General features: G+C 52.3%; 88 protein-coding genes, 1 tRNA gene and 1 riboswitch. Of the genes, 58 read left to right on the forward strand and 31 right to left on the reverse strand.

Going from position 1 to position 98020, the window contains the following annotated elements; translation table 11 throughout:
- Positions 1–100: 100 nt before the first annotated feature.
- Together purD and ACTHR7_RS05880 are read left to right on the forward strand one after the other, a co-directional pair.
- Positions 101–1372 carry a phosphoribosylamine--glycine ligase gene (gene purD / locus ACTHR7_RS05875; protein ID WP_107868142.1) on the forward strand — a complete coding sequence of 424 codons (1272 nt, stop codon included), beginning with the start codon at positions 101–103 and terminating at the stop codon, positions 1370–1372.
- Between the two features lie 71 nt (positions 1373–1443).
- Complete coding sequence (locus tag ACTHR7_RS05880) at positions 1444–2013, forward strand: L-threonylcarbamoyladenylate synthase (RefSeq protein WP_036473516.1); 570 nt, start codon at positions 1444–1446, stop codon at positions 2011–2013.
- Positions 2014–2398: 385 nt separating this feature from the next.
- On the opposite strand, the gene ACTHR7_RS05885 is transcribed toward ACTHR7_RS05880, so the two are convergent.
- Complete coding sequence (locus ACTHR7_RS05885) at positions 2399–2839, reverse strand: surface-adhesin E family protein (protein ID WP_107868141.1); 441 nt, start codon at positions 2837–2839, stop codon at positions 2399–2401.
- Positions 2840–3049: 210 nt separating this feature from the next.
- Between ACTHR7_RS05885 and purB the strand changes: the two genes are divergently transcribed.
- On the forward strand, positions 3050–4420 hold the full coding sequence (purB, locus tag ACTHR7_RS05890) for an adenylosuccinate lyase (RefSeq protein WP_107868140.1): 1371 nt from the start codon (positions 3050–3052) through the stop codon (positions 4418–4420).
- A gap of 130 nt (positions 4421–4550) precedes the next feature.
- Here purB and msrAB read toward each other — a convergent pair whose 3' ends face one another.
- Positions 4551–6119 carry a bifunctional peptide-methionine (S)-S-oxide reductase MsrA/peptide-methionine (R)-S-oxide reductase MsrB gene (gene msrAB / locus ACTHR7_RS05895; RefSeq protein WP_107868139.1) on the reverse strand — a complete coding sequence of 523 codons (1569 nt, stop codon included), beginning with the start codon at positions 6117–6119 and terminating at the stop codon, positions 4551–4553.
- A 145-nt stretch (positions 6120–6264) separates the two neighbouring features.
- On the opposite strand from msrAB, the gene ftsY reads away from it, so the two are divergent.
- A complete protein-coding gene (gene ftsY / locus ACTHR7_RS05900) occupies positions 6265–7797 on the forward strand; it encodes a signal recognition particle-docking protein FtsY (RefSeq protein WP_440370508.1) in 1533 nt (510 codons plus the stop codon).
- A 158-nt stretch (positions 7798–7955) separates the two neighbouring features.
- On the opposite strand, the gene ACTHR7_RS05905 is transcribed toward ftsY, so the two are convergent.
- From ACTHR7_RS05905 to ACTHR7_RS05925, 5 genes are all read right to left on the reverse strand, one after another.
- Complete coding sequence (locus tag ACTHR7_RS05905; RefSeq protein WP_107868138.1) at positions 7956–8852, reverse strand: polyprenyl synthetase family protein; 897 nt, start codon at positions 8850–8852, stop codon at positions 7956–7958.
- Positions 8836–9063 carry an exodeoxyribonuclease VII small subunit gene (locus ACTHR7_RS05910; protein WP_003681131.1) on the reverse strand — a complete coding sequence of 76 codons (228 nt, stop codon included), beginning with the start codon at positions 9061–9063 and terminating at the stop codon, positions 8836–8838. Before ACTHR7_RS05910 ends, ACTHR7_RS05905 begins: the two co-directional genes overlap by 17 nt.
- A 135-nt stretch (positions 9064–9198) precedes the next feature.
- Positions 9199–11055, reverse strand: coding sequence for a ribonuclease catalytic domain-containing protein (locus ACTHR7_RS05915; RefSeq protein WP_440370509.1), 1857 nt, complete (start codon positions 11053–11055; stop codon positions 9199–9201).
- A 108-nt stretch (positions 11056–11163) separates the two neighbouring features.
- Positions 11164–12084 (reverse strand): patatin-like phospholipase family protein, encoded by a 921-nt coding sequence (locus ACTHR7_RS05920; protein ID WP_070712400.1) that lies wholly within the window; start codon positions 12082–12084, stop codon positions 11164–11166.
- A gap of 99 nt (positions 12085–12183) precedes the next feature.
- Positions 12184–12801, reverse strand: a complete 618-nt coding sequence (locus ACTHR7_RS05925) for a tellurite resistance TerB family protein (protein WP_049349212.1) — start codon at positions 12799–12801, stop codon at positions 12184–12186.
- 151 nt (positions 12802–12952) lie between these two features.
- Here ACTHR7_RS05925 and rsgA point away from each other — a divergent pair, with 151 nt between their 5' ends.
- A complete protein-coding gene (rsgA, locus tag ACTHR7_RS05930; protein WP_254321303.1) occupies positions 12953–13819 on the forward strand; it encodes a ribosome small subunit-dependent GTPase A in 867 nt (288 codons plus the stop codon).
- 108 nt (positions 13820–13927) lie between these two features.
- Here rsgA and ACTHR7_RS05935 read toward each other — a convergent pair whose 3' ends face one another.
- The 6 genes from ACTHR7_RS05935 to ACTHR7_RS05960 form a co-directional block, all read right to left on the reverse strand.
- On the reverse strand, positions 13928–14122 hold the full coding sequence (locus ACTHR7_RS05935) for a virulence regulator (protein WP_070814731.1): 195 nt from the start codon (positions 14120–14122) through the stop codon (positions 13928–13930).
- Positions 14123–14150: 28 nt separating this feature from the next.
- Entirely contained in the window at positions 14151–16208 is a 2058-nt protein-coding gene (gene metG / locus ACTHR7_RS05940) for a methionine--tRNA ligase (RefSeq protein WP_440370510.1), read from the reverse strand.
- Positions 16209–16335: 127 nt separating this feature from the next.
- Positions 16336–17589: a UDP-N-acetylglucosamine 1-carboxyvinyltransferase gene (gene murA / locus ACTHR7_RS05945; RefSeq protein WP_049333045.1), complete on the reverse strand. Its 1254-nt coding sequence runs from the start codon at positions 17587–17589 to the stop codon at positions 16336–16338.
- A gap of 196 nt (positions 17590–17785) precedes the next feature.
- Positions 17786–18703, reverse strand: coding sequence for a permease-like cell division protein FtsX (gene ftsX / locus ACTHR7_RS05950; protein ID WP_003681149.1), 918 nt, complete (start codon positions 18701–18703; stop codon positions 17786–17788).
- A complete protein-coding gene (gene ftsE / locus ACTHR7_RS05955) occupies positions 18700–19350 on the reverse strand; it encodes a cell division ATP-binding protein FtsE (RefSeq protein ID WP_003681151.1) in 651 nt (216 codons plus the stop codon). Before ftsE ends, ftsX begins: the two co-directional genes overlap by 4 nt.
- Positions 19351–19599: 249 nt before the next feature.
- On the reverse strand, positions 19600–20082 hold the full coding sequence (locus ACTHR7_RS05960) for a TlpA disulfide reductase family protein (protein WP_049349226.1): 483 nt from the start codon (positions 20080–20082) through the stop codon (positions 19600–19602).
- A 169-nt stretch (positions 20083–20251) separates the two neighbouring features.
- On the opposite strand from ACTHR7_RS05960, the gene arsC reads away from it, so the two are divergent.
- Positions 20252–20611 (forward strand): arsenate reductase (glutaredoxin), encoded by a 360-nt coding sequence (arsC, locus tag ACTHR7_RS05965; protein ID WP_070584450.1) that lies wholly within the window; start codon positions 20252–20254, stop codon positions 20609–20611.
- A 25-nt stretch (positions 20612–20636) separates the two neighbouring features.
- The gene (locus ACTHR7_RS05970; protein ID WP_296186144.1) at positions 20637–21293 is read left to right on the forward strand and encodes a YdcF family protein; all 657 of its coding nucleotides are present in this window, start codon (positions 20637–20639) and stop codon (positions 21291–21293) included.
- Between the two features lie 70 nt (positions 21294–21363).
- On the opposite strand, the gene ACTHR7_RS05975 is transcribed toward ACTHR7_RS05970, so the two are convergent.
- Both ACTHR7_RS05975 and ACTHR7_RS05980 read right to left on the reverse strand, forming a co-directional pair.
- A complete protein-coding gene (locus ACTHR7_RS05975; protein WP_440370511.1) occupies positions 21364–21621 on the reverse strand; it encodes a hypothetical protein in 258 nt (85 codons plus the stop codon).
- Between the two features lie 107 nt (positions 21622–21728).
- The gene (locus ACTHR7_RS05980) at positions 21729–22823 is read right to left on the reverse strand and encodes an ABC transporter substrate-binding protein (RefSeq protein WP_296186147.1); all 1095 of its coding nucleotides are present in this window, start codon (positions 22821–22823) and stop codon (positions 21729–21731) included.
- Positions 22824–22982: 159 nt separating this feature from the next.
- Between ACTHR7_RS05980 and gltX the strand changes: the two genes are divergently transcribed.
- From gltX to ACTHR7_RS06025, 9 genes are all read left to right on the forward strand, one after another.
- Positions 22983–24377 carry a glutamate--tRNA ligase gene (gene gltX / locus ACTHR7_RS05985; RefSeq protein WP_440370512.1) on the forward strand — a complete coding sequence of 465 codons (1395 nt, stop codon included), beginning with the start codon at positions 22983–22985 and terminating at the stop codon, positions 24375–24377.
- Between the two features lie 289 nt (positions 24378–24666).
- Positions 24667–25005: a hypothetical protein gene (locus ACTHR7_RS05990; protein ID WP_296184962.1), complete on the forward strand. Its 339-nt coding sequence runs from the start codon at positions 24667–24669 to the stop codon at positions 25003–25005.
- 59 nt (positions 25006–25064) lie between these two features.
- Positions 25065–25400 carry a zinc ribbon domain-containing protein YjdM gene (locus ACTHR7_RS05995; RefSeq protein WP_107868354.1) on the forward strand — a complete coding sequence of 112 codons (336 nt, stop codon included), beginning with the start codon at positions 25065–25067 and terminating at the stop codon, positions 25398–25400.
- 216 nt (positions 25401–25616) lie between these two features.
- A complete protein-coding gene (gene recQ / locus ACTHR7_RS06000) occupies positions 25617–27926 on the forward strand; it encodes a DNA helicase RecQ (RefSeq protein WP_440370513.1) in 2310 nt (769 codons plus the stop codon).
- Between the two features lie 222 nt (positions 27927–28148).
- The gene (locus ACTHR7_RS06005) at positions 28149–28598 is read left to right on the forward strand and encodes an HvfX family Cu-binding RiPP maturation protein (protein ID WP_293208500.1); all 450 of its coding nucleotides are present in this window, start codon (positions 28149–28151) and stop codon (positions 28596–28598) included.
- A gap of 85 nt (positions 28599–28683) precedes the next feature.
- Positions 28684–29001: an HvfA family oxazolone/thioamide-modified RiPP metallophore gene (locus ACTHR7_RS06010; protein ID WP_003686668.1), complete on the forward strand. Its 318-nt coding sequence runs from the start codon at positions 28684–28686 to the stop codon at positions 28999–29001.
- An 86-nt stretch (positions 29002–29087) separates the two neighbouring features.
- Entirely contained in the window at positions 29088–29930 is an 843-nt protein-coding gene (locus ACTHR7_RS06015) for an HvfB family MNIO-type RiPP peptide maturase (RefSeq protein WP_440370514.1), read from the forward strand.
- The gene (locus ACTHR7_RS06020) at positions 29920–30606 is read left to right on the forward strand and encodes an HvfC family RiPP maturation protein (RefSeq protein WP_440370515.1); all 687 of its coding nucleotides are present in this window, start codon (positions 29920–29922) and stop codon (positions 30604–30606) included. The genes ACTHR7_RS06015 and ACTHR7_RS06020 overlap by 11 nt, the downstream gene beginning before the upstream one ends.
- Positions 30607–30748: 142 nt before the next feature.
- Positions 30749–31327, forward strand: coding sequence for a sigma-70 family RNA polymerase sigma factor (locus tag ACTHR7_RS06025; RefSeq protein WP_003686679.1), 579 nt, complete (start codon positions 30749–30751; stop codon positions 31325–31327).
- 424 nt (positions 31328–31751) lie between these two features.
- Here ACTHR7_RS06025 and ACTHR7_RS06030 read toward each other — a convergent pair whose 3' ends face one another.
- Both ACTHR7_RS06030 and ACTHR7_RS06035 read right to left on the reverse strand, forming a co-directional pair.
- Entirely contained in the window at positions 31752–35900 is a 4149-nt protein-coding gene (locus tag ACTHR7_RS06030) for a translocation/assembly module TamB domain-containing protein (RefSeq protein ID WP_440370516.1), read from the reverse strand.
- An 80-nt stretch (positions 35901–35980) separates the two neighbouring features.
- Entirely contained in the window at positions 35981–37822 is a 1842-nt protein-coding gene (locus tag ACTHR7_RS06035) for an autotransporter assembly complex protein TamA (RefSeq protein ID WP_440370517.1), read from the reverse strand.
- A gap of 449 nt (positions 37823–38271) precedes the next feature.
- On the opposite strand from ACTHR7_RS06035, the gene sstT reads away from it, so the two are divergent.
- Entirely contained in the window at positions 38272–39495 is a 1224-nt protein-coding gene (gene sstT / locus ACTHR7_RS06040) for a serine/threonine transporter SstT (protein ID WP_107868232.1), read from the forward strand.
- A gap of 227 nt (positions 39496–39722) precedes the next feature.
- Positions 39723–41579 (forward strand): ABC transporter ATP-binding protein, encoded by a 1857-nt coding sequence (locus tag ACTHR7_RS06045; RefSeq protein ID WP_049323675.1) that lies wholly within the window; start codon positions 39723–39725, stop codon positions 41577–41579.
- A 109-nt stretch (positions 41580–41688) separates the two neighbouring features.
- On the opposite strand, the gene ACTHR7_RS06050 is transcribed toward ACTHR7_RS06045, so the two are convergent.
- Positions 41689–42417: a TIGR00730 family Rossman fold protein gene (locus tag ACTHR7_RS06050; RefSeq protein ID WP_003747857.1), complete on the reverse strand. Its 729-nt coding sequence runs from the start codon at positions 42415–42417 to the stop codon at positions 41689–41691.
- A gap of 140 nt (positions 42418–42557) precedes the next feature.
- On the opposite strand from ACTHR7_RS06050, the gene truC reads away from it, so the two are divergent.
- The 35 genes from truC (at position 42558) to murJ (ending at position 77925) form a co-directional block, all read left to right on the forward strand.
- Positions 42558–43274, forward strand: a complete 717-nt coding sequence (gene truC, locus ACTHR7_RS06055) for a tRNA pseudouridine(65) synthase TruC (protein ID WP_049323673.1) — start codon at positions 42558–42560, stop codon at positions 43272–43274.
- A 97-nt stretch (positions 43275–43371) separates the two neighbouring features.
- Positions 43372–44475 carry a peptide chain release factor 2 gene (prfB, locus tag ACTHR7_RS06060; protein WP_049323671.1) on the forward strand — a complete coding sequence of 368 codons (1104 nt, stop codon included), beginning with the start codon at positions 43372–43374 and terminating at the stop codon, positions 44473–44475.
- Between the two features lie 200 nt (positions 44476–44675).
- A complete protein-coding gene (locus ACTHR7_RS06065; RefSeq protein WP_049323670.1) occupies positions 44676–46133 on the forward strand; it encodes an oligopeptide:H+ symporter in 1458 nt (485 codons plus the stop codon).
- 325 nt (positions 46134–46458) lie between these two features.
- Entirely contained in the window at positions 46459–46815 is a 357-nt protein-coding gene (locus tag ACTHR7_RS06070) for an NADH-quinone oxidoreductase subunit A (protein WP_003686600.1), read from the forward strand.
- Positions 46806–47288: a NuoB/complex I 20 kDa subunit family protein gene (locus ACTHR7_RS06075; protein ID WP_002215610.1), complete on the forward strand. Its 483-nt coding sequence runs from the start codon at positions 46806–46808 to the stop codon at positions 47286–47288. Before ACTHR7_RS06070 ends, ACTHR7_RS06075 begins: the two co-directional genes overlap by 10 nt.
- Positions 47289–47300: 12 nt before the next feature.
- Positions 47301–47894, forward strand: coding sequence for an NADH-quinone oxidoreductase subunit C (locus ACTHR7_RS06080; RefSeq protein ID WP_049335744.1), 594 nt, complete (start codon positions 47301–47303; stop codon positions 47892–47894).
- Positions 47884–49140: an NADH dehydrogenase (quinone) subunit D gene (gene nuoD / locus ACTHR7_RS06085; protein ID WP_049332998.1), complete on the forward strand. Its 1257-nt coding sequence runs from the start codon at positions 47884–47886 to the stop codon at positions 49138–49140. Before ACTHR7_RS06080 ends, nuoD begins: the two co-directional genes overlap by 11 nt.
- Positions 49140–49613, forward strand: coding sequence for an NADH-quinone oxidoreductase subunit NuoE (nuoE, locus tag ACTHR7_RS06090; protein WP_004467713.1), 474 nt, complete (start codon positions 49140–49142; stop codon positions 49611–49613). Before nuoD ends, nuoE begins: the two co-directional genes overlap by 1 nt.
- A gap of 94 nt (positions 49614–49707) precedes the next feature.
- Positions 49708–50292 carry an excalibur calcium-binding domain-containing protein gene (locus ACTHR7_RS06095; RefSeq protein WP_070461036.1) on the forward strand — a complete coding sequence of 195 codons (585 nt, stop codon included), beginning with the start codon at positions 49708–49710 and terminating at the stop codon, positions 50290–50292.
- Positions 50293–50470: 178 nt separating this feature from the next.
- Entirely contained in the window at positions 50471–51766 is a 1296-nt protein-coding gene (gene nuoF / locus ACTHR7_RS06100; protein ID WP_003686543.1) for an NADH-quinone oxidoreductase subunit NuoF, read from the forward strand.
- A gap of 59 nt (positions 51767–51825) precedes the next feature.
- Positions 51826–54087 carry an NADH-quinone oxidoreductase subunit NuoG gene (gene nuoG / locus ACTHR7_RS06105; RefSeq protein ID WP_107868229.1) on the forward strand — a complete coding sequence of 754 codons (2262 nt, stop codon included), beginning with the start codon at positions 51826–51828 and terminating at the stop codon, positions 54085–54087.
- A 2-nt stretch (positions 54088–54089) separates the two neighbouring features.
- Complete coding sequence (nuoH, locus tag ACTHR7_RS06110) at positions 54090–55166, forward strand: NADH-quinone oxidoreductase subunit NuoH (RefSeq protein WP_002216340.1); 1077 nt, start codon at positions 54090–54092, stop codon at positions 55164–55166.
- 75 nt (positions 55167–55241) lie between these two features.
- A complete protein-coding gene (locus ACTHR7_RS06115) occupies positions 55242–55637 on the forward strand; it encodes a GFA family protein (protein WP_003676990.1) in 396 nt (131 codons plus the stop codon).
- Positions 55638–55692: 55 nt separating this feature from the next.
- Entirely contained in the window at positions 55693–56172 is a 480-nt protein-coding gene (gene nuoI, locus ACTHR7_RS06120) for an NADH-quinone oxidoreductase subunit NuoI (RefSeq protein ID WP_002216341.1), read from the forward strand.
- An 11-nt stretch (positions 56173–56183) separates the two neighbouring features.
- Positions 56184–56855: an NADH-quinone oxidoreductase subunit J gene (locus ACTHR7_RS06125; RefSeq protein WP_070584414.1), complete on the forward strand. Its 672-nt coding sequence runs from the start codon at positions 56184–56186 to the stop codon at positions 56853–56855.
- Positions 56852–57157 carry an NADH-quinone oxidoreductase subunit NuoK gene (gene nuoK, locus ACTHR7_RS06130; RefSeq protein ID WP_003759427.1) on the forward strand — a complete coding sequence of 102 codons (306 nt, stop codon included), beginning with the start codon at positions 56852–56854 and terminating at the stop codon, positions 57155–57157. The genes ACTHR7_RS06125 and nuoK overlap by 4 nt, the downstream gene beginning before the upstream one ends.
- 2 nt (positions 57158–57159) lie before the next feature.
- Entirely contained in the window at positions 57160–59184 is a 2025-nt protein-coding gene (nuoL, locus tag ACTHR7_RS06135; RefSeq protein WP_440370518.1) for an NADH-quinone oxidoreductase subunit L, read from the forward strand.
- A 73-nt stretch (positions 59185–59257) separates the two neighbouring features.
- Positions 59258–59563 (forward strand): chorismate mutase, encoded by a 306-nt coding sequence (locus tag ACTHR7_RS06140; protein WP_440370519.1) that lies wholly within the window; start codon positions 59258–59260, stop codon positions 59561–59563.
- 76 nt (positions 59564–59639) lie between these two features.
- Positions 59640–59960 (forward strand): cupin, encoded by a 321-nt coding sequence (locus ACTHR7_RS06145; protein WP_440370520.1) that lies wholly within the window; start codon positions 59640–59642, stop codon positions 59958–59960.
- A gap of 178 nt (positions 59961–60138) precedes the next feature.
- Complete coding sequence (locus ACTHR7_RS06150) at positions 60139–61635, forward strand: NADH-quinone oxidoreductase subunit M (RefSeq protein WP_440370521.1); 1497 nt, start codon at positions 60139–60141, stop codon at positions 61633–61635.
- 9 nt (positions 61636–61644) lie between these two features.
- Positions 61645–63087 carry an NADH-quinone oxidoreductase subunit NuoN gene (gene nuoN, locus ACTHR7_RS06155; RefSeq protein WP_440370522.1) on the forward strand — a complete coding sequence of 481 codons (1443 nt, stop codon included), beginning with the start codon at positions 61645–61647 and terminating at the stop codon, positions 63085–63087.
- 220 nt (positions 63088–63307) lie between these two features.
- Positions 63308–63607 (forward strand): DUF2818 family protein, encoded by a 300-nt coding sequence (locus ACTHR7_RS06160; protein WP_003686671.1) that lies wholly within the window; start codon positions 63308–63310, stop codon positions 63605–63607.
- Between the two features lie 175 nt (positions 63608–63782).
- Positions 63783–64340, forward strand: coding sequence for a ribosome recycling factor (frr, locus tag ACTHR7_RS06165; protein WP_063068560.1), 558 nt, complete (start codon positions 63783–63785; stop codon positions 64338–64340).
- A 57-nt stretch (positions 64341–64397) separates the two neighbouring features.
- Entirely contained in the window at positions 64398–65144 is a 747-nt protein-coding gene (locus ACTHR7_RS06170; RefSeq protein ID WP_070646487.1) for an isoprenyl transferase, read from the forward strand.
- A gap of 5 nt (positions 65145–65149) precedes the next feature.
- Positions 65150–65944: a phosphatidate cytidylyltransferase gene (locus ACTHR7_RS06175; RefSeq protein ID WP_440370523.1), complete on the forward strand. Its 795-nt coding sequence runs from the start codon at positions 65150–65152 to the stop codon at positions 65942–65944.
- 33 nt (positions 65945–65977) lie between these two features.
- A complete protein-coding gene (locus ACTHR7_RS06180) occupies positions 65978–66727 on the forward strand; it encodes an SIMPL domain-containing protein (protein WP_003747899.1) in 750 nt (249 codons plus the stop codon).
- Between the two features lie 118 nt (positions 66728–66845).
- Positions 66846–68027, forward strand: a complete 1182-nt coding sequence (gene ispC / locus ACTHR7_RS06185; protein ID WP_070695244.1) for a 1-deoxy-D-xylulose-5-phosphate reductoisomerase — start codon at positions 66846–66848, stop codon at positions 68025–68027.
- A 131-nt stretch (positions 68028–68158) separates the two neighbouring features.
- Complete coding sequence (rseP, locus tag ACTHR7_RS06190; RefSeq protein ID WP_293206674.1) at positions 68159–69499, forward strand: RIP metalloprotease RseP; 1341 nt, start codon at positions 68159–68161, stop codon at positions 69497–69499.
- Positions 69500–69502: 3 nt separating this feature from the next.
- Complete coding sequence (bamA, locus tag ACTHR7_RS06195; protein WP_440370524.1) at positions 69503–71905, forward strand: outer membrane protein assembly factor BamA; 2403 nt, start codon at positions 69503–69505, stop codon at positions 71903–71905.
- A 111-nt stretch (positions 71906–72016) separates the two neighbouring features.
- Positions 72017–72526 carry an OmpH family outer membrane protein gene (locus tag ACTHR7_RS06200; protein WP_128582396.1) on the forward strand — a complete coding sequence of 170 codons (510 nt, stop codon included), beginning with the start codon at positions 72017–72019 and terminating at the stop codon, positions 72524–72526.
- 101 nt (positions 72527–72627) lie between these two features.
- Positions 72628–73668 (forward strand): UDP-3-O-(3-hydroxymyristoyl)glucosamine N-acyltransferase, encoded by a 1041-nt coding sequence (lpxD, locus tag ACTHR7_RS06205; protein WP_308881945.1) that lies wholly within the window; start codon positions 72628–72630, stop codon positions 73666–73668.
- A 73-nt stretch (positions 73669–73741) separates the two neighbouring features.
- Complete coding sequence (fabZ, locus tag ACTHR7_RS06210; RefSeq protein WP_003681704.1) at positions 73742–74191, forward strand: 3-hydroxyacyl-ACP dehydratase FabZ; 450 nt, start codon at positions 73742–73744, stop codon at positions 74189–74191.
- 74 nt (positions 74192–74265) lie between these two features.
- Positions 74266–75042, forward strand: coding sequence for an acyl-ACP--UDP-N-acetylglucosamine O-acyltransferase (lpxA, locus tag ACTHR7_RS06215; RefSeq protein WP_003681706.1), 777 nt, complete (start codon positions 74266–74268; stop codon positions 75040–75042).
- Positions 75043–75201: 159 nt separating this feature from the next.
- Complete coding sequence (lpxB, locus tag ACTHR7_RS06220; RefSeq protein WP_107868219.1) at positions 75202–76377, forward strand: lipid-A-disaccharide synthase; 1176 nt, start codon at positions 75202–75204, stop codon at positions 76375–76377.
- Positions 76378–76386: 9 nt separating this feature from the next.
- Positions 76387–77925 carry a murein biosynthesis integral membrane protein MurJ gene (murJ, locus tag ACTHR7_RS06225; RefSeq protein ID WP_107868218.1) on the forward strand — a complete coding sequence of 513 codons (1539 nt, stop codon included), beginning with the start codon at positions 76387–76389 and terminating at the stop codon, positions 77923–77925.
- A gap of 90 nt (positions 77926–78015) precedes the next feature.
- Here murJ and thiC read toward each other — a convergent pair whose 3' ends face one another.
- Positions 78016–79905: a phosphomethylpyrimidine synthase ThiC gene (gene thiC, locus ACTHR7_RS06230; RefSeq protein ID WP_440370525.1), complete on the reverse strand. Its 1890-nt coding sequence runs from the start codon at positions 79903–79905 to the stop codon at positions 78016–78018.
- Between the two features lie 93 nt (positions 79906–79998).
- A riboswitch (TPP riboswitch) is annotated at positions 79999–80098 on the reverse strand.
- 110 nt (positions 80099–80208) lie between these two features.
- Between thiC and ACTHR7_RS06235 the strand changes: the two genes are divergently transcribed.
- Positions 80209–80285 (forward strand) — tRNA-Met (locus tag ACTHR7_RS06235).
- Positions 80286–80453: 168 nt separating this feature from the next.
- Here the strand turns inward: ACTHR7_RS06235 and ACTHR7_RS06240 are convergent.
- Entirely contained in the window at positions 80454–81584 is a 1131-nt protein-coding gene (locus ACTHR7_RS06240; protein WP_440370526.1) for an FUSC family protein, read from the reverse strand.
- A 154-nt stretch (positions 81585–81738) separates the two neighbouring features.
- Between ACTHR7_RS06240 and rnhB the strand changes: the two genes are divergently transcribed.
- Complete coding sequence (gene rnhB / locus ACTHR7_RS06245) at positions 81739–82332, forward strand: ribonuclease HII (protein ID WP_063068644.1); 594 nt, start codon at positions 81739–81741, stop codon at positions 82330–82332.
- A 57-nt stretch (positions 82333–82389) separates the two neighbouring features.
- On the opposite strand, the gene ACTHR7_RS06250 is transcribed toward rnhB, so the two are convergent.
- A complete protein-coding gene (locus tag ACTHR7_RS06250; protein ID WP_070461070.1) occupies positions 82390–83394 on the reverse strand; it encodes a quinone-dependent dihydroorotate dehydrogenase in 1005 nt (334 codons plus the stop codon).
- Between the two features lie 244 nt (positions 83395–83638).
- Between ACTHR7_RS06250 and ACTHR7_RS06255 the strand changes: the two genes are divergently transcribed.
- The gene (locus ACTHR7_RS06255; protein ID WP_107811092.1) at positions 83639–85648 is read left to right on the forward strand and encodes an OPT family oligopeptide transporter; all 2010 of its coding nucleotides are present in this window, start codon (positions 83639–83641) and stop codon (positions 85646–85648) included.
- A gap of 58 nt (positions 85649–85706) precedes the next feature.
- Here the strand turns inward: ACTHR7_RS06255 and waaA are convergent, their stop codons facing one another.
- From waaA to ACTHR7_RS06305, 10 genes are all read right to left on the reverse strand, one after another.
- Positions 85707–86969: a lipid IV(A) 3-deoxy-D-manno-octulosonic acid transferase gene (gene waaA, locus ACTHR7_RS06260; RefSeq protein ID WP_107768635.1), complete on the reverse strand. Its 1263-nt coding sequence runs from the start codon at positions 86967–86969 to the stop codon at positions 85707–85709.
- A gap of 138 nt (positions 86970–87107) precedes the next feature.
- Positions 87108–87539 carry a plastocyanin/azurin family copper-binding protein gene (locus ACTHR7_RS06265; RefSeq protein ID WP_049349290.1) on the reverse strand — a complete coding sequence of 144 codons (432 nt, stop codon included), beginning with the start codon at positions 87537–87539 and terminating at the stop codon, positions 87108–87110.
- Positions 87540–87607: 68 nt separating this feature from the next.
- On the reverse strand, positions 87608–88372 hold the full coding sequence (locus ACTHR7_RS06270; RefSeq protein ID WP_004519103.1) for an ABC transporter ATP-binding protein: 765 nt from the start codon (positions 88370–88372) through the stop codon (positions 87608–87610).
- Between the two features lie 10 nt (positions 88373–88382).
- A complete protein-coding gene (locus ACTHR7_RS06275; protein ID WP_049332949.1) occupies positions 88383–89429 on the reverse strand; it encodes a FecCD family ABC transporter permease in 1047 nt (348 codons plus the stop codon).
- Positions 89430–89546: 117 nt separating this feature from the next.
- On the reverse strand, positions 89547–90662 hold the full coding sequence (locus tag ACTHR7_RS06280; protein ID WP_440370527.1) for an ABC transporter substrate-binding protein: 1116 nt from the start codon (positions 90660–90662) through the stop codon (positions 89547–89549).
- A gap of 516 nt (positions 90663–91178) precedes the next feature.
- Positions 91179–92942, reverse strand: coding sequence for a phosphoenolpyruvate--protein phosphotransferase (gene ptsP / locus ACTHR7_RS06285; protein ID WP_314458618.1), 1764 nt, complete (start codon positions 92940–92942; stop codon positions 91179–91181).
- Complete coding sequence (locus ACTHR7_RS06290) at positions 92942–93211, reverse strand: HPr family phosphocarrier protein (RefSeq protein WP_003683718.1); 270 nt, start codon at positions 93209–93211, stop codon at positions 92942–92944. The genes ptsP and ACTHR7_RS06290 overlap by 1 nt, the downstream gene beginning before the upstream one ends.
- A gap of 49 nt (positions 93212–93260) precedes the next feature.
- A complete protein-coding gene (locus ACTHR7_RS06295; RefSeq protein ID WP_049344952.1) occupies positions 93261–93689 on the reverse strand; it encodes a PTS sugar transporter subunit IIA in 429 nt (142 codons plus the stop codon).
- A 58-nt stretch (positions 93690–93747) separates the two neighbouring features.
- Entirely contained in the window at positions 93748–94311 is a 564-nt protein-coding gene (locus tag ACTHR7_RS06300; protein ID WP_003681752.1) for a hypoxanthine-guanine phosphoribosyltransferase, read from the reverse strand.
- A 114-nt stretch (positions 94312–94425) separates the two neighbouring features.
- Positions 94426–95955 (reverse strand): ABC transporter permease, encoded by a 1530-nt coding sequence (locus tag ACTHR7_RS06305; protein ID WP_440370528.1) that lies wholly within the window; start codon positions 95953–95955, stop codon positions 94426–94428.
- A 234-nt stretch (positions 95956–96189) separates the two neighbouring features.
- Here ACTHR7_RS06305 and ACTHR7_RS06310 point away from each other — a divergent pair, with 234 nt between their 5' ends.
- A complete protein-coding gene (locus tag ACTHR7_RS06310; protein WP_254324309.1) occupies positions 96190–96720 on the forward strand; it encodes a cytochrome b in 531 nt (176 codons plus the stop codon).
- Positions 96721–96876: 156 nt separating this feature from the next.
- The gene (pdxA, locus tag ACTHR7_RS06315) at positions 96877–97878 is read left to right on the forward strand and encodes a 4-hydroxythreonine-4-phosphate dehydrogenase PdxA (RefSeq protein WP_440370529.1); all 1002 of its coding nucleotides are present in this window, start codon (positions 96877–96879) and stop codon (positions 97876–97878) included.
- Positions 97879–98020 lie beyond the last annotated feature (142 nt).

A 98020-nucleotide genomic window follows, 5' to 3' on the forward strand; every position in this document is an offset into this window, starting at 1 on the left:
TTGGTGCAATATTATTCTTAATTTGAAACAGCTATGCAAGATGGAACAATATTCCATCGATTGAATTTTATTTACAACATCTATTCTTCAAGGAGATGGTATGAAATTGCTCGTTATTGGTAATGGTGGACGTGAACACGCACTGGCTTGGAAATTGGCGCAGTCGTCTAAAGTAGAAACTGTCTTTGTTGCACCTGGTAATGCCGGAACGGCAATTGAGCCTAAACTGCAGAATATAGCGTTGACGGCGCATCAAGATTTGATTGATTTTTGCCGTAATGAAAATATTGCCTTTACCGTAGTCGGTCCTGAAGCTCCTTTGGCTGCCGGTGTGGTGAATGATTTCCGTGCTGCCGGATTGAAGATTTTTGGCCCGACTCAATACGCGGCCCAACTGGAGAGTTCAAAAGATTTTGCTAAAGCATTTATGGCAAAATATAAGATTCCGACTGCGCAATACCAAACCTTTGAAAATGCCGATGCAGCACATGATTACGTCAACCAAAAAGGTGCGCCGATTGTAATTAAAGCGGATGGTTTGGCTGCCGGTAAGGGCGTGATTGTCGCCATGACTTTGGATGAAGCTCATGCTGCTATCGACGATATGTTGTTGGGCAACAAAATGGGTAATGCAGGCGCGCGAGTCGTAATTGAAGATTTCCTGCAAGGCGAGGAAGCGAGCTTTATCGTTATGGTGGACGGCAATCATGTTTTGCCGATGGCAACCAGTCAAGACCATAAACGCCTGTTGGATGACGACAAAGGCCCTAATACCGGCGGTATGGGTGCATACAGCCCTGCTCCAGTGGTAACGCCTGATGTTTACGAGCGCGCTATGAATGAAATTATTTTGCCGACTGTGGCCGGTATGAAAGCAGAAGGTCATGAATTTACCGGTTTTTTATACGCGGGCTTGATGATTGATAAAACTGGTGCGCCTTATACCATCGAATTTAACTGCCGTTTCGGCGACCCTGAAACCCAGCCGATTATGAGCCGTTTGGATAGCGATTTGGTGGATTTGGTTGAGGCGGCAATCGACGGTAAACTGGATAGTGTTACTGCCGAATGGAATCCGCAGACTGCGGTAGGCGTAGTGTTGGCCGCACAAAACTATCCTGATTCTCCGAAAAAAGGCGATGTGATCTTTGGCTTGGATAAGGCCAATCAAATCGGTAAAGTTTTCCATGCCGGTACTGCAACGAATGAAAAAGGCGAAGTGGTAACCAACGGCGGCCGTGTGTTGTGTGTAGTCGGTTTGGGCGATGATGTTGCCCAAGCTAAAAGCAAGGCTTATGAGGCATTGGAAACAATCCGTTTTGACGGTATGCAATACCGTAAAGACATTGCCGATAAAGCCATCAACCGTTAATAATGAATAGAAACAGGCCGTCTGAACACAGATTGTCCGACAATCGTAGTTTCAGACGGCCTTGGTATATGATGATGTTCCCCAGAATTTTATCGGCTGCAGCCCAACGCAGGCTGCAGGCGCATCTTAAAAAAGGCGGTTTGATTGCCTATCCTACCGAGTCTTGTTATGGCTTGGGCTGTGTCCCTACTTTGTCCAAAGCGCTCAATCAACTGATTCATCTGAAAAAACGACCGCAACACAAAGGCATGATTGTCATTGGCCATAGCTTGGAACAGTTGCAACCTTTGCTGCAAAGGCCGTCTGAAAATATCCAAACCATGCTTCATGAAGCATGGCCGGCTCCGAAAACTTTCTTATTGCCGGCTAGCAAAAAAGTATTGCCTTCATTGCGGGGAAAAGGACGCAGTAAATTGGCTGTCAGGGTTCCTGCGCACGCAGGTGCAAGACGTTTGTGTCAGGTTTTGGAAACACCTTTAGTCTCTACTTCATGCAATCGTGCAGGCAAACGGGCATGTAAAACGGAAAGGGAAGTCAGAAGACAGTTTGGCAGGAAAGTCTGGGTTGTAGGCGGATTGATAGGTAAGCAGAAAACGCCTAGCCAGATTATTGACGGAGAAACAGGAGCAAGGCTGCGTTAAAGAAGGGCTGTATCGTCAAAGGAAAGGTATTTATTTTGAGAAGCAAATTTTTTCCAAAAGATTGGAATACCTGTGTGAAAAGCATTGAGTGCAGATCCAGTTTGATGCATAGCAGTCTGTAAATACAGATCGATTGAGCAGATAGTAAGTCAGTAAATAGAGTAGAAAGCAGTATTTTGTGAAATACTCTTACAAAGAATGAAGCAAATTTTGAGCGTAGATGAATCGCTGTAATAAATTATTTTTGAATAAACAAAATTTGTGGATAAATTTGAAGATAAATTTCCATCAAAACATAAAAAGGCCGTCTGAAACTTGATATTCAAAGCATTCAGACGGCCTTTTAAATATTTAAACTGTGGATAACTTTGTGAATAAGTGTGGATTAAAGCTTATGTCCACACACAGTTTCGTATTGTTTTTCAGTAATCGTGCCGCTCATGACGCTCATTGGGCGGATGCTGGTCGGCGTATAGCTTTGGTTGGAAATTACCCGGCCGTGTTCGTCCATCAGTTGCAGCGCTGCCAGACGATAGGTTTTGTTTGAGCAATGAATTTCCCAGTTGCCGATGGCCGTTTTATAGGCCGGCATATTGACGAAACGCTCTTCTTTCAGTTTGGAAACGGTTTTTTTATCGCGGAAAGTAACCAGTGCGCCATTTCTTTTAATGCTGCTTCTATCAATGGCCACTTTGATATTGCCTTCAGAGATGGTGCCGATATTGGTCCAGCTGCCGCCACCGCTCGATGTGGTGGTTGTTTCACAGGCACTCAACATCAAAGCAGCAAATACGGTTGCAGCTAGCGAAAAACGTTTGATATTCATAAAACCTCATTATTTACAGAAAGTCAGCCGATATTATCCGTGAAGATGGCATATATCGTAAATCGATTTTGCAAAGTTGAACCTCTGAAAAGAATTTTATGAAAAATACGCTGAAAAGGCCGTCTGAAACCTGTCTTTCAGACGGCCTTGAAGTGTAAAATCATGTATAATTGCAAACAATTTGGTTTTTACCCCATAGGAAGATCCGACATGATTAACCCTATCGCTGCACTTTCCCCATTAGATGGTCGCTACGCCAAATCCGTTGAAGCATTGCGTCCGATTTTCTCCGAATACGGCCTGATGCGTGCGCGTGTCAAAGTCGAATTAAACTGGCTCAAAGCCCTTGCCGCCGAGCCTAAGATTGTAGAAGTTCCTGCTTTCAGCGATTTTACGCTTGCCGAAATCGACAAAGTGATCGAAAACTTCTCGCTTGAAGATGCCGCTGCCGTCAAAGCCATTGAGGCGACCACCAATCACGACGTCAAAGCCATCGAATATTGGCTTAAAGAACGCTTCTCCGGCGTGCCTGAAGTGGCTGCTGCCAGCGAGTTCATCCACTTTGCCTGCACCAGCGAAGACATCAACAACCTGTCCCACGCTTTAATGCTGCAAGAAGCGCGTGAGGCTGTTTTGCTGCCGAAACTGGCCGAAATCATCGAAAAACTGACCGGCATGGCGCATGAGTTGGCTGCCGTCCCTATGATGAGCCGCACGCATGGCCAGCCTGCTACACCAAGCACACTGGGTAAAGAAATTGCCAATGTCGTGTACCGCCTGCAACGTCAGTTTAAAAACCTGCAAGCGCAAGAGTTCCTCGGCAAAATCAATGGCGCAGTCGGCAACTACAATGCCCATATGGTCGCTTATCCCGATGTAGATTGGGAAACCCATTGCCGCAACTTCGTTGAAATCAGCCTCGGCCTGACCTTCAACCCCTACACCATTCAAATCGAGCCGCACGACTATATGGCAGAATTCTTCCAAGCCATCAGCCGTGTCAACACGATTCTGATCGACTTTAACCGCGATGTTTGGGGCTATATTTCTTTGGGTTACTTCAAACAAAAAGTCAAAGCAGGCGAAGTCGGTTCTTCCACCATGCCGCACAAAGTCAATCCGATCGACTTTGAAAATTCCGAAGGCAACCTCGGTATGGCCAATGCCGTATTGGGCTTTTTGTCTGAAAAACTGCCGATTTCCCGTTGGCAGCGCGACCTGACTGACAGCACCGTATTGCGCAATATGGGCGTAGGCGTGGGCTATACCGTATTGGGTTTTGCCGCCCATCTGCGCGGTCTGAACAAGCTTGAACCGAATCCTGCCGTCCTTGCTGCCGATTTGGACGCTACTTGGGAGCTGCTGGCCGAGCCGATTCAAACCGTAATGCGTCGTTACGGCGTGGCCAATCCTTACGAGAAGCTGAAAGACCTGACACGCGGTAAAGACGGCATTACGCCTGAAGTGTTGAAACTCTTTATCGAGTCGTTGGAAATTCCGGCAGAAGCCAAAGCCAAATTGCTTGAGCTGACCCCTGCGTTGTATGTGGGTAAGGCCGAAGAGTTGGCAAAACGAATTTAAAAGGTTTTTGTAGGGTGCACTTTCTTAGTTATTGAGATTTTTTGATAGATAAGAAACCAACCCTCTACATCCGACAAATTAAAAAGGCCGTCTGAAATATTTTTCAGACGGCCTTTTTCGATTCAATCCGTTATTTCACTTTGTCTTTCAATGCACCGTAGCCGGCTGCGTCCATTTCTTCCAAAGGAATGAATTTCAAACTTGCGCCGTTGATGCAATAGCGCAGACCGCCTTTGTCTTTCGGACCGTCGGCGAAGACGTGTCCCAAGTGTGAGTCGGCGGCGTGGCTGCGGACTTCGGTGCGGCGCATGTTGTAGCTGAAATCGTCGTGTTCGGTAACGGCGGAGGCATTAATCGGGTGGGTGAAGCTTGGCCAGCCGCAGCCGGAATCGAATTTGTCGGCGGAGCTGAACAGGGGTTCGCCGCTGACGATGTCCACATAAATGCCGGGTTTGAACAAGTGGTCGTATTCGTGGCTGAAGGCGTATTCGGTCGCGCTGTTTTGGGTAACTTGGTATTGCTCTTCGGTCAGGAGGCGTTTGAGTTCGGCAGCGCTGGGTTTTTTATATGTTGCCGCGTCGAAGCCTTTGCCTTGCGGGGTGGCTTTGGTTTTGTCCGGCAGCGGTTCGTCGGCTTTGCGGATGTCAATGTGGCAGTAGCCGTTGGGGTTTTTAATCAGGTAGTCTTGATGGTATTCCTCGGCGTCGTAGAAGTTCTGCAGCGGTTCGTTTTCGACGACGAGGGGTTGTTGGTATTTTTGCTGCTCGCGTTTGAGCGCGGCGGCGATAACGGCTTTTTCGGTAGGGTCGGTGTAGTACACGCCGCTGCGGTATTGCGTGCCGATGTCGTTGCCTTGTTTGTTGAGGCTGGTCGGGTCAACGACGCGGAAATAGTATTGCAGGATATCGTCTAGGCTGAGTTTGTCGGCATCGTAGGTAACTTTGACGGTTTCGGCATGACCCGTATCGCGGTAGGACACGTCTTCGTAGCTTGGGTTTTCTGTTTTGCCGTTGGCGTAGCCGGATACTGCGTCAACCACGCCGTCTATGCGTTGGAAATAGGCTTCCAAGCCCCAGAAGCAGCCGCCGGCGAGGTAGATAGTGCGCGTATTCATGATTGCTGAATCCTTTTTCTGTGTGTCAGGTTTGTAAAATGTGTTTTTCAGACGGCCTAAATCGGCATCGGGATCGCGGATTAAAGCCAATGCCTGCGCTTCGTTGATGCTGCCTTTGACGATGCGCTGCACGTCGCCGTCTTTGCCGATTAATGCCCAAGAAGGGTAAACGCCGATATTCAGGCTTTGGGCGATGGTGCCGCCGTTGTCGGTAACGACGGGCAGCTTAGGATAGTTCAAACCGGCATACCATTTTTGAAAATCGCCGTCTTTTTTCTCGTGTAGAAAACCGGGCGAGGCAACGGTAATCAGGTTGGCAGAACCGAATTTTGCATCTTGCGCCCATTTTTCGGTTTGTCCCAATTCGGACAAACACAAAGGACACCAACTTGCCCAAAATTTAATCAGGGTGGGTTTGTCTTTTTTCAGGAAAACACTGGCAGGGCGGTTGTCAGGGGTTTTCAACGAGGACAATGCCTGCGGTACGGTTGCGGCTTCGGTATCCATCATTTTGGATGAGCAGGCGCCAAGTGCAAGCAGGCAGCCGAACTTGGTGCAAAGTGAAAATAATGTGCGGGGATTCATCTCTATGTTTCCTGTATGGATGGTTTGTCTTATTAGACGTTGGAAATGCCAAAACCTGACAACCTTGATTTTCAGACGACCTTGCCATGTAAAATACGCTACAATACTCCCTATTTCAAGTTTCTAAAATTAAAAGGAAAATTTAATGTTCAGCTTCTTCCGTCGCAAGAAAAAACAGGAAACTCCAGCTCCTGAGGAGGCTCAAGTTCAGGAAACCGCAGCAAAAGCAGAATCTGAAGTTGCTCAAGTAGTTGAAAATATTAAAGAAGATGCCGAATCTTTAGCAGAAAGCGTCAAAGGGCAGGTCGAATCAGTTGTCGAATCGGCTGTTGAAACTGTCAGCGAAACCGTCGGGCAGGTTTGGGAAGCTTTGACCGAAACGCCGTCTGAAACAGTGGAAAAAGTAGAAGAACACCTTAAAGCGGCAAAAGAAGCGGCTGTTAAAACCGTCAGCGAGGCTGTTGAACAGGTTCAAGAAACCGTTGCCGAGATGCCGTCTGAAGCGGCTGAGGTTGCTGAGAAAGCAGCAGAACAGGCTGAGGGGGTAAAAGAAGCAGCTGTTGAAACAGTCAGCGAGGCTGTTGAACAGGTTCAAGAAACTGTTTCCGAGATGCCGTCTGAAGTGGCTGAAGCTGCTGAGAAAGCAGCAGAACAGGCCGAAGCGGTAAAAGAAGAAGCTGTTGAGGCAGTTAGCGAAGCTGTCGAGCAAGTTCAAGAAGCCGTTGTGGAAATACCGGTTGAAGCCCCTGCTCCGGCAGAAGAACATAAGCTCAGTTGGGCCGCGCGTTTGAAACAAGGCTTGACCAAATCACGCGACAAAATGGCAAAATCGTTGGCCGGCGTGTTCGGCGGCGGACAAATCGACGAGGATTTGTACGAAGAGCTGGAAACCGTGCTGATTACCAGCGATATGGGCATGGAAGCCACCGAATACTTGATGAAAGACGTGCGCGACCGTGTCAGCCTCAAAGGCCTCAAAGACGGCAACGAATTGCGCAGTGCGCTGAAAGATGCGCTGTACGACTTGATTAAGCCTCTGGAGAAACCTTTGGTCTTGCCGGAAACCAGGGAGCCTTTCGTGATTATGCTTGCCGGTATCAACGGCGCGGGTAAAACCACATCTATCGGTAAATTGGCCAAATATTTCCAAGCGCAGGGCAAATCTGTATTGCTGGCGGCAGGCGATACTTTCCGTGCCGCCGCGCGTGAGCAGCTTCAAGCTTGGGGCGAGCGCAACAATGTAACCGTGATTTCGCAAACCACAGGCGATTCCGCAGCCGTTTGCTTCGATGCTGTCCAAGCCGCCAAAGCGCGTGGGATCGATATTGTGCTGGCTGATACAGCCGGACGCCTGCCGACGCAGCTTCATTTGATGGAAGAAATCAAAAAAGTGAAGCGCGTGTTGCAAAAAGCCATGCCTGATGCGCCACATGAAATCATCGTCGTGCTTGATGCCAACATCGGTCAAAATGCCGTCAACCAAGTGAAAGCCTTTGACGAAGCGCTGGGTCTGACCGGCCTTATCGTCACTAAGCTAGACGGTACGGCCAAAGGCGGTATCCTTGCCGCCCTTGCCTCCGACCGCCCTGTTCCTGTCCGCTACATCGGCGTAGGCGAAGGTATCGATGATTTGCGTCCGTTTAATGCCAAAGCGTTCGTGGATGCCCTATTGGATTAAACAGACAGGCTGAGGCTTTGTGAACGCTGTTTGCAGGGTGTTTCATGCACTTTGAAGGCTCTGTATTCGGTATGGGATACCTAAGCCAAACAGGCTGTTAAAAAGGCCGTCTGAAACCTAAAATCAGGTTTCAGACGGCCTTTATTTTATTTGCAGGTTTAGTTTTTCCGTGCGGTAACAAACTCGGCCAGTTGGCGCAGGCGCAGGGCTTTGTCGCCGAATGGCTCGATCAGGGCAACGGCTTCTGCAATCAGCGTTTCTGCGTAAGTACGCGCGGCCTGAAGGCCCATCAGTTTGACGTAGGTCGGTTTGTCGTTGTCCAAGTCTTTGCCGGCGGTTTTGCCCAAGGTGGCGGTATCGGCTTCGCAGTCCAATACATCGTCGATCACTTGGAAAGCCAGACCCAATTTGGCGGCGTAGCGGTCTAAGGTTTGGATTTGCGCCGGTGTTAAGTCCGGGCAGGAAAGTGCGCCTAAGGCCACGGCCGCGCGGATGAGTGCGCCGGTCTTGAGGCTGTGCATCTGTTCCAATTCGGCCTGATTCATGGCTTTACCGACATTGGCAAGGTCGATGGCTTGTCCGCCCGCCATGCCGAGGCTGCCTGATGCTTGGGCCAGCGTGGACAACATGGCAAGCTGGCGTTCGGCAGACAGGCCTGTCGGACGGCTCAATACATCAAAGGCTTGGGTTTGCAGCGCATCGCCGACCAAAAGGGCGGTTGCTTCATCGTATTGCACATGGCAGGTCGGTTTGCCGCGGCGCAGGCTGTCGTTGTCCATCGCCGGCATATCGTCGTGAACCAACGAATAGACGTGTACCATTTCGATGGCTGCCATCGCCTGCTCGACGGCATTTTGGTTTGCTTCGCCCAATTCGGACGCGGCAAGCACCAAGAGCGGGCGCAGCCGTTTGCCGCCACCGAGGGTAACGTAACGCATGGCTTCGTGCAGCGTGTGCGGCACTTGGCTTTCAGACGGCAAGAAATGCGCCAGCAGCAATTCGGTTTGCGCTTGGGCTTTTTGCTGCCATGTTTTGAGTTCATTCGCCGGGTTCAAGGTTCAACTCCTTCAATTCGCCGGCATCCAAGACTTGCAGTTTCTGCTCGACTTCCGCCAATTTGGTTTGGCAGTATCTGACCAATTCGTTGCCTTCCTGATAGGCGGCCAAAGCATCTTCCAGCGGCATTTCGCTGCTTTGCATGGCCTGGGTCAGGGTTTCGAGGCGGGATAAGGCTTCTTCAAAGGATTGGGGGGCGTTTTTTTTCATGGTTTGAAATGATGGGCAGAAAAAGGGAATTGTAGCATTTTTAGATGATTAAGGCCGTCTGAACAGGGATGAAAACGAAATCAAAGATTTCTGTTTCTTCGTTCAGACGGCCTTTTTTCAAACGGAATAATGTTATCAGCCCGGTAAAACGGCTTTTTGATAGTTGAGCGCGATAAACTGCTTCTCGGCATCCAACTCAGTGATTTTGAACAATGCCTGTGATTTGGGCAGCGCGTCAAACGGAATACCGGTCGCGCGCGTTACCAGCGGCAGGCCTTCGATGCGGACGAGGTCTTCTTTGAGGATGGTGGCCGTCAGCTCGCTCGTGCCTTGCTGTTGCAGATAGACGAGGCTCCAGTAGGCTTCCATTTGGCGTTGGAAGTCGGCGTAGGCTGTATAGGCGGCATCAAAGTCGCGCAGCGCGGCGAAAAGCTCGGCATCGCTGTTTTGATACAGCGGCTCGGCAGTGTCGTCAATCAGGCTGATCAGCTGCTTTTGGTTGATGTAGTCGGCGGCGCGGCGCAGCGGCGAGGTAAACCAGCCATAATGCTGCACGCCCATGCCGATGTGCGGCTCGGATTTGGTGCTCATGCGCACTTTGCCTGCCGGTTGGATGCGGAAAAGGCCGGGCAGCTCGTTTTCGTCCAGCATTTGCGCCCAAGTGCTGTTGGCAAGAATCATCATCTCGCTGACCAGCGTATCGATGGGCGAACCGCGTTCGCGGCGGACGACGGATACGTTGCCTTCCTCATCCAATTCGATGCTGTAATCGTATTGCGGCGCACGGTCGGGCTCGTATTTGCCGCGCGCTTTTTGCAGGGCGACGGCGAATTGATAGAACCAAATCAGGTCTTGATGATGGGCGAACATCATTTCACCGGCTTCGTCCAAGCCTGTTTCGGCATTGAAATGCGGCTCGATGGTTTGGATGCGCAGGTTTTCGGCGATGTTGACGGCTTCGATTTTGCAGGTCGGTTCGCCGACGTTGAACTCGCTGTCCACATCGAAATAAATGCTGACGGCAGGACGGTACGCGCCCGCATCAAGGCTGAACGCGGCAATCCAGTTTTCAGGCAGCATGGTGATTTTGCCGCCGGGGAAATAGACCGTGCTTAAGCGTTCCATGATGTTTTTTTCCATTTTGTCGCCTGGTTTAATGGCAAGCGACGGCGCGGCAATGTGGATACCGACGCGTTTCATGCCATTGCCCAAGTCGGTCAGGCTCAAGGCATCGTCCACTTCGGTGGTCGATTCGTCGTCAATGGAAAAGGCGGTAACGTCGGCCTTGGGCAGGTCGGGCATTTCGGGAAGGGAGAGGTCGGGGAAACCTGTTCCTTTGGGGAAATATTTGATTTCAAACCCGTCTTGCAGGTATTGGGGAATGGACGTAATGCCGCCTGTTTTTTTCGCCAGTTCGTAGGCGGAGGTTTTCAGCGCATCGGCGGCTTTGGTAAAGGCTTTGTAGGTCAGCGACTGCTTGTCGGGCGCGTGCAGGATGGTTTTCAGATCCGCTGCGATTTCAGACGGCATCTCGCCGCGTTTCAAGGCTTCCGCCCAAGCGTCGATTTGCGCGTCTTGTTGTTTTTTGCGTTCGATGGCGGCAAGCGCTTGTTTTAAGGTTTCTTCGGGCGCGGCTTTGAACACGCCTTTGGCTTTTTTGTAGAAATACATCGGCGCGGCGTAAAGCGCAATCAAAGTCGCCGCCAGCTCGGTTTTGGTCGGCGCATGGCCGTAATATTCTTCGGCGATGGCTTCGGCGGTAAATTCCTCTTCGCCGCATACTTCCCACAATAAATCGGTGTCGATATCCGCCGCCTGTGCCTGCGCGTTTTCCAAAAATGCCGCCATATCGCCGTCAAACTCGGCAAAGACATTGTTTGCCTTCACTTTGGTGCGTTTGCCGTGTTGGGTATCGACTTGGTAGGTGGCGTCGTTTTTTTGGACGATGGAGGCAACTTTGAATTGGCCGGACTCTTCGTAAAAGATATTCATTTTTTTCGGATTTTATGATTTGTAGGAAACGCGTGATTTTAGCAGATTTGCACAAGAAAGGCCGTCTGAAAAACATACTTTCAGACGGCCTGTTCAAACGGCGGATGATTAATACTGATATGCCGCCAGTTTGCGTTTGATTTCAGGCAGGGCTGCGCGTGCGGCCTGTTCACCCAGTTGGATGGCGCGTTGTTTTTGGTCGAAGCCGCCAACCGAACCCAGCTCCAAAACCTGCGGTTTGATGACCACATTGGCTTGTCCCAATTCTTGATGCAACGCAGTTTGACTCATCACGTTGAAGGTTTGGTCAAGATAGGAGAACATGCCTTGGCTGACATTTTTGGCCGGACGGGCGGAAATATCGACGGCAATGATGAAGTTTGCGCCCATTTTTTTCGCCGCGCTGACCGGTACGGGTTGCGACAGGCCGCCGTCTACATATTTGCGGTTGCCGATGACGACAGGCTGGAATACGTTTGGAATCGACGCAGAAGCGCGGACGGCCTGTCCGGCATTGCCTACGTTGAACACCACCGGTTTGCCGCTTTCAAAATCAGTCGCAACGGCGGCAAACTTGATGGGGAACTGCTGCATCGGGCGGTTGCCGACTTTGCGGTTGATGTAGTTTTGCAGTTTTTCGCCTTTGATGAAGCCGCTGGTGGACAAGGTCAAATCCACCAAATCGGTTTTACCCAAAATTTCCGCTTCCAATTCGAGGCGGTCGGGCGACATTCCCGAAGCGTACATACTGCCGACAATCGAGCCTGCGGATGTGCCGGTAACAATTTTGACCGGAATATTGTTTTCTTTCAAAACCTTAATAATCCCAATATGGGCAAAGCCTTTGGACGCGCCGCCGCCCAAAGCCAGCGCAACTGTGGCTTTCGGTTTGGGTGCAGGATGCGAAACCGTATTTTGACCCTGCGTAGAAGGTTTGGATTGCGGTGCGTTGCCGCTCGGACAGGCAGCCAATACCAAGACGGACGAAGCGGCTAAAAACGTTTTGAATGTGGAAAAAAGTTTATTCATGTTCAGACAACCTTTAATATGTCGAAAGGGTTATTTTACTCTGAAATTAAGTCGAAAGGCCGTCTGAAATCAAGTTTCAGACGGCCTTTTAAATCAAGCTTAAGCCAATTCGAGCTGTTTTTCCAAGCTTTCGACCAGTTGGTCGTCCAAATTCAAAGCTTGGGACAAACGGCTCAGGAACACAATTTCCTTGCGCGACAAGTCCGCGCAGACCAATCGGGCCGCTAGATAAGTTTCGGCTGCCAAAGCCTCGTCGCTGCCGACCGAAGCGGCAATTTGCTCGATAGAGGCCGGTTGCGCATATTCTGCTTGCAACCATGCCGCAGTTTCCGCATCACTGCCGCTTTCACGCTCAATCGCCGCGCGTTCCGCATCGTCAATCAGGCCGTCTGAAGCCGCCGCCGCAATCATCGTTTGCAAAATTACACGGCTGTGGTTTTCGCCAATCAGACCGGCAGGTTGGAATGCACTTTGCGGCAATTCGTCCTGCTGGCGGTTTTGTTTCCAGTTTTGATAGCCTTTATAAGCCAGAAAACCCAAAGCAGCGACCGAGCCGGCCTTGACCAGCTTCTTCGTATTTTTCTTTTTCAACAGCATCGATGCCAAAGCACCCGTCAGCGCACCACCGCCGAAAGAATTGAGCGGACTGTCCGCCACTGCTTTGCCGCCTTTTTGAGCCGCACCCAAAACCTGATTGAGCAACTGACTGAAATCCATAAAAAAATCTCCTGAAAACAAATACATTGCAAATATAGGGCAGAAACACCAAAAAACCAAGCCAAAGAAAGTTAAAAGGTGCAAACAAGTTTTCAGACGGCCATAGCCGACTTTCGGTACAATCACACCATTCCAAACAATAAACCCCATCATGACCGATACCGCCCAAATCATTACCAGCTATGGCCGCCGCTATATTGTCCGCACCCCCGATGGCCAAACATATGACGCCACCACCCGCAAAAAACGCGTCGATTTCGCCTGTGGCGACCAAGTCCGCATCAGCCCCATCAACGGCGAACAAGTCGTGATTGAAGATTACCTCCCGCGCGAAAGCCTGCTCTACCGCCAAGACGCGTGGAAAACCAAACTGATTGCCGCCAACGTTACCCAACTCCTCATCGTAACCGCCGCCAGTCCCTCACCCAGCGAAGCCCTGTTGCAACGCGCCCTCCTCGCGGCAGAAGCGGCCGGTATCGATGCCGTCATTATCCTCAACAAAGCTGACCTCCCCGAAACCGCCCAATGGCGCGAGAAACTCAAATTCTACGAAACCCTCGGCTACCCCGTGGTCGAAACCAACGCATTGGAAAACGCCGACATCCTGCGTCCCATTTTAGAAGGGCAAACCAACATCCTGCTCGGACAAAGCGGCATGGGCAAGTCCACATTGACCAACGCCCTACTCGGCAACCAAGCCGCCCGAACCGGCGACATTTCCACCGCGCTCGACTCCGGCAAACACACCACCACCCACGCCCAACTATACGATTTAAACGCAGAAACCCGACTCATAGATTCCCCCGGCCTGCAAGAATTCGGCCTACACCATCTCCAAGCCGCCGATTTACTGCAATACTTCCCCGACCTGCGCCACCTTATCGGCCAATGCCGTTTCCATAACTGCACCCACCGCGCCGAACCCGGCTGCGCCGTCAAAGCCGCTGCCGAATCAGGCGAAGCCAAACCCGAGCGCATCGAATTTCTGCAACGTGTTACCGATGAATTGTTGAGATAAAGTTTTAACGGAAATAAGTGTTTGGATAAATAAAAAGGCCGTCTGAAAGTTTCAGACGGCCTTTTGTTGAAGCATAACCAAATTTACCTTTCAACCGGTATCGCTACCTTAGCGGGAAAGAGAAGGTGCTTTTCGTGGCGGATTGATCATGAGAAGCACGGCTTCTTCAATTTGTTTGTCCTCCCGATCATGGAGCTCTACCGGAAACTTCAGACGCAACACTGTAACAATAGCGCCAACCGATAAGCCTGTATCATGAAGCAACTCAATTTCTTTAAGTACCGGTGCGGAAAGGTTTAACATGGTTTCTCCTTAAGATTTGGTATAAGCCTTAGCCCACTTTATCCCCGGGCTGTGCGCCTACGTCGACATCGAGGAGCTTCAGTTTGCCCTCTGCCGTGGCGGCGGAGAGGATCATGCCTTCGGATACGCCGAATTTTGCCATTTTGCGCGGGGCGAAGTTGGCGACGGCAATGACCATGCGGCCGTTCAATTCGGCTGGATTTGGGTAAGACGCGGCGATGCCGGAGAAGATGATGCGTTTTTCAAAACCGAAATCGAGGTCGAATTTCAAAAGTTTGGTGCTGCCTTCGACGGCTTCGCAGTTCAATACTTTGGCGACGCGCATGTCGATTTTCATAAAGTCTTCGAAGCTGGCCTGTTCGGCGACTTTTTCATATTTGCTCTCTTCGGCGGCAGGCGCAGCTGCTGCGACGATGCTTTGTTTGTTGGCTTCGATTAAATCGTCCACTTGTTTTTGCTCCACTCGTTGCATTAAATGTTCGTATTTGTTGATGGCGTGTTCGCCCAAGGTTTCGCGTGTATTTGCCCAAGTGATGGCTTCCAAATTCAGGAATTTGGCGGCGTTTTCGGCCACTTTCGGCAAGACGGGGGCGAGGTAGGCGGTCAACATGGTAAAGGCGTTGATGAGCTCGCTGCATACTTCGTGCAGGCGTGCGTCTTGGCCTTCTTGTTTCGCCAGTTCCCAAGGTTTGTTGGCATCAACGTATTCATTGACAATGTCTGCCAAGGCCATGATGTCGCGCAGGGTTTTGGCGTATTCGCGGCTTTCGTAGCATTCGGCAATGGCTTCGCTTTGTGCGGTCAGTTTTGCCAGCAATTCGCTGTCGGCAACGTCTTTCAGACGGCCTTCAAAGCGTTTGGCGATGAAACCTGACGCGCGGGCGGCGATGTTGACGTATTTTCCGACGAGGTCGCTGTTGACGCGGCTGATAAAGTCTTGCAGGTTCAAATCGATGTCTTCGATTTTGCTGTTGAGTTTGGCGGCGATGTAGTAGCGCATCCACTCGGGGTTCAGGCCTTGTTCCAGATAGGATTTGGCGGTGATGAAGGTGCCGCGCGATTTGGACATTTTTTGTCCGTCCACGGTCAAAAAGCCGTGTGCGTACACGCCGGTCGGGGCGCGGTGGCCGGAGAAATGCAGCATAGCAGGCCAGAACAGGGCGTGGAAATAGAGAATATCTTTGCCGATGAAGTGGTACATCTCGGTTTGGCTGTCGGCTTTGAAGTATTCGTCAAAATCGATGCCGATGCGGTCGCACAGGTTTTTAAACGACGCCATGTAGCCGACGGGCGCGTCCAGCCAGACGTAGAAGTATTTGCCCGGCGCATCGGGGATTTCAAAACCGAAATACGGCGCGTCGCGGGAAATGTCCCAGTCGGACAGGGTGGTTTCTTCGCCTTCGCCCAGCCATTCTTTCATTTTGTTGAGGGCTTCGGGTTGCAGATGAGGCTTGCCGTCGTGCGGATTGTTGCCGGAAGTCCATGCTTTGAGGAAGTCGGCGCATTCTCCCAGTTTGAAGAAGAAGTGTTCGGATTCGCGCAATTCGGGTTTGGCACCGGAAACGGCGGAATACGGGTTGATCAGTTCGGTCGGGGAATAGGTCGTACCGCAGACTTCGCAGTTGTCACCGTATTGGTCTTGGGCGTGGCATTTCGGGCATTCGCCTTTGACGAAGCGGTCGGGCAGGAACATTTGTTTTTCGGGGTCGAAAAGCTGCTCGATGACGCGGCTCTCAATCTTGCCGTTGGCTTTCAGCGCGCGGTAAATGTCTTGGGAAAACTGTTTGTTTTCAGGGGAATGGGTGCTGTAATAATTGTCGTAGCCGATGTTGAAACCGGTAAAGTCGGCGAGGTGCTCTTCGCGCACTTTGGCAATCATGTCTTCAGGCGCGATGCCTTGTTTTTGCGCAGCAAGCATCACGGGCGTGCCGTGGGTGTCGTCGGCGCAGCAGTAGTAGCATTCGTGGCCGCGCAGTTTTTGGAAGCGTACCCAAACGTCGGTTTGGATGTGTTCGACCATGTGGCCGAGGTGGATGCTGCCGTTGGCATACGGCAGCGCGGAAGTGACAAGGATTTTGCGTGTCATGGTTCGTGCTTTTAAAAACAATGGATAAAGATGTCGGGAATTATACCGCAAAACAATAGGCAAAGGCCGTCTGAAACCCGATTGCCGGTGTTTCAGACGGCCTTTTATTTATCGGCTGCGTATGGGATTAACCGCGTACGCGTTCGATTTTTGCGCCTACGCCGCCGAGTTTTTTCTCGATGTATTCATAGCCGCGGTCGAGGTGGTAGATGCGTTCGACGATGGTTTCGCCATCTGCGACCAAACCTGCCATGACGAGGCTGGCGGAGGCGCGCAGGTCGGTTGCCATCACGACGGCACCGGAGAGTTTTTCTACGCCTTTGATGTAGGCGGTGTTGCCTTCGGTGGTGATGTCTGCGCCCATGCGGTTGAGTTCGGGAACATGCATGAAGCGGTTTTCAAAAATGGTTTCTACCACGCGGCTGCTGCCTTCGGCAATGGCGTTCATGGCCATAAACTGCGCCTGCATGTCGGTTGGGAAGCCTGGGTGGACGACGGTGCGGATGTCCACGGCTTTGGGGCGTTGTTGCATGTCGATGGAAATCCAGTTGTCGCCTGCTTCGATGATAGCGCCGGCTTCGGTCAGTTTGTCCAATACGACTTCCATGGTTTTGGGGGCGGCATTGCGCAGGACGACTTTGCCGCCGGTCATGGCGACGGCGCAGAGGAAGGTACCGGCTTCGATACGGTCGGGAACGACGCTGTGTTCGCAGCCGTGCAGCTCTTTTACGCCTTCGATGGTCATGGTTGCTGTACCGATGCCGCTGATTTTCGCGCCCATTTTGACGAGGCATTCGGCCAGATCGACGACTTCGGGTTCGATGGCGCAGTTTTCGAGGATGGTGGTGCCTTCGGCGAGCGTGGCCGCCATCAGCAGGTTTTCAGTGCCGCCTACGGTCACGACATCCATGGTAACGCGCGTGCCTTTCAGACGGCCTTTGGCTTTGACGTAACCGTGTTCGATGGTGATTTCCGCCCCCATGGTTTCGAGGCCTTTGAGGTGTTGGTCAACCGGACGCGAACCGATGGCGCAACCGCCGGGCAGGCTGACTTGGGCTTCGCCGAAGCGGGCAAGGGTCGGGCCCAAAACCAAGATGGATGCGCGCATGGTTTTTACCAGCTCATAAGGTGCGCAGGTGTTGTTGACGGTGCCGCCGTTGATTTCAAATTCGGAGATGTTGTCGGTCAAAACGCGTGCGCCCATGCCTTGCAGCAGTTTTTGGGTGGTTTTGACGTCGGCGAGCATGGGTACGTTTTTCAAGCGTAAAGTGCCGGAAGTCAGCAGGCCGGCACACATCAGCGGCAGGGCGGCGTTTTTTGCGCCGGATACGATGATTTCGCCGTTGAGGGGGCCGTTGGCAGAGATTTTGAGTTTGTCCACAGGATGTCTTTCGTTATTTGTCTGCACGGCTTATGCCGCACAAATGAAATGAGATGAATAATAAACCATCAATTATAAGGGATTATGCCCTTGCTGTTAGATATGGCAGTATTAAATTTTCACAAGGTTTGTTTAAGTTGCGAAAGGATAAGATTTCAGGCCGTCTGAATGGTTCAGACGGCCTGTTTGCCAAGGCTTATTTTTTGGCTTTGAAGCCTAAGAGGTGTTGCGTGGTGGCCAGCCATGCGCCGAATATGCCCAGCGCGATGACGAAGCCGAATACCAGCGACACTTCGCTAAATGTGAAGAAACGCCAGCCGATGTTCAGGCCATAGGGTTTGAAAATCGCGTCCACCAGCGGCCGTACTTCGGCCAGCAGCCAGGCCGACAAGCCCAGGCTGACGGCGGCGGAGAAAATACTCTGCCACATTGCCTGATAAAGGAAAGGGCGGCGGATGAAGGAAGCAGGAGCACCCAACAGTTTGGTGATTTCCAACTCTTCCTTGCGGCTGAGGATTTGCAGGCGGATGGTGTTGTGTGCCACCAAGACAAAGGCCATGCCCAAAGTCAGCGAGAGGAACCACAAAATCTTACGGATAAATTCGTTAATACGATAAAGGGTCTGTACCCATTCGGTATCCATGGTTGCCGATTCGACGCGTGGCAGTTTGGTAATGTCTTTATAGATAGCCTGCATCTGATCCGGAGAAGTGGCAGGGTCGGGCGTAACGATAAAGACATCGGGCAACGGGTTGCCATCGAGCATGGAAACGAGGTTTTGGTCGAGATTGGTCTGCAATTCTTCCAAACCTTCCTGCTTGCTGATAAAGCGGACTTTATCGATACGGCTGTCGCGCTGGAGCAGGTTTTTCACCGTATCGGCATCAGAACCTGCCGCATCGGTGTCCATATAAACTGTAATCTGCGGCGACTCGTTGAGTTTGCCCAATACGCTTTGTCCGCTTTGGATACCCAAATACATAAACAGCGGCAAGGTCATGGCAACGGCAAGCATGAGCAGGGTCAGCAGCGTGCCGATGGGTTGGCGCAGAAGCTCTTTGAGCGCGGCGCGTGCCGATTCGACGTGTAACGAGATATAGTGAATCATACTCATGCGAGGCGTCCTTTCTGCAGGCGCAAGACGCGGTGGCCGTAATCCGCCATCAGCGTTTCATCGTGCGCCGCAACAATCACGGTCGTGCCTGCCTCATGGAAGGTTTTGAACAATTCCATAATATCCAGCGCATAGGCGCGGTCGAGGCTGGCGGACGGCTCGTCGGCAATCAGCAGGCTGGGTTGGTGAACTACTGCGCGCGCGATGCACAAACGCTGTTGTTCGCCGCCGGACAAAGTGATGGGCATATCGTTTTCGCGGCCTTTCAAGCCGACTTTCTCAATCGCAATACGTGCGCGCTCTTCCGCTTTGCGCGGCTGGTAGCCGCTAATCCGCAAAGGCAGGATAACGTTTTGCAAGACATTGCGGTCGTAGAGGATTTTGTGGTCTTGGAAGACAATGCCGATATGTTGGCGCATAAAGCCGATCTGATTGTCGCTCAAGGTGCCGAGGTCTTGATTGTTGAACCAAACCTTGCCTTTAGTAGGCTTGGTAATGCCTGAAATCAGCTTCAAAATGGTGGATTTGCCCGAGCCTGAATGGCCGGCGATAAAAATCATCTCACCTTTGTTAATCTGGAAACTGACATTTTTCAGGGCTTCGAAACCGCCGGGATAGGTTTTGGAAACTTGTTCGAAACGGATCATGGGTTTTCCTGAAAATAGGGATTCAGACGGCCGGCGTCATCGATAGGGCAACATGCCGTCTGAAAAAATGGGATTATTCACAGATTATAAATATTTCGGCTGCTTTTTGATAGTGAAACCCCGGTTCTGCTGGCGGAGACACTGCCGGTTTGCAACACAAAGCAATATGGTTTGAAATAAAGGCCGTCTGAACGATTGGGTTTCAGACGGCCTCGATATCAGCGTAGGTTAAGCACCCTATCTGCTGTTTTATTTACATTTGGTTTTGGCCAAATTCACGGCGGCGGTCAGGCTTTTTTCGTTGACTTCGCCGGTGATGGTTTGTTTGTAGCCGCATTTCGGCGCTTCGACAACTGTGAAGGGCAATACGCCGACGTTGTTGCCGTGGGCTTTCATGAAGTTGCGGCTGTTGGCGCCGGTGTAACGCCAAATCGGGTAGCTAACCGGCGTTTGTTTCAGGAACTTGCCGATGTTGTCGGTGGTATCCAGCGCGATGCCGACCATATCGACGCTGCCTTTTTTCTGAGCTTTGTACCATGCGGACATGGCGGGCATTTCTTTACGGCAGGGGCCGCACCAGGTTGCCCAAAGGTTGACCACGCGCACGGGGGCTTTGAGCGATTCCAGGCTTTGCGGTTTGTTGTCCTGCCAACCTGCCGTTTCATCGGCGGCAAAGGCCGGAGCAGCGGTAAAAACGGTGGCGGACAGTAGAAGGGCGGTTAAGGCTTTCATGGTTGTATCCTTGAGGTTGCCAATCGAAATTGTGTTTATTGTAAAACGGTTTGGTGGGTATGCCTACCGATTCGTATCAAGATATCAGGTAAAAAGTTTGAGTAAAAATCAGTTGCAGACGATAATAACCGCCATCATTGAATGATTTTGCAATAATACGGAGACTTTCATGCCGTCTGAATTCACACTTTATCACAACCCGCGTTGCAGCAAATCACGTGACGCGCTGGCTTTGCTCGAAGAAAAAGGCGTTGCCGCCGACGTGGTCAAATATCTGGATACCGCGCCCGATTTGGCGACTTTGCAGGATATGTTTGCCAAACTCGGCATCGAATCGGTGCGCGGCATGATGCGCACCAAAGACGATTTGTACAAAGAATTGGGTTTGGACAATCCCGATTTGGACAATGCCGCCCTGCTTCAGGCAATTGCCGAACACCCTGCCCTGCTCGAGCGTCCCGTTTTGGTAACGCCTACGCGCGCAGCCATCGGCCGTCCGTTGGAAAACATTGCCGCCCTACTCGGCTGATGGGGTTGGATAAGGCCGTCTGAAGATGATTTCCCTGCTTAAAAGCCGCAATGGCCTGCGATATTACCTGTTTCGCGGCCTTGCTTTGAGCGTTTTGCTGGTGTGCGGTATTTTTTTGAGCGGCACATGGCAGATTTACCGGACAGGTTTGCAAACCTTGCCGAAGGACGCTCATGCCGATGCGGCGGTGGTGTTGGGTGCGGCGGCGTGGGACAAACGCCCGTCGCCGGTATTCCGTGAGCGCATCAACCATGCCATCACGCTCTACCAAAGCCATCGGGTCGGCAAAATCATTTTCACCGGCGGTACGCCCAAAAAAGGATTCATGACCGAAGCCGAAGTGGGGCGCCGATACGCGCTCAAGCAGGGCATACCGGCGCACAATATCCTATTTGAAAACACGTCGCGCAACACTTACGAAAACCTGCGCAATATCGTCCCTATCATGCACGCCAACGGCATCGGCAGCATTATCGTTGTCAGCGACCCGTATCATTTGGCGCGCGCTGAAGAAATGGCCGCCGATTTGGGCTTGTCAGATGCGCAGTTCTCCGCCACCCCGACCACGCGCTTTGATGAGCGCAGCAAGAAAGCCAAGTTCCTGATGCAGGAGAGCTATTCTTTGTTTCTCTACCGTATCGGCAAATGGAGCGATGCGGTTTGGAATTGGATAGGTGGTTGAGCTTTCGGTAATCCATGTAAAAGGCCGTCTGAAGCCTTTTAGGTTTCAGACGGCCTAAATGTATTCTTGCTTATTGATATTGATTTGCAGCTACACTGCCAAAAAAGACTACAGCCAGTACCAGATAAATTACCATTACGATGGCAAACAGAATCAAGGTAGCCTTGAAATAATTGGCTTTATTTGGATTGGTGTTTGAGCCGAATGCCCATATAAGCATCATAACTATATTGACCAGCGGAATCATCATAATCAAGTTTGTTATCAACCATTCTTTGATGCTTACAATCGGAGCCTGCTGATGGCCGATTTGGTTTTGTTCAATCATATCTTGTCCAATTATATTAAATAAAAAGAATAATAATTATACATAATAAAGCCTTATTAGTATAGCATACATATTCAGACGGCCTGAGCCTATGATTTTTGCAGCCGCTATTTCAATCGGATGTAAAACGTACCGTCCGGCACGACGGGCAGGTATTTGCGGTAGAAGTCCAGATAGGTCTTGTTTGGGTCTATGTCGGCAAACTGCTGCGGATACAGGGTTTTGGCGATAAATTGCGCGCTGGCCAAATCGGTGAGCGAGCGGGAGGCGGTGTGGTAGATGCCGTAAACGCGTTTGTTTTTGACGGCAGGAATGTCTGCCCAGCCTTTGCGTTTGACAAATCCGGCCAGGCGGCGTTGCGCATCGGCCTGGCTGATGCCTATGCCCATCGCCATAATGCCAGGCTTGTCTTTATGGCCGTTTTCCGTCCCCGAAATGACGATGACGTCGGGTTTGGCCGTCAGGAATTTTTCAGGGTTTATCGGTCCCCAGTTTTTAACGTAAGGCGCGGCGATATTGTTGCCGCCTGCTGTGTCGGCAATCGCGCCCCACATATCTTTGCCGAAGGTGTAGCTGTATTCGGACGGGCCTTTGTCGCCGAACTCGATATAGATTTTCGGTTTGGACTGCTTGGCGCGCGCGACACGTTTTTGGATGTCGGCAATGCCTCGGGCGTATTCGGCGGCAATTTTTTGGGCGCGCGCCTGCGTACCGTTGAGTTCGCCGAAAATTTCCGCACTGCGCGTGTGCCGCGCGACGGTTTCGGCGTTGAAATCGACCACGACGACGGGTATGCCTGCCGCTTCAATGCGCGGCAGGTGGGTGGCGATGGCCTTATACTGCCAGTCGGCCAGAATCAATACGTCCGGCTTGAGCGCGAGCGTTTTCTCCAGTGAAAACGTGCCGGTGCTGATGTTGCCGATGTCCGCAATGTTTTGCAGCGTAGGCAGCTTCTGTTTGAACATCGCCCAGCTGCCGGGATTGAATTTCTCCCAAAACTCACGCGAAATGCCGATGACGTTTTTAAATTTGTCCGTACCCGTTACCGCGATATAGTCGGGATAGTAAAACGCCAAAACCGCGCGTTTAACAGGGACATCGACTTTGACTTCGCGTCCCAATACGTCTTTGATAGTTTTGATTTCGGCTTGGGCAAAAAGGGGCAGGAGGGCGAGGGCAGCAAATAAAGCGCGTTTGTTCATGAGCGGATACTTTCAAAGAAATAATTATCATTTGTCTTATTTTTAGGAGAAAAGTTCCCAGACGGTCCTTCTGCGCCGACATTATTTTCAGACGGCCTTACATTGTTTAAACTACGCTGAAAAAGTAAAATAACTGTTTTAAAAGATTTTGGAGCCATCATGACCGTCAAAACCCGTTTCGCCCCCAGCCCCACCGGCTACCTGCACATCGGCGGCGTACGCACCGCCCTGTTCTCATGGGCGTTTGCCCGCCATCATAAAGGCGAATTCTTATTGCGTATCGAAGACACCGACTTGGCGCGCTCTACTGCCGAATCCGTCAACATCATCCTCGACGGCATGAATTGGGTCGGCCTGAACTACGACAACGCCGACAACGTCGTTTACCAAACCCGCCGTTTCGACCGCTACAAAGAAGTCATTGCCGAACTTTTAGAAAAAGGCCATGCCTACTACTGCTATTGCAGTAAAGAAGAGTTGGAAGCCATGCGCGAGAAAGCCGAAAAAGAAGGCACGGCGACTTACGACCGCCGCTGGCGTCCGGAAGAAGGCAAAACCCTGCCCGAAATCCCTGCCGATGTGCAACCTGTTGTCCGTTTCAAAACGCCTCTGGACGGCGTGACCAAATGGACGGACTTGGTCAAAGGCGAAATCTCTATCCCCAATGAAGCACTTGACGACCTGATTATCGCCCGCGCCGACGGCACGCCGACCTACAACTTCTGCGTTGTCGTGGATGACTACGACATGGGCATTACCCACGTTATCCGTGGTGACGACCATGTGAACAACACCCCAAAACAAATCAATATTTTAAAAGCCATTGGCGCCACCCTGCCCGAATACGGCCACCTGCCGATGATTCTTAACGAACAAGGCAAAAAAATCTCCAAACGCAGCGGCGATACCGTTGCCATCACCGATTTCGGCGCAATGGGTATCCTGCCCGAAGCCATGCTCAACTATCTGGCACGCTTGGGCTGGGCGCACGGCGACGACGAGTTCTTTACGATGGAACAATTTATCGAATGGTTTGATTTGAAAGACGTTTCCCCGTCTCCAAGCCGTATGGACTTGAAGAAACTCTACTGGATTAACGGCGAACATATCAAAATCACCGCCAACGAAAAACTGGCCGAAATGGTGAAACCGCGCCTTGCCTTGCGCGATATCCATGAAACAAGCAAGCCTGCTTTGGAAGACGTGTTGGCATTGGTCAAAGACCGCGCCCAAGACCTGAACACACTTGCCGACGAGTGCCTCTACTTCTACGTCAAACAAACGCCTGCCGAAGCAGACGTGCAGAAACACTGGGACGACGAAGCCGCCGCCCGTATGCTGCGCTTTGCCGAACGCCTCGAGGGTTTGGAAGACTGGAACGCCGAAGCCATCCACGACCTCTTCAAACCTTTCTGCGACGAAGAAGGCATCAAAATGGGCAAACTCGGTATGCCCCTACGCCTCGCTGTCTGCGGTACGGCAAAAACCCCAAGCGTCGATGCCGTATTGGCATTAATCGGCAAAGAAGAAGTGTTGAAACGGATTCGTTCGTAAGGCATGAATGATAAAAGGCCGTCTGAAAACTAGGGATGCCAAGTTTTCAGACGGCCTTTTCTAATAAAACCAGAAAATAATGGAATAAGGCGGAGAATATGAGAAAATAATAGCCGCCTACCTGTCACAACAGTTGATTGAATTAACTTTTATCGGCAGCCTGAATGTCCGGATTGGATAAAATAAGCCATTAAGAACAAAGACCAACAAGCATATTATGTAAAATTGGCGGCTGAAAAATCGGCTCTGCGCTTTACTTTACAAATCAAACAACTTTAAAGGAAAACCCATGAAAAAAACCTTACTTGCCCTGATGATGTTATCCGCCGCCGCCGTGTATGCCGGTGAGGCGGAAGACCGTTTGCTGTCCGTCCAATCGGTTTACCGTGCCGCTTTAAATGAGCAAAACAGCAACGACAGCAAAATCATTTCCCTGCAAAGCGATTTGGAAAGTGCGCAGCGCCGTTTACAGGCCGCACAATCCGATATTGACCGTTTGAAAGGCGAAATTCAGACGGCCTTGGCTCAGAAAGAGCAGCAAAATGCCAAGCTGCAACAAGCCGGCCAGATGTTGGACGCGGCTTGGAATGCCGTTTACGGCGTAGGCGGCAGCAAGGCGAATCAATAATTTAGACATTGTATTATTTGCGTTTTACGCTTCTTTTATCATATTTATAAGGAAACCTCATGTCCCTACCTCCCTGCCCGAAATGCCAATCGGAATACACTTACGAAGACGGCGCTCAATACGTTTGCCCTGAGTGCGCCCATGAGTGGAACGAGGCCGATGCTGCGGCTGCAAGTGATGATGCCTTGGAAGTCAAAGATGCCAACGGCGCGGTCTTGCAAGATGGCGATACGGTTGTCTTGATTAAAGATCTGAAAGTCAAAGGCAGCTCTATGGTCATCAAGCAAGGCACCAAAGTCAAAGGCATCCGCCTGCAAGAGGGCGACCACAATATCGGTTGCAAAATCGATGGCAGCGCGATGAACTTGAAATCTGAGTTCGTCAAAAAAGCTTAAAGATTTTATTTTTGAAAGGCCGTCTGAAACCCTAATATCAGGTTTCAGACGGTCTTTATACACATCATTCAAAATAAAATAAATCTTTATTTAAAATTAAATAAATTGAATGGGATTGCATTTCAGGCTGTCTGAAAAAGCGGCGGCAAAATGTTCCACACATACGCGGGTGTAAAACCGTTAAAATAACGCTTTCCCCTATTCTACGGAACCATTATGCCTCAGCCGACCGCCAAACAGATTTTGCACGAAGTATTCGGTTATCCCGAATTTCGTGGCAAGCAGGAGGCTATCGTCAATGCTTTGGCCGGCGGCGAGAGTTTGATGGTGCTGATGCCGACGGGTGGGGGCAAGTCTTTGTGTTACCAGATTCCGGCGCTGATGCGCGAAGGCGTGGCGGTTGTCGTATCGCCGCTGATTGCGTTGATGAACGACCAAGTAGCCAGCCTGCATGTGGCCGGGATTGAAGCGGCGGCAGTCAACAGCAGCACATCGGCAGATGAGGCGCGCGAGATTGCCGACAAGCTTGCCCAAGGCCGTCTGAAACTGCTTTATGTCGCGCCGGAACGCTTGGTTACCGACCGCTTTTTACGTTTTCTCGACCAACAAACCGTCAGCCTGTTTGCCATTGATGAGGCGCATTGCGTCAGCCAATGGGGACACGATTTCCGCCCTGAATATCAACAGCTCGGCATGCTTGCCGAACGCTATCCGAACATCCCGCGCATCGCCCTGACCGCTACCGCCGATGCGGCCACGCGCTCCGACATCAAGCATTATCTGCACTTGGATAATGCGCTCGAATTTATCTCCAGCTTTGACCGTCCGAATATTTATTATCAGGTTATCGAAAAAAATAATGGTAAAAAACAACTGCTGGATTTCATCCGCAAGCAAATGCATGGGCAAAGCGGCATTGTGTATTGCTTAAGCCGCAAAAAAGTCGAGGATGTGGCGCAGTTTTTGTGTGAAAACGGCTTGGAGGCGATTCCGTATCATGCCGGTTTGAGCATGGACGTGCGCGAGGAAAACCAACGCCGCTTTACGCATGAAGACAATATTATTGTGGTGGCGACCGTGGCGTTCGGTATGGGCATAGACAAACCCGACGTGCGCTTTGTTGCCCATCTCGATATGCCCCAAAGTGTCGAACATTTCTATCAGGAATCGGGACGTGCCGGCCGGGACGGGCTGCCTGCCGTGAGCTGGCTGTGTTACGGCTTGAACGATTGGGTGTTACTGCGCGAACGGATTGCCGAAGGCAACAGCGACGAGGTGCAAAAGCAAATCGAAATGCAAAAACTCGATGCCATGCTTTCCGTCTGCGAAACCGCCGCCTGCCGCCGCGTACTGCTGCTCAAACATTTCGGCGAAGAATCCGAACCCTGCGGCCATTGCGACAACTGCCTGCATCCGCCCGTGCGGTTTGACGGCACGGTGTTGGTGCAAAAATTACTCAGCTGCGTGTACCGCGCCGGACAACGTTTTGCCGCCGGTTACATCACCAACCTTTTACGCGGTAAAAGCGATGATTGGATACAGCGCAACGGCCATGACAAGTTATCCACATTTGGCATCGGCAGCGAACAGACCGACAAAGAATGGCGCAGCGTCATCCGCCAGTGCATCAGCTTGGGCTATCTCACCGTCAATGTCGAGCAGCACCAAGCCCTGCAGCTGACCGAAGCGGCAAAAAAAGTCCTCAAGGGCGAAACCGAAGTCATGCTGCGCCCCCTGCGCCGAGAAAAAACGGCCACCCAAAAACCGAAAGACGATTGGTTGCGTACCGAGCGCGAAGAGCGTTTGTGGCAGGCATTGCGCCATTGGCGGCAACAACGCGCCCGGGCAGAGGAAGTACCGGCCTATGTGGTTTGCGGCGACAAAACCCTGCGCGATATTGTCGAAAAAATGCCCCGAAGTTTGGAAGATTTACATCAAATCTACGGCTTGGGCGAGGCAAAAATCAATAAATTCGGTTTGGAGATACTTGACGTTTGCGAAACGGCTGAAGCCGGTACGGTTTCCATAGACAGTGCACAAGTTATCCACAGCTTGGGCGAGCGCGAACAGGCCTTAAAACAGGCTTTGGAAACTTGGCGCGAGCAGCAGGCAAGTGCCGATCAAGTGACGCTGGGAACGGTATTCTCCAACGAAAGCATGGACGATTTGCTGACCAATACGCCTGCCGAACCCATTGACCTTTTAGGCGTGTATAAACTCGGCGAAAAACGTATCGAACAATACGGCGAGGGCATTTTAAACATCTGCCGCCCGTTTTCAGACGGCCTGAGTGAAGAGGACAAACGCAAACGCCGCTTGATGCGCTGTCTGCTTCAGTGGAACATCGATACTGCCCGCCATGAGGGCCTCGAAGCCTATCAGATATGCAGCAAAGTTACCCTGCGCGCCATTGCCGCCCGACGGCCGCAGGATTTGGCGGAACTGGCGGAAATCCACGGCATGAATGAGGAGAAAATCGACAAATACGGCGCGGAAATTGTCGAATTGTGCAAACAAGCGGATTAATTGACCGCGTTCATCATTAAAGGCCGTCTGAAACCCAATCAAGCATGGTGTTTCAGACGGCCTTTTGAATTTTTAATCTTTATAAAACAATGAATAAGAAAATAACTTTATTTATTTCGTCAGTTTTTTAAAGCTGCCGCGTCTAAACAGGCATGAAAGATGGGATGGTACCGATGGATTTTTCGTTCCATCTCATTCGACACACATCGATTAGGAAAATAAATGAACACCTCATCCAATCCCTCTTGGCAGGCCGCTTTCGGTTTGTTGACGCTCAGGCTTTTTGCCGCGTATGAATTTCTTGAATCCGGCCTGGAAAAATGGAACGGGGAAAACTGGTTTGCAGAAATAAACAGTCAATTTCCCTTTCCGTTCAATTTGTTGCCGGATACGGTCAACTGGAATTTGGCCATGTGGGCGGAACTGGTTTTGCCTGCGCTGCTCATCGTCGGCTTGGCAACGCGGCTGTCTGCGTTGGGATTGATGGTTGTGACGGCTGTCGCATGGTCTGCGGTACATGCCGGCTTGGGGTACAATGTGTGCGACAACGGTTATAAAATGGCACTGATTTATTTGGTGGTTTTATTTCCTGTCCTATTGCAGGGCGCAGGCGGTCTGTCTTTGGATGCCCTGCTGAAGAAACGCTGTTGCCGCATCAAGCATTTTCTTTAATGATTCACGGTCGCGGGCCGACTTTAAATGCCCGATATTATCCCTTGATTTGTTTTAAAACCCATATTTTAAAAAGGAAGTTAAAATGAAAAAAAATGTAGCTGCTGCTTTGGCCGGTGCACTGTCCCTGTCTCTGGCTGCCGGCGTTGTTGCCGCTGATAAACCGTTAAGCAGCAAAGCAGGTGTTCAGAAATCTGCTCAAGGCTCTTGCGGTGCAGTTAAAGCCGGTGAAGGTTCATGCGGTGCAAGCGCGGTTTCTAAAGCAAGCGAAGGCAAATGTGGCGAAGGCAAATGCGGTTCAACCGTGGAAAAAACCCACGCCAAAAAAGGCAAAGCATCTAAAGCCAAAGCTGCCAAAGTAGTAGAAGGTAAATGCGGCGAAGGTAAATGCGGTTCTAAATAATCCTGCAACATACCTTTAACAAAGTCGCATTTTATAAACAAAAATGCGACTTTGTCGTTCATACGGCATCATAACAGGACATCACCATGATTCAACACGCAGGCTTGGGCTACCGCCGCGACTTGGCGGAAGACTTCCTCTCGCTTTCAGACGACAGCCCGATACGCTTTATCGAAGCCGCCCCCGAAAACTGGCTGAAAATGGGCGGCAGGGCGCGCAAACAGTTTGACCGCGTGGCAGAGCGGCTGCCGCTGGCGTTGCATGGGTTATCCATGTCGTTGGGCGGACAGGCACCGCTGGATACCGATTTAATAGACGGAATCAAAGAAATGATGCGCCGTTATGACTGCACGTTTTTCTCCGATCATTTGAGCTACTGCCACGATGGCGGTCATCTTTACGATTTGTTGCCGCTGCCTTTCACCGAAGAAATGGTGCAACACACGGTACGCCGTATCCGCGAAGTGCAAGATCGGTTGGGCTGTCGCATTGCTGTAGAAAACACCTCCTACTACCTGCATTCCCCGCTTGCCGAGATGAACGAGGTTGAGTTCCTCAACGCCGTTGCCCGTGAAGCCGACTGTGGCATTCATTTGGACGTGAACAATATTTACGTCAACGCCGTCAATCACGGCCTGTTGTCGCCCGAAGCCTTTTTAGAAAATGTGGACGCAGAGCGCGTGTGCTATATCCACATTGCCGGACATGACGTGGAAACGCCGGAATTATTGATTGATACGCATGGCGCGGCGGTTTTACCGACTGTTTGGGATTTGCTCGAACTGGCCTATGCCAAACTGCCGACGATTCCGCCCACCCTGTTGGAACGCGATTTCAATTTCCCGCCTTTTGCCGAACTCGAAGCCGAAGTCGCTAAAATCGCCGACTATCAAATGCGTGCCGGAAAGGAATACCGCCGTGCAGCCTGAAACCTCCGCCCAATATCAACACCGCTTTGCCCAAGCCATACGCGAAGGCAAAGCCGAAGACGGATTGCCGCAAGAGCGTCTGAACGTCTATATCCGCCTGATACGCAACAATATTCACAGCTTTATCGACCGCTGTTATACCGAAACGCTGCAATACTTTGACAGCGAAGAATGGGGCCGTCTGAAAGAAGGTTTCGTCCGTGACGCGCGCGCCCAAACGCCCTATTTTCAAGAAATCCCCGGCGAGTTCCTCCGATATTGCCAAAGCCTGCCGCTTTCAGACGACCTCTTGGCATTGATGGACTTTGAACACACCCAGCTGTTCGCCGAAACCGCTCAAACCGACAGCCAAACAGTCCATGACGATTCAGACGATTTAGCGTACACCCTTTCTCCCGCCGCCTTTGTGCGCCGTTATCAGTATGATGTGACGGACGAATTGCAGGAGGCGGAAACCGCCGTTTTGGTGTGGCGCGATAAGGAAGACGACGTGATGTATCAAACGCTCGACGATTTCGGCGCATTATTGCTGGAAACGCTGGCAGAAACGCCCACTTCCCTAAACGGCCTGCAAACCATGCTGGCAGAGTTCATGCCGTCTGAAAACGTTTGGCAGGACGCATTAAGGCAGAAATGGACAGAATGGCTGGAACAGGGCATTTTGGTTGCGGCATAAACCAAGGCCGTTTGAAACGGGCGCAGTCGGTTTCGGCGAAACAAAAATACTACTGAAATCGTTTATAGATTCAATCGCATGCTCTTGCCGTATCAGCGTAAAATCAGAAGCATATTGATCATTCATTTCATACTGATACATTATGGCCCTACCCGAACTGACCGATGCCGAGCTTGCCGAATCCCGCAAGTTGCTGCTGCGCTTTGCCCATATCCAGCTGCCCGACCGCCCCGACTTGGTGGAAGACCTCGTACAGGAAACCATGCTTTCCGCCTACCGTGCGGCCGAGGGTTTCAAAGGCGACGCCCAAGTGAGCAGCTGGCTGTTTGCAATCTTAAAAAACAAAATTACCGACTGCCTGCGCCAAATCGGACGGCAACGCCAAGTTTTCGTCACGCGCGACGAGGAAGCCTTGGATGAAGCCTTTGAAGGACATTTTGCCGCTGACGGGCATTGGACGGATGAAGGACAACCTCAGGGTTGGGACTCGCCCGAAGCCAGTTTGAACAATAAAGAGTTCTACCAAGTTTTACAGACCTGCCTCTACCATCTGCCGGAAAACACCGCCCGCGTGTTTACCATGAAAGAAATTCTCGGCTTTTCAAGCGATGAAATCCGCGAGCAATGCGGCATCAGCCATGCCAACTATCACACCATCATGCACCGCGCGCGCGAAACCTTGCGCCAGTGCCTGCAAATCAAATGGTTCTCCCATGCCTGACAGGAAAATGCCATGAAAAAATGTCGCAAAATAACCGATCTGATTTCCAAACAGCAAGACCAAGTGTATCTCAGTCTTTTTAACCGCATTGCCCTTACTGTGCACCTGTTGCTCTGCCCACGTTGCCGCGAATATAAGAAACAGCTCGAATTAATCAGCAACGCCATGCACAAGATATTTCGATGATTAAAAAAAGGCCGTCTGAAACCTACCCCTGTCAGTTTCAGACGGCCTTTTTGTATCTGCTTTATTTATTGCTAACTTGGAATAAGCCATGGTTTGCAGTTCACTTCTTTAGCAGCATTTGTTTTCAAACTTGCGCCGTTGGCCTTTGTTTTTTGAGGCATGGCTGCGGATTTTGATATGGTAGAACAAGATAAAGACCGTCTGAAAGATGAATTTCAGACGGCCTTTTTCACGGCTTTTAGTGTTGTTCTTCCGGCTCGGGTTCGTCTTTGCCGAACCAGTTGTCAAAGCGGATGGTGTATTTCAACTCGCCGCCGGAGGAGCGCGTGCCGATGCGGGCAACGGCTTGGATGGCGCGGGTCAGTTGGTACACGAGTTTGACGGATTGTTCGGCGCTGGAAATGCCGTATTCGTAACCTGCGTAGAGGTTGTTGGTGAGCTGTTTGCCGACGGTCAGGACTTGTTCGGCAGGGTTGAGCTCGCCGGTTTGGGCATTGCGGCTGCGTTTGCTGGTAAAGCCCAAATCATCCACGAGGCCGATGCGGTCGTTGATTTGGCCGGCAAGCAGTGCGCTGGCGGCCGCAGAGAGCGTGGCATTGTCGCCGTCGCTGCCGCTGCTGGCACGGTTGAGGATGAGCCAGGAAAGTTTGTCTTTTTCACTCATGGCTTCTTTCGCAACCAAGGTCACGCGCGGATTGTTGAGGCTGCCGAGAACTTCGACACCTGCGCCGACCGGGGAGAGGCGGCGTTCGGCACGGATGTTGAGGTTTGGATCGGTCAGCGGGCCGACGAAGGAAACCGCGCCTTTGGTGATGTCGAGGTCTTGGCCGTAGGCTTTGTAGCGGCCTTTGACAACGCGCACGGTACCGACGCCTTGGACGGCTTCGCCCGGACGTGATGTGATGGCCAGTTTGCCGCCGATGGTAACGTCTGCGCCGTAGCCGACAAAACGGACATTGTCGTTGATGTTCAAGACAAGGTTCATATTAATAGGCGTGGTGGCCGTTGCTTCTTTTTTGGTTTCACCCAGTACGACCACATCATCGTCGAGGGTCGGCATGGAGGATTTTTGCGAACCGAACATGCCGTAGTCGGTATTGAGCGTGCCGTTGAGCGATACGCCTTTTTCCGGATTGTAGAGGACTTTGGCCGCGCCGGAGAGCTGCAGTCGGCGGTTTGGACGCGAGAGGGTACGGTATTTGTCGAAGACGATGTCCACGTCGACATCGGGGTTGGTGTTGGCAAGGTTGACCGCGCCTTTGAGCTCAATCGTGCCGCCACGGTGGAATTTGAGGCTGTCGATCACCCATTTTTGCCCCTGCAGGCGTGAACGCAATACGCCGTTGTCGAGGATCAGGCCTTGGGTTTGATGGCGGTAATAGAGGTTGTCGCCGTTAATCAGGCCGCTCAGTTGCGGATCGTTCAGACGGCCTGCCAAGTTGACGGCGGCGTTCAGACGGCCTTTGAGGGTCTGGCCGACGGGCAGGAAGTTGCGGAAGACTTCGAGGTTGGCAACGTTCAGGTTGAGCTTGCCGCTCAGAGGTGCGGTATCGAAGCTGGTGCCCTGACCGATGTTGACGGTACCGTCGGCACGGCCGTAATTGGTTTGGAGGTCGAGGTTGCTGTTGACGGTAGGCGAACCGAGTCGGCCGCCGATGGTGGCGGTCGCGTTCAGACGGCCTGCAATGCCTTGGGCTGTCGCCGGCATAAAGGATTTGAGCGAGCCCAAATCGGGAACGTTGATATTGACTTTGCCGCTGACGGGGGCGTTGTTGATGTTGTTGCCGAACTGCTGGGCGATGCCGAGCGTGCCGTCAACTTTGCCGAAGCGGGTGTTGCCTTCCAGCGTGCTGTCGATGCGGCCGTTTTGGAAACGGGTGCGCAGGGCGAGCGCGGAAAGTCCCAAAGGCTGTTTGTTTTTCGGATCTTTGCCCGGCAGGATGATGTCGCCGCTTTGTCGGCTGATGTTGAGGAAGCCGCGCGCGTTTTGACTGTATGCCAAATCCCAGTCGCCGCCCAAGACGAGGTTGTGTTCGATAGGCGGGGTGTAGAAGTTGTGCAATTCGGTAATGTGCAGATTTTGTGCGCTGCCTTTACTGGTAATGCCGGCTTTTTTGTCCCAAACGAAATTTTGCAGGTTGAGGCTGCCTCCCATAGCCGCCCATCGCGCGCTGCTGAGGGAAACGCGTTCGCTGCCGGCTTCGAGGTTGAGGCGGTTTTGCAGTTTGAGGTTGAACGCGCCGTTGATGTCGAGCGTGTCGACCGTGCCTTTCCATTGGGTTTGGTCTTTGTTGAGGCCGCCGGTGGCATCGAGGTCGAGCTTATAGCGTTTATTGTCCACCGCCATGCTGCTGTTGCCGCGGATGTGGTGGTGAGAACCTGTGCCGCTGATGAGCAGGTTGACGTTGTCAATCATGGCCGCGCCGCCGGAGACGGCGATGTGTTCGCCTTTAATATCGGCACTCAACGGACGGTTGGTGTCGGGCGAACCTTTAAGTTTGAAGTCGAGGGTGCGGATATTGACGGTATCGGCGACTTTGAAGTTGCGCGCTTCGCCGTTCAAATCGGCTTCAAGGGTTTTGAGGCCGTCTGAAAAACTGCCGGAGATGTAGCCGCGCGCGTTGAGCAGGCCGCCCAAGCCGAAGCCGAAACGCGACAAATCGGGGGCAGTAATGTTGAGATTGAGGCGGTCGCCTTTTTGGCCGAAGCTGCCGTTGGTTTTGACGATGTTGCTGCCGAGGGTCAGGTCGGTCAGGGCGCGCGCAAGGTGTTTGTTTTCATAGGCGACGTCGGCTTTGCCGCTGAGCGGAACGCCGTTGAGCGTACTCGGTGCGAACTGCATTTTGCCGGCGAATTTTTCTTGCGCCAGTATGCCGGTCAAGTTGATGTTGCCGTTGACGCTGCCTTGTGGAAGCTGCGGGTCGATGCGTGCAGGGTTGAAGGCTTTGCTGACGATGTCCAGTTGCAGTTTGCGGTCTTTGAAGAGTTCGAGCGAGCCTTTGGCGTTGAGTTCGCCGCCGTTTTGCGGAACCAGGCGGACTTTGTCGAGCTTGAGCGTGCGCTGGCCGAGCTGTTTGTCGGTTTGGAAAAACAGCATGCCGTCTGTACGCGCAAATCCGCTGTCGAGATTCCAGTTGACGACAGGGGAGGAGGTTTCGCCTTTGACGTCGATACTGCCGTTCAGACGGCCTGCGATGTTTTGACGGACAAAGTCGTCTGCGCCGGTATTGTTGATGCCCAGTGCGAGTTTGAGCTGGTCTTGGGCGGTATCGATTGAGCCGGATACATCGATGCTGCCGTCTTTGAGCAGGTCGACGCCGATGTCTTCAATCATGACCGTGCCTTTGTCGTCGACGATGAATTCGCCGAGGATGCGTTTGACGGGGATATGGTTTTCATCGGCAAAACCGGCTTGGTCGTTTTCCAAGTCAATCGAGCCTTCCAGCGCAACGCCGTCGGTAAAGGACGGAATGGTGGTGGCATCGAAATTCAGGCGCGCTTTGGGCAGGCTGGGCAGGAAGGCCTGCGGATTGATGTTGGAACCTTTAATCAGGATTTCGCCGACGGTTTCATTGAGGCTGTCGGCGAATGGGTGAATGGTGGATTTTGCCGATAAATGAACGTTGTCGCTATCGAGTAGCAAGTCGGTGGATACGTCTTGCAGGCTGCCCCACAGGCGCACCGTACCATGTAGGGTTTCGCCCTCAAGTTGGCCTTTGGTGTAGATGGCGGTATTGAGGACGTAGGGTTTGTTCAAACCAAGCACCACCGCGCCTGTCGAGCTGCTCCAAGGCGTGTCGGCGGTTTTGATGTGGAGGCGGTGTTCTTTTTTGTCGTAATGATAGGCTGCGTGCAGATGGTCGAGATAGACGGTCTGCTTGTCAAAACGCTTGCCCACGCTGATTTTGCCGGTTTCCAAACGGTCGAGATGGGCGGTAACGGGCAGGTCTATGCTGTCGGGCAGGCCTTTTGATGGTTCTTCTTCTTTAGGTGGCGTGCGTTTGGTCACGATGGCGATGTCGCCGGCCACGACTTCGGTAATGTGCAAGGAAGGACGGGTCAGCTCGGACGGCTTCCAATCAAAGCGGAAGCTGCTGATTTTAACATCCGCACCTTCTGTTTCAATCAACCATTTGTCGCCTTCAAAACCTTCAATCAGCGTCCCCTTCAGTGTGTCCGAAGAAATTTTGACGCCGAACCATGACGGGATTTTGTACAAACCGAAACGCAAACCCGATTCCGTACCGACCAGCCAGCCGATCGCGCCGGCGGAAACGGTCAATACGCCCAAGGCGGACAGGACAAAGCCGCGCAACAGGCGTTTTTTGCGCTTTGGCGGGGCGGGCTGTTGTTCAGACGGCGTGGAAGTGTTTGCAGTATCGGTCATGATATTTTTCTGTTTGTCTGTTGTTCAGACGGCCTGAAATGGCTGAGGCCGTCTGAAAGAATGGATGGTGAGTATGTTTGTTAAAACCTTGTGCCCAAGCTGATGTGCCAGCGGATTTTTTTGTCGTGATGGCCGTAGGCAATATCGAAGGAGAACGGCGCAACCGGGCTGAACCAGCGCACGCCCAAGCCGGTACCGTGTTTTAAGGTCATGTGTTTGAAGTTGCTCGCCGCATCGCCGACATCGTGGAAGATGGCGCCGGAGAAGCTCTTGGTAACTGGGAATTGATATTCGAGGCTGCCGACCACCAAGGCGCGTTGCGGTAAAACGGAGCCGTTGGGGCCGGCTAAGCCGATGCTGTCGAGTTCGTAACCGCGTACGGAAGTTGCGCCGCCGGTGCGGAACATCAGGCTGGACGGTACTTCTTCGCCTTCGCGGGCATAAACGTAGCCTGCTTGTCCTCGTACGATGAACGTACCGAGTTTTTTGTTTTCAGGCGTGAAGAAATAGCCTGCCCGTGCCGTGGCGCGTGCCATTTGGGTGGAGGAGAGGAGTTTGCCCAAGGTCGAGCCGATTTTGCCGTCGAGGTAGTAGCCGTTTTGAGGGTGCAGCTCGGTTTCAATGCTTTGCCGTTTCCATGAGGCGGTCAGCATGGTGGCATGGCTTCGACCCAAATCGTAGCTGGTGTCGGGGACTTTGCGGTCTTCGGTAATGAATTCGAGGCCGAAGCGGGCATCAATATTGTTGCGGTCGCGGACGTACCAAATACCGCTGGTCAGGGCGCGTTTTTCAAGGTTTTGCGTGGTCGATCGGTTGTAGGAAACGTTGCTTGTCCAGTAGTTGCCGCGGTTGTTGCGCGGTTGGCTGATACCGGCGGCCAGCGTGGTCTCGTATTTGTCCATGTCCCAAACGACCGAGCCGATGTAGCCCTTGTTAAAGAGGTTGTAATAGTCGTAGGCGATGCGGCCGCCGATTCCATATTCGGAGTCGTAGCGGATACCGGTTTCCAGTTTGTGGCGTTTGACTTCGGTCACGTTGATTTTGACGGGAACGCGGTCGCCTTGCAGTTGATCGAAGTCGGCTTGTACGGACGCACCGGAGTAGTGGCCGTTTTGTTCGAGCGCCTGTTGCAGGTCGAGGATTTTGTCTAAGTCGTAAGGCGAACCGGGTTGGAAGCGCGCCATGCCGGAAACCACGCTCTCAGGGTAGCGGCGTGTGCCGGTTATTTGGAAATCGCCAAAGTAAATGGGACGGTTGCTCTCTACGATGACGTTCAAGTCGGCTTTTTGGGTATTGGGATTGATGGTGGCTTGGGTGGTGGTAAGTTTCGCCAAAGGGTATTTTTTGCGTGTTACCGCGCTGAGGACGGAGGTTTTACTTGCACTCCAGCCGTCTTGGTCGAAGTTTTCGCCAACGGGCTGCTGCCAGTTTTCCATCGCATTTTGGTAGTACTCGGCCAAGTTGTCGTCATTCAATACGTCGCCGAGGATGGCCACGCTGACGTTGTCGACTTTGGTGCGCGGGCCGGGGGTGACGTTGACGGTGTAGCTCTCGCCGTGGTCTTGAATATTGACGTTGCTGTTGAAGTAGCCTTTGGTCCGGAGCATGGTTTTGACGTTGTCGGGTGCCTCTTCGGCGAGGAAGCTGACCTGTTCTTTATCCAGCTCTTCTTCCTGCTGCTGGGTAATCAGCGGCAGGTATTCTTCAAGCATTTCTTTGATTTCGCTGTCTTGGGTGTCGATTTTGACGGGGAATTTGGGCTTGAGTTTGCCTGTTTGGTCGTCTTTGGGCTGCTTGGGCATTTCGGATTCGGGAACAGCTTCGTAGTCTTCCGCTTTGGGAACGGAAGTATCTACTGCCAACGCGTGTCCGTAGGCGAGCGCCAATGATGCAAATAAAACAGGGTAGGTCAGTTTGGTCATGATGTGTGTTCGACAGCGACAATTCTTCAGTTTGGGGATTTTAACATTATTTCTGCAAGGTTTCAGGCTATGGTTATAAACGGAAATTTAGCGCGATAACGTTGCAAAATGCGACTTAAGGGCGGATTTTTGTTTGTTTATATCTGATTGTAATAGTTATGTTTTTGTATTTTGACTGATGAAGTTGCCTTTGTATTCGGCCTTATGGCGCAGATTTCAGGCCGTCTGAAAGCAAGATATAGAGAAGTAAAGCAACGGTATGGGCATACTTTAAAGTAGGGTTTGAGCAGTTTTGACCGTATTTTTGGCATAAAGTGCCAACCGTATCATAAATGTTAAATTTTAATGCTGTTTTTGTGAGGTGTGCATGAAAACCTCGCCGACAAATGATTTTTTATTTTAGAATGTAAGACTTTTTTAACATATCTTTAAATTGTGAAGGAACGGATATGGCAAGTGGCAATCCGATTTTGAACGCGCTCAATCGCGTCAGCCTGGTGGCGCAAATCGCCATCGGCTTGGTTTTAGGTATTATTGTGGGTGCAGTTTCGCCGCAAGTCGGTATCAGCGCAGGACTGCTGGGTAGCCTGTTTGTCGGTGCGCTTAAGGCTATCGCGCCGATTTTGGTATTTGTTTTGGTGACTGCCGCCATTGCGCAACACCAAAAAGGCAATCAGGCCCACATCAAACCGATTTTGATTTTGTATATTTTCGGTACGTTTGCAGCGGCCGTGGTGGCGGTTGTCGCCAGTATGGCATTCCCGACCACGCTGATTCTGCGTACGGCAGGCGATGTATCCGTTGCGCCGCCTTCCGGCATTATCGAAGTGTTGAAAACGCTGCTGATGAATTTGGTGGCCAACCCGATTAACGCGCTGGCCAATGCCAACTATATCGGCATTTTGGCTTGGGCTTTGGTATTGGGCGCGGCTTTGCGCCATCACGGTTCGGATACGACCCGCCAAGTGGCAGCCGACTTGGCCGATACCGTTTCGACCGTCGTGAAATGGATTATCCGTTTTGCGCCGCTGGGTATTTTCGGCTTGGTGTCTTCTACTATTGCGGAAACCGGTTTTGAAGCGCTTGCCGGTTATATGCAGCTGTTGGCCGTATTGCTCGGCTGTATGCTGTTTATTGCGTTGGTGGTCAACCCGATTATTGTGTGGACGCAAATCCGCAGCAATCCTTTCCCGCTGGTGTTTACCTGCCTGCGCGAAAGCGGCGTGTATGCCTTCTTCACCCGTTCTTCCGCCGCCAATATCCCTGTGAACATGGCATTGGCGAAAAAACTGGGTCTGCACGAAGACACTTACTCTATCTCCATTCCATTGGGTGCAACCATCAATATGGCTGGTGCGGCAATCACCATTACCGTTTTGGCGATGGCTGCGGCGCACACGCAAGGCATTACGGTTGACTTCGCTACTGCCCTGCTGCTGAGCCTGGTGGCAACTGTCAGCGCGTGCGGTGCATCCGGTGTGGCCGGTGGCTCGTTGCTGCTGATTCCTTTGGCGTGCAGCCTGTTCGGTATCGATAACGATGTGGCCATGCAGGTGGTTGCCGTCGGCTTCATTATCGGCGTGATTCAAGACTCTGCAGAAACTGCGTTGAACTCTTCCACCGACGTTTTGTTTACTGCCGCTGCCGATTTGGGTCGTCAACGTAAAGAGTAGTTTTTAGGGTTAAGCCCAATCCGGCAAAGGCCGTCTGAAAAGTTTCAGACGGCCTTTGTTTTGGGCAAAGAAAAGGGATTTTTAGATGGCCAAATCGATAGATTGGTTTGGTCGGACTGACGGTATCTGCTGTCATCAGTCGGATTTTTACCGTAAAATACAGTCTTGAATGTATTTGAGTTATCCTTTTCAGACGGCCTGGCCGTCTTATCAAATTTGCAAAAACAATGATTAAAAAAATATTCTCATGGTTCGAGTCCCGCATCGACCCTTATCCCGAAGCCGCCCCGAAAACGCCTGAAAAAGGGTTGTGGCGGTTTATTTGGAGCAACATCGAAGGCGTGCGCAAATGGATTGCCGTGTTGGCCGTGTTTACGGTCGGCGTCGGCATCATGGAAGCCTTGATGTTCCAATTTATGGGCAAGGTGGTTGATTGGCTCGGCACGTATACGCCGCAAACGCTTTTTGTTGAAAAAGGCCATGCATTAATCGGCATGATGGCCATGGTGGCATTTTTTGCCGTTTGGACCTTTTTCGCTTCCAATGTGCGCCTGCAAACCCTGCAAGGCGTGTTCCCCATGCGCCTGCGCTGGAATTTCCACCGCCTGATGCTGGGTCAAAGCCTGGGCTTTTATCAGGACGAGTTTGCCGGCCGCGTGTCCGCCAAAGTCATGCAAACCGCGCTGGCGCTGCGCGATGTCGTGATGACCGTTGCCGATATGGTTGTGTATGTGTTGGTGTACTTCATCACTTCCGGCGTGATTCTGTCCTCATTCGATGCTTGGCTTATCGTGCCGTTTATTTGCTGGATGATTGGATTTGCCATGATTATGCGTTTCCTGATTCCCAAGCTCGGCAGAACCGCTGCGCGTCAGGCCGATGCGCGCTCGCTGATGACCGGCCGCATTACCGACGCCTACTCTAATATCGCCACCGTCAAACTCTTCTCCCACGGCGCACGCGAGGCCGCTTATGCCAAGCAGTCGATGGAAGAATTTATGGTAACCGTCCATGCCCAAATGCGTTTGGCAACGCTGCTTCACACCTGCAGTTTTATCGTCAACAGCTCGCTGACCGTCGGTACGACTGCCTTGGGTATTTGGCTTTGGTATCACGGCCAAGTCGGCGTGGGCGCGGTCGCCACCGCCACGGCCATGGCATTGCGCGTGAACGGTTTGTCGCAATACATCATGTGGGAATCCGCCCGATTGTTTGAAAACATCGGTACCGTCAACGACGGCATGGTCACCCTGTCCAAACCCCACACCATCCTCGATAAGCCGCAAGCCCTGCCGCTGAAAGTTACCCGGGGCGAAATCAAGTTTGAACACGTCGATTTCTCCTACGAAGCAGGCAAACCGCTCCTCAACGGCTTTAACCTGAACATCAAACCCGGCGAAAAAGTCGGCTTGATCGGCCGCAGCGGCGCAGGCAAATCCACCATCGTCAACCTACTCCTGCGCTTTTATGAACCGCAAAGCGGCACGATTTCGATCGACGGACAAAACGTGGACAGCGTGACCCAAGAAAGCTTGCGCGCCCAAATCGGTCTGGTGACGCAAGACACTTCCCTGCTGCACCGCTCCGTGCGCGACAACATTATCTACGGCCGCCCCGATGCCACAGACGCCGAAATGATTTCCGCCGCCGAACGCGCCGAAGCCGCCGACTTCATCCCCAACCTTTCCGACGCCAAAGGCCGGCGCGGTTATGACGCACACGTCGGCGAACGCGGCGTGAAACTTTCCGGCGGCCAGCGCCAACGCATCGCCATCGCCCGCGTCATGCTTAAAGACGCGCCGATTCTGTTGCTTGACGAAGCCACCAGCGCGCTCGACTCCGAAGTCGAAGCCGCCATCCAAGAAAGCCTCGACAAAATGATGGAAGGCAAAACCGTGATTGCCATCGCCCACCGCCTCTCCACCATCGCCGCGATGGACCGCCTCATCGTCTTGGACAAAGGCCGCATCATCGAAGAAGGCAGCCACACCGAGTTGCTCGCGAAACAAGGCCTGTACGCCAAACTTTGGGCGCACCAAAGCGGCGGTTTCTTGAGTGAGCATGTCGAGTGGGAAAACAATTAAACGCTTTGAAAGAAGATAAAAGGCCGTCTGAAAACATTTTCAGACGGCCTTTATTCATGAAGCAAAGGGCAGGCGGGATAACTGCTTTTTCAGTTGAAACCTTAGTTTTTTACAGCCCCAGCGACCAAGCATTTTGGTGTTCGGACAAGTCTTCCAAGCGGTTTTCGTAATGGGCGAAGATTTCTTCGATGATTTCGTCTTCGTCGTCGATGACGCGGATCAGGTTCAAGTCCTCTTCCAAAATCAGGTTTCTGCCCAGCAACTGCTCGCGTATCCAGTCCAACAGTCCCGCCCAAAATGCTTTGCCTACTAAGATAATCGGGCGGTCGGGCGTTTTGCCGGTTTGCACCAAAGTCAGGCTTTCAAACAATTCGTCCAATGTGCCGAAACCGCCGGGCATGACGACATACGCCACGGCGTGTTTGACGAACATGACTTTGCGTGGGAAGAAGTGTTGGAATTTAATCGACAAATCTTGATACGGATTGGCTTTTTGCTCGTGCGGCAACACGATATTCAGCCCCACTGCCGGACTTGCGCCTGCAAACGCGCCTTTGTTGGCTGCTTCCATAATGCCCGGTCCGCCGCCGGAAATCACGGAAAATCCGGCATCCGACAGTTTGCGTGCCAAGCGCAATGTGAACGCGTAGTCGGGATGGTTTTCGGGCGTGCGCGCGCTGCCGTAAATGCTGACGGCCGGCTGAATGGCGCGTAATTCTTCGCCGGCTTCGACAAATTCGGAAATAATCTTCAATACATGATACGACTCACGCGCCTGAATATCGCGGCGTGTTTCGTCGGGCAGCATGGGTTTGGGCAGTTTTTTGAGTAGGCTCACGGCTTTTCCTTCGTTTTTTTGTGTGCCGTATTGTAACCCGAAAGGGGCGGGCCGTCTGAAAGTCGGGTTTCGGCGGCAAGTGTACCTGCCACATTTTCAAAAGCCCGTTACAATATCTGCTTTTATTCAACTGCTCCGCCATGCTCGATATTATCCACCGCGACAGCCGCACCATCGCCGTCAACAAACCTGCCGGAATGCTGGTGCACCGAAGCTGGTTAGACAAACATGAAACCCGTTTTGCCGTGCAGACCCTGCGCGACCAAATCGGGCAGCACGTCTATCCCGTCCACCGCCTCGACCGCCCGACTTCCGGCGTCTTGCTGTTTGCACTCGATACGGAAGCCGCACGATTATTGACGCAGCAGTTTGAAAACAAAACCATCGAAAAAACCTATTGGGCGATCGTTCGCGGCCATCTGCCTTCAGACGGCCTGATTGATTACGCCCTCAAATATATGCCCGACAAAATCGCCGAAGCGCAGACCGAAGCCACATTGCAGGAAGCGCAAACCGCCTACCGCTGTCTGGCGCAAACCGAGTTGCCGTTCCAATCCGCCCTGCGTTATCCGACTTCGCGTTATTCGTGGGCCAAACTTACGCCGCACACCGGCCGCAAACACCAACTCCGCCGCCATATGAAACACATTTTCCACCCCATCGTCGGCGACACCAACTACGGCGATTTGCGCCAAAATCATGCCGTTGCCGAACATATCGGCACGCAACGCCTGATGTTGCACGCGCGAAGCCTCAGTTTTCAAAGCATAGAAGACGGCAGCCGGATAACCGTACAAGCGCCGATAGACAACGACTGGCGGATTTGGTTGGAAAAATTCAAAACCGAGGCCGTCTGAAAATCCAAACCGCACATTTTCAGACGACCCGGTCATGGAAAAAAACAGGCAAATCCCTTACAATACGCCCCTAAAATTTTGAAAGAACACAAGAATCATGGAAGCCGAAGTAATCAACCAGCTTAACAACACCCTAAACGACTTGGAGAAGCGCAGCGAAGACATCCGCGTCTATATGGACTATCAGGGCAAGAAAGACCGATTGGAAGAAGTCATCGGCCTCTCCGAAGACCCGGAACTCTGGAACGACCCCAAACGCGCCCAAGAAATCGGCAAAGAGCGCAAAATCCTCGAAGGCATCGTGTTGACCCTCGACAACATCGCCTCAGGCATCGAAGACAACCGCATGCTGATCGAAATGGCCGTTGAAGAAAACGACGAAGAAGGTTTCGCCGCCGTGCAGGAAGATGTGGCCGGTTTGGAAAAACAAATGGCCGACCTCGAATTCAAACGAATGTTCAACCATCCTGCCGACCCGAACAACTGCTTTATCGACATCACCGCAGGCGCGGGCGGTACCGAAGCCGAAGACTGGGCGGGCATGCTGTTCCGCATGTACAGCCGCTACGCCGAGCGCAAAGGCTTCAAAATCGAAATCCTCGAAGAAGACGACGGCGAAATCGCGGGCATCAACCGCGCCACCATCCGCGTGGAAGGCGAATACGCCTACGGCTTGCTGCGTACCGAAACCGGCGTTCACCGCTTGGTGCGCTACTCGCCGTTTGACTCCAACAACAAACGACACACGTCTTTTTCATCCGTGTTCGTGTACCCCGAAATCGACGATTCCATCGAAATCGAAATCAACCCGGCCGACTTGCGCATCGACACTTACCGCGCATCCGGTGCCGGCGGTCAGCACATTAACAAAACCGACTCCGCCGTGCGTATTACCCACGAGCCGACGGGAATTGTGGTGCAATGTCAAAACGACCGCTCGCAACACGCCAACAAAGCTGCTGCGATGGAAATGTTGAAATCCAAACTGTACGAATTGGAAATGCGCAAACGCAACGAAGAGAAACAGGCATTGGAAGACGGCAAGTCCGATGTGGGTTGGGGCAGCCAAATCCGTTCGTACGTCTTAGACTCCTCACGCATCAAAGACTTGCGCACAGGCTACGAAGTCGGCAACACCAAAGCCGTTTTGGACGGCGACTTGGACGGCTTCATCGAAGCCAGCCTGAAACAAGGCGTATAAACCGTAAAACATAAAATGCCGTCTGAAAGATTTCAGACGGCATTTTTCAGTTTGAAAGAAACATTATTTTGCAAATATTAAAACATGTTTTGCAAATGCAAAGATTGGCGGTAATATATAGTTTCTATAAAAATGATTGGTAGGTATAACAGGCCGTCTGAAGTCTGATCCTGTCCAATATAATTAGGAGAACTTATTAAATGTCCGGTCAAAAGCTGTCTTCTGCCGAGAAAACTTTCTTCGGCCATCCTTTGCAATTATCCACCCTATTCCATATTGAGCTGTGGGAGCGTTTTTCCTTCTACGGTATGCAGGGCATCCTGCTGATTTATCTGTATTACACCGCGAATCAAGGCGGTTTGGGTATGGATAAAGCCTTGGCCGGCGGCATTGTCGGCGCGTACGGCGGCAGCGTTTACCTGTCCACCATTCTCGGTGCGTGGTTGGCCGACCGCATTTGGGGTGCGGAGCGTACCCTGTTTATCGCCGGCATCGTCGTGATGACCGGCCATATTTTATTGGCGATTGTGCCGGGTTTGATGGGATTGCTGCTGGGCTTGGTGTTTATCGCGCTGGGCAGCGGCGGCGTGAAATCGTCTGCCGGTTCGATGGTCGGTTCTTTGTATGAACGGGAAGACCTGCGCGAATTGCGTGATGCCGGTTTCTCTATTTTCTATATTTCTATCAATATCGGCGGCTTCTTAGGCCCGTTGTTGACCGGTATTTTGCAAGACAGGATGGGTTTCCATTACGGTTTCGGCGCGGCGGCCGTCGGTATGGCATTCGGCCTGCTGTGGTATTCGCGCGGCCGTAAAAACCTGCCGCATACGCCGGTTCCCAATCCGTTGCGCCCTGAAAAGGTGCATACCGCCATGGCTGTCGGTGTGTTGCTGATTTTGGTGTTGGGCAGCGTGATTGCTTCCGGCGCACTCACCCTTGAAAACTTCTCCCGCTGGCTCTTGGGCGTGGTTATCGTTACCGTCGTCGCTTATTTCGCGCGACTGTTGGGCAGCAGCCACGTTGAAGCGGCTAATAAACGCTATATTGTGGCCTATATTCCGCTGTTTTTGACCATTTGTATGTTCTGGGCGGTTTGGTTTCAGGTGTACACCGTTGCGACGGTCTATTTTGACGAAACGGTGGACCGTACTTTCTTCGGCTTTACCGTGCCTGTTTCATGGAAAGATTCGATACAGGCCATGTGGGTGGTCCTCTTTTCCGGCGTGATGGCGGCGGTGTGGACGAAAATGGGCAAACGCCAACCTAAAACGCCGTTGAAGTTTGCACTGGCCATGTTGGTAACCGGCGTCTCTTATTTGAGTTTTATTCCGTATATTTCATCCGGAACCCCGATGCCGATTATCGTGTTTATGCTGGTGTTGCTGGCGATTACGATAGGCGAGCTGATGCTGTCGCCGATTTCGCTGTCGTTTTCTACCAAAATCGCACCGAGCATGTTTAAAACACAAATGGTTGCTTTGAATTTCTTGGCATTGTCCATCGGCTTTACCTTGGGCGGAGTGTTGTTTAAAGACTACTACAATGCTCAGTCGCCATTGGATTTCTACTGGATGCTGGCCACCATCGGCGCGGTAACCTGCGGTATCCTGTTGGTACTCGCCCCGGTATTGAACCGCATGCTCAAAGGTGTCGATTGATTTTTCCATTTAAATGGATGTGATGTACGCAGGCCGTCTGAAAATAATCTATTTCAGACGGCCTCATGTTTTATTGGGAATCGGAAAGAGGGAGGATTCGGGGCATAAATTGAATAGGCGGAAAATTTAAATTAAATGATACATAATTAAACCGAAATTAAAATTTGGAAATATTAAATACAAATAAGAATTGTTCTCATAACTTTATTGAATTTATTGAGGTTTTTTTGCTGATTTGCTGATATTTACCTTTAAATGGCTTTTGAAATTCGATAAAATGGTAATCTATTTTTAAGATTTGTCTGTCAACCAGTTAGGTACGACCATGTTGGCCAGTTACTTTCCCGTCCTCGTATTCATCCTCGTCGGCCTTGCGGCCGGCGTGCTGTTTATTTTGCTCGGCACAATTTTAGGCCCGAAACGTCACTATGCCGAAAAAGACGCGGCTTACGAATGCGGTTTTGAAGCCTTTGAGAACGCAAGGATGAAGTTCGACGTGCGCTATTACCTCGTCGCCATCCTCTTCATCCTGTTTGATTTGGAGGTCGCGTTCATGTTGCCATGGGCAGTTGTGTTCAAAGATTTGGGCGCGTACGGCTTCTGGTCTATGCTGGTGTTTATCGTCGTTTTGACGGTAGGCTTTATTTACGAATGGAAAAAAGGTGCGCTGGAATGGGAATAGAAGGCGTTTTGAAAAAAGGTTTCATCACCACCAGCGCGGATACGGTGTTGAACTATATGCGTACCGGTTCATTGTGGCCGGTTACTTTCGGCTTGGCCTGCTGCGCCGTGGAAATGATGCATGCGGGTATGGCGCGTTATGACCTTGACCGTTTCGGTATCATTTTCCGTCCGTCCCCACGTCAGGCCGATCTGATGATTGTGGCAGGTACGCTGACCAACAAAATGGCGCCAGCCCTGCGCCGTGTATACGACCAGCTCGCCGAGCCGCGCTGGGTGTTGTCTATGGGTTCGTGTGCCAACGGCGGCGGCTATTATCACTATTCTTATTCCGTTGTGCGCGGTGCCGACCGCGTCGTGCCGGTAGACGTTTATGTGCCGGGTTGTCCGCCGACTGCGGAAGCCCTGATTTACGGCCTGATTCAGCTCCAACAAAAAATCAAGCGCACTTCCACCATCGCGCGTGACGAGTAAGGAGAAGACGATATGGCAAGCATTCAAAACTTATATGAGACCGTCGTCGGCGTGCTTGGCGATCAGGCAGGCAAAGTCATTTCAGCTTTGGGCGAGATTACCGTCGAGTGTCTGCCCGAACACTATATTTCCGTCATGACCGCATTGCGCGACCATGAAGACTTGCATTTCGAGCTTCTGGTTGACTTGTGCGGTGTCGATTACAGCACTTACAAAAACGAAGTATGGCAGGGCAAACGCTTTGCCGTTGTCAGTCAGCTGCTTTCCGTTAAAAACAATCAACGCATCCGCGTACGCGTCTGGGTTTCAGACGACGACTTCCCCGTAGTCGAATCCGTAGTCGATATTTACAACAGCGCGGATTGGTACGAACGCGAAGCCTTCGATATGTACGGCATCATGTTCAACAACCACCCGGACTTGCGTCGCATCCTGACCGATTACGGTTTCGTCGGACATCCGTTCCGCAAAGACTTCCCGATTTCCGGCTATGTGGAAATGCGTTACGACGAAGAGCAAAAACGCGTGATTTACCAACCTGTTACCATTGAGCCGCGCGAGATCACGCCGCGTATCGTCCGTGAGGAGAACTACGGTGGCCAATAAATTAAGAAACTACACCATCAACTTCGGCCCGCAACACCCTGCGGCGCACGGCGTATTGCGTATGATTTTGGAGTTGGAGGGCGAAACCATCGTCCGTGCCGACCCACATATCGGCCTCCTGCACCGCGGTACTGAAAAACTGGCTGAAACCAAAACCTATCTGCAAGCCCTGCCCTATATGGACCGCTTGGACTACGTTTCCATGATGGTTAACGAGCAGGCGTATTGTTTGGCAGTAGAAAAACTTGCCGGTATCGATGTACCTATCCGCGCCCAATATATTCGCGTGATGTTTGCCGAAGTAACACGCATCCTCAATCACTTGATGGGCATCGGTTCGCACGCCTTCGACATTGGTGCGATGACCGCCATCCTTTACGCCTTCCGCGACCGCGAAGAGCTGATGGACTTGTACGAAGCCGTTTCCGGCGCGCGTATGCACGCAGCCTACTTCCGTCCCGGCGGCGTTTACCGCGACCTGCCCGACTTCATGCCCAAATACGAGAGCAGCAAATTCCGCAACGCCAAAGTATTGAAGCAGCTCAACGAATCCCGTGAAGGCACCATGCTCGACTTTATCGACGCCTTCTGCGAACGTTTCCCGAAAAACATCGACACACTCGAAACCCTCCTGACCGACAACCGTATTTGGAAACAGCGTACCGTCGGCATCGGCGTTGTCACCCCTGAGCGCGCCATGCAAAAAGGCTTTACCGGCGTTATGTTGCGCGGTTCCGGCGTGGAATGGGACGTGCGTAAGACACAGCCTTACGAAGTATACGACAAAATGGATTTCGACATCCCCGTCGGCGTCAACGGCGACTGCTACGACCGCTACCTCTGCCGTATGGAAGAAATGCGTCAATCCGTACGCATCATCAAACAATGTTCCGAGTGGTTGCGTGTCAATCCGGGTCCGGTCATTACCACAAACCACAAATTCGCTCCGCCCAAACGTACCGAAATGAAAACAGGTATGGAAGACCTGATTCACCATTTCAAACTCTTTACCGAAGGTATGCACGTTCCCGAGGGCGAGACCTACACCGCTGTCGAACATCCGAAAGGCGAGTTCGGCGTTTACATCATTTCAGACGGCGCAAACAAACCCTACCGCCTGAAAATCCGCGCACCCGGCTTTGCCCACCTGCAAGGCATGGATGAAATGGCAAAAGGCCACATGCTGGCCGACGTTGTTGCCATTATCGGTACGCAGGACATCGTATTCGGGGAGGTTGACCGATAATGTTATCCGCAGAATCCTTAAAACAAATTGACATCGAGTTGGCAAAATATCCTGCCGACCAACGCCGATCCGCTATTATGGGCGCATTGCGTATTGCCCAGACCGAAAAAGGCTGGCTCGCTCCCGAGACCATCGCCTTTGTCGCAGACTATATCGGCATCTCGCCTGCACAAGCCTACGAAGTCGCTACTTTCTACAATATGTACGACCTTGAGCCTGTCGGCAAATACAAACTGACCGTTTGTACCAACCTGCCCTGCGCCCTGCGCGGCGGTATGGCTACCGGCGAATACCTCAAACAAAAACTCGGTATCGGCTACGGCGAAACCACGCCCGACGGCAAGTTTACCCTTGTCGAAGGCGAATGCATGGGCGCATGCGGCGACGCACCGGTCATGCTGGTCAACAACCACAGCATGTGCAGCTTTATGACTGAAGAGGCGATTGAGAAAAAATTAGCAGAATTAGAATAGATCGTCGAACATATTAGGTTTGTAATCAAACTTACTAGTTATTCCGAAATTTTAAATTGTGATTTAAAAGTAACAATAAAAAGGGAAGCGGTTAATGAAAGGGATAATTGTTAAGTGGGATGATGAAAAAGGTTATGGTTTTATACGGATAGATGGTAGTAAACAAGAAATTTTCTGCCATATTTCTGACTTTTTCCAAAGAAGTCCACGTCCTGAACTTAATGAGGTGGTTGGCTTTGAAGTATCTTCTAACGGAAAAGGAAAAAACGTTGCTAAACAGATTCGTTACTTGAGTCGTGAGGCAAGAGATTTTAAGCGGAATCATAACCATCGTTCGAGGGCAAAGAAAAAATCATTTTTTGCCTTAGATACGTCGTCTTCCATATTGACGAAATTGGTAGGGTTGGCACTTTTCGGGTTAATTGGTTATCAGATATATCAATTCGCTGCAGCAAAATTAGTCCCTAAACAAACTAATGCACCAGTAGAGCTTAATGATCCAGCTGCGATACAAGCTAAAAAAAGCAATAGTAATAAATATCGTTGTGATGGCAGGCAATATTGTTCTCAGATGGTGTCATGCGAAGAGGCCAAATGGTTTTTACAGAATTGTTCTGATACCAAAATGGATGGTGATGGTGATGGTATTCCATGTGAAGATAAATGCGGTGGATGGTAATACTTCAGCAAAGCAGGCTAGGTCTACAACCATGAAAACGAAACACAAGGTCGTCTGAAATATCAATTTTATAAACCAATATTTTTATTTAGTCGGCATGTAATCGATATACAAAAGTATATTAGGCCGTCTGAAACAACGGCTGCAACTTATACGAAAACGAACAGGCACACCAAAAATGGCTATTTACCAATCAGGCGTGATTTTTGACCAAGTGGATACCGCCAATCCCGATTGCTGGACATTGGACGAATACGTCAAACGTGGCGGTTATACCGCCCTGCGTAAAATCCTGTCCGAAAACATCTCGCAAACCGATGTGATTGACGAAGTCAAAACCTCTGGCTTGCGCGGTCGTGGCGGTGCGGGTTTCCCGACCGGTTTAAAATGGAGCTTTATGCCCCGTTCCTTCCCGGGCGAAAAATATGTGGTTTGTAACACCGACGAAGGCGAGCCGGGTACATTTAAAGACCGCGACATCATCATGTTCAATCCTCATGCCCTGATTGAAGGCATGATTATTGCCGGTTACGCGATGGGTGCGAAAGCCGGCTACAACTACATCCACGGCGAAATTTTCGAAGGCTACCAACGTTTTGAAGCCGCTTTGGAGCAGGCGCGTGCCGCAGGCTTTTTGGGTAAAAATATTTTGGGTTCGGATTTTGAATTTGAACTCTTCGCCCACCACGGCTACGGCGCATATATTTGCGGCGAAGAAACCGCATTGCTCGAATCGCTGGAAGGCAAAAAAGGCCAGCCGCGCTTTAAGCCGCCATTCCCTGCTTCGTTCGGCCTGTACGGCAAACCGACCACCATCAACAATACCGAAACGTTCTCCTCCGTCCCCTTCATTATCCGTGACGGCGGACAGGCATTTGCCGATAAAGGTATTCCGAATGCAGGCGGTACCAAATTGTTCTGTATTTCCGGTCATGTCGAGCGTCCGGGCAACTATGAAGTGCCATTGGGTACACCGTTTGCCGAAGTCCTGAAAATGGCGGGCGGTATGCGCGGCGGTAAAAAACTCAAGGCCGTTATTCCCGGCGGTTCGTCCGCGCCAGTTTTGCCTGCCGATATCATGATGCAGACCAATATGGACTATGACTCGATTTCCAAAGCCGGCTCGATGCTGGGTTCCGGCGCGATTATCGTCATGGACGAAGACGTGTGCATGGTGAAAGCCCTTGAGCGCCTGAGCTACTTCTACTACGACGAGTCTTGCGGCCAATGTACGCCTTGTCGTGAAGGTACGGGCTGGCTTTACCGCATCGTCCACCGCATCGTAGAAGGCAAAGGCCGCATGGAAGACTTGGATTTGCTGGATTCTGTCGGTAACCAAATGGCAGGCCGCACCATCTGCGCCCTTGCCGATGCCGCCGTCTTCCCTGTCCGCAGCTTTACCAAGCATTTCCGTGATGAGTTTGTGCATTACATCGAACACGGCGGACCGATGAAACCGAATAAGTGGTGCTAAGTTTTTCAGACGGCCTCTAAAAGAATTATTTATTAAATACACGTAACTAGGAACGAACCATGTTACAAATCGAAATCGACGGCAAACAGGTATCTGTGGAGCAGGGCGCGACGGTGATTGAAGCCGCGCACAAGCTCGGTACTTATATCCCGCATTTCTGTTACCACAAAAAACTTTCCATCGCCGCCAACTGCCGTATGTGTTTGGTGGACGTGGAAAAAGCCCCCAAACCCCTGCCCGCCTGTGCCACGCCGGTTACAGACGGCATGATTGTGCGTACGCATTCGGCAAAAGCCCGAGAGGCTCAAGAAGGCGTGATGGAGTTCTTGCTCATCAACCATCCGCTTGACTGTCCGACCTGCGACCAAGGCGGCGAATGCCAGTTGCAGGATTTGGCGATGGGCTACGGCAAAACCACCAGCCGTTATACTGAAGAAAAACGTTCCGTCGTCGGCAAGGACATGGGGCCTTTGGTTTCCGCCGAGGAAATGAGCCGTTGTATCCACTGTACCCGTTGCGTTCGTTTCACTGAAGAAATCGCCGGCGTGCAAGAAATCGCTATGGCCAACCGCGGCGAACATTCCGAGATCATGCCTTTTATCGGCAAAGCGGTGGAAACCGAATTGTCAGGCAACGTCATCGATTTGTGTCCTGTCGGCGCATTGACCAGCAAACCGTTCCGCTTCAACGCGCGTACTTGGGAGCTAAACCGCCGCAAATCCGTTTCCGCCCATGATGCTTTGGGCAGCAATCTGATTGTACAAACCAAAGACCATACCGTCCGCCGCGTATTGCCGTTGGAAAATGAAGCGATTAACGAATGCTGGCTGTCCGACCGCGACCGTTTTGCCTACGAAGGCCTGTATCACGAAAGCCGTCTGAAAAACCCGAAAATCAAACAGGGCGGCGAGTGGATGGACGTGGATTGGAAAACCGCGTTGGAATATGTCCGCAGCGCGATTGAATGTATCGCCAAAGACGGCAACCAAAACCAAGTTGGCGTTTGGGCCAATCCGATGAATACGGTTGAAGAGCTGTATCTGGCGAAAAAACTCGCCGACGGCTTGGGTGTTAAAAACTTTGCCACCCGTTTGCGCCAACAAGACAAACGTCTTTCAGACGGCCTTAAAGGTGCGCAATGGTTGGGACAAAGTATCGAATCTTTGGCTGACAACGATTCCGTATTGGTAGTCGGCGCGAACTTGCGCAAAGAACAGCCGCTCCTGACTGCCCGCCTGCGCCGCGCCGCCAAAGACCGTATGGCCTTGAGCGTATTGGCCAGCAGTAAAGAAGAATTGTTTATGCCGCTCCTGTCTCAGGAAGCCGCACATCCCGACGAGTGGGCAGGCCGTCTGAAAAAACTGTCTGCCAATGCGGAACATGCCGTTACCGCCAGCCTGAAAAACGCTGAAAAAGCAGCGGTTATTTTGGGCGCGGAAGTGCAAAACCATCCTGATTACGCCGCCATTTATGCCGCCGCGCAAGAGCTGGCAGACGCGACCGGCGCAGTGCTGGGCATTTTGCCACAAGCCGCCAACAGCGTTGGTGCGGACGTATTAGGTGTGAACTCTGGCGAGAGCGTTGCCGAAATGGCAAGCGCACCGAAACAGGCAGTCTTGCTGCTCAACGTCGAGCCGGAAATTGATACGGCGGACGGTACAAAAGCCGTAGCCGCGTTGAAACAGGCGAAAAGCGTGATGGCGTTTACACCGTTTGTCAGCGAAACGCTGCTGGACGTGTGCGACGTATTGTTGCCGATTGCGCCGTTTACCGAAACATCAGGCAGCTTCATCAATATGGAAGGCCGTCTGCAATCTTTCCACGGCGTGGTACAAGGCTTCGGCGATTCGCGTCCGATGTGGAAAGTGTTGCGCGTATTGGGCAACCTGTTTGACCTGAAAGGTTTTGAATACCACGATACCGCTGCGATTCTGAAAGATGCGCTGGATGCAGAAAGCCTGCCGTCTAAACTGGACAACCGCAGCACATGGACAGAGGAGGGCGTTCAGACGGCCTCAGATCGTCTCGTCCGTGTCGGCGGCGTCGGTATTTATCACACTGATTCTATCGTGCGCCGTTCCGCACCGTTGCAAGAAACCAGCCATGCCGCCGTGCCTGCCGCGCGTGTGAATCCGAACACTTTGGCGCGCTTAGGCCTGCAAGACGGACAAACTGCTATCGCCAAACAAAACGGCGCAAGCGTATCGGTTGCTGTCAAAGCCGATGCCGGTTTGCCTGAAAACGTGGTGCATCTGCCGCTGCATACCGAAAATGCCGCGCTGGGTGCGTTGATGGACACTATTGAACTGGCGGGAGCTTGATCATGCAAGAATGGTTCCAAAACCTCTTTGCCGCAACGCTCGGTCTGGGCGATTTGGGTATCACCGTAGGTTTGGTGGTATCCGTCATCGTCAAAATCGTGATTATCCTGATTCCGCTGATTCTGACCGTTGCCTACCTGACGTATTTCGAGCGTAAAGTCATCGGCTTTATGCAGCTTCGCGTCGGCCCGAACGTAACCGGCCCGTGGGGTCTGATTCAGCCGTTTGCCGACGTGTTTAAACTCTTGTTTAAAGAGGTAACCCGTCCGAAGCTGTCAAACAAAGCCCTGTTCTACATCGGCCCGATTATGTCGCTTGCCCCGTCTTTCGCGGCGTGGGCAGTGATTCCGTTCAACGAAGAATGGGTGTTGACCAACATCAATATCGGCCTTTTGTACATCCTGATGATTACCTCGCTGTCGGTTTATGGCGTGATCATCGCGGGCTGGGCTTCCAACTCCAAATATTCGTTCTTGGGCGCAATGCGCGCTTCCGCACAAAGCATTTCCTACGAGATTGCCATGAGTGCCGCGCTGGTGTGCGTCGTGATGGTATCGGGCAGCATGAACTTCTCCGACATCGTTGCCGCACAGGCAAAAGGCATCGCGGGCGGTTCCGTGTTCTCGTGGAACTGGCTGCCGCTCTTCCCAATCTTCATCGTCTATCTGATTTCCGCCGTTGCCGAAACCAACCGCGCACCGTTTGACGTAGCAGAGGGCGAATCTGAAATCGTTGCCGGTCACCACGTTGAATACTCCGGCTTCGCATTCGCGCTGTTCTTCCTTGCCGAATACATTTTCATGATTCTGATTGCCGCGCTGACATCGCTGATGTTCCTCGGCGGCTGGTTGTCTCCGTTCCCGCAAAGCTGGGGCTTTATCGGTACGCCTTCCGCATTCTGGATGTTCGTGAAAATGGCGGCGGTTCTGTACTGGTATCTTTGGATCCGTGCAACTTTCCCACGCTACCGTTACGACCAAATCATGCGCTTGGGCTGGAAAGTGCTGATTCCGATCGGCTTCGCCTACATCGTGATTTTGGGCGTGTGGATGATTTCACCGCTGAATTTGTGGAAATAGGGCAGGGAGCCCGTCTGAAAGTTTTCAGGTAGCCTGAACCCCAAATTTTTAACCGTTTCAAACCGAGAGAAACCGATGAAAGCTCAATGCCTGTGCGGCGCAGTATCACTGGAAACCGCCGAAAACCGCGAACTCCACGCCTGCCATTGCGGGAAATGCCGCACATGGGGCAGCGGCGCGTCTTTTACTTTGGCCGCCCGGTCGCCCGAAATCACAGGCAGCGAGCACATCGCGCATTATCAGTCGTCCGAATGGGCGCAACGCTGTTTTTGCAAACACTGCGGCACACACCTGTTTGTGCAGGTTGGCAACGATTATTACATCAACGCCGGGCTGTTTGCCGACAACGCGGGCTTTGAAACTACCTCACAAATCTTTATTGATTGCAAAGCTCCGTATTATGACTTGGCCAACGATACCCCGAAGCTGACCGAAGCCGAGTTTTTAGAAATGGTGGGCGCGGCAGGTTAAAAAAACCGCTTTCAGACGGCCTGTAAACAGAACAATCCGAAAAGAGCATCCGAAAATGGCTAATTTAGTAAAAACCTTCCTGCTGGGCGAATTGGTGAAAGGCATGGGCGTAACGCTCAAAAACTTCTTCGCCCGCAAAGACACGATTTACTTCCCCGAAGAAAAAACGCCGCAATCCGTGCGTTTCCGCGGCCTGCACGCGCAACGCCGTTATCCGAACGGCGAAGAGCGCTGTATTGCGTGTAAATTGTGCGAGGCAGTTTGTCCGGCAATGGCGATTAACATCGAATCGGAAGAACGCGAAGACGGCACACGCCGCACCAAGCGTTACGACATCGACCTGACCAAGTGCATCTTCTGCGGTTTCTGCGAAGAGGCCTGCCCGACCGATGCGATTGTGGAAACCCATATTTTTGAATACCACGGCGAGAAAAAAGGCGACTTGCACATGACCAAGCCGATTCTTTTGGCAATCGGCGACAAATACGAAGCTGAAATCGCCAAACGCAAAGCCGCTGACGCGCCGTATCGTTAAGGAGCAGACGAATGACTTTTTCCGCGATTCTGTTCTATATTCTTGCCGCCATCGTTTTATACGGTGCGGTTCGTACCGTTACCGCTAAAAACCCCGTGCACGCCGCTTTGCATCTGGTGCTGACCTTCTGCGTGAGCGCGATGCTTTGGATGCTGATGCAGGCCGAATTCTTGGGCGTGACGCTGGTGGTGGTTTACGTCGGCGCCGTGATGGTGTTGTTCCTGTTCGTCGTGATGATGTTGAACATCGACATTGAGGAAATGCGCGCCGGTTTCTGGCGTCATGCGCCTGTTGCCGGTGTGGTCGGCACATTGTTGGCAGTTGCCCTGATTCTGATTCTGGTCAACCCGAAAACCGACCTGGCCGCATTTGGTCTGATGAAAGACATTCCGGCCGATTACAACAATATCCGCGATTTGGGCAGCCGTATTTATACCGACTACCTGTTGCCGTTTGAATTGGCGGCGGTATTGCTGCTGTTGGGTATGGTGGCCGCGATTGCGCTGGTTCACCGTAAAACTACCAATCCGAAACGCATGGATCCTGCCGACCAAGTTAAAGTACGTGCCGATAAAGGCCGTATGCGTCTGGTGAAAATGGAAGCCGTGAAACCACAAACCGAATCTGCGGAAGAAAACGAAGTTTCAGACGACCTCAAGCCGAAAGAGGAGGGCAAAGCATGATTACCTTGACGCATTATTTGGTATTGGGCGCGCTCCTGTTCGGTATCAGCGCGATGGGCATCTTTATGAACCGCAAAAACGTGCTGGTATTGTTGATGTCCATCGAGCTGATGCTTTTGGCGGTAAACTTCAACTTTATCGCCTTCTCGCAACATTTGGGCGATACTGCCGGACAGATTTTCGTATTTTTCGTACTGACCGTTGCTGCTGCCGAATCTGCCATCGGTTTGGCGATTATGGTATTGGTGTACCGTAACAGAAAAACAATCAACGTTGCCGATTTGGATGAGTTGAAAGGGTAATCATGAACGACATGACTTTATATTTGGTAATTGCCCTTGTGCCTTTGGCAGGCTCGCTGATTGCGGGTTTGTTCGGCAATAAAATCGGACGTGCCGGCGCGCATACGGTTACGATACTCGGCGTGGCGGTGTCCGCCGTGCTGTCGGCTTATGTGCTGTGGGGCTTTATCGACGGCAGCCGTGCCAAGTTTGACGAGAACGTCTATACCTGGCTGACAATGGGAGGTTTGGATTTCTCCGTCGGCTTCTTGGTCGATACGATGACGGCGATGATGATGGTCGTGGTAACGGGCGTGTCGTTGATGGTGCATATCTACACCATCGGCTATATGCATGATGAAAAAGTCGGCTACCAACGCTTCTTCAGCTATATTTCTTTGTTTACTTTCAGCATGTTGATGCTGATTATGAGCAACAACTTCATCCAGCTCTTCTTCGGCTGGGAGGCTGTGGGCTTGGTGTCGTATCTCTTGATCGGTTTCTATTTCAAACGTCCAAGCGCAACATTTGCCAACCTGAAAGCCTTTTTGATCAACCGTGTCGGCGACTTCGGCTTTTTGCTCGGTATCGGCTTGGTGCTTGCCTATTTCGGCGGTAGCTTGCGCTATCAAGATGTATTCGCTTATCTGCCTAATGTTCAGACGGCCACTATCCAACTGTTCCCCGGTGTGGAATGGTCTTTGATTACCGTAACCTGTTTGCTCCTGTTTGTCGGTGCGATGGGTAAATCGGCACAATTCCCACTGCATGTCTGGCTGCCTGATTCGATGGAAGGCCCGACTCCGATTTCTGCATTGATTCATGCCGCAACCATGGTTACCGCCGGTCTGTTCATGGTATCGCGTATGTCGCCGATTTATGAGATGAGCAGCACTGCGCTGTCTGTCATCATGGTAATCGGTGCGATTACCGCCTTGTTTATGGGTTTCTTGGGCGTGATTCAAAACGACATCAAACGTGTGGTTGCGTATTCCACCCTGTCGCAACTGGGCTACATGACCGTGGCTTTGGGCGCGTCTGCCTATTCCGTGGCGATGTTCCATGTGATGACCCACGCTTTCTTTAAAGCCTTGTTGTTCTTGGCCGCAGGTAGCGCGATTATCGGTATGCACCACGACCAAGACATGCGCCATATGGGTAACCTGAAAAAATACATGCCGATTACTTGGCTGACCATGTTGATCGGTAACTTGTCGCTGATCGGTACGCCGTTCTTCTCCGGCTTCTATTCCAAAGATTCGATTATCGAAGCGGCGAAATACAGCACCCTGCCGGGCAGCGGCTTTGCCTATTTTGCCGTCCTCGCCAGCGTGTTTGTTACTGCGTTCTACGCATTCCGCCAATACTTTATGGTGTTCCATGGTGAAGAGAAATGGCGCAGTCTGCCTGAGCATCATGACGATCATCATGGTGAAGAACATCACGGCTTGGGCAAAAACGACAATCCGCACGAAAGCCCGCTGGTTGTTACCCTGCCTTTGATTTTGCTTGCCATTCCGTCCGTCATCATCGGCTATGTTGCCATCGAGCCTATGCTTTACGGCGATTTCTTCAAAGACGTGATTTTCGTCAATACCGATGCGCATCCAACTATGCACATCATGAAGGAAGAGTTCCACGGCGCATTGGCAATGGTGTCTCACAGCCTGCATTCGCCTGTACTCTACCTCGCTATTGCAGGTGTATTGAGCGCATGGCTTTTGTACGTCAAACTGCCGCACCTGCCTGCGAAAATTGCACAGACATTCCGTCCGATTTACGTTTTGTTTGAAAACAAATACTACCTCGACGCCCTGTATTTCAACGTCTTTGCCAAAGGCACGCGCGCGTTGGGCAACTTCTTCTGGAAAGTCGGCGATACCGCCATTATCGACAACGGTATCGTCAACGGCTCCGCCAAACTGGTCGGCGCGATTGCCGCGCAAGTGCGTAAAGCCCAAACCGGCTTTATCTACACCTACGCCGCCGCTATGGTATTCGGCGTATTGGTACTGCTCGGCATGACCTTCTGGGGATTGTTTCGATAAAAGCGGGATTTCAGACGGCCTGTTTATAGTTTGTGTATAGGGCCGTCTGAAAAAGAAAATTTGAGCAACAATAATGATTGAAGACAAATTACCGCAAACCCTGGACGAAGTCCGCGAAGCCATCGACGGTTTGGATAAGGGATTAATCGAATTACTCGCCCGCCGGCAGAAATTGGTACGGCAGGCTGGTCGTCTGAAACCTAAAAACGATGTGCAGGCGGTTTCCGCGCCCGAACGGGCGGCTCAAGTGATTGCCTCTCGCCGCGCTTATACCGAAAAGGCCGGTTTGTCGCCCGAAGTAGCAGAAGCAGTTTGGCGCAGCATGATTGATGCGTTCATTAAACTTGAGATGGACACCAACCGTACCGACGGAGCGTAGTCAAAATCTTCGGATAACGGTTTTGACAAGAAAAATAGGAAAGAGGCCGTCTGAAATATAGAGGCGAGAAAAAACCATGTCGGACACGCAAACCATCTGTTCCGCTGAATTTACCGCTTCCCGCGCATGGGGCGCACTCGACATCGCCAATATGAACGGCATCACCGTGCGCCTGCACTGGACGAACCAGCCCTACAAATGGCACATCAACGACGGCGAGGAAGTGTTTGCTGTGATGGATGGCGAAGTTAATATGCACTACCGAGAAAACGGCGAAGAACACATCGTTCGTTTGAAGAGCGGAGATATCTTCTACGCAGGAATCGGCACGGAGCACGTTGCCCATCCGTGCGGCGAAGCGCGGATTTTGGTGATTGAGAAAGAGGACAGTGTTTGAGGCCGTCTGAAAAGAAGGTTTGAGACAGCAACAGAATAAGAGAATGACGGCAGATATACATTTTTCTTGATTTTGCCGTACACAAAATACACAATCTTTTTCAGACGGCCTCCTAAAATGTCGTCTGGAAACCAACCCATACAACTATATTTTTTATTTTAACCACAGGTTAACCACTATGTTTTCCAACTACCTACTCAGCTTGGCAATATGGATACCCATCGCCGCAGGTGTGCTGGTTTTGGCTACCGGTAAAGACAGCCGTGCGCCGCTGGCGCGTGTGCTTGCCTTCATGGGTGCGCTTGCCGGTTTCTTGGTAACGCTGCCCCTGTTTACCGGTTTCGACCGTTTGAGCGGCAGCTATCAGTTTACCGAGTTCCACGAGTGGATTCCGCTTCTGAAAATCAACTACGCATTGGGCGTGGACGGTATTTCAGTGCTCTTTATCATCTTGAATGCGTTTATTACGCTGTTGGTGGTATTGGCCGGTTGGGAAGTCATTCAGAAACGTCCGGCGCAGTATATGGCCGCTTTCCTGATGATGTCGGGTTTGATTAACGGCGCGTTTGCCGCTCAGGATGCGATTCTGTTTTATGTGTTCTTTGAGGGTATGCTGATTCCGTTGTACCTGATTATCGGTGTATGGGGCGGCCCGCGCCGCGTCTATGCGTCGGTCAAGCTGTTCCTCTATACGCTGATGGGTTCACTCTTGATGCTGGTTGCCATGGTTTACCTGTACTATCAAACAGGCAGCTTCTCTATTGTCGATTTCCAAAACATCAAACAGATTCCGTTGGGCGTACAACAGCTTTTGTTTGTGGCGTTCTTCCTGTCATTTGCCGTAAAAGTGCCGATGTTCCCTGTGCACACTTGGTTGCCGGATGCCCACGTTGAAGCGCCGACCGGCGGTTCGATGGTGTTAGCGGCAATTACGCTGAAACTGGGTGCGTATGGTTTCTTGCGCTTTATCCTGCCGATTATGCCGGATGCTGCACGCTATTTTGCCCCTGTGATCATCGTATTGAGCCTGATTGCCGTGATTTATATCGGTATGGTGGCTTTGGTGCAAACCGATATGAAAAAACTGGTGGCATACTCTTCCATCAGCCATATGGGTTTTGTCACTTTGGGCATGTTCCTGTTTGTAAATGGCCAATTGAATGACTGGGCATTGAAAGGCGCAATCATTCAAATGATTTCCCACGGTTTTGTGTCTGCCGCCATGTTTATGTGTATCGGCGTGATGTACGACCGCCTGCATACCCGCAATATTGCCGATTATGGCGGCGTGGTCAATGTGATGCCTAAGTTTGCGGCGTTTATGATGTTGTTCGGTATGGCCAATGCCGGTTTGCCTGCGACTTCTGGCTTCGTGGGCGAGTTTATGGTGATTATGGGCGCGGTTAAAGTGAATTTCTGGGTAGGTGCGTTGGCTGCCATGACCCTGATTTACGGTGCGTCTTATACCCTGTGGATGTACAAACGCGTTATTTTTGGTGCGATCCATAATCCGCACGTTGCCGAAATGAAAGACATCAATTGCCGCGAATTTGCGATTTTGGCGATTTTGGCGGTTGCTGTATTGGGCATGGGTCTGTATCCGCAAGCGTTTATCGAAGTGGTGCATCAAGCGGCAAACGATTTGATTGCCCATGTGGCACAAAGCAAGATTTGAGGTGTGTAAATGAACTGGTCTGATTTGAATTTAATGCCCGCCATGCCCGAAATCGTGTTGCTTGCGCTATTGGGTGTCGTATTGCTGGCAGACTTGTGGATTTGCGATAAAAACCGCTATCTGACCCATCTGATGAGTTTGGGAACGGTCATTATTGTGGCTATTACCCAATTGGCGGTATGGGAGCAGGGCAGTGTCGATGCTTTTCACGGTATGTATATTGCAGACGGCATGTCCCGTTTGGCAAAACTGGTGCTGTATGCGCTGACGTTTGGTCTGTTTATTTACAGTAAACCGTACAACCAAGACCGCCAAATTTTTAAAGGCGAGTTTTACACCCTGTCGCTGTTTGCCCTGTTGGGTATGAGCGTCATGGTCAGCTCGGCACATTTCTTGACCGCGTATATCGGTTTGGAATTGTTGTCTTTATCGCTGTACGCCATGATTGCCCTGCGCCGCGATTCCGGCCGCTCTGCCGAGGCTGCGCTGAAATACTTTGTATTGGGCGCATTGGCCTCCGGTTTGCTGCTCTATGGTATTTCCATGGTTTACGGCGCCACCGGTTCTCTTGATTTTGCTTCCGTCTTGGCTTCTGCTTTCAATGAGCAGGCCAACGAGTGGTTGTTGAAATTGGGTATGGTGTTTATTGTAGTCGCCATTGCATTTAAATTGGGTGCGGTTCCATTCCATATGTGGGTGCCCGATGTGTACGATGGTGCGCCGACCTCTGTTACCGCCTTTGTGGGTACGGCTCCGAAAATCGCTGCCGTTGTCTTTGCATTCCGTATCCTTGTTACCGGCATGGGTACCATACATTCAGACTGGGCGCCGATGTTGGCCATTCTTGCCGTTGCTTCTTTGGTGGTCGGTAACCTTGCTGCCATTATGCAAACCAATATCAAACGTATGCTTGCCTATTCCACCGTATCGCACATGGGCTTTATCCTGTTGGCGTTTATGGCAGGCGCGGTCGGCTTTACCGCAGGTTTGTATTACGCCATTACCTATGCTGTGATGGCGGCAGTCAGCTTCGGTGTTTTGATGGTATTGTCTACCAAAGACATTGAATGTGAAAACATCAAAGACCTCGCAGGCCTTAACCACCGCCATGCATGGTTCGCCTTCCTGATGTTGCTGTCTATGTTCTCCATGGCGGGTATTCCGCCGCTGATGGGCTTCTACGCCAAATTCGGCGTGATTATGGCGCTCTTGAAGCAAGGCCATGTTTGGTTGTCCGTATTTGCCGTCATCATGTCGCTGATTGGCGCGTTCTACTACCTGCGCGTGGTCAAAGTCATCTACTTCGATGCGCCTGATCATGACCAGCCAGTCGGCAGTAACTATGCCGCCAAATTTGTCCTGACGGTCAATGCCTTCCTGCTGCTCCTCTGGGGTATCATGCCGCAAACCGTTATCGACTGGTGTGCCAAAGCATTGGAAAATACCTTGTAAGCTTCAAACAAAACCAACGGCGGCTGTTCCAAAGTCGCCGTTTTTGTTAGGATTCGCATTCGGATGAAATATACCCAAAGTTCAGACGGCCTCAAGCCTTTGAACAATCATCAAGCAGGTATCATCAAGATATTGAATATCCCACGGATAATGATGGGCAAGAATGCCCATTTAACATGTTAAAATCACACGCAGGCCGTCTGAAAACAGAAAGACCATCATGACCGCATCCATGTACATTCTTTTGCTGTTGGCACTTATCTTTGCCAACGCACCATTTATTACCACCAAATTCTTCGGCATCATCGCCCTGAAACGCAAACACATCGGCCATCACTTGATCGAATTGTTGGCAGGCTTCCTTCTTACCGCGATTCTCGCCTATATCCTCGAATCGCGCGCCGGAGCCGTACATGCCCAAGATTGGGAGTTTTATGCGACCGTTGTCTGCCTCTACCTGATTTTTGCCTTCCCATGCTTCGTATGGCGTTACTTTTGGAATGAGCGGAATAGAGAGTAGGATTTGAATAAGGAAAAGGCCGTCTGAAAGATTTTCAGACGGCCTTTATTTTGTTTGATGTTAAATATCGGTTAGAAAACAAGGCTGTTGGGGCGTAAAGCCTTGTCGTGGGGGCGGTTTAACGGTACTATTCTCGGTTAATCCTGTTTTATTCCTATGAAATTGAAAGTATAAGATGATTAATGATATTCAAAAGACAGCTGAAGGCAAAATGCAGCGTTCTCTGGAAGTGTTGAAAGAAAACTTGGCTAAAGTGCGTACCGGCCGTGCGCATACCGGCCTGCTCGACCAAGTGGAAGTGGAATACTGGGGCAGCATGGTGCCTGTGAGCCAAGTGGCAAACGTAACGCTTTTGGATGCGCGTACGATCGGTGTGAAACCGTTCGAGAGCAATATGGCTGCAAAAGTCGAGAAAGCGATTCGTGATTCCAACTTGGGCCTGAACCCTGCTTCTGTCGGTGATTTGATTCGTGTCCCTATGCCTATGTTGACTGAGGAACGCCGTAAAGATTTGATCAAAGTGGTACGCGGCGAGGCGGAAGAAGGCCGTGTTTCTATCCGCAATGTGCGCCGTGATGCAAACGACCATATCAAGAAATTGTTGAAAGACAAAGAAATTTCTGAAGATGAAGCCCGCCGTGGCGAGGAAGCGGTTCAGAAGTTGACCGACAAATATATTGCTGAGGCAGACAAGCTCTTGGCTGCCAAAGAAGAAGATTTGATGGCGATTTAATCCTGTGTGCAAACCGTTCAGACGGCCTTTGGACGGTTTGCTCCCTGAAAGGCAGACATGAAAAGCAGTACGCAGACGATTTTGGAACACTCTGCCATCCCCCGACATATTGCTGTGATTATGGACGGCAACGGACGTTGGGCAAAGAAGCGTTTTCTTCCCCGTGTGATGGGGCATAAGCGCGGCTTGGATGCGCTGGAGAACATGGTGAAGCATTGTGCTGAACTGGGTGTGCGGTATTTGACCGTGTTTGCTTTTTCGACTGAAAACTGGCGACGCCCCGAGGAAGAGGTTTCTTTTCTGATGGGGCTGTTTTTGCAGGCTTTGCAAAAGCAGGTGCGCCGTTTGCACGATAACAATATGCGCTTGAGAGTCATCGGCAGCCGTGAGCGGTTTAATGCTGAGATCCTGAAGGGGATTGAGGCGGCAGAGACGTTGACGGCAAACAATACCGGCTTGACTTTGAGCATTGCCGCCGATTATGGCGGCCGCTGGGATATTTTGCAGGCGGCAAATCAGTTGATTGCCGAGGGTGTAACTGAGATTACGGAAGAGGCGTTGTCGCGCTATTTGATGTTGGGCGATGCACCCGAGCCGGATTTGTTTATCCGAACCGGCGGCGAGACGCGCATCAGTAATTTCCTGCTGTGGCAGATGGCGTATGCGGAATTGTATTTTACGGATACGCTGTGGCCTGATTTTAATGAGAAATCGCTGAACGAGGCGATTGCTTCGTTCCAAAAACGGGAACGCCGCTTCGGGCGGACTTCCGAACAGCTGCCGCTTGAGCAGCAACGGGGTTGAGAATTATGTTGAGACAACGGATTTTAACGGCGCTGTGGCTCTTGCCGCTGATGCTGGGTATGCTGTTTTATGCACCTATGTGGCTGTGGGCGGCGTTTTGCGGCCTGATTGCCATGTTGGTTTTGTGGGAATATGCCCGCATGAGCGGCTTGGACAAGCTGAAAATCAATCATTATTTGGCTTCAACGCTGGTGTTTGGTGTGATTGCCTATGCCGGCGGTTGGCAGCTGCCCAATTTGGTTTGGTGTGTCGTATTAGCGTTTTGGCTGATTGTCATGCCTTGGTGGCTGAAAGCGAAATGGAAGCTAAACGGTGGCTGGCAGGCTTACACGGTCGGTTGGTTGTTGGTGATGCCGTTTTGGTTCGCACTGGTTTACCTGCGCCCTCAGCCTGAAGACGCGCTGTCTTTATTGGCGATTATGGGTTTGGTGTGGGTGGCCGATATTGGTGCATATTTCTGCGGCAAATCGTTTGGCAAGCGCAAAATTGCGCCGACCATTAGTCCGGGTAAAAGCTGGGAAGGTGCGATCGGCGGCGCATTATGCGTTGCCGTGTACATGACCATCGTATGGAAAGCCGGTTGGCTGGCTTTTGAAGCCGGTTGGTTAAAAACTATTTTGATCGGCTTGATTCTGACCGTTGTCAGCGTGTGCGGCGATTTGCTGGAAAGTTGGCTCAAACGTGCGGCAGGTATCAAAGACAGCAGCAATCTGTTGCCGGGACACGGCGGCGTGTTCGACCGTGTGGACAGCCTGATCGCTGTTATCAGCATTTATGCCGCCTTTGTATATTTGTTTTAAACCGCCTGTCTCACATGGTTAGGGGAGCTGATTGTGTCCGAACAAAAACAGATTTCATCTTTATCAATCTTGGGCGTATTGTTGGCACTGGGATTGATGGCTGCGGCGTTTATTTTGGGCGTGCAGTTTAAGAATCTGCGCCAACCGGGGACGATTACCGTAAAAGGTTTGGCGGAGAAAAACTTCCAATCCGACAGCGCAACGTGGAATACGGGCGTGAACGCGCACGGCGAGAGCTATCAGGAAGTTTTGGATTTGCTGACGGCAAGACGCAAGAAGCTGTCTAAGTTTTTGGGTGAGCAAGGCTTTACGGCGGCTGAAATGAAAGTGGGCCTGCCTGAAGTGTCGCGCGTTTTCAATGAAACCCGTGACGAATTAGGCAACGTAACCCGCACGCCCAACGGCTACGACGGCGACCTCAATATTGTGGTCAACACCAAAAAACTGGACAAAATCCAAGCCGCCCAGCGCGCCATTTTGAATTTCCGTGCACAAAACGAATTCATCCGCTTCGACAATCCGCAATATTTGCTGGGCAATTTGGAAACCATCAAACGCGATTTGATCACGCAGGCGACGGAGGACGCGCAGAAACGCGCGGCCGAATTTGCCAAAACCGGCGGCGGCAAAGTGGGCGCCATGCGTTCTGCTTCGCAAGGCTCGTTCAACATCTATGCCGACACCGGCAGCAGCGAGGACGACGAGTACGGCGGCTCTTACGATAAAAGCACCGTCGGCAAACAAGTCCGACTGGTTGTTACCATCGAATACGGCATTGAGTAATTCGTTCAGACGGCCTTTTCAGCTGGGAGGCAAAAGGCCGTCTGAAAATTGGAAACGGCAAAGAAATTTATTTCAAACACAATGAATACCGTTTGCACAGCACACTAAAGAACACACCATGACACAACAAGTTCTGACCATATTAGGCAGTACCGGCAGCATAGGCGAAAGCACTTTAGACGTTGTCTCCCGCCATCCCGAAAAATTCCGCGTGTTCGCACTGGCAGGGCATAGGCAGGTGGACAAGCTGGCGGCGCAATGCAAACAGTTCCGCCCGGAATATGCCGTTGTCGGCGATGCCGGCCATGCGGCCGAGCTGGAAAAGAAACTCAAACAAGAAGGCATCAGTACGCAGGTTTTATATGGTTCTCAAGCCTTGATTGATGTCGCCTCTGCCGATGAAGTCAGCGGCGTGATGTGTGCCATTGTCGGCGCGGCCGGTTTGCCGTCGGCTTTGGCCGCCGCTCAAAAAGGCAAAACCATTTATCTGGCAAACAAAGAAACACTGGTGGTTTCCGGCGCATTGTTTATGGAAACCGCCCGTCAAAACGGCGCCACCGTCTTGCCGATTGACAGCGAACACAACGCCATCTTCCAAGTATTGCCAAGGGATTACACAGGCCGTCTGAATGAGCACGGTATCAATTCGATTATCCTGACCGCATCGGGCGGGCCGTTCCTTAATACCGATTTAAGTACATTTGACAGCATTACGCCCGAGCAGGCGGTTAAGCATCCGAATTGGAGCATGGGGCGCAAAATTTCCGTCGATTCCGCGTCAATGATGAATAAGGGCTTGGAGTTGATTGAGGCGCATTGGCTGTTTAACTGTCCGCCGGAAAAACTGGAAGTCGTCATCCATCCGCAATCCGTGATACACAGCATGGTGCGTTATCGCGATGGTTCGGTATTGGCGCAGTTGGGTAATCCCGATATGCGTACGCCGATTGCTTATTGTTTGGGTCTGCCTGAACGTATCGACTCCGGCGTGGGCGAGCTGGATTTCGGTGCATTGTCCGCGTTGACCTTTCAAAAGCCTGACTTTGACCGTTTCCCATGTCTGAAACTTGCCTATCAGGCCATGAATGCAGGCGGCGCCGCACCTTGCGTGCTAAACGCCGCAAACGAAGTTGCTGTGGCCGCTTTTTTAGATAAACGCATCAAGTTTACCGATATTGCCAAAGTTGTTGCCCACTGCCTTGCCCAAGATTTTTCAGACGGCCGTCACGATATTGAAGACCTGCTGGCGCAAGACGCGCAAACACGCAGGCAGGCAGAAGCCTTTATCGGCAAACAGTAAAGCTTCAATGACAGGCCGTCTGAAACGTCAACCGCTTGGCATTTAGGCAGACAAAATGGAACAACTGCCTTTATAATCGGTTTTCAGACGGCCTTATCCGTTGATTATCACATTCCACTCAGGGGATTTTTTTGCAAACCTTTTTAGCCTTTATCGTCGCCATTCTGATTTTGGTCAGCCTGCATGAGTTCGGACACTATATTGTTGCCCGCTGGTGCGGCGTTAAAGTCGTGCGCTTTTCCGTCGGCTTCGGTAAGCCCTTTTTTACCCGGAAACGCGGCGATACCGAGTGGTGTCTTGCCCCGATTCCGCTAGGCGGTTACGTTAAAATGGTCGATACGCGTGAAGGCGAGGTAGCGGAAGCAGATTTGCCCTACGCCTTTGACAAGCAGCATCCGGCCAAGCGCATCGCTATTGTCGCCGCCGGCCCTTTGACCAATTTGATTTTGGCCGTTTTGCTTTACGGTTTGAGCTTTTCCTTCGGCGTGACCGAGTTGCGCCCTTATGTCGGCATGGTCGAGCCTAGCAGTATTGCCGCCAAAGCAGGTTTTCAGGCAGGCGATAAAATTGTATCGGTTAACGGAATCGCCGTTAAAGACTGGAGCGATGCGCAAACCGAGATGGTGTTGAACCTTGAAGCCGGCCCTGTAAAAGTTGCTGTTCAGACGGCCTCAAATACCCAAGCCATCCGCATAATTGATGCCGCCGGCACGCCTGAAGCAGGTAAAGTTGCGAAAAGCCAAGGCAACATCGGCCTTTTGCCTTTTAGAATTACTAACCGTATCGGCAAAGTCTTGGCCAAAAGTCCGGCCGAAAAAGCAGGTTTGAAGGAAAACGACAAACTGCTGACCGCCGATGGAAAGCCCATCGAGAGCTGGCAGGCATGGACGGAACTCTTCCGCGCCAGCCCCGGCAAACGAATCGAGCTGACTTACGAGCGCGACGGTAAAATACTGGCGACCGCTATCCGGCCGGACAGCGTCGAGCAGTCGGCTGGCGTGTTGGTCGGTAGGGCAGGGCTTGCTGCCCAGGCGGATAAAGAGTGGGATAAAACCATCCGCTACCGTTATACGCCTTCCGTTGCCCAAGCCTTTGAATTGGGTTGGAACAAAACCGTCAACTATTCGTGGACGACCCTCAAATTTTTCGGAAAACTGGTTACAGGCAATGCCTCTTTGAACCATATTTCCGGCCCCCTGACCATTGCCGATGTCGCCGGACAATCCGCAAAACATGGATTGCAGAGCTATCTTGAATTTCTGGCCTTGGTCAGCATCAGCTTAGGCGTGTTGAACCTTTTGCCCATACCCGTTTTAGACGGCGGACATTTGGTTTTCTATACCGCCGAATGGATACGCGGAAAGCCTTTGAGCGAGCGCATACAGGCAGTCGGCCTGCGCTTCGGACTGGCAGCCATGCTTTTGATGATGGCTGTGGCTTTCTTTAATGACATCAACCGTTTGTTTGGATAATTTATGAAACTGAACCAGATTGCTTCCGCTTTAATGGTATTGAGCCTGTCGCCAATGGCATTGGCTGACTTTACCATTCAGGACATCCGCGTCGAAGGCCTGCAACGCACCGAGCCGAGTACCGTCTTCAACTACCTGCCCGTTAAAGTCGGTGATAATTTCAATGATGCGCGCAGTGAAGAAATCATCAAAAAACTCTACGCAACCGGTTTCTTTGACGACGTACGCGTCGAAACCATGGACAATCAAGTCCTGCTGACCGTGATTGAGCGTCCGACCATCAGCTCGCTCAATATTACCGGCGCGAAAATGCTGCAAAACGATGCCATCAAGAAAAACCTTGAAGCCTTCGGTTTGGCGCAATCCCAATACTTCAACCAAGCAACGCTGAACCAAGCCGTTGCCGGCTTGAAAGAAGAGTATTTGAGCCGTGGCAAACAGTCTGTCCAAATCACTCCGACCGTAACCAAACTCGCCCGCAACCGCGTGTCTATCGATATTGCCATCGAAGAGGGCAAATCTACCAAGATTACCGATATTTCATTTGAGGGCAATGAAGTTTATTCCGACCGCCGTTTGATGAAACAAATGTCCCTGAGCGAAGGCGGCATGTGGACTTGGATCACGAAGAGCAACCAGTTCAATGAGCAAAAATTTGCTCAGGACATGGAAAAAATCACCAATTACTACCAAAACAACGGCTACTTCAACTTCCGTATTTTGGATACCGATATCCAAACCAACGAAGACAAAACCAAGCAGACCATTAAAGTAACCGTCAGCGAAGGCGACCGCTTCCGCTGGGGCAATGTACGCATCGAAGGCGATACGCTGGAAGTGCCGAAAGAAGATTTGGAAAAACTGCTGACCATGAAGCCGGGCAAATGGTACGAGCGCGCGCAAATGTCCAATTCGCTCGAAGCCATTCAAAACCGCATGGGTCAGGCAGGTTACGCATTCAGCGAAATCAATGTCCAACCGATTCCAAATGCAGAAACGCATACCGTTGATTTTGTGTTGACCGTTCAACCGGGCCGCAAAATCTATGTAAACGAAATCAACATTACCGGCAACAACAAAACCCGTGACGAAGTCATCCGCCGCGAGTTGCGCCAAATGGAATCGGCGCCTTACGACTCTGCCAAACTGCAACGTTCTAAAGAGCGCGTTGAGTTGTTGGGCTACTTCGACAACGTTCAATTTGATGCGGTTCCTGTGGCCAATACGCCCGACCAAGTTGACTTGAACATGAGCCTGACCGAACGTTCTACCGGCTCGCTCGACTTGAGCGCAGGTTGGGTTCAGGATACCGGTTTGGTAATGTCTGCCGGTGTGGCTCAAGACAACCTGTTCGGTACGGGTAAATCCGTTGCCCTGCGCGCTTCCCGCAGTAAAACCACAGTAAACGGCTCATTGTCGTTTACCGACCCATATTTCACACCTGACGGCGTAAGCTTGGGCTACGACCTTTACGGCAAGTCTTACGACCCGCGTAAAGCTTCTTCCAGCGCGAAACAATATAAAACCACAACTTTCGGCGGCGGTTTGCGTATCGGTATTCCGGTTACCGAATATGACCGTGTGAACTTCGGTTTGGCCGCAGAGCGTCTGACCGTGAACACCTACAAAGGCGCGCCTAAACGCTATGCCGACTTTATCAACCAATACGGTAAAGGCGACGGCAGCGGCGTGGGTAACTTCAAAGGCTGGTTGTACAAAGGTACTATCGGCTGGGGCCGCAACAAAACCGACAATGCCTTGTGGCCGACCCACGGTTACCTGACCGGCGTAAACGGCGAAATCGCCTTGCCGGGCAGCGACCTGCAATACTACACCCTGACCCACAACCAAACTTGGTTCTTCCCGTTGAGCAAAGATTTCACATTGATGCTGGGTGGCGAAGTCGGTTATGGCAACGGCTACGGCAAAACCAAAACCATGCCGTTCTTTGAAAACTTCTACGGCGGCGGCTTAGGCTCCGTCCGCGGCTTTGAAAGCGGTACGCTGGGCCCGAAAGTCTATGACGAATACGGCGAGAAAATCAGCTACGGCGGTAACAAAAAAGCCAACGTTTCCGCAGAGTTGCTCTTCCCGATGCCGGGCATTAAAGACTCTCGTACCGTCCGTCTGAGCCTGTTTGCCGATGCGGGCAGCGTGTGGGATGACAAAACCTACAACGACAGCAGCAGCAATACTTATTACACCAATCACGCGTCCCAAAACGTGTATGGCGTAGGCACAACGCACAAATCGACATTCAAAAACGAATTGCGTTACTCTGCCGGTGCTGCCGTGACTTGGCTTTCTCCGCTGGGTCCGATGAAGTTCAGTTATGCTTATCCGATTAAGAAAAAAGAAGGCGACGAAATCCAACGCTTCCAATTCCAACTCGGTACGACATTCTGATGATGTTTAGGCCGTCTGAAACCGGGTTTGTCCGTTTCAGACGGCCTCATGGCAGATTGGCGGCAAGCTTATTGCAAACCGCCCGTTTGTTTTCAAGCAAGGATTTTTATCATGAGTAAAATAGCCGACACCCTCCGTGTCCTCGCCGTAGCCCTGCCGGGTTTCGTGCTGTTGCCGCAAGCAGCGGCGGATGGCGTGCAGAAAATCGGTTTTATCAATACCGAGCGCGTTTATCAGGAATCCAAGCAGGCGCAAAGCATTCAGATGACTTTGGAAAAAGAGTTCAAAAGCCGTCAAACCGCCTTGCAAAAGCTGCAGCAGGAAGGCGAGGCTTTGGAGCAAAAACTGAGTAGCGACAAACTCAGCGACAGCCAAAGGGAAGCGGAAACCCAAAAATGGCGTAATCTGGTACAAAAATTCCGCAAGCAGCAGGCGGAGTTGGCAGAAGACTACAACCTGCGCCGCAATGAAGAATTCGCCGCGCTCCAGCAAAATGCCAACCGCGTCATCGTCGATTTAGCCAAACGCGAAGGTTACGACTTCATCTTGCAGGACGTGATTTACGTCAACGGCCGCTACGACATTACCGACAGCGTTATCAAAGCCCTAAACGCACACTGACCCTGCTCGGCAGCGAATGTGACCATACAGACAAACCTAAGGCCGTCTGAAATCCAAACCGGCATCTTTCAGACGGCCTGACATCTTGACGGCAGATTATCATGACTTCACAAGCATACACCCTGTCCCAAATCGTTTCCCAACTCGGCGGCGAATGGAAAGGCGAAGACATCGCCATTACCGCCGTCCGTCCGTTGGATCAGGCGCAGGCAGAACACATCAGCTTTTTGGCCAACCCGAAATACAAAGCCGAAGTGCACGACAGTCAGGCAGGCGCAGTGATTGTGTCACCGAAAGCCGCAGACGAATTTGCAGGCCGCAACCTGATTGTGGCTGCCGACCCTTATCTTTATTTTGCCAAAGTGGCACGATTGTTCTCGCCGATTGTCAAAGCACAGGGCGGCGTACATCCGACCGCCGTTGTCGAGGCAAGCGCCAAAGTACCGGCAAGCTGCGAAATCGGCGCGAATGCCTATATCGGAGCGAATGCCGTATTGGGCGAAGGCTGCCGTATTTTGGCGAATGCCGTTGTCCAACACGATTGCACGTTGGGCGATGAAGTCGTGTTGCATCCCAACTCCGTCATCTATTACGGCTGCACTTTGGGCAACCGTGTCGAAATCCACAGCGGCGCCGTCATCGGCGCGGACGGTTTCGGCTTGGCCTTCGCCGGCGATTCATGGTTTAAAATCCCACAAACCGGCGCAGTCACGCTGGGCGATGATGTGGAAATCGGTTCGAACACCAATATCGACCGCGGCGCAATGAGCGATACAACCGTCGGCAACGGCACCAAAATCGACAACCAAGTCCAAATCGGCCATAACTGCAAAATCGGTTCGCACACCGTTATCGCCGCCAAAACCGGTATTTCCGGCAGCGTCACCATCGGCAATTATTGTATTATCGGCGGCGGTGTCGGCACGGTCGGACACATCGAAATCGCCGATAAAACCACCATCGGCGGCGGTACATCCGTTACCCACAGCATTACCGAAAGCGGCCAGCATTTGGCCGGTATTTTCCCGATGTCGGGCTACAAAGACTGGGCACGCAATGCCGTTTATATCCACCGTTTGAGTGAAATGAACAAACGCATCAAAACGCTGGAAAAACAGCTTGCCGACAGCGACGAAGCCTAAAGGCGGCGCAAACAGTCCGCGCCCCGCATCCGAATACGTTTAAACCCAATACAAACAAGGAAAGATGAACATCATGGACGTACAACTCCCGATCGAAGCCAAAGACATTCAAAAACTTATCCCACACCGTTATCCGTTTTTGCAACTCGACCGCATTACTGCGTTCGAACCGATGAAAACCCTGACTGCGATTAAAAACGTCACCATGAACGAGCCGCAGTTCCAAGGCCACTTTCCCGATCTGCCCGTGATGCCCGGCGTGTTGATTATCGAAGCCATGGCGCAAGCGTGCGGCACACTCGCCATCCTCAGCGAAGGCGGCCGCAAAGAAAACGAATTCTTCTTCTTCGCCGGTATCGACGACGCCCGTTTCAAACGCCAAGTCATCCCCGGCGACCAACTGGTTTTTGAAGTCGAGCTGCTGACCAACAAACGCGGTATCGGCAAATTCAACGCCGTTGCCAAAGTCGACGGCCAAGTTGCCGTTGAAGCCGTGATTATGTGCGCCAAACGCGTGGTGTAAAAATGGGACAGGCCGTCTGAAAGTTCAGACGGCATCTTGCAGGCAATACCTGTATCAGACAGCAAGGAGACAGCATGACCCTTATCCATCCGACCGCCGTCATCGACCCTAAAGCCGAACTCGACTCCAGCGTCAAAGTCGGCCCGTACAGCATCATCGGCCCCAATGTGCAAATCGGTGCGAATACCGAAATCGGTCCGCACGTCGTCATCAACGGCCATACGACCATCGGTGAAAACAACCGCATTTTCCAATTTGCCAGTCTCGGCGAAATTCCACAGGACAAAAAATACCGCGATGAACCGACCAAGCTGATTATCGGCAACGGCAACACCATCCGCGAATTTACGACGTTCAACCTCGGCACGGTCACCGGCATCGGCGAAACCCGTATCGGCGACGACAACTGGATTATGGCCTACTGCCACCTAGCCCATGACTGCGTGGTCGGCAATCATACCATCTTCGCCAATAACGCCTCACTCGCAGGCCACGTTACCATCGGCGACTACGTCGTCTTGGGCGGCTACACGCTGGTGTTCCAATTCTGCCAAATCGGTGACTACGCCATGACCGCGTTTGCCGCCGGTGTACACAAAGACGTACCGCCGTACTTCATGGCCGCAGGCTACCGCGCCGAACCGGCCGGCCTCAACAGCGAAGGTATGCGCCGCAACGGTTTCACGGCCGAACAGATTGCCTCTGTCAAAGATGTGTATAAAACCATTTACCATCGCGGCATTCCGTTTGAAGAAGCCAAGGCAGACATTCTGAAACGTGCCGAAACCCAAAGCGAATTGGCGGTATTTAAAGACTTTTTTGCACAATCCACACGCGGCATTATCCGTTGATTGATGGATTGAAGGCCGTCTGAAACTTTTTCAGACGGCCTTTGGATTGCAAAAATCTGCGCAGTAGGCAGGTTTCCTGTCCGTTTGCTACTGATGCCGTCTGAAAACGGGCGGGCAAACATCCGCCACAAAATCTTTTAGCTTCCAAACCTCAACAACATGAATCCCAATCCTTCCCCCCTTATCGCCATCAGCGTCGGCGAAGCTTCCGGCGACTTGCTCGGCGCACACTTAATCCGTGCCATTAAGGCGCGTTGCCCGAACGCGCGGTTTACCGGCATCGGCGGCGAGCGCATGAAGGCGGAGGGTTTCGAGAGTTTGTACGATCAGGAAAAGCTGGCGGTGCGTGGTTTTGTTGAGGTCATTAAACGCCTGCCGCAGATTTTGAAAATCCGCAAAGGGCTGGTGAACGATTTAATCCGCCTCAAGCCGGATGTGTTTATCGGCATCGATGCGCCGGACTTTAATCTCGGCGTGGCGGAAAAACTCAAGCAGGCAGGTATTCATACCATTCATTACGTCAGCCCGTCGGTTTGGGCATGGCGGCGCGAACGGGTCAATAAAATCGTGCATCAGGTCAACCGCGTGTTGTGCCTGTTTCCGATGGAGCCTCAGCTTTATATCGACGCCGGCGGCAAGGCTGAGTTTGTCGGTCATCCGATGGCGCAAACCATGCCCGTGGAAGCGGATAGAGCGGCTGCGCGGCAGAAGCTAGGTGTGCCTGCGGACGTGCCCGTGTTTGCCATCTTGCCCGGCAGCCGCGTGAGCGAAATCGATTATATGGCGGCGGTGTTTTTTCAGACGGCCTTATTGCTGCTGAAACGTTATCCGCAGGCACGGTTTTTGCTGCCTGTGGCGACGGTCGCAACGCGCAAACGCATTAGTGAAATTTTGGCGCAACCTGAATTTGCCGCCCTTCCCATTACGTTGACCGACAAGCAGTCGGATACAGTTTGCACCGCTGCTGATGTGGTATTGGTCACCAGCGGTACGGCGACTTTGGAAGTGGCCTTGTGTAAGCGGCCTATGGTCATCAGCTACAAAATTTCGCCGCTGACTTATGCGTATGTGAAAAACAAAATCAAAGTGCCGCATGTCGGTTTGCCCAATATTCTGTTGGGTAAAGCCGCCGTTCCCGAGCTGCTGCAACACGATGCCGTCCCTGAAAAACTGGCGCAGGCCGTGGCAGACTGGTATGACCGCCCTGAAGCCGTGGCCGCGTTGGAACAGGATTTCCACGCCTTGCATCTGTTGTTGAAAAAAGATACGGCGGCATTGGCTGCGGCGGCAGTATTGGAAGAAGCCGGATTTTCAGACGGCCTGAAAGACAATTAAGGAAAATACATGAATTTATTGGGAGCCTTGGCCAAGGTTGGCAGCCTGACGATGGTGTCGCGCATTTTGGGCTTTGTGCGCGATACAATTATCGCCCGTGCGTTTGGTGCAGGCATGGCGACAGATGCGTTTTTTGTTGCGTTTAAACTGCCCAACCTGCTGCGGCGCGTGTTTGCAGAGGGCGCATTTGCCCAAGCCTTCGTACCGATTTTGGCGGAATACAAAGAAACCCGCTCTCCCGAAGCCACGCAGGCATTTGTGCGTCATGTGGCCGGCATATTGTCGTTTGTGTTGGTTATCGTTACCGCGCTGGGTATACTTGCCGCGCCGTGGGTGATTTATGTTTCCGCGCCCGGTTTTGCTAAAGATGCCGATAAGTTTCAGCTCTCCATCGACCTGCTTCGGGTAACGTTTCCTTATATCTTTTTGATTTCCTTGTCGTCTTTTGTCGGTTCGATACTCAACTCCTATCATAAATTCGGTATTCCTGCCTTTACACCGACATTTTTGAATATTTCTTTTATCGTCTTTTCCCTGTTTTTCGTACCGTATTTTGATCCGCCTGTTATGGCTTTGGCGTGGGCGGTATTTGTCGGCGGCGTATTGCAGCTGGTGTTCCAACTGCCTTGGTTGGCGAAACTGGGCTTCTTGAAAATGCCCAAACTCAGCTTTAAAGACGCAGCGGTAAACCGCGTAATGAAACAGATGGCGCCGGCTATTTTGGGCGTAAGCGTGGCGCAGATTTCCTTGGTTATTAACACCATTTTTGCTTCGTTTTTGCAGTCCGGCAGTGTGTCGTGGATGTATTACGCCGACCGACTGATGGAATTGCCGACCGGTGTTTTGGGTGTGGCACTCGGTACAATCTTATTGCCCACCTTGTCCAAACACGCCGCCAGTCAGGATACCGAGCAGTTTTCCGGCCTGCTCGACTGGGGTTTGCGCCTGTGCATGCTGCTGACCCTGCCTGCCGCCGTCGGCCTTGCCGTGTTGTCTTTCCCTCTGGTTACGACCTTGTTCATGTACCGTGAATTTACGCTGCACGACGCGCAAATGACCCAACACGCGCTCATTGCTTATTCCTTTGGCTTGATCGGGCTGATTATGATTAAAGTATTGGCCCCCGGCTTCTACGCCCGCCAAAACATCAAAACCCCCGTTAAGGTCGCTATTTTCACGCTGATTTGCACGCAGTTAATGAACCTCGCCTTCATTTCGCCGCTTAAACACGTCGGCCTATCCCTCGCTATCGGTTTGGGCGCGTGTCTGAATGCAGGTTTGCTGTTTTTCCTTTTGCGCAAACACGGTATCTACCGCCCCGGTAAAGGATGGGCTGCGTTTTTGGTTAAAATGGTCATTTCTTTGGTCGTCATGGGCGGCGGTTTGTGGCTGGCGCAATCTTATCTGCCGTTTGAATGGGTACACGTCGGCGGCTTTAAAAAAGCAGGCCAACTCTGCGTCCTGATTGCCTTGGGCGGCGGCCTCTACTTCGTTTCCCTCGCCGCGCTCGGCTTCCGTCCGCACCATTTCCGCAGAGTAGAAAAATAAGCAGCCAGAGGGCGTATTGCTTGGCTTAAAGACTATTCGCTAAAAAGGCCGTCTGAAACATTTTCAGACGGCCTTTTCTTGCTTTACGTTTTAACTGTAAAGCTTGGCTCCTTTTTTGATGAACTCAATCGCTTTTTCTTCCATGCCTTGCTGTTGGGCTTTTTGCTTGTCGGCGTAGTCGCGTACTTCCTGCGTGATTTTCATCGAGCAGAATTTTGGGCCGCACATCGAGCAGAAGTGGGCGATTTTCGCGCCTTCGGCGGGCAGGGTTTCGTCGTGGAAGCTCTCGGCGCGTTCGGGGTCGAGGCTTAAGCGGAATTGGTCGCGCCAGCGGAACTCAAAACGCGCCTTGCTCAGGGCGTTGTCGCGTAATTGTGCACCCGGCCAGCCTTTGGCGAGGTCGGCGGCATGGGCGGCAAGTTTGTAGGTGATGATGCCGGTGCGCACGTCTTCTTTGTCGGGCAGGCCGAGATGCTCTTTCGGGGTAACGTAGCAGAGCATGGCTGTGCCGTACCAGCCGATGTTGGTCGCGCCTATACCCGAGGTGATGTGGTCGTAGCCGGGGGCGATGTCGGTAACGAGCGGGCCGAGGGTGTAGAAAGGTGCTTCAAAGCAATGTTGCAGCTCTTCGGTCATGTTTTCTTTCACGCGTTGCAGCGGTACATGGCCCGGGCCTTCGATCATGACTTGGACGTCGTGTTCCCACGCTTTGGCGGTCAATTCGCCCAAGGTGTGCAGCTCGGCAAATTGGGATTCGTCGTTGGCATCGGCAATGCAGCCGGGGCGCAGGCCGTCGCCGAGGCTGAACGATACGTCGTAGGCTTTCATGATTTCGCAGATTTCGTCGAAATGTGTGTAGAGGAAGTTTTCCTGATGATGGGCAAGGCACCATTTCGCCATGATGGAGCCGCCGCGCGATACGATGCCGGTCAGGCGGTCGGCGGTCATCGGTACATAACGCAGCAATACGCCTGCGTGCAGGGTGAAATAGTCCACTCCTTGTTCTGCCTGCTCGATTAAGGTGTCGCGCACCAAATCCCAAGTCAGGTCTTCGGCGATGCCGCCGGTTTTTTCCAAAGCTTGGTAAATAGGCACGGTGCCGATGGGAACGGGCGCGTTGCGGATAATCCATTCGCGCGTTTCGTGGATGTGCGCGCCTGTGGATAAGTCCATAATCGTGTCCGCGCCCCAACGTAGCGACCACACCATTTTTTCGACTTCTTCGGTCAGGCTGGAAGTGACGGCGGAGTTGCCCAAGTTGCCGTTGATTTTGACGCGGAAGTTGCGGCCGATAATCATCGGTTCGAGTTCGGGATGGTTGATGTTGGCAGGGATGATCGCGCGTCCGGCGGCGATTTCTTGACGCACGAATTCGGGCGTGATTTGGTCGGGATGGGTCGGGATATTCGCACCGAAACTTTGCCCTGCATGTTGTTTCAAGAGCTTGGCGTATTCAGGCCGTCTGAAAAGCTCGTCCAGCTTCATGCGTTCGCGTATGGCGACAAACTCCATTTCCGGCGTAATGATGCCTTGGCGGGCGTAGTGGAGCTGGGTTACGTTGCGGCCTGCTTTGGCGCGGCGCGGGCGGGTAATTTGGTTGAAACGCAGATGGGCGGTTTTCGGATCGTGCGCACGTTCGGTGCCGTATTCGCTTGACAGGGTAGGCAGGATTTCGGTATCGCCGCGTTCGTCCAGCCATGCGGTGCGGACGTGTGGCAAACCCTGCTTCAGGTCGATGTGTGCCGCCGGATCGCCGTATGCGCCGCTGGTGTCGTACACTGGAATCGGCGGATTGGCTTCCGTACCTTGCGCCGAGTAGGTGTCGTCCTGACGGATTTCGCGCAAAGGCACGCGGATGTCGGCGCGGCTGCCTGGAATATAGACGCGGTTGGAATTGGGATATTGGAAGCGGATGCCGATGTCTTCGCTCAAGTCGGAAAGACGGCGCGCCTCATCGCCGGTTTTTTTAGCGGTAGTCATAAAAAATTGCTCCTGTTTTTCGGTTATGAAATGGAAACAGGAGCATTGCTTTTTTTCAGACGGCCTTTGGATATCTTCAATCAACCGTCTAAAATCACATTTGCCGAAACTCCCCACGCAGGTATTATCCTGTTCGGGTGTAAAGGGTATTTCTCAGCCACTCGGTTTGAAAGCAGCACCCCTGTTTCTTTATTAACGAAAATTAAACCATGCGGATGGTTTTTTGTAAAGCGGCGTTTTTCGCATTTTCTGTCAAAAACGCTTGACAGCGACTCTGTCTTTCCGTATAGTTACAACTTCTGACGCGGGATGGAGCAGCATGGTAGCTCGTCGGGCTCATAACCCGAAGGTCGTAGGTTCGAATCCTGCTCCCGCAACCAAATATAAAAATCCCCTGCAATCGCAGGGGATTTTGCTTTATACGGCATTTATTGTTGCTTGGATTGATTGAAAGGCCGTCTGAACCATTGGGTTTCAGACGGCCTTTTGCTGTCTTGCGGTGGGGTTTGGGTAAAAATACGACAGACTTTTTTTCAGACGGCCTCTTCCTATTTGGGCTTGTTGTCGTTGCGCAGGTGTTCTTTCAAGCGCTGCAATTCTTTTTTGTCCAACCATTTATTGCGCGAACGTTGCAACAGGATCACCAATGCGGCGATTTCGTTACGCATATTGGTGCTGAGCCAGAGGAAGCCTTGCCAGTCGTAATGCAGGCGGGCAGCCGGTTTGCTTAGTTCGGTATTGAGCGAAGTATCGATGCGGATGCGGCGGGCGTAATGGCCTTTGATGAGGCGGACGGTCAGGCGCAGTTCGCGTTGGAGTTGGTTGAAGTGGCGGTCGAGCAGGCGGATTTCGCTTTCGTTGAGCGTGGGCGCGCGAAGTTTGGCGGCGGTGGTCAGGAGCAGCTCGGTGGTATTGACGATTTTGCGGTGGGCATGCTGCATGGCTTCCATCATATTGTTGCTGATGTGGCTTTCGCCGGATGTGGCGGCCAGATGACTGCGGCTTTTGACCATGCGGGCGTTGATTTGGCGCATTTTAATCATGTTTTGTTCCAAACGCTCGCGCGTCATGCGCTTGCCGTTGCTGATTTCGGCAATCATTTTGGCGCAGTCGGTGAGGTTGTCGGCAAGCATGAAGCGCCACATCAGGGTGGAGCGCAGGGGCAGGAGTTTGGCGGCGGCAATGGCGATGGCGGCACCAATCAAAACGTTCATGGCGCGCATCAGGCCGCTGTCGAGCCAGTGGTGGCTGCTGTCGCCGATGAGCATGCACATGGTCAAACCGGCAAGCATGGCGACATAGCCGTTTTTGCCGACCGCAGACCAACCGGCCACTGCGCTGGCGGCACCGATAATCAGATAGAAGAAAACGCCGTCTTGCAAATAATGTTGGTTCAACCATAAAACGGCCAAACCAACGCCCAAACCGATGGCCGTGCCGAGCATGCGTTCGACTGCTTTGGAGTAAATCGCGCCTTGGAATTGCAGCATGCCGAGGACGACAAAGACGGTCATGCCGATCCACTCGCCGTGTTGCAAGTGGAAGACTTTGGCCAACAGGGTGGAAAACACGATTGCCAAGCCGAGGCGGAAGGCGTGGATATGGCGGCGATAGCGGTAGCGTTCGTAGGCGTTGAGCCAGCGTTCGGAAAAATGGAGGCGTTCGGATTGGGCAGGCATGTTGTGAAACGTATGGGTATGTGGGGATGTAAATTATAACTGATTGGTAAAGCAGATGAAATTTGAACTGCTCCCCAACGGTTTGAACTATTGCAGAATTTCTCTGCCGCAAGCGGATATAATGGCGGCTTTGAATCAGACAGGCGGTGAAGAAATGGCGACGGTTTTAAGCGCAGGCGTGGATGAAGCGGGACGCGGCCCTTTGGTCGGCAGCGTATTTGCGGCGGCAGTGATTTTGCCGGAACATTTTGACCTGCCGGGTTTGACCGACTCAAAAAAACTGAGCGAAAAAAAGCGCGATATGTTGGCGCAGATGATTAAGGAACAGGCGGTTGCATGGAGCATTGCCTTTGCCGATCCCGACGAAATCCTGCAACTGAACATCCTGCACGCAACCATGGCCGCGATGAAGCGCGCAGTCGAGGGGTTGTCGGTCGTGCCTGACAAAGTATGGATAGACGGCAACCGTGTGCCGAAAGATTTGAATGTCCCTGCAGAGGCCGTGGTCAAAGGCGACAGCAAAATTATTGAAATCTCCGCCGCTTCGGTTTTGGCCAAAACCGCGCGTGATGCAGAAATGTATGAATTGGCGAAACGCTATCCGCAATACGGGTTTGACCGCCACAAAGGCTACGGCACGGCGCAACATTTGGCCGCATTGAAACAATACGGCGTATTGCCGGAACACCGCCGCGATTTCGCACCGGTCAAAACCTTATTGGCACAAGGCAATCTGTTTGAAGAATGAAAGCATAGCAAAAGGCCGTCTGAAAGATTTCAGACGGCCTTGTTTTTTAGGAAAGTATCATTTCAACGCAGCCAAACACTCTTTAATCAACTCAGGGCCGCGATAAATCAAACCGCTGTACACCTGAACCGCACTGGCACCCAAGCGGATTTTTTCTGCCGCGTCCGCGCCGTTCATGACGCCGCCGACGCCGATAATCGGCAGCTTGCCGTCAATGCGTTCCGCCAAAAGTTTCAACACCTGATTGCTTTTCTCGCGAACGGGCAAGCCGCTCAAGCCGCCTTGTTCGCCTGCGAGCGGATGGCTGTCCAAGCTTGATTTGTCGATGGTTGTGTTGGTGGCGATGATGCCGTCCATTTCCACAGATTTGACCACATGGGCGATGTCGTCGATTTGCGCTTCGTCTAAATCCGGCGCGATTTTGACTGCCAGCGGCACATATTTGCCATGCGCGGCCGCCAGTTGCGCCTGTTTGTTTTTCAAGGCTTCCAACAATGCGCTCAATTCGTCGCCGCCTTGCAAAGCGCGCAGGTTTTTCGTATTGGGAGAGGAAATATTGACCGTGATGTAGCTCGCGTGGGCGTAGGCTTTTTCCAAGCAAATCAGATAATCGTCGGCCGCGTTTTCAATCGGCGTAACGGCATTTTTACCGATGTTGATGCCCAAAATGCCTTTAAAGCGGCTGTTTTCAATGTTGCGGATCATCGCATCGATGCCGTGGTTGTTGAAACCCATGCGGTTGATGATGCCTTGGTGTTCGGGAACGCGGAAAAGGCGCGGCTGCGGATTGCCCGGCTGCGGCTTGGGCGTTACCGTGCCGATTTCGACAAAGCCGAAACCCAAAGCGGCAAACGCATCGATACACTCGCCGTTTTTGTCCAAACCTGCCGCCAAGCCGACCGGATTGGGCAGCTGCAAGCCCATCAGCTCGGTTGGCCGAGTGTGGCTGTCCACTTTGGGCAGCAGGCCGAGTTTTTCGATAGAACGCAAACTGTTGAGCGTGAAATGATGGGCCTTTTCTGCATCGAAACGGAACAGGATAGGGCGGACGAGTGAATACATGGCGGCAGCTTTCTGAACGGTTGATGAATTTGGCGTTATTTTACCTGAAACCGTCAAACTGCCCCAAACGTCTGTATCGATATGATTTTATTGTTTGGCGTCAAATGAAAATAAATAGGGCTTTTGCGTGTAGTCGGATAGTTCATTAAAATGGTAAAAGAGAGGCTTTTCAGACGGCCTGATGGATGTATCAAAAGGCCGTCTGAAAAGTTTTGATTGTTTACCTGATACAGGAAGATTTTTTATGAAACAGGCGGTTGATCCTTATGCGAGCTTCCGTGAACTGACGCTGCGGGGGATGATACTCGGCGCGTTGATTACGGTGATTTTTACGGCATCCAATGTGTATTTGGGCTTGAAGGTGGGCCTGACTTTTGCGTCTTCGATTCCGGCTGCGGTGATTTCGATGGCGGTTTTGAAGTTTTTTAAAGGCAGCAATATTCTGGAAAATAATATGGTGCAGACTCAGGCTTCGGCCGCGGGTACGCTCTCCAGTATTATTTTTATTCTGCCGGGTTTGCTGATGGCCGGTTATTGGGCGGGCTTCCCGTTTTGGCAGACAACGCTGCTGTGTATGTCCGGCGGTATTTTGGGCGTGATTTTCACTGTGCCTTTGCGTTATGCAATGGTGGTGAAGAGCGATTTGCCTTATCCGGAAGGTGTGGCAGCGGCCGAGATTTTAAAGGTCGGCGACCATGATGCGGACCAACAGGAAGGCGGCAGCGGTATCAAGGAATTGGTGTCGGGCGGCGCTCTGGCGGGTTTGATGAGCTTCTGCGCAAGCGGTTTGCGCGTGGTGGCGGACAGCGCGAGCTTTTGGTTTAAAGGCGGCGCGTCGGTGTTCCAAGTGCCGATGGGCTTTTCTTTGGCCTTGCTGGGCGCGGGTTATTTGGTCGGCCTGACCGGCGGTATCGCGATTTTGCTGGGTATTTCGATTGCCTGGGGCGTGGCCGTGCCTTATCTGTCGGCGCATATTCCGCAACCTGCCGATATGGAGATGATTCCTTTTGCGATGTCTTTGTGGAAGGAAAAAGTCCGTTTTATCGGCGCGGGTACGATCGGTATTGCGGCGATTTGGACGCTGTTGACTTTGATGAAACCGATGGTCGAGGGTATGCGCCTGTCTTTCCGTAATTTCGGCGGCGCGCAGATGACCGAGCGCACGGAACAGGATTTGTCGCCTAAGGCGATGATTGCCTGGGTGTTGGCGATGATGCTGGTGTTGGGCGTGTCCTTCTTCCACTTTATCGGCGACTCGCATATTTCCGGCGGTTTGGCTTGGCTGTTGGTGGTCGTATGTACGCTGCTGGCTTCGATTATCGGCTTTTTAGTGGCCGCGGCTTGCGGTTATATGGCCGGTTTGGTCGGTTCGTCTTCCAGCCCGATTTCGGGTGTGGGCATCGTCTCTATCGTTATCATTTCGCTGGTGTTGCTGCTGGTCGGCGAATCCGGCGGCTTGATGGCGGATGAGGCAAACCGCAAATTCCTGCTGGCGTTGACGTTGTTTTGCGGCGCATCTGTGATCTGTGTGGCTTCAATTTCCAATGACAACCTGCAGGATTTGAAAACGGGTTATCTGGTAAAAGCGACGCCTTGGAAACAGCAGGTTGCGCTGATTATCGGCTGCGTTGTCGGTGCATTGGTGATTTCGCCTGTGTTGGAGCTTTTGTATGAAGCCTACGGCTTTACCGGCGCGATGCCGCGTGAAGGCATGGATGCGGCCCAAGCCCTTGCCGCGCCTCAGGCAACTTTGATGGCCACCATCGCCCAAGGTATTTTCTCACACAATCTGCAATGGGATTATATTTTCACCGGCGTGGCCATCGGCGTGGCGTTGATTGCGGTCGATTTCACATTGCGCAAATCTTCCGGCGGCAAGCGTGCTTTGCCGGTATTGGCCGTGGGCATGGGCATTTACTTGCCGCCGTCTGTGAATATGCCGATTGTGATCGGCGCGGTATTGGCGGCGGTGTTGAAATCCGTCATCGCCAGCCGTCAAGAAAACCGTGAAGGCCGTCTGAAAAATGCGGAACGTATCGGTACGCTGTTCTCTGCCGGTTTGATTGTCGGCGAGAGCCTGATCGGTGTGATTATGGCGTTTATCATTGCCTTCTCCGTAACCAACGGCGGTTCGGATGCGCCTTTGGCCCTGAACTTGGAAAACTGGGATACGGCCGCCAAATGGCTGGGCTTGGCGTTTTTTGTTTTCGGTATGTTCGTGTTTGCACGTCGCGTGTTGAAAGCAGGACGCTAAGTTTGTAGGTTGAGAAAAGGCCGTCTGAAACTTTGGTTTCAGACGGCCTTTTTATCTCTTAACGCTGATTCAAACAATCTGCAATCGCTTTGGCAATTTTGGCACTGGCGCCTTGGTGTTGCGAAATGAATTGCTCAGTGTGGCTGATCAGCTGTTGGCGCAGCGTTTCGTCGTCGAGGTATTGGCGCGTGGTTCTGTACCAGGCTTCGGCGGTTTCGACGCGGACGGCGGCTTTGGCTTCGACTGCGCCTTTGCAGGCTTGGGCGAAGTTGTAGTTGGAGTAGCCGAAGAGGGTGGGGACGTGGCAGGAGATGGGTTCGATGATGTTTTGGCAGCCGGCATCAACGAGGCTGCCGCCGACGAAGGCAATGTCTGCGCTGAGGTAGTAGGCGGCAAGTTCGCCCATGCTGTCGCCTATCCAAACTTGTGTATCGGGGGAAACGGGTTGTCCGTCGCTGCGTTTTTGGACGGTATAGCCAAGCGATTTGGCAGTATCGTAGGCCGTCTGAAAGTTTTCAGGGTGGCGCGGTACGATGACCAGCAAGGCATTGCCGCGGTAGCCCTGCCATGCTTTGAGGAGCAGCTCGGCTTCGTCTGTGCCTTTGTACACGCGCGTGCTGGCGCAGACGACGACGGGGCGTGCGCCGATGCGTTCTTTAAAGGCGACGGCAAGCGGGCGCGAGTCGTCGGGGGGCGCGATGTCGTATTTGGTGTTGCCGCAGACGTGGACATTGGACGCGCCGATGAGGTGCAGGCGTTCGGCATCGGCGGCGGTTTGGGCAAAGCAGCCGGAGAGAGTCTGCATGGCAGGCTCGACCAGCTTGCGGATTTTGAGGTAGCCGCGTTGGGATTTTTCAGAGAGGCGTGCGTTGGCCAAAAAGAGGGGAATGCCTGCTTCTTTGCAACCCTGCATCAGGTTGGGCCAGATTTCGGTTTCCATCAAAATGCCACAGATGGGGCGGTGTTCGGCTAAAAATCGGGCGACCCATTCGGATTTGTCGTAGGGCAGGTAACGGCATTGCGCATCGGGGAACAGGGATTGCGCGGTGGCGCGGCCGGTCGGTGTCATTTGGGTAATCAAAAACGGCGAGTCGGGAAAATGGCGGCGCAATGCCTGGACTAAGGGTTCGGCCGCACGCGTTTCGCCGACGGATACGGCGTGTATCCAAATCGGGCGTTGTACGGGATTGGGATACGCCTGCCCGAAACGCTCGTCCCAATGCTCGAGATAGGCTGGGGATTTGAGGGCGCGGCGGCGCAGGTGGCGGCGGATCAGGAAGGGGGCGAGGTGCCACAGCGTGGCGTAAAGGCGGCGTATCATGCTTACGGGTCTTATGTCGGAATAGGCCTATTTTATCGGAAACTGAAACGGAAGATATAGCTTTGATGCGTGTTTTACGCAAAGGAAACAGGCCGTCTGAAAGGTTTCAGACGGCCTTTAATGCAGGCATAAACGCGTTTACTTCACTTGCGCCATATATTTTTTCAGACGGCCTTTGCTTTGCATGGCGCGGTTTTCCATTTCATCGACAACGGCTTGTGCTTTGGCTTTGTTCACCGGTTTGCCGACCTGAATCACACCGCTCATGTTCATCATGCGGTGCGGCGGGCAGGTATAGACATACACGCCTTCTTTGTCGAGCTTGAGCGTGAAGTCTTTGCCGTCTTCAGAGAGGAAGTCGGCAACGCCGTCAGGCAGGGCTTTGCTTTGCACCCAGTGGCCGCTGTTAGTAGCTTTGAAGGTAACAGTATCGCCGACTTTGGCGTTGACGTAGCCGGGTTCGAACACCATGCTGCCGTCTTTGCCGTTGTCGAGCATTTTGATTTCGTGGTTGGCGGCGTATGCGCCGAGGGAAGCGGTCAGCATCAGGAGGAAGAGTGATTTTTTCATGGGAAAGTCCTTTTTGTGAAGAGTATAAAATGATTGCTGGGGCTGGTTTCTTGGTGGCAGATTCCCAGCTAGGATTGCCGCATCGGGCGGATAACGGGCAGGCCTTTGCTGTCGTACAAAAGCTCGATGTCCACTTTATACAGCCTGCCGATCATGTCCGCCTGCAACACGTCCTGCGGCGCGCCCTGCGCCTGTACTTTGCCTTCACCGAGTAGAATCACGCCGTCTGAAAACTGCGCGGCGAGGCTCAAATCGTGCAAGACCATCAGCGTAACCAGATTGTGTTCGTGCGTGTATTGCACCACGCGTTCTAAAAGATTGAGTTGGTGGTGCATATCCAGCGCGCTGACCGGTTCGTCCAGCATCAGGATTTCGGGGCGGCGCAGCATAACTTGGGCAAACATGACGAGCTGCCGCTGTCCGCCGGAAAGCCGCATGACGTCGCGGTGCGCCAGATGGCCGATGCCCAGCTCCGCCATGATACTTGCGGCTTCGTGTAGCAGCTCGTCGCCGACGTGCATGTGCAGCGCGTCCATACGGCCGAGCAACACGACTTCCAGCGCGGTCAGCGAGGCTTCGGCGGCGGTGTCCTGCGGCATATAGCCTATGCGTTTGCGCCAGCTTTGCAGGTGGATTTTGCTCAACACTTCGTCGCCGTAGCGGATGGTGCCTTTGTGCGCCACTTCGCCGAAAATCGTTTTCATCAGCGAGGATTTGCCCGTGCCGTTGGGGCCGAGCACGGAATAGACTTTGCCTTGTTCCAGCGTCAAATCGATATTGTCGGCGACCACATAATCGCCGCGCCGGATGTGTACGTTTTCAAGTTTCAACATTTCAGACGGCCTATCGTTTCGTTAATACAATCCAGAAGAAGAACGGCACGCCGACAAACGACGTAACAATCCCCACCGGAAACAGCGCGCCCGGGATAATCACCTTGGACAACACGCTCGCTACCGACAAAAACGCCGCCCCCGCCAGCATCGCGCCGGGCAGGAAGAAACGTTGGTCTTCGCCCAAAAGAATCCGCGCCACATGCGGCGCAACCAAGCCGATAAAGCCGATCACGCCGACAAAACTGATGGCCGTCGCCGTCATTACCGCTACCAACACCAGCGTTTTCAGGCGCAAAAATTGCAGATTGATGCCCAGCCCGACGGCGCGTTCTTCGCCCAAGCGCAGCGCAGTCAGCTTCCACACATCGCGCGAAAGCAGAAACACGCATACCGCCGTAACCGCCGCCGTAACGATGACTGTTTCCCAAGTCGCCTTGGTCAGGCTGCCGAACAGCCAAAACAGAATCTGCTGCGAAATCTCAGGCGCGGCGATAAATTGAATCAGCGACAAAATCGACTGAAACAGGAACAACAGCGCAATCCCCACCAGCACCAACATCGCCGAGTTGAAACGGCGCGCTGAGGCAAACAGAAACAAGATGCCCGAAGCCAGCATGGTCATCACAAACGCGCCGATGGGAACGGCGACCGTTTCAGGCAGCCCGAAACCGCCGAACGCAATCACCGCCGACGCGCCCAAACCCGCTGCCGCCGCCAAGCCCAGCGTATAAGGGCTGGCCATCGGGTTGTTCAAGAGCGTCTGAATCTCCGCTCCGCCGACACCCAAAGCCGCACCGACCACCAAGGCCATCACCGCAATCGGCAGGCGCAAATCCATCACAATCAGGCGGTTCATTTCATCGACTTCGGGTTTGCCCAGCAAAACATTGACCACTTCGCCGACGGGCAGCGTGTCCGTCATCGCAGGGCCGGTGGCGATGTCGAATAGGAAACTGACCGCCGCGATGACTAAAAACATCAACACAATCAACCAACGCTTGCCTTCCAACTTGCGCTGGTTTTTCACAATCTCGGCGACAACCGAATCATTCATGTTTCAAACCTTTAAAAAAGAGTGTTGTGAAAGGGGAGAAACAGGTTTGCCTTTTTCTTCCGCAAAAATTTCAGACGGCCTTCCGATTTAAAAGGCCGTCTGAAAATCTAAATTACCTTACTGTCCTTTCGGATAGAGGTAGAACGTACCATTTGGTACAACAGGCAGGTTTTGGCGGTAGAAGTCCATATAGGTCTTCTCAGGGTTGAAATCCTTAAACAACTGCGGATAAATCGCTTTGGCCATAAACTGAATCGATGCGCTGTCGGACAGCGTGCGCGAGTTGGCGTGGTAGGCGGCATAGAGGCGGTTGTTTTTAATCGCAGGCAGGTTGGCCCAGCCGGCGCGTTTGGCAAAGCCTGCCAAGCGTTTTTCCGCTTCGGCTTTTGGAATGCCCCAGCCCATCACCATGGCGGCAGGGTTTTTCTTCAATTCGGTTTCGCGGCCGGTAATCACGATCACGTCGGGTTTGGCGGCGAGGACTTTTTCAGGATTGATCGGGCCGTAGAATTCGACCGAAGAAGTGGCGATATTGTTGCCGCCGACCAGTGTCGCCATCGAACCCCACATGCTCTTGCCGAAGGTAACGCTGTGTTCGGCAGGGCCTTTGTTGCCGAACTCGATATAGACTTTAGGCTTGGGCAGGTTGGCTTTTTGCACGCGCGCTTGGATGGTGTCGGCAACGCGTTTGTAGTCTGCCGCCAGTTTGTCGGCTTTTTGCTGCTGGCCGGTCAATGTACCGATGAGTTTGGTCGATTGAACGTGTTTGGCCACTGTTTGCGCGTTGTAGTCCAACACGACGATGGGGATGCCGGCCTTGTTGATGCGGTCGAGATCGGAACCCAAAGCCTTGTATTGCCATTCGGCCAAAACCAGCAAATCGGGTTTCAGTGCCAATACTTTCTCAATCGAGAACGTGCCGACTTCCACTTCGCCCACGTCGGTCAGCTGATTCAGTTTAGGCACGGCTTTGCTGAATGCCGCCCAGCTTGGCGGCGCCCAGTCAGCCCAAACTGCTTTGGAGAAACCAACGACGTTGTCCAGCGCGGTTTTACCGCCGATGGCCATGTAGTCTTGGTAGTAGAAGCCCAACACCACGCGCTTGGCAGGCAGGTCGACAGTTACCTTACGACCGAGGATATCGGTCAGCTGAACGGGTTTGGCAAAAGCGGATACGGAGCCGACTGATAAAGCGGCGGCGGCAATCAAAGCAGAAAGTTGCGTAAATCTCATGAATCATTCCTTTAAAATATGATGATAATTACTATCTTTTTATAAATTTACAAGGTATTGAATCTTTTTTCAAGCGAATGTAGGGATAGACATATTTCGAAATAAAAAGTTTCATCATTAAAACGAAGGGATAGTGTTTATATAGGGCTTGGGTGTACTGAAGACCTAGTAAAAAGGAATGATATGGGGTACCTAAAGCCATAGTGGGCAGTAGCTGGAATAGATCGGTAAAGGGTTTTTTATTGCAAAAAAATAAAAGGTATTCGGTTGAAAACAAGGCCGTCTGAAACCTTGCAATCAGGGTTCAGACGGCCTTTGGTGGAGGCATAAAAGTTTTATTTCACTTGCGCCCTATATTTTTCAGACGGCCTGTAAGTAGTGTTTGGGAAAAGTGAAAAAGGTTGGTTTTTGAAATGGCGAAATAGGGAAGAAGAGGGCTTGAGGGAGAGTCGGGCGTAAACCCAAAATGGGGACGAATAAAAAGGGCGTGTATCGAAACACGCCCTTTTTAGAGATTCAGACGGCCTGTGATTCCGCCTGTTCGCTTTGGTTGAGGATTTTAATCAGTTTTTCGGCTTTTTCCGGGTCTTCGCAGCGCAGGATTTTGGCGGCATCGTTTTCGAGATGGCCGGTGTGGCTGTGCAGGATGATGTTTTTAACCGAAAGCAGGTTGTTGGGGTTCATGGAGAAGCGGCGCAGGCCCATGCCGAGCAACAGTCGGGTGAAGACGGTATCGCCGGCCATTTCGCCGCAGATGGACACGCCTTTTTCCATGCGGTTTGCGGTGCGGATAATGTGTTGCAGCGTTTTGAGGACGGCAGGGTGGCCGGGTTGGTAGAGGTGGCTGACGCTGTCGTCGCCGCGATCGACCGACAGGAGGTATTGAATCAGGTCGTTGGTGCCGATGGAAACGAAGTCGACGAGCTTGAGGATGCTGCCGACGGTCATGGCGGCGGACGGGATTTCAATCATGCAGCCGATGCTGACCGGGCCGAAGGTTTCGCCGCGTTCGGTCAGTTGGCGTTGGGCTGTGTCCAGATGGATAAGGCATTGGCGCACTTCGGAAATGGATGTAATCATCGGCCACATCATACGCACAGGGCCGTGGGCGGCGGCGCGGAGGATGGCGCGCATTTGGGTGCGGAACATGACCGGCTCGGCGAGGCACAGGCGGATGCCGGTCAGGCCGAGCGCGGGGTTGAGGCTGCCGTTGGGCGTGCTGTTTTGGCCGAACCAGCGCGGATTTTTATCGACACCCAAATCGACAGTGCGGATGGTGATGTTTTTGCCTTTGAGTTTTTTGACGATGCCGGCATAGACTTCGTATTGTTCGTCTTCGGTCGGCATGTTGTCGCGGTTGAGGTAGAGGAATTCGCTGCGGAACAGGCCGACGCCGTCTGCGCCGAAGTTGTGCAGGGCTTTGATGTCTTCGGCGGATTCGATGTTGGCGAGCAACTCAATGTTGATGCCGTCGGCCGTGGTGGCGGCGGTTTTTTTGATTTTGTTGAGTTCGCGCTTGTGGCTGCGGTATTCGCGGGCGAGGCGGCGGTATTCGTTGAGGACGACTTCGTCGGGATCGATGATGAGGATGCCGTTGATGCCATCGACGATGACGATTTCGTTTTCGGTAATGAGTTTGCGGGCGTTGTGCAGGCCGATGACGGACGGGATGTCGAGGCTGCGGCCCAAGATGGCGGTGTGGCTGGTCGGGCCGCCGGCATCGGTTACGAAGGCGGTAATGTGCTGCTCTTTGAACAATACGGTATCGGCAGGCGAGAGGTCGTGCGCGATGAGGACGGTATCGTCAAACAGGTTGCCGGCGAGGTTGATTTCGTTGCTTTGGCCGACAAGGTTGTTGTGAATGCGGCGGACGACTTGGAGCATGTCCTGTTTGCGTTCGCGCAGGTAGTCGTCGTCGATGCTGTCGAACTGGGCGGCAAGCTTGTCGCTTTGCAGTTTCAATGCCCATTCGGCGTTGATTTTCTGCTCGCGCAAAATGTCGATGGGTTCGCGCGAGAGGGTGACGTCGGTCAGCAGCATCAGGTGCAGGGAGATGAACGCGCCCAATTCGGTCGGGGCGTTTTCGGGAATCGCGCCGCGCAGCTGTTCCAGTTCTTTGCGCGTGGCTTTGATGGCGTTGTCAAAACGGGCAACTTCGGCATCGAGTTTGTCGGGATCAATGTCGTATTGGGGGACTTCCGTTGTGCCGCGCGTGATGAGGTGGGCGTGGCCGATGGCAATGCCTTTGCCCGCGGCTACACCGTGTAGGACGATGCTCATTATTCGCCCTCACCGAAGTAGTCGTTGATGAGGTCGGTCAACGCCTGCATGGCGGCGGCTTCGTCTGCGCCTTCTGTTTCCAGCTCAATCACGGTACCTTTGGCGGCGGCCAGCATCATCAGGCCCATGATGCTTTTGCCGTTGACGCGGTTACCGTTTTTGGTGACCCAGACTTCGCTTTGGAATTGGGAGGCGGTTTGGGTGAATTTGCTGGAGGCGCGCGCGTGCAGGCCGAGTTTGTTGATGATTTCGATTTCTTGTTTGAGCATGGATGTCCCCTAAATGTAATGTTCGTAAAGTGAATGTTTTCAGACGGCCTTAGCCGTGTTCTTTGCACACCAGGTCTTCAGGTGCGGATGTAATGGCGAAAATGCCCCGGATGGCGGCTTCTTTGACGGTTTCGGTGAAGTCGGAGAGGTTTTCGGCTTGTGATGAGTATTGGATGGCTTTAATCATCATCGGGGCGTTGAGGCCGGTCAGGATGGCGGATTTGTTTTCGCGCACCAGCCGGCGTGCGGCGTTGCACGGGGTTGCGCCGAAGATGTCGGTCATGATCAGCACGCCGCGGTTGTCGGGAAATTCCTGCAATGCGGCGATGGCGTTGTTGATGATGTCGTTTTGATCCTCGTCGGGCTGTACGCCGAGGATGTGGAGATTTTCGGGGAAGCCGTTGGGAAAGAAATGGTCGGCCAAACCGCGATAGGCTTCACCTATGGTTTCATGTGTAATGATTAACAAACCTATCATGATGTGTTCCTAGAATTGGGGTTGAGGCCGTCTGAAGATTTTTCAGACGGCCTTTGTTTTATTTATTGTTTAAGGCGTAGATTTCGCCGAGGTTGCGCCAGCAGCCGGCGGCATCCATGCCGTAACCGAAGACGTAGCGGTTGGGTACGTCCAAACCGACATAATCGGCTTTGGTCGGTTTTTCTTTGTCGATCAGCTTGTTGGCAAACACGGCCGCACGGCAGCTTGCCGCGCCCATTTCCAACAGTTTTTCCTGAATGGCGGCCATGGTGTGGCCTTCGTCCAGAATGTCGTCCAAAACGACTACATGACGGCCTTTGATTTGCTCGGGGTCGGGCATGCGTTTCCAGTTGAACGCGCCGCCTGCGAGTTTGTCACCGTAGCGGGAAACATGGACGTAGTCAAAGTCCAAAGGGAAGCGCAACAGCGGCAGCAGTTGTCCTGTAAACACCACCGCGCCACCCATCACAGGCAAGAGCAGGGGATATTTGTCGCCCAAGTCGCGGGTGATGTCGTCGGCAACTTTTTGCAAGGCCGCGCGGCATTGTTCTTGGTCAAACAGCAAGTCGGCATTGTCCAGCATGGCTTGGGTTTCAAGGCGTTTGGTTTCTAAGTCGGTCATGATAGGTCGTGTTGAGTGCGGTTAAAAACAAATTATATAGCGGATTCAATCAATTTTCGATACAAGGCGCGGCAATAGTGTAGTGAAAGTGAAGGGAATTTGAGCCGACCACGTTCAGACGGCCTTTTGCCCTTCCGCTTCGTCCACCAGCAAAAATGCCGTCAAAGCCAAAGCGGTCAATACCGCCGTCAACACCATCGCCCGTCCGTAATTGTCCGCACCGGCGCGTCCGAGATAATCGTAAATCAAAGTGGTCAGCGTCTGCCATTCGGGGCGAGACAGGAACAATGTGGCCGCAAATTCGCCGATACACGTTGCCGAAGCCAAAGTCAGGCCGCGCCGCAAAGCCGGTTTCAATAAAGGCGCGGTGACATAACAGGCCGTCTGAAAACCGTTTGCGCCCATAGTACGCGCTGCCGCCGCGTAATCTTTGGGCAAACCGTCCCACGCGGCCAGTACGTCTTTGGCTACAAACGGATACGCCAACAGCGCGTAAGTCGCCGTCAGCAGCCACAGCGAAGCCGTCCACTGCGGATAGAGCAGCAAAACGCCGAACGCGATGCACACGGGCGACACCATAAACGGCAAAAACATCAGCGCGCGCAACCACGCCATTTGTCGTGCCGCCGCCGCATACAGTACGCCCAATACCGTCGCCGCCGCCACGGCAGCCGCAGAGAAACGGACGGTGTTCCACACCGCCGCCCACGTTTGCGCTTCCAGCAAGACTGCCCAAGAAGAGCCTGCCGATACCGCCTTGAGCCACACCGCCGCCAAGGGCAGCAGGCAGCATACTGCCAACATGGCCAATACCGTTGCCGTCAGCCATTTTTCCCAAGCCCATATCGGCGCACACGGAGGCAAAGGCGAGACCGACTTATCCACAGCCACGCGCCTGCTCCAATACGCATACAAACCGCCTGCCGCCGCCGTAACCGCCAGCACCAGCCACACCAACACCGATGCACGCGCCATGTCCAACTCATACGCCACCAGCAGGTAGATTTCCACTTCCACCGTCGCAAAACGTTCGCCGCCGAGCAGCAAGGCCAGTCCGAAGCCTGAAAAACAATATAAAAACACCAGACACGCGCCACCGGCAACCCACGCACGCACCACCGGCCATTCGACCCAGACAAACCGCCGCCACGCGTCCGCGCCCAAAGATTGCGCCGACAGCAACCGCGCCTGCGGCACACGCACAAATCCCTGATACGCCGAGCGCACCAAAACCGGCAGGTTGAAAAACACATTGCCGTAAATCAGCAGCCACGGCGTGTCCTGCCAACCTGCCACCAGCATACCGTGTGCGCCAAACAAGGCCAGCACGCCCATGCCCGCCACCAAAGTCGGCATCACAAAAGGCAGCATCAGCAGGCGTAAAACCGTGCGCCGTCCGGCAAAGTCCATCCGCGCTAGCACCCACGCCGCAGGCACGCCCAAAGCCGTGACCAAAACGCAGGTCAAAACTGCCTGCGCCACCGTCCAGCCCAAGCGCAGGCGCATATAGTCATCAGCCACCACTTCCGCCCAAGCGCCTTCGCCGTCGTAAAACGCCAGTGACAGCAAAGGCGCGGCCACCATGACCGCTAAGAAACCCAAAGGCAGAAGCAACAGCGCAAACCGCCGAATCCAAACCTGCATCGATGCGTACCCGAGAATAAAAACGCCTATTTTAGCCCGAGTTCGGTATAGAAGGTGGTATTCCTGCCCTTGTTTTCAGACGGCCTGTGTAGCTTTACGGATAAAACCGCTGTTTCTTCAAGTTTTCCAAACATTTACGAAATCTCTTCAAAAAGGCAACATAATTGGTTGGGCATTTTTGTTACAATGCCGCCGATTCAAAAAACCAAACAAATCAAAAAACAAGGAAACATTATGACCGCTACACGTCCACAAACCTACGATGCCGTCGCGCGCGTGTTGCACTGGCTGACCGTACTCGGTTTCATCGGCATCCTCTCCACCATTACCGTTTGGACCATCTATGATGGCGAAGAATGGGTCAAATCGCTCTTCGGCGTGCATAAATCCATCGGTTTCATCACGCTGTTGGTGATTGCTGTGCGCGTTGTTTGGGCTTTGCTCAATGCGTCCAAACGTCCTGCCGCCGACAGCTTTGCCGCCAAAGCAGGCCACCTTGCCCTTTACGTCTTCATGCTCGCCGTTCCCGTTATCGGCATGATCCGCCAATACGGCGGCGGCCGCGGCCCTTTGAAAGTATTCGGTGTCGAAGTGATGCAGGGTTCGCCTGAAAAAATTGAATGGATGTCCAACCTCGGCAATATGGCACACGGCAAACTCGGCTGGCTGCTCTTCGCACTTGTCGCCGGCCACATCGCCATGGTCGTCGTCCACCGCCTTCAAGGCCACGACGTTTTATACCGCATGATCGGCCGCCGTTCTTAAGTGTAAAACGGTAAACAGCCAAGGCCGTCTGAAAACAGTTTGACCAAGCAAAAACTGTTTTCAGACGGCCTTTTTGTATTTGTGTTAATCTGCAAAAGTAGGGCAGGCATTTTGCCTGACGTTGTCCAAATACTGTAAACCGTACCGAGAAACACCATGACTGCTCCCATTCTCGCCATCACTTCCGGCGAACCGGCCGGCATCGGCCCCGACATCTGCCTCGATTTGGCTTTCGCCGATCTTCCTTGCCGCCCCGTTGTTTTGTGTGACAAAAACCTATTGGCGCAAAGGGCCGGACAGCTCGGCAAATCCGTCATCCTGCGCGACTTCCAAGCCCAAGCGGCTGATCCGTTGCCCAAGGGCGAACTCGAAGTCCTGCATATTCCTTTAGATGCCGAGTGTCGGGCAGGCGAACTCAATCCTGCCAATGCCGCGTATGTCCTCCGGCTGCTGGATACGGCGTATCAGGGCATTTCAGACGGCCTGTTTGCCGGTATGGTTACCGCGCCGCTGCATAAAGGCATCATCAACGATGCCCACGCAGGCAACGGCTTTTTTAGCGGTCATACCGAATACCTCGCCGAAAAAAGCCATACCGAACAAGTCGTCATGATGTTGACCGGCGGCGGCCTGCGTGTGGCATTGGTCACCACTCATCTGCCACTTAAAGACATTTCCGCCGCCATCACGAAGCCTTTAATCGAGTCGGTTGTCCGCATTCTTGAACACGACCTGCGCCATAAGTTCGGCATAGCCAAACCGGTCATCCTCGTTACCGGCCTTAACCCCCACGCCGGCGAAGGCGGCCATTTGGGACACGAAGAAATTGACACCATTATTCCGGCGCTTCATGCCCTGCAGGCCGAAGGCATAGACGCGCGCGGCCCCTATCCGGCCGATACCGTGTTCCAACCTTTCCTGCTCAAAGATGCCGACGCCGTCCTCGCCATGTATCACGACCAAGGGCTGCCGGTGCTCAAATATGCCGGTTTCGGCGAAGGCGTGAATATCACCCTCGGCCTGCCCTTTATCCGCACCTCTGTCGATCATGGCACGGCCTTGAACTTGGCAGGCACGGGCAAAGCCGATTCCGGCAGCCTGATGACTGCCGTCCGCGCCGCGCTGGACATGGCGCACAATATGCAGCAGGCCGTCTGAAACGTGGAGGTTTAATCGTTTGCAGGTGTAATGTGTTCCTGTAACAGCATCATCAGGGAGCATCTGCCTGAGACCTTTGCAAAATTCCTTTCCCCCAACAGCCGAAACCTAAACACAGGTTTTCGGCTGTTTTTGTTTCGAA

Source organism: Neisseria sp. P0007.S010, assembly GCF_051962875.1.
In the GTDB taxonomy this organism is placed as follows: Bacteria; Pseudomonadota; Gammaproteobacteria; order Burkholderiales; family Neisseriaceae; genus Neisseria; species Neisseria subflava_A.

Coding starts and splice junctions, on each gene's coding strand:
- ACTHR7_RS06295 (WP_049344952.1), bottom strand. CDS start 93,689: ATGATAGGTTTGTTAATCATTACACATGAAACCATAGGTGAAGCCTAT.
- purB (WP_107868140.1), top strand. CDS start 3,050: ATGATTAACCCTATCGCTGCACTTTCCCCATTAGATGGTCGCTACGCC.
- ACTHR7_RS05935 (WP_070814731.1), bottom strand. CDS start 14,122: ATGTTAAACCTTTCCGCACCGGTACTTAAAGAAATTGAGTTGCTTCAT.
- ptsP (WP_314458618.1), bottom strand. CDS start 92,942: ATGAGCATCGTCCTACACGGTGTAGCCGCGGGCAAAGGCATTGCCATC.
- thiC (WP_440370525.1), bottom strand. CDS start 79,905: ATGACTACCGCTAAAAAAACCGGCGATGAGGCGCGCCGTCTTTCCGAC.
- nuoH (WP_002216340.1), top strand. CDS start 54,090: ATGCAAGAATGGTTCCAAAACCTCTTTGCCGCAACGCTCGGTCTGGGC.
- pdxA (WP_440370529.1), top strand. CDS start 96,877: ATGACTGCTCCCATTCTCGCCATCACTTCCGGCGAACCGGCCGGCATC.
- ftsX (WP_003681149.1), bottom strand. CDS start 18,703: ATGAGTATGATTCACTATATCTCGTTACACGTCGAATCGGCACGCGCC.
- ACTHR7_RS06115 (WP_003676990.1), top strand. CDS start 55,242: ATGAAAGCTCAATGCCTGTGCGGCGCAGTATCACTGGAAACCGCCGAA.
- ACTHR7_RS06150 (WP_440370521.1), top strand. CDS start 60,139: ATGTTTTCCAACTACCTACTCAGCTTGGCAATATGGATACCCATCGCC.
- rsgA (WP_254321303.1), top strand. CDS start 12,953: ATGACCGATACCGCCCAAATCATTACCAGCTATGGCCGCCGCTATATT.
- ACTHR7_RS05975 (WP_440370511.1), bottom strand. CDS start 21,621: ATGATTGAACAAAACCAAATCGGCCATCAGCAGGCTCCGATTGTAAGC.
- ftsY (WP_440370508.1), top strand. CDS start 6,265: ATGTTCAGCTTCTTCCGTCGCAAGAAAAAACAGGAAACTCCAGCTCCT.
- ACTHR7_RS05880 (WP_036473516.1), top strand. CDS start 1,444: ATGATGTTCCCCAGAATTTTATCGGCTGCAGCCCAACGCAGGCTGCAG.
- ACTHR7_RS05910 (WP_003681131.1), bottom strand. CDS start 9,063: ATGAAAAAAAACGCCCCCCAATCCTTTGAAGAAGCCTTATCCCGCCTC.
- ACTHR7_RS06075 (WP_002215610.1), top strand. CDS start 46,806: ATGGGAATAGAAGGCGTTTTGAAAAAAGGTTTCATCACCACCAGCGCG.
- ACTHR7_RS06310 (WP_254324309.1), top strand. CDS start 96,190: ATGACCGCTACACGTCCACAAACCTACGATGCCGTCGCGCGCGTGTTG.
- ACTHR7_RS06005 (WP_293208500.1), top strand. CDS start 28,149: ATGAACACCTCATCCAATCCCTCTTGGCAGGCCGCTTTCGGTTTGTTG.
- murJ (WP_107868218.1), top strand. CDS start 76,387: ATGAATTTATTGGGAGCCTTGGCCAAGGTTGGCAGCCTGACGATGGTG.
- ACTHR7_RS06125 (WP_070584414.1), top strand. CDS start 56,184: ATGACTTTTTCCGCGATTCTGTTCTATATTCTTGCCGCCATCGTTTTA.
- ACTHR7_RS05960 (WP_049349226.1), bottom strand. CDS start 20,082: ATGAAAGCCTTAACCGCCCTTCTACTGTCCGCCACCGTTTTTACCGCT.
- ACTHR7_RS05970 (WP_296186144.1), top strand. CDS start 20,637: ATGATTTCCCTGCTTAAAAGCCGCAATGGCCTGCGATATTACCTGTTT.
- nuoI (WP_002216341.1), top strand. CDS start 55,693: ATGGCTAATTTAGTAAAAACCTTCCTGCTGGGCGAATTGGTGAAAGGC.
- ACTHR7_RS06145 (WP_440370520.1), top strand. CDS start 59,640: ATGTCGGACACGCAAACCATCTGTTCCGCTGAATTTACCGCTTCCCGC.
- purD (WP_107868142.1), top strand. CDS start 101: ATGAAATTGCTCGTTATTGGTAATGGTGGACGTGAACACGCACTGGCT.
- ACTHR7_RS06035 (WP_440370517.1), bottom strand. CDS start 37,822: ATGACCAAACTGACCTACCCTGTTTTATTTGCATCATTGGCGCTCGCC.
- ACTHR7_RS06095 (WP_070461036.1), top strand. CDS start 49,708: ATGAAAGGGATAATTGTTAAGTGGGATGATGAAAAAGGTTATGGTTTT.
- nuoN (WP_440370522.1), top strand. CDS start 61,645: ATGAACTGGTCTGATTTGAATTTAATGCCCGCCATGCCCGAAATCGTG.
- ACTHR7_RS05915 (WP_440370509.1), bottom strand. CDS start 11,055: ATGAATATCTTTTACGAAGAGTCCGGCCAATTCAAAGTTGCCTCCATC.
- ACTHR7_RS05995 (WP_107868354.1), top strand. CDS start 25,065: ATGTCCCTACCTCCCTGCCCGAAATGCCAATCGGAATACACTTACGAA.
- frr (WP_063068560.1), top strand. CDS start 63,783: ATGATTAATGATATTCAAAAGACAGCTGAAGGCAAAATGCAGCGTTCT.
- ACTHR7_RS05990 (WP_296184962.1), top strand. CDS start 24,667: ATGAAAAAAACCTTACTTGCCCTGATGATGTTATCCGCCGCCGCCGTG.
- ACTHR7_RS06025 (WP_003686679.1), top strand. CDS start 30,749: ATGGCCCTACCCGAACTGACCGATGCCGAGCTTGCCGAATCCCGCAAG.
- ACTHR7_RS06010 (WP_003686668.1), top strand. CDS start 28,684: ATGAAAAAAAATGTAGCTGCTGCTTTGGCCGGTGCACTGTCCCTGTCT.
- ACTHR7_RS06070 (WP_003686600.1), top strand. CDS start 46,459: ATGTTGGCCAGTTACTTTCCCGTCCTCGTATTCATCCTCGTCGGCCTT.
- nuoK (WP_003759427.1), top strand. CDS start 56,852: ATGATTACCTTGACGCATTATTTGGTATTGGGCGCGCTCCTGTTCGGT.
- ispC (WP_070695244.1), top strand. CDS start 66,846: ATGACACAACAAGTTCTGACCATATTAGGCAGTACCGGCAGCATAGGC.
- ACTHR7_RS06270 (WP_004519103.1), bottom strand. CDS start 88,372: ATGTTGAAACTTGAAAACGTACACATCCGGCGCGGCGATTATGTGGTC.
- ACTHR7_RS06160 (WP_003686671.1), top strand. CDS start 63,308: ATGACCGCATCCATGTACATTCTTTTGCTGTTGGCACTTATCTTTGCC.
- ACTHR7_RS05920 (WP_070712400.1), bottom strand. CDS start 12,084: ATGAATAAACTTTTTTCCACATTCAAAACGTTTTTAGCCGCTTCGTCC.
- ACTHR7_RS05980 (WP_296186147.1), bottom strand. CDS start 22,823: ATGAACAAACGCGCTTTATTTGCTGCCCTCGCCCTCCTGCCCCTTTTT.
- waaA (WP_107768635.1), bottom strand. CDS start 86,969: ATGATACGCCGCCTTTACGCCACGCTGTGGCACCTCGCCCCCTTCCTG.
- ACTHR7_RS06170 (WP_070646487.1), top strand. CDS start 64,398: ATGAAAAGCAGTACGCAGACGATTTTGGAACACTCTGCCATCCCCCGA.
- ACTHR7_RS06240 (WP_440370526.1), bottom strand. CDS start 81,584: ATGCCTGCCCAATCCGAACGCCTCCATTTTTCCGAACGCTGGCTCAAC.
- ACTHR7_RS06290 (WP_003683718.1), bottom strand. CDS start 93,211: ATGCTCAAACAAGAAATCGAAATCATCAACAAACTCGGCCTGCACGCG.
- lpxB (WP_107868219.1), top strand. CDS start 75,202: ATGAATCCCAATCCTTCCCCCCTTATCGCCATCAGCGTCGGCGAAGCT.
- ACTHR7_RS06015 (WP_440370514.1), top strand. CDS start 29,088: ATGATTCAACACGCAGGCTTGGGCTACCGCCGCGACTTGGCGGAAGAC.
- ACTHR7_RS06265 (WP_049349290.1), bottom strand. CDS start 87,539: ATGAAAAAATCACTCTTCCTCCTGATGCTGACCGCTTCCCTCGGCGCA.
- bamA (WP_440370524.1), top strand. CDS start 69,503: ATGAAACTGAACCAGATTGCTTCCGCTTTAATGGTATTGAGCCTGTCG.
- ACTHR7_RS06030 (WP_440370516.1), bottom strand. CDS start 35,900: ATGACCGATACTGCAAACACTTCCACGCCGTCTGAACAACAGCCCGCC.
- ACTHR7_RS06250 (WP_070461070.1), bottom strand. CDS start 83,394: ATGTATTCACTCGTCCGCCCTATCCTGTTCCGTTTCGATGCAGAAAAG.
- ACTHR7_RS06305 (WP_440370528.1), bottom strand. CDS start 95,955: ATGCAGGTTTGGATTCGGCGGTTTGCGCTGTTGCTTCTGCCTTTGGGT.
- ACTHR7_RS06175 (WP_440370523.1), top strand. CDS start 65,150: ATGTTGAGACAACGGATTTTAACGGCGCTGTGGCTCTTGCCGCTGATG.
- ACTHR7_RS06045 (WP_049323675.1), top strand. CDS start 39,723: ATGATTAAAAAAATATTCTCATGGTTCGAGTCCCGCATCGACCCTTAT.
- ftsE (WP_003681151.1), bottom strand. CDS start 19,350: ATGATCCGTTTCGAACAAGTTTCCAAAACCTATCCCGGCGGTTTCGAA.
- recQ (WP_440370513.1), top strand. CDS start 25,617: ATGCCTCAGCCGACCGCCAAACAGATTTTGCACGAAGTATTCGGTTAT.
- ACTHR7_RS06300 (WP_003681752.1), bottom strand. CDS start 94,311: ATGACCGACTTAGAAACCAAACGCCTTGAAACCCAAGCCATGCTGGAC.
- prfB (WP_049323671.1), top strand. CDS start 43,372: ATGGAAGCCGAAGTAATCAACCAGCTTAACAACACCCTAAACGACTTG.
- truC (WP_049323673.1), top strand. CDS start 42,558: ATGCTCGATATTATCCACCGCGACAGCCGCACCATCGCCGTCAACAAA.
- ACTHR7_RS06140 (WP_440370519.1), top strand. CDS start 59,258: ATGATTGAAGACAAATTACCGCAAACCCTGGACGAAGTCCGCGAAGCC.
- ACTHR7_RS06065 (WP_049323670.1), top strand. CDS start 44,676: ATGTCCGGTCAAAAGCTGTCTTCTGCCGAGAAAACTTTCTTCGGCCAT.
- ACTHR7_RS06255 (WP_107811092.1), top strand. CDS start 83,639: ATGAAACAGGCGGTTGATCCTTATGCGAGCTTCCGTGAACTGACGCTG.
- lpxA (WP_003681706.1), top strand. CDS start 74,266: ATGACCCTTATCCATCCGACCGCCGTCATCGACCCTAAAGCCGAACTC.
- metG (WP_440370510.1), bottom strand. CDS start 16,208: ATGACACGCAAAATCCTTGTCACTTCCGCGCTGCCGTATGCCAACGGC.
- arsC (WP_070584450.1), top strand. CDS start 20,252: ATGCCGTCTGAATTCACACTTTATCACAACCCGCGTTGCAGCAAATCA.
- rnhB (WP_063068644.1), top strand. CDS start 81,739: ATGGCGACGGTTTTAAGCGCAGGCGTGGATGAAGCGGGACGCGGCCCT.
- ACTHR7_RS06200 (WP_128582396.1), top strand. CDS start 72,017: ATGAGTAAAATAGCCGACACCCTCCGTGTCCTCGCCGTAGCCCTGCCG.
- nuoE (WP_004467713.1), top strand. CDS start 49,140: ATGTTATCCGCAGAATCCTTAAAACAAATTGACATCGAGTTGGCAAAA.
- lpxD (WP_308881945.1), top strand. CDS start 72,628: ATGACTTCACAAGCATACACCCTGTCCCAAATCGTTTCCCAACTCGGC.
- ACTHR7_RS06080 (WP_049335744.1), top strand. CDS start 47,301: ATGGCAAGCATTCAAAACTTATATGAGACCGTCGTCGGCGTGCTTGGC.
- ACTHR7_RS06280 (WP_440370527.1), bottom strand. CDS start 90,662: ATGAGATTTACGCAACTTTCTGCTTTGATTGCCGCCGCCGCTTTATCA.
- nuoF (WP_003686543.1), top strand. CDS start 50,471: ATGGCTATTTACCAATCAGGCGTGATTTTTGACCAAGTGGATACCGCC.
- ACTHR7_RS06275 (WP_049332949.1), bottom strand. CDS start 89,429: ATGAATGATTCGGTTGTCGCCGAGATTGTGAAAAACCAGCGCAAGTTG.
- msrAB (WP_107868139.1), bottom strand. CDS start 6,119: ATGAATCCCCGCACATTATTTTCACTTTGCACCAAGTTCGGCTGCCTG.
- gltX (WP_440370512.1), top strand. CDS start 22,983: ATGACCGTCAAAACCCGTTTCGCCCCCAGCCCCACCGGCTACCTGCAC.
- ACTHR7_RS05885 (WP_107868141.1), bottom strand. CDS start 2,839: ATGAATATCAAACGTTTTTCGCTAGCTGCAACCGTATTTGCTGCTTTG.
- sstT (WP_107868232.1), top strand. CDS start 38,272: ATGGCAAGTGGCAATCCGATTTTGAACGCGCTCAATCGCGTCAGCCTG.
- fabZ (WP_003681704.1), top strand. CDS start 73,742: ATGGACGTACAACTCCCGATCGAAGCCAAAGACATTCAAAAACTTATC.
- nuoL (WP_440370518.1), top strand. CDS start 57,160: ATGAACGACATGACTTTATATTTGGTAATTGCCCTTGTGCCTTTGGCA.
- nuoG (WP_107868229.1), top strand. CDS start 51,826: ATGTTACAAATCGAAATCGACGGCAAACAGGTATCTGTGGAGCAGGGC.
- ACTHR7_RS05925 (WP_049349212.1), bottom strand. CDS start 12,801: ATGGATTTCAGTCAGTTGCTCAATCAGGTTTTGGGTGCGGCTCAAAAA.